At 62.9% G+C, this 115,343-nt stretch carries 95 protein-coding genes and 3 pseudogenes (1 of these 98 running past the window's edge); 47 read left to right on the top strand and 51 right to left on the bottom strand.

The features are described from left to right. The 5 genes from ACR9Y2_RS27240 to ACR9Y2_RS27220 all read right to left on the bottom strand — a co-directional run. Positions 1-1,053, bottom strand: the 5' portion of a protein-coding gene (locus tag ACR9Y2_RS27240; protein ID WP_435045026.1) for an FAD-binding protein. 294 nt of this gene lie to the left of the window's left edge; the window shows 1,053 of its 1,347 coding nt (coding positions 1-1,053); it begins with the start codon at positions 1,051-1,053; its stop codon lies off the left edge, out of view. Positions 1,054-1,154: 101 nt separating this feature from the next. Further along, positions 1,155-1,781 (bottom strand): hypothetical protein, encoded by a 627-nt coding sequence (locus tag ACR9Y2_RS27235; protein ID WP_435045025.1) that lies wholly within the window; start codon positions 1,779-1,781, stop codon positions 1,155-1,157. A 70-nt stretch (positions 1,782-1,851) separates the two neighbouring features. Then, the gene (locus tag ACR9Y2_RS27230; protein WP_435045024.1) at positions 1,852-3,165 is read right to left on the bottom strand and encodes a DUF5621 domain-containing protein; all 1,314 of its coding nucleotides are present in this window, start codon (positions 3,163-3,165) and stop codon (positions 1,852-1,854) included. A gap of 103 nt (positions 3,166-3,268) precedes the next feature. Continuing rightward, complete coding sequence (locus tag ACR9Y2_RS27225) at positions 3,269-4,447, bottom strand: ROK family transcriptional regulator (protein WP_435045023.1); 1,179 nt, start codon at positions 4,445-4,447, stop codon at positions 3,269-3,271. A gap of 295 nt (positions 4,448-4,742) precedes the next feature. Continuing rightward, positions 4,743-6,515 carry an alpha-L-fucosidase gene (locus tag ACR9Y2_RS27220; RefSeq protein WP_435045022.1) on the bottom strand — a complete coding sequence of 591 codons (1,773 nt, stop codon included), beginning with the start codon at positions 6,513-6,515 and terminating at the stop codon, positions 4,743-4,745. Positions 6,516-6,615: 100 nt separating this feature from the next. Between ACR9Y2_RS27220 and ACR9Y2_RS27215 the strand changes: the two genes are divergently transcribed. The 7 genes from ACR9Y2_RS27215 to rpoD all read left to right on the top strand — a co-directional run bounded on the left by ACR9Y2_RS27215 (position 6,616) and on the right by rpoD (position 15,587). Further along, positions 6,616-7,485, top strand: coding sequence for a hypothetical protein (locus ACR9Y2_RS27215; RefSeq protein ID WP_435045021.1), 870 nt, complete (start codon positions 6,616-6,618; stop codon positions 7,483-7,485). Positions 7,486-7,542: 57 nt separating this feature from the next. Beyond that, positions 7,543-9,084 (top strand): hypothetical protein, encoded by a 1,542-nt coding sequence (locus ACR9Y2_RS27210; RefSeq protein WP_435045020.1) that lies wholly within the window; start codon positions 7,543-7,545, stop codon positions 9,082-9,084. Between the two features lie 64 nt (positions 9,085-9,148). Further along, entirely contained in the window at positions 9,149-10,219 is a 1,071-nt protein-coding gene (locus tag ACR9Y2_RS27205) for an NAD-dependent epimerase/dehydratase family protein (protein ID WP_435045019.1), read from the top strand. Beyond that, entirely contained in the window at positions 10,216-11,283 is a 1,068-nt protein-coding gene (locus ACR9Y2_RS27200; protein WP_435045018.1) for an NAD-dependent epimerase/dehydratase family protein, read from the top strand. Before ACR9Y2_RS27205 ends, ACR9Y2_RS27200 begins: the two co-directional genes overlap by 4 nt. After that, positions 11,280-12,047, top strand: a complete 768-nt coding sequence (locus ACR9Y2_RS27195; RefSeq protein WP_435045017.1) for a glycosyltransferase family 2 protein — start codon at positions 11,280-11,282, stop codon at positions 12,045-12,047. The genes ACR9Y2_RS27200 and ACR9Y2_RS27195 overlap by 4 nt, the downstream gene beginning before the upstream one ends. A 25-nt stretch (positions 12,048-12,072) precedes the next feature. Then, positions 12,073-13,821, top strand: a complete 1,749-nt coding sequence (gene dnaG, locus ACR9Y2_RS27190; protein ID WP_435045016.1) for a DNA primase — start codon at positions 12,073-12,075, stop codon at positions 13,819-13,821. 80 nt (positions 13,822-13,901) lie between these two features. Beyond that, positions 13,902-15,587 (top strand): RNA polymerase sigma factor RpoD, encoded by a 1,686-nt coding sequence (gene rpoD / locus ACR9Y2_RS27185; protein WP_435045015.1) that lies wholly within the window; start codon positions 13,902-13,904, stop codon positions 15,585-15,587. 3 nt (positions 15,588-15,590) lie between these two features. Here the strand turns inward: rpoD and ACR9Y2_RS27180 are convergent, their stop codons facing one another. Next, positions 15,591-16,184, bottom strand: coding sequence for a hypothetical protein (locus ACR9Y2_RS27180; RefSeq protein ID WP_435045014.1), 594 nt, complete (start codon positions 16,182-16,184; stop codon positions 15,591-15,593). Positions 16,185-16,201: 17 nt separating this feature from the next. On the opposite strand from ACR9Y2_RS27180, the gene ACR9Y2_RS27175 reads away from it, so the two are divergent. Together ACR9Y2_RS27175 and ACR9Y2_RS27170 are read left to right on the top strand one after the other, a co-directional pair. After that, positions 16,202-17,308, top strand: coding sequence for a mandelate racemase/muconate lactonizing enzyme family protein (locus ACR9Y2_RS27175; protein ID WP_435045013.1), 1,107 nt, complete (start codon positions 16,202-16,204; stop codon positions 17,306-17,308). 409 nt (positions 17,309-17,717) lie between these two features. Next, entirely contained in the window at positions 17,718-18,176 is a 459-nt protein-coding gene (locus tag ACR9Y2_RS27170) for a hypothetical protein (protein WP_435045012.1), read from the top strand. On the opposite strand, the gene ACR9Y2_RS27165 is transcribed toward ACR9Y2_RS27170, so the two are convergent. Further along, the gene (locus ACR9Y2_RS27165; protein WP_435045011.1) at positions 18,160-19,680 is read right to left on the bottom strand and encodes a tetratricopeptide repeat protein; all 1,521 of its coding nucleotides are present in this window, start codon (positions 19,678-19,680) and stop codon (positions 18,160-18,162) included. The two genes, ACR9Y2_RS27170 and ACR9Y2_RS27165, sit on opposite strands and share 17 nt — an antisense overlap. Before the next feature lie 26 nt (positions 19,681-19,706). Between ACR9Y2_RS27165 and nth the strand changes: the two genes are divergently transcribed. From nth to ACR9Y2_RS27140, 5 genes are all read left to right on the top strand, one after another. After that, positions 19,707-20,378 carry an endonuclease III gene (gene nth / locus ACR9Y2_RS27160; protein ID WP_435045010.1) on the top strand — a complete coding sequence of 224 codons (672 nt, stop codon included), beginning with the start codon at positions 19,707-19,709 and terminating at the stop codon, positions 20,376-20,378. Next, a complete protein-coding gene (locus ACR9Y2_RS27155; RefSeq protein ID WP_435045009.1) occupies positions 20,379-20,909 on the top strand; it encodes a hypothetical protein in 531 nt (176 codons plus the stop codon). It begins immediately after the preceding gene. A 12-nt stretch (positions 20,910-20,921) separates the two neighbouring features. Beyond that, the gene (locus tag ACR9Y2_RS27150; protein ID WP_435045008.1) at positions 20,922-23,111 is read left to right on the top strand and encodes a hypothetical protein; all 2,190 of its coding nucleotides are present in this window, start codon (positions 20,922-20,924) and stop codon (positions 23,109-23,111) included. Positions 23,112-23,117: 6 nt separating this feature from the next. Next, positions 23,118-24,065, top strand: a complete 948-nt coding sequence (locus ACR9Y2_RS27145) for an N-acetylglucosamine kinase (RefSeq protein ID WP_435045007.1) — start codon at positions 23,118-23,120, stop codon at positions 24,063-24,065. Between the two features lie 85 nt (positions 24,066-24,150). Then, on the top strand, positions 24,151-25,437 hold the full coding sequence (locus ACR9Y2_RS27140) for an aminotransferase class V-fold PLP-dependent enzyme (protein ID WP_435045006.1): 1,287 nt from the start codon (positions 24,151-24,153) through the stop codon (positions 25,435-25,437). A 70-nt stretch (positions 25,438-25,507) separates the two neighbouring features. Here the strand turns inward: ACR9Y2_RS27140 and ACR9Y2_RS27135 are convergent, their stop codons facing one another. Beyond that, positions 25,508-25,894 carry a GxxExxY protein gene (locus ACR9Y2_RS27135; RefSeq protein ID WP_435045005.1) on the bottom strand — a complete coding sequence of 129 codons (387 nt, stop codon included), beginning with the start codon at positions 25,892-25,894 and terminating at the stop codon, positions 25,508-25,510. A 299-nt stretch (positions 25,895-26,193) separates the two neighbouring features. Between ACR9Y2_RS27135 and ACR9Y2_RS27130 the strand changes: the two genes are divergently transcribed. The 5 genes from ACR9Y2_RS27130 (at position 26,194) to ACR9Y2_RS27110 (ending at position 35,275) form a co-directional block, all read left to right on the top strand. Further along, a complete protein-coding gene (locus ACR9Y2_RS27130) occupies positions 26,194-27,363 on the top strand; it encodes a phosphoglycerate kinase (protein WP_435045004.1) in 1,170 nt (389 codons plus the stop codon). Positions 27,364-27,429: 66 nt separating this feature from the next. Next, positions 27,430-28,107, top strand: coding sequence for a diacylglycerol/lipid kinase family protein (locus ACR9Y2_RS27125; RefSeq protein WP_435045003.1), 678 nt, complete (start codon positions 27,430-27,432; stop codon positions 28,105-28,107). A 39-nt stretch (positions 28,108-28,146) separates the two neighbouring features. After that, positions 28,147-28,566, top strand: a complete 420-nt coding sequence (locus ACR9Y2_RS27120) for an acyl-CoA thioesterase (protein ID WP_435045002.1) — start codon at positions 28,147-28,149, stop codon at positions 28,564-28,566. Positions 28,567-29,391: 825 nt separating this feature from the next. Then, positions 29,392-30,069 carry a hypothetical protein gene (locus ACR9Y2_RS27115; protein WP_435045001.1) on the top strand — a complete coding sequence of 226 codons (678 nt, stop codon included), beginning with the start codon at positions 29,392-29,394 and terminating at the stop codon, positions 30,067-30,069. A 655-nt stretch (positions 30,070-30,724) separates the two neighbouring features. Further along, on the top strand, positions 30,725-35,275 hold the full coding sequence (locus ACR9Y2_RS27110; RefSeq protein ID WP_435045000.1) for a hypothetical protein: 4,551 nt from the start codon (positions 30,725-30,727) through the stop codon (positions 35,273-35,275). A 233-nt stretch (positions 35,276-35,508) separates the two neighbouring features. Here ACR9Y2_RS27110 and ACR9Y2_RS27105 read toward each other — a convergent pair whose 3' ends face one another. The 3 genes from ACR9Y2_RS27105 to ACR9Y2_RS27095 form a co-directional block, all read right to left on the bottom strand. After that, entirely contained in the window at positions 35,509-35,895 is a 387-nt protein-coding gene (locus ACR9Y2_RS27105; protein WP_435044999.1) for a type II toxin-antitoxin system VapC family toxin, read from the bottom strand. A gap of 3 nt (positions 35,896-35,898) precedes the next feature. Next, entirely contained in the window at positions 35,899-36,171 is a 273-nt protein-coding gene (locus tag ACR9Y2_RS27100) for a type II toxin-antitoxin system VapB family antitoxin (RefSeq protein WP_435044998.1), read from the bottom strand. Between the two features lie 228 nt (positions 36,172-36,399). After that, on the bottom strand, positions 36,400-37,224 hold the full coding sequence (locus ACR9Y2_RS27095; protein WP_435046335.1) for a patatin-like phospholipase family protein: 825 nt from the start codon (positions 37,222-37,224) through the stop codon (positions 36,400-36,402). Between the two features lie 239 nt (positions 37,225-37,463). On the opposite strand from ACR9Y2_RS27095, the gene ACR9Y2_RS27090 reads away from it, so the two are divergent. Continuing rightward, a complete protein-coding gene (locus tag ACR9Y2_RS27090) occupies positions 37,464-39,086 on the top strand; it encodes a hypothetical protein (protein WP_435044997.1) in 1,623 nt (540 codons plus the stop codon). 171 nt (positions 39,087-39,257) lie between these two features. Here the strand turns inward: ACR9Y2_RS27090 and tnpA are convergent. Next, positions 39,258-39,699 (bottom strand): annotated as a pseudogene (gene tnpA, locus ACR9Y2_RS27085) (IS200/IS605 family transposase). Positions 39,700-40,065: 366 nt separating this feature from the next. Here tnpA and ACR9Y2_RS27080 point away from each other — a divergent pair. Next, a complete protein-coding gene (locus ACR9Y2_RS27080; protein WP_435044996.1) occupies positions 40,066-40,560 on the top strand; it encodes a hypothetical protein in 495 nt (164 codons plus the stop codon). A 133-nt stretch (positions 40,561-40,693) separates the two neighbouring features. Here ACR9Y2_RS27080 and ACR9Y2_RS27075 read toward each other — a convergent pair whose 3' ends face one another. After that, on the bottom strand, positions 40,694-41,776 hold the full coding sequence (locus tag ACR9Y2_RS27075; RefSeq protein WP_435044995.1) for a hypothetical protein: 1,083 nt from the start codon (positions 41,774-41,776) through the stop codon (positions 40,694-40,696). 515 nt (positions 41,777-42,291) lie between these two features. Between ACR9Y2_RS27075 and ACR9Y2_RS27070 the strand changes: the two genes are divergently transcribed. The 4 genes from ACR9Y2_RS27070 (at position 42,292) to ACR9Y2_RS27055 (ending at position 45,217) form a co-directional block, all read left to right on the top strand. Further along, complete coding sequence (locus tag ACR9Y2_RS27070; protein ID WP_435044994.1) at positions 42,292-43,644, top strand: AAA family ATPase; 1,353 nt, start codon at positions 42,292-42,294, stop codon at positions 43,642-43,644. A gap of 120 nt (positions 43,645-43,764) precedes the next feature. Continuing rightward, on the top strand, positions 43,765-43,896 hold the full coding sequence (locus ACR9Y2_RS27065) for a hypothetical protein (RefSeq protein WP_267239385.1): 132 nt from the start codon (positions 43,765-43,767) through the stop codon (positions 43,894-43,896). Further along, on the top strand, positions 43,893-44,738 hold the full coding sequence (locus tag ACR9Y2_RS27060; RefSeq protein WP_435044993.1) for a hypothetical protein: 846 nt from the start codon (positions 43,893-43,895) through the stop codon (positions 44,736-44,738). Before ACR9Y2_RS27065 ends, ACR9Y2_RS27060 begins: the two co-directional genes overlap by 4 nt. 5 nt (positions 44,739-44,743) lie before the next feature. Continuing rightward, positions 44,744-45,217 carry a hypothetical protein gene (locus ACR9Y2_RS27055; RefSeq protein ID WP_435044992.1) on the top strand — a complete coding sequence of 158 codons (474 nt, stop codon included), beginning with the start codon at positions 44,744-44,746 and terminating at the stop codon, positions 45,215-45,217. Between the two features lie 3 nt (positions 45,218-45,220). Here the strand turns inward: ACR9Y2_RS27055 and ACR9Y2_RS27050 are convergent, their stop codons facing one another. The 4 genes from ACR9Y2_RS27050 to ACR9Y2_RS27035 form a co-directional block, all read right to left on the bottom strand. Further along, entirely contained in the window at positions 45,221-46,198 is a 978-nt protein-coding gene (locus tag ACR9Y2_RS27050; protein ID WP_435044991.1) for an ATP-grasp domain-containing protein, read from the bottom strand. A gap of 33 nt (positions 46,199-46,231) precedes the next feature. Beyond that, positions 46,232-46,504, bottom strand: coding sequence for a hypothetical protein (locus tag ACR9Y2_RS27045; RefSeq protein ID WP_435044990.1), 273 nt, complete (start codon positions 46,502-46,504; stop codon positions 46,232-46,234). A 118-nt stretch (positions 46,505-46,622) separates the two neighbouring features. Next, complete coding sequence (locus ACR9Y2_RS27040; protein WP_435044989.1) at positions 46,623-47,030, bottom strand: hypothetical protein; 408 nt, start codon at positions 47,028-47,030, stop codon at positions 46,623-46,625. 220 nt (positions 47,031-47,250) lie between these two features. Continuing rightward, complete coding sequence (locus ACR9Y2_RS27035) at positions 47,251-47,835, bottom strand: TetR/AcrR family transcriptional regulator (RefSeq protein ID WP_435044988.1); 585 nt, start codon at positions 47,833-47,835, stop codon at positions 47,251-47,253. Positions 47,836-47,944: 109 nt separating this feature from the next. Between ACR9Y2_RS27035 and ACR9Y2_RS27030 the strand changes: the two genes are divergently transcribed. The 5 genes from ACR9Y2_RS27030 to ACR9Y2_RS27010 all read left to right on the top strand — a co-directional run bounded on the left by ACR9Y2_RS27030 (position 47,945) and on the right by ACR9Y2_RS27010 (position 51,321). Beyond that, the gene (locus ACR9Y2_RS27030) at positions 47,945-48,850 is read left to right on the top strand and encodes an SDR family oxidoreductase (RefSeq protein ID WP_435044987.1); all 906 of its coding nucleotides are present in this window, start codon (positions 47,945-47,947) and stop codon (positions 48,848-48,850) included. Positions 48,851-48,867: 17 nt separating this feature from the next. Beyond that, a complete protein-coding gene (locus ACR9Y2_RS27025; RefSeq protein ID WP_435044986.1) occupies positions 48,868-49,641 on the top strand; it encodes an SDR family oxidoreductase in 774 nt (257 codons plus the stop codon). A gap of 8 nt (positions 49,642-49,649) precedes the next feature. Further along, positions 49,650-49,892, top strand: coding sequence for a hypothetical protein (locus tag ACR9Y2_RS27020; protein ID WP_435044985.1), 243 nt, complete (start codon positions 49,650-49,652; stop codon positions 49,890-49,892). Between the two features lie 286 nt (positions 49,893-50,178). Then, on the top strand, positions 50,179-50,649 hold the full coding sequence (locus ACR9Y2_RS27015) for a response regulator transcription factor (protein WP_435044984.1): 471 nt from the start codon (positions 50,179-50,181) through the stop codon (positions 50,647-50,649). Positions 50,650-50,769: 120 nt separating this feature from the next. After that, complete coding sequence (locus ACR9Y2_RS27010) at positions 50,770-51,321, top strand: DUF4199 domain-containing protein (protein ID WP_435044983.1); 552 nt, start codon at positions 50,770-50,772, stop codon at positions 51,319-51,321. 91 nt (positions 51,322-51,412) lie between these two features. On the opposite strand, the gene ACR9Y2_RS27005 is transcribed toward ACR9Y2_RS27010, so the two are convergent. The 3 genes from ACR9Y2_RS27005 to ACR9Y2_RS26995 form a co-directional block, all read right to left on the bottom strand. Beyond that, positions 51,413-53,536: an ATP-binding protein gene (locus tag ACR9Y2_RS27005; protein ID WP_435044982.1), complete on the bottom strand. Its 2,124-nt coding sequence runs from the start codon at positions 53,534-53,536 to the stop codon at positions 51,413-51,415. Beyond that, positions 53,533-55,074: an ATPase domain-containing protein gene (locus ACR9Y2_RS27000; RefSeq protein WP_435044981.1), complete on the bottom strand. Its 1,542-nt coding sequence runs from the start codon at positions 55,072-55,074 to the stop codon at positions 53,533-53,535. The genes ACR9Y2_RS27005 and ACR9Y2_RS27000 overlap by 4 nt, the downstream gene beginning before the upstream one ends. Before the next feature lie 176 nt (positions 55,075-55,250). Next, positions 55,251-55,643, bottom strand: a complete 393-nt coding sequence (locus ACR9Y2_RS26995) for a TraR/DksA family transcriptional regulator (RefSeq protein ID WP_435044980.1) — start codon at positions 55,641-55,643, stop codon at positions 55,251-55,253. Between the two features lie 535 nt (positions 55,644-56,178). On the opposite strand from ACR9Y2_RS26995, the gene ACR9Y2_RS26990 reads away from it, so the two are divergent. Together ACR9Y2_RS26990 and ACR9Y2_RS26985 are read left to right on the top strand one after the other, a co-directional pair. Further along, on the top strand, positions 56,179-56,589 hold the full coding sequence (locus ACR9Y2_RS26990) for a hypothetical protein (RefSeq protein ID WP_435044979.1): 411 nt from the start codon (positions 56,179-56,181) through the stop codon (positions 56,587-56,589). Between the two features lie 9 nt (positions 56,590-56,598). Continuing rightward, the gene (locus tag ACR9Y2_RS26985; RefSeq protein ID WP_435044978.1) at positions 56,599-57,636 is read left to right on the top strand and encodes a radical SAM protein; all 1,038 of its coding nucleotides are present in this window, start codon (positions 56,599-56,601) and stop codon (positions 57,634-57,636) included. Positions 57,637-57,663: 27 nt separating this feature from the next. Here ACR9Y2_RS26985 and ACR9Y2_RS26980 read toward each other — a convergent pair whose 3' ends face one another. Further along, positions 57,664-58,116 (bottom strand): hypothetical protein, encoded by a 453-nt coding sequence (locus tag ACR9Y2_RS26980; protein ID WP_435046358.1) that lies wholly within the window; start codon positions 58,114-58,116, stop codon positions 57,664-57,666. Next, positions 58,112-59,038, bottom strand: a pseudogene (locus tag ACR9Y2_RS26975) (pyridoxal phosphate-dependent decarboxylase family protein); the annotation flags it as partial. The gene ACR9Y2_RS26980 and the pseudogene ACR9Y2_RS26975, both read right to left, overlap by 5 nt. A 301-nt stretch (positions 59,039-59,339) precedes the next feature. Here ACR9Y2_RS26975 and ACR9Y2_RS26970 point away from each other — a divergent pair. The 3 genes from ACR9Y2_RS26970 to ACR9Y2_RS26960 all read left to right on the top strand — a co-directional run bounded on the left by ACR9Y2_RS26970 (position 59,340) and on the right by ACR9Y2_RS26960 (position 62,345). After that, positions 59,340-59,570 carry a hypothetical protein gene (locus ACR9Y2_RS26970; RefSeq protein ID WP_435044977.1) on the top strand — a complete coding sequence of 77 codons (231 nt, stop codon included), beginning with the start codon at positions 59,340-59,342 and terminating at the stop codon, positions 59,568-59,570. A 258-nt stretch (positions 59,571-59,828) separates the two neighbouring features. Beyond that, a complete protein-coding gene (locus ACR9Y2_RS26965; RefSeq protein ID WP_435044975.1) occupies positions 59,829-61,250 on the top strand; it encodes an alpha/beta hydrolase family protein in 1,422 nt (473 codons plus the stop codon). A 78-nt stretch (positions 61,251-61,328) separates the two neighbouring features. Further along, on the top strand, positions 61,329-62,345 hold the full coding sequence (locus tag ACR9Y2_RS26960) for a LacI family DNA-binding transcriptional regulator (protein ID WP_435044973.1): 1,017 nt from the start codon (positions 61,329-61,331) through the stop codon (positions 62,343-62,345). Here the strand turns inward: ACR9Y2_RS26960 and ACR9Y2_RS26955 are convergent. The 4 genes from ACR9Y2_RS26955 to ACR9Y2_RS26940 are packed head-to-tail and all read right to left on the bottom strand — an operon-like array spanning position 62,342 to position 68,496. After that, on the bottom strand, positions 62,342-63,154 hold the full coding sequence (locus tag ACR9Y2_RS26955; RefSeq protein ID WP_435044971.1) for a type I phosphomannose isomerase catalytic subunit: 813 nt from the start codon (positions 63,152-63,154) through the stop codon (positions 62,342-62,344). The two genes, ACR9Y2_RS26960 and ACR9Y2_RS26955, sit on opposite strands and share 4 nt — an antisense overlap. Then, positions 63,151-64,242 carry a mannose-1-phosphate guanylyltransferase gene (locus ACR9Y2_RS26950; protein ID WP_435044970.1) on the bottom strand — a complete coding sequence of 364 codons (1,092 nt, stop codon included), beginning with the start codon at positions 64,240-64,242 and terminating at the stop codon, positions 63,151-63,153. The genes ACR9Y2_RS26955 and ACR9Y2_RS26950 overlap by 4 nt, the downstream gene beginning before the upstream one ends. A gap of 30 nt (positions 64,243-64,272) precedes the next feature. Continuing rightward, on the bottom strand, positions 64,273-67,452 hold the full coding sequence (locus tag ACR9Y2_RS26945; protein WP_435044968.1) for a fucose pyrophosphorylase domain-containing protein: 3,180 nt from the start codon (positions 67,450-67,452) through the stop codon (positions 64,273-64,275). 30 nt (positions 67,453-67,482) lie between these two features. Beyond that, a complete protein-coding gene (locus ACR9Y2_RS26940) occupies positions 67,483-68,496 on the bottom strand; it encodes an NAD-dependent epimerase/dehydratase family protein (protein ID WP_435044966.1) in 1,014 nt (337 codons plus the stop codon). A gap of 305 nt (positions 68,497-68,801) precedes the next feature. Between ACR9Y2_RS26940 and ACR9Y2_RS26935 the strand changes: the two genes are divergently transcribed. The 3 genes from ACR9Y2_RS26935 to ACR9Y2_RS26925 are packed head-to-tail and all read left to right on the top strand — an operon-like array spanning position 68,802 to position 72,122. Beyond that, positions 68,802-69,818 carry a zinc-dependent alcohol dehydrogenase gene (locus ACR9Y2_RS26935; RefSeq protein WP_435044964.1) on the top strand — a complete coding sequence of 339 codons (1,017 nt, stop codon included), beginning with the start codon at positions 68,802-68,804 and terminating at the stop codon, positions 69,816-69,818. A 14-nt stretch (positions 69,819-69,832) separates the two neighbouring features. After that, a complete protein-coding gene (locus ACR9Y2_RS26930; RefSeq protein ID WP_435044962.1) occupies positions 69,833-70,603 on the top strand; it encodes an SDR family oxidoreductase in 771 nt (256 codons plus the stop codon). Beyond that, positions 70,542-72,122 (top strand): alpha-L-fucosidase, encoded by a 1,581-nt coding sequence (locus ACR9Y2_RS26925; RefSeq protein ID WP_435044961.1) that lies wholly within the window; start codon positions 70,542-70,544, stop codon positions 72,120-72,122. Before ACR9Y2_RS26930 ends, ACR9Y2_RS26925 begins: the two co-directional genes overlap by 62 nt. 58 nt (positions 72,123-72,180) lie before the next feature. Here ACR9Y2_RS26925 and ACR9Y2_RS26920 read toward each other — a convergent pair whose 3' ends face one another. Continuing rightward, positions 72,181-72,582 carry a nuclear transport factor 2 family protein gene (locus ACR9Y2_RS26920; protein ID WP_435044959.1) on the bottom strand — a complete coding sequence of 134 codons (402 nt, stop codon included), beginning with the start codon at positions 72,580-72,582 and terminating at the stop codon, positions 72,181-72,183. Positions 72,583-72,657: 75 nt separating this feature from the next. Continuing rightward, complete coding sequence (locus tag ACR9Y2_RS26915; protein ID WP_435044957.1) at positions 72,658-73,617, bottom strand: PIG-L deacetylase family protein; 960 nt, start codon at positions 73,615-73,617, stop codon at positions 72,658-72,660. Positions 73,618-73,720: 103 nt separating this feature from the next. Between ACR9Y2_RS26915 and ACR9Y2_RS26910 the strand changes: the two genes are divergently transcribed. After that, positions 73,721-74,467 carry a DNA alkylation repair protein gene (locus ACR9Y2_RS26910; protein WP_435044955.1) on the top strand — a complete coding sequence of 249 codons (747 nt, stop codon included), beginning with the start codon at positions 73,721-73,723 and terminating at the stop codon, positions 74,465-74,467. Here ACR9Y2_RS26910 and ACR9Y2_RS26905 read toward each other — a convergent pair. Beyond that, positions 74,464-75,855: an amidase gene (locus ACR9Y2_RS26905; protein WP_435044954.1), complete on the bottom strand. Its 1,392-nt coding sequence runs from the start codon at positions 75,853-75,855 to the stop codon at positions 74,464-74,466. The two genes, ACR9Y2_RS26910 and ACR9Y2_RS26905, sit on opposite strands and share 4 nt — an antisense overlap. Continuing rightward, positions 75,852-76,043, bottom strand: a complete 192-nt coding sequence (locus ACR9Y2_RS26900; RefSeq protein ID WP_435044952.1) for a hypothetical protein — start codon at positions 76,041-76,043, stop codon at positions 75,852-75,854. The genes ACR9Y2_RS26905 and ACR9Y2_RS26900 overlap by 4 nt, the downstream gene beginning before the upstream one ends. 29 nt (positions 76,044-76,072) lie before the next feature. Here ACR9Y2_RS26900 and ACR9Y2_RS26895 point away from each other — a divergent pair, with 29 nt between their 5' ends. The 4 genes from ACR9Y2_RS26895 to ACR9Y2_RS26880 all read left to right on the top strand — a co-directional run bounded on the left by ACR9Y2_RS26895 (position 76,073) and on the right by ACR9Y2_RS26880 (position 79,624). Continuing rightward, the gene (locus ACR9Y2_RS26895) at positions 76,073-77,233 is read left to right on the top strand and encodes an acyl-CoA dehydrogenase (RefSeq protein ID WP_435044951.1); all 1,161 of its coding nucleotides are present in this window, start codon (positions 76,073-76,075) and stop codon (positions 77,231-77,233) included. Positions 77,234-77,275: 42 nt separating this feature from the next. Next, on the top strand, positions 77,276-78,061 hold the full coding sequence (locus tag ACR9Y2_RS26890; protein ID WP_435044949.1) for a hypothetical protein: 786 nt from the start codon (positions 77,276-77,278) through the stop codon (positions 78,059-78,061). A 196-nt stretch (positions 78,062-78,257) separates the two neighbouring features. Beyond that, on the top strand, positions 78,258-79,232 hold the full coding sequence (locus ACR9Y2_RS26885) for a radical SAM protein (RefSeq protein ID WP_435046334.1): 975 nt from the start codon (positions 78,258-78,260) through the stop codon (positions 79,230-79,232). Further along, on the top strand, positions 79,229-79,624 hold the full coding sequence (locus ACR9Y2_RS26880; protein ID WP_435044947.1) for a thiol-disulfide oxidoreductase DCC family protein: 396 nt from the start codon (positions 79,229-79,231) through the stop codon (positions 79,622-79,624). Before ACR9Y2_RS26885 ends, ACR9Y2_RS26880 begins: the two co-directional genes overlap by 4 nt. On the opposite strand, the gene ACR9Y2_RS26875 is transcribed toward ACR9Y2_RS26880, so the two are convergent. The 5 genes and pseudogenes from ACR9Y2_RS26875 to queG all read right to left on the bottom strand — a co-directional run bounded on the left by ACR9Y2_RS26875 (position 79,621) and on the right by queG (position 85,322). Next, entirely contained in the window at positions 79,621-80,577 is a 957-nt protein-coding gene (locus tag ACR9Y2_RS26875) for a phosphoesterase (RefSeq protein ID WP_435044945.1), read from the bottom strand. The two genes, ACR9Y2_RS26880 and ACR9Y2_RS26875, sit on opposite strands and share 4 nt — an antisense overlap. A 131-nt stretch (positions 80,578-80,708) precedes the next feature. Beyond that, positions 80,709-82,646 (bottom strand): spermidine synthase, encoded by a 1,938-nt coding sequence (locus tag ACR9Y2_RS26870; protein ID WP_435044943.1) that lies wholly within the window; start codon positions 82,644-82,646, stop codon positions 80,709-80,711. Between the two features lie 64 nt (positions 82,647-82,710). Next, positions 82,711-83,046, bottom strand: a pseudogene (gene mscL, locus ACR9Y2_RS26865) (large conductance mechanosensitive channel protein MscL); the annotation flags it as partial. Between the two features lie 30 nt (positions 83,047-83,076). After that, on the bottom strand, positions 83,077-84,270 hold the full coding sequence (locus ACR9Y2_RS26860) for a tetratricopeptide repeat protein (protein WP_435044941.1): 1,194 nt from the start codon (positions 84,268-84,270) through the stop codon (positions 83,077-83,079). Next, positions 84,267-85,322, bottom strand: a complete 1,056-nt coding sequence (gene queG, locus ACR9Y2_RS26855; RefSeq protein WP_435044940.1) for a tRNA epoxyqueuosine(34) reductase QueG — start codon at positions 85,320-85,322, stop codon at positions 84,267-84,269. The genes ACR9Y2_RS26860 and queG overlap by 4 nt, the downstream gene beginning before the upstream one ends. Before the next feature lie 240 nt (positions 85,323-85,562). Here queG and ACR9Y2_RS26850 point away from each other — a divergent pair, with 240 nt between their 5' ends. After that, positions 85,563-87,656 carry a radical SAM protein gene (locus ACR9Y2_RS26850; protein WP_435044939.1) on the top strand — a complete coding sequence of 698 codons (2,094 nt, stop codon included), beginning with the start codon at positions 85,563-85,565 and terminating at the stop codon, positions 87,654-87,656. Positions 87,657-87,739: 83 nt separating this feature from the next. Here ACR9Y2_RS26850 and ACR9Y2_RS26845 read toward each other — a convergent pair whose 3' ends face one another. The 9 genes from ACR9Y2_RS26845 to ACR9Y2_RS26805 form a co-directional block, all read right to left on the bottom strand. Then, complete coding sequence (locus tag ACR9Y2_RS26845; protein WP_435044938.1) at positions 87,740-90,403, bottom strand: ADOP family duplicated permease; 2,664 nt, start codon at positions 90,401-90,403, stop codon at positions 87,740-87,742. A gap of 193 nt (positions 90,404-90,596) precedes the next feature. Beyond that, positions 90,597-91,580: a Gfo/Idh/MocA family protein gene (locus ACR9Y2_RS26840; protein WP_435044936.1), complete on the bottom strand. Its 984-nt coding sequence runs from the start codon at positions 91,578-91,580 to the stop codon at positions 90,597-90,599. Positions 91,581-91,588: 8 nt separating this feature from the next. Further along, positions 91,589-92,134, bottom strand: coding sequence for a DinB family protein (locus ACR9Y2_RS26835; protein ID WP_435044934.1), 546 nt, complete (start codon positions 92,132-92,134; stop codon positions 91,589-91,591). A 45-nt stretch (positions 92,135-92,179) separates the two neighbouring features. Then, on the bottom strand, positions 92,180-94,879 hold the full coding sequence (locus ACR9Y2_RS26830) for an ADOP family duplicated permease (protein ID WP_435044933.1): 2,700 nt from the start codon (positions 94,877-94,879) through the stop codon (positions 92,180-92,182). A gap of 26 nt (positions 94,880-94,905) precedes the next feature. Beyond that, on the bottom strand, positions 94,906-95,241 hold the full coding sequence (locus tag ACR9Y2_RS26825) for a PadR family transcriptional regulator (RefSeq protein ID WP_435044932.1): 336 nt from the start codon (positions 95,239-95,241) through the stop codon (positions 94,906-94,908). Positions 95,242-95,322: 81 nt separating this feature from the next. Then, positions 95,323-97,851 (bottom strand): ADOP family duplicated permease, encoded by a 2,529-nt coding sequence (locus ACR9Y2_RS26820; RefSeq protein ID WP_435044930.1) that lies wholly within the window; start codon positions 97,849-97,851, stop codon positions 95,323-95,325. After that, positions 97,851-98,192: a PadR family transcriptional regulator gene (locus ACR9Y2_RS26815; RefSeq protein ID WP_435044929.1), complete on the bottom strand. Its 342-nt coding sequence runs from the start codon at positions 98,190-98,192 to the stop codon at positions 97,851-97,853. The genes ACR9Y2_RS26820 and ACR9Y2_RS26815 overlap by 1 nt, the downstream gene beginning before the upstream one ends. Before the next feature lie 63 nt (positions 98,193-98,255). Continuing rightward, positions 98,256-98,405, bottom strand: coding sequence for a lmo0937 family membrane protein (locus ACR9Y2_RS26810; protein WP_435044928.1), 150 nt, complete (start codon positions 98,403-98,405; stop codon positions 98,256-98,258). 137 nt (positions 98,406-98,542) lie between these two features. Beyond that, on the bottom strand, positions 98,543-98,935 hold the full coding sequence (locus tag ACR9Y2_RS26805; protein WP_435044926.1) for a hypothetical protein: 393 nt from the start codon (positions 98,933-98,935) through the stop codon (positions 98,543-98,545). 337 nt (positions 98,936-99,272) lie between these two features. On the opposite strand from ACR9Y2_RS26805, the gene ACR9Y2_RS26800 reads away from it, so the two are divergent. Then, on the top strand, positions 99,273-99,797 hold the full coding sequence (locus ACR9Y2_RS26800; protein WP_435044925.1) for a BON domain-containing protein: 525 nt from the start codon (positions 99,273-99,275) through the stop codon (positions 99,795-99,797). Between the two features lie 89 nt (positions 99,798-99,886). Further along, positions 99,887-100,147, top strand: coding sequence for a GlsB/YeaQ/YmgE family stress response membrane protein (locus ACR9Y2_RS26795; protein ID WP_435044924.1), 261 nt, complete (start codon positions 99,887-99,889; stop codon positions 100,145-100,147). 5 nt (positions 100,148-100,152) lie between these two features. On the opposite strand, the gene ACR9Y2_RS26790 is transcribed toward ACR9Y2_RS26795, so the two are convergent. The 7 genes from ACR9Y2_RS26790 to ACR9Y2_RS26760 form a co-directional block, all read right to left on the bottom strand. Beyond that, positions 100,153-101,370 carry an alkaline phosphatase family protein gene (locus ACR9Y2_RS26790; protein WP_435044923.1) on the bottom strand — a complete coding sequence of 406 codons (1,218 nt, stop codon included), beginning with the start codon at positions 101,368-101,370 and terminating at the stop codon, positions 100,153-100,155. A 69-nt stretch (positions 101,371-101,439) separates the two neighbouring features. Further along, a complete protein-coding gene (locus ACR9Y2_RS26785; protein WP_435044922.1) occupies positions 101,440-104,460 on the bottom strand; it encodes a WD40 repeat domain-containing protein in 3,021 nt (1,006 codons plus the stop codon). Next, entirely contained in the window at positions 104,454-105,644 is a 1,191-nt protein-coding gene (locus ACR9Y2_RS26780) for an SIR2 family NAD-dependent protein deacylase (protein WP_435044921.1), read from the bottom strand. The genes ACR9Y2_RS26785 and ACR9Y2_RS26780 overlap by 7 nt, the downstream gene beginning before the upstream one ends. A 91-nt stretch (positions 105,645-105,735) precedes the next feature. Further along, a complete protein-coding gene (locus ACR9Y2_RS26775; protein ID WP_435044919.1) occupies positions 105,736-107,421 on the bottom strand; it encodes an OmpA family protein in 1,686 nt (561 codons plus the stop codon). Positions 107,422-108,787: 1,366 nt separating this feature from the next. Further along, positions 108,788-109,264 carry a VOC family protein gene (locus ACR9Y2_RS26770; RefSeq protein ID WP_435044917.1) on the bottom strand — a complete coding sequence of 159 codons (477 nt, stop codon included), beginning with the start codon at positions 109,262-109,264 and terminating at the stop codon, positions 108,788-108,790. A 383-nt stretch (positions 109,265-109,647) separates the two neighbouring features. Continuing rightward, positions 109,648-109,992: a hypothetical protein gene (locus tag ACR9Y2_RS26765; RefSeq protein ID WP_435044916.1), complete on the bottom strand. Its 345-nt coding sequence runs from the start codon at positions 109,990-109,992 to the stop codon at positions 109,648-109,650. 1,157 nt (positions 109,993-111,149) lie between these two features. Then, on the bottom strand, positions 111,150-112,622 hold the full coding sequence (locus ACR9Y2_RS26760; RefSeq protein ID WP_435044915.1) for a fused MFS/spermidine synthase: 1,473 nt from the start codon (positions 112,620-112,622) through the stop codon (positions 111,150-111,152). A gap of 118 nt (positions 112,623-112,740) precedes the next feature. On the opposite strand from ACR9Y2_RS26760, the gene ACR9Y2_RS26755 reads away from it, so the two are divergent. Then, positions 112,741-114,852 (top strand): hypothetical protein, encoded by a 2,112-nt coding sequence (locus ACR9Y2_RS26755; RefSeq protein ID WP_435044914.1) that lies wholly within the window; start codon positions 112,741-112,743, stop codon positions 114,850-114,852. The last annotated feature ends 491 nt before the right edge of the window (positions 114,853-115,343 follow it).

The following is a 115,343-nucleotide window of genomic DNA, read 5'->3' as shown; positions in this document are numbered from 1 at the left end:
ACGGATCTCCGAGATCAGAAGATGGGGTGTAATCTGGTCGCGCAGCCGCTCAACCGCCAAAATGGCGTCCACCGCATGCTTCCTGGGGACAAAGAACTCCGACTGCAGTTCCTTCCCCGCGCTCGGCGTGAACCCCATGCGGAAGTGCGGCAGCCTCTCGTACCAGGGACCCGGCACCCCCATCTGCTCCGTGCAGTTCACGGCGGAGAGCTCGGCAATCGGATGCAGGTTCTTCGTGGCGCGCTTCGCTCCGAACAACTCGGCCGGAGCCGCGAAGGCCGTCCCGTCCCCTACCCGGCTCTTGATCCAGACCTCGTTGATGCGCTGCTTCTGCCAGTCTGTAAACAGGCTCACGCTATAGCCGCTCGCCTGGATCACATCAAAATGATCCTTCATCTGCCCCAGGGGCAAGTTCTCATAGACCCACTGGCGCACCGTGAATTTGGGCTGGATGTCGAGCGTAATCCGCGTGATCACCCCCAGGGCCCCGAGTCCCACCACGGCGCCTCGAAACGTGTCGCCATCACTCTTTCGTGAGAGCTTCACAACATCGCCAGCCGCCGTAACGAACTCCAGCGCCGCGACCGCCGTAGCCAGATTCCCGTTCTTCTCACCTGACCCGTGGGTCCCTGTGCTGCAAGCCCCGGCAATCGAGATATGCGGCAGCGATGCCAGGTTGTGCAGCGCAAAGCCCTTGCTGTCGAGATACGGCCCCAGTTGCCCGTAGGTGATGCCTGCGTCCACCGTCACCGTGCGCGCATTGGCATCGATGGCGGCCACCTCGTGCATCGGCTTCAACGACAACAGGTTGTTCTTGCTGTCCGCAATGGAATTGAAGCAGTGCCGTGTGCCGAGGACCTTCAGCTTCTTCTGTGCCCGCACATACGACTTGACCTGATCAAGGGTCGAGACTTCCTGAAGCCGGTCCGTGCTGTACGTGAGATTCCCCGCCCAGTTGCCCAGCTTCTCGTTAGCCATCCAGGCCGACACCGGAGTGGTCACCGGAGCCGCCCCCGCGGCCGAAAGCAATTTGAGGAAAGTGCGCTTATCCACGGTCGCTCAGGATATCAGATAAAACTGGTATGGATTCAGGGAGCCAGCGAATACAGCAACTGGGCACCGGCGGGCAGCACTCTCGCTCCTTTATCCCCCGCTCACTCAACCGTCACTTCTTTCCGCTGGACCTTGCCTTCTTTATCCCGGATCTCCATCACCACCACGGCGCCGCTTGCCGCTACAGTGCATCGGCAAGTTACGGGGCTTATCTGCGTCAGCGAGTCATCGATGATCTCATCACTGAGCGAGTCGTCCGTCTCCCGCAGAAGCATCAGTCGCGTGGCAGGCAGAGAGTCGTCGATCGGATAGGCGCGGCAGATTAACCGCCTGTCCACCCGTTGCTCCCACTCAGGCACAACGGGGTCTCTGCTCAGAGTCAGCGAACTCCAAATGAACAGACAGGCCAGCCCCAGCCCTAACACCACAGGCGTGTGAATCAGCATCATCCATGCTGATCTCACGCGGAAGGAAAGGACCCAGGCGAAGGTGAGAAGACACACGGGCATTGCAAAGAGGGCCACCTGGTCGTGGCCGATAGCTATACCCGCACTGGCTACAGATAGATAGAACGCTACCAGTAGCACGATGGCAACCGTCCGGCCCGGACCGGGCTTCGATTTGGCAAAACCAAGGCGCCACGCGAGTACGATGGTCCCGGCAATTACAGCAAAAATCCCGGCTCTGACAAACCAGAAAAGCGCGTGCGCCACCCACGGTTTCAACATTTCTATCGAGTATAGATGGGTTGCTTCAATGCCCGGACGGCTCGCTGAACGATTCCGGCGAATCCGCCTCTCAGCACAGCATCCGCACCGCCGCCGTCACATTCGGAGGCGTCGGTACCGTCATCGCCCCCACCCCCGGCGCACACACCGTCCATACCGCGGGCGACCCCATGCCGCCCTTGCGCTCCACTGTGTACACCGCCGACAGCAGTTCGAACGAATCAGGATCCGTCTGGTACAATTGCTGCAGCTTCTGCGCCCAGCGGTCTGTAGCCAGAAAACTGGTCGTCGCCTTACCCAACGGATTAGGCACCGTATTCGTAAAGAAGTAGTTGTAGATTTCGGGATACGCCATCTGGAAGCACTCCCGGTGGTGCTCGTTCACAAAGAACTTCGCGTCAGCCGCAACGTATCCCTGCACATTCGTCTTGGCTGTCCTGTCCATCAGCCCACCCATCAGCGAGTTCTTGAAGCCCTTCCCGAGCTTCGCGTACTCCGACCGCTTCAACATCATCGCCGCATAATTCCGGCAGCAGTCGATCTGGGAAAGAATCGGTTCGTGGATCTTGAATTGCGACCCGCACACAGTGAGGAATCTGTATGCCAGATGACGTACCACCCGGGTCACCTCCGGCAGCCTCGAGCTCTTCAGCAGCACAGGCGTGTTGTGGACACCCGGAAAGGGCAGCATCGCCAGGTTCGTGATCATAGAGTTCTGGATCACCAACCGGCTCAGGTCCTGCGGCTTGAAGTCTCCGCGCATGTCATCCAGCGCCAGGATCCCGATATAGTTCTTCACATTGTCCGGGACAAAGTAAGTGTCCTGCAGCCTCGCTCCCGCATCCAGGCCGGCCACCGGATCGACCGCAAAGATGTTGATGTCGAAGCCGGGCCCCAGGAATTCCTTGATCCAGTTGGCCATCCGCAGGCAGGTCACCGCCCCACGGCTCCAGCCAATCATGTTGATGGTGCCTTGCAGGCCGGGGAAAACATCCCCGAGCACCGCGATGGCATGCCGGATATTGTCATCCCAACCGTGTCCGGTGATCGCCGCATTCGTCTTGCCCGTGCTGGAAGTCAGCCCCCGCAACACGCCATGCCCGGTGGGAGAGAACGTCCCCTGCCCCGTCGACACGTTCGAGAGAGTCTGCATCGGGGTGTTCGACCACGACGGCGATTGCCCCTTGGCTGATTTGTCTTTGGTAAAGGGATCAAACGTTCCGGGCATCGGGTTGGCAGTGGTGCCTTTTGAACCGACTCCGTCCGTGATCAGGAAGTCCCGATACTCCACACCATTCAGCATGACGCCAAAGTCGGCGACCAGTTCGCCCCTCTTCGAGCGGTCGAAATTGGTACCGCAATTCAGGATGGTGAAAACACTCATGCCCAGCCCCCTCCAGGTTTTTGGGATTTCGATTTCACCAAATATAGCAGGACTGGATGTGAGCCCGGCTACTTTCCAAACCGCGCCGTCAACCGGCTGCGGATCACCAGCCGATGCGTGGTTTTGCGAAGGCGTTATTCAATGCGAGCGAGATCGCGCCCTGCAGGTACAGGTCCTCTGGCGACAAATTCGCCGGTCGCACCCGGATCGCGATCTTCGAAGGCGCGAACTTGTTCTCAATCATCGGTCCAACCAGATCCCAGGCCGCGGTAATCTCGCCCGTAATCACGATCAGTTCCGGATTCAGCGCCAGCACGATGTTCGAAATTCCGATAGAAAGATAGCGTGCCGTCTCTTCCAGGGCGCGCATCGCGTCACCGGAACCATTCCGCGCCTCCGCCAGCAGCGTCGCCATGCTCGTCGAATCGAAAGGCTCTGCTCCGCGGTAACGCTGCCATGCCGCCTGGTCGCACACAAACAGTTCCCAGCAGCCCTGCCGGCCGCAACGGCAATTGGGTCCGTTCGGGTCGACAATCATATGCCCGAACTCCGCCGCGAACCGGCCGTCGTATCCGCGATACACTTCGCGCCCCAGGATCAGCCCGGCCCCGACTCCAATCGCGCCAATCTCCAGGAACACAAAATTCTGCAGTCCCGCAATCTCCTCCGCGCTCAGCCACAAATCGGCCAGCGCCCCGAGATTGCAGTCGTTGTCCGCGGTCACCGGAACACCCACGACCTCCTGGATCGCGGTCGCCAGCGGAAACCCGGCATACTCCGGCAGCGCCGGCAGCCACAACACTTCACCCGACTCCGCATTGATCAGCCCAGGCACACTCACACCCACATGCTGGAAAAACCCCGACGCCCCGTGAATCGACTTCGATGCCAGCATCCGGACAAATTTCTGCGGCGTCGAAGGTGTTGGAAACGTGATCACTTTCTGCGCCCGCCCGCTCAAGCCGGCATAGGCCAGCGAGGTAACACTGGCCCGGATGCTGATGCCCAGCACACGGAACCCGTCGTCATTCAACGAGAGATGGATGGGCACCCGTCCGCGCTTGCTGGGTTCGGCCTGCTTCTCCTTCACCATGCCCATCAACACCAGTTCGTCGACGATCTCACTGATATTGCTGCGGGAGATGCCGGTCTGCGCCGAAAGATCGGCACGCGAGATCGGCTGGTGCAGCCGGATCAGGTTCAGGATGATGCGCCGGTTCACGTCACGCACCGTGGACGGCGTGGCGGTCTGCACAAGCAATGCGGGGCTGGCGGGTTTCACGCGGGATTCCTCAACTCAACGATCAAACGGATTGTACTGTCTAGAAACTATAAGCAATCGCGCGTACGCTTTGCGCGCCGGTTCCGCCCGGCCGCACTCGGGATCCCCGTGCGGCGGCCCAGGTGTGACAATCCCCTGGCTCCCGCGCGATAGCGGTATTGGGGCGCTTTGCGCCCTGGCAAGTCTTCTCAATTCCAACAAATGGACCCCGTTCGAATAACTACTGATGTATCAGATTACTATCCCACGGCGCCACCCGTAGGGCCTTCTTTCGATCCGCCGCCAATCGCCGAACCTACTCCACCATGCGGTGCCCGGCCGGGCTCAGCTCCAGCGACTGGAAGAACATCAGGTTGTGACCAGTGTCCGCCGCTGGTTGCAGCTTCACGGTCAGCGGTCCCGTCTTCGGCAGCCGCACCCGCCCTAAATCAAACGTCTTGTACTCATAGCCTTCGCCCGTTACCGAAACCGTACCGCGCACCGTCTGCCCGCCGATGTTCACCACGAAACCGGCGCCCTTCGATTCCGCCCGCGCCGAGTAGCGGATGCGCACCTCATACTCGCCGCCCTGGCTTAACAGCAACTGCCACGCCGCCGAATCCGCCGGCCCCGTCCATTTGGCAATGTGGAACTTGCCGCTGCGGTTGAACCTCTTCACCGCTTTGCCGGTGGTCACCGCTTCCAGATAGTCGAGATCGAAACCGACATCGCTGCCCTGCACCACGATCGGCGCATTCGCGTGCGGAGGCCCGTCCAGCTCCAGCGCGATCACAGTATCGTTCTGATCCAGCGGCTTGGCGGGCAACGTCACCAGCGGAACCCCGCTCTCCCGGCTCAGCGCCAGCTTCTGCGACGGCGCCGCCAGCGGATAGGCCGCCTTCACCGCATTCGTCAATCCCTGCACCCGCAGGATGCCGTCGGCCGGCCAACTGAATACATGCAGGAACACCTTGTTCCCTTTCACCGTGCTCCGCCCCCAGGGTTGCGCCGGCAGCGGACTCGCCGCCGTCCCGTAGATGCTCTCCCCATTGGCCTGCATCCACGTCCCCACCGCCTTCAACGTAGCCACACTCGGCGCCGGAATCGTCCCGTCCGCCATCGGCCCGATGTTCAGCAGATAATTCCCGCCTTTGCCGACGATCTCCACCATCCGCCGGATCACTTCCCCCGGCGTCTTCCACTGCTGGTCAAACTTGCTATAGCCCCAGGTCGTGTTCAGAGTCTGCGGCGTCTCCCAGTCCTCCTGCAGTCCGCCATTCGGCATCCCGTTGTCATTCATGTTCTGGTAGTCGCCCATGAGATCGGCGCCGTAGTCGCCCACACGCCCGTTGATCAGGCACTTCGGCTGCAGCTCGTGCACGATGTCGATGAACTGCTGCGTATGTTGCGGAGTGTCCATCCCGCGGTCAAACCACACCAGGTGGATCGGTCCGTACCGCGACAACAGCTCCCGCAGCTGCGGCTTCGACTTCTCCTCCAGATAACGCTCAAAATTCTTCTTCGACCGGTCGAAATCCCAGTTGTTCCCAAACCCGTCGGGATGATCCCAATCTTCCCGGTGCGAGTAGTACACCCCAAACCGGATCCCCGCCTTCTGGCACGCGGCGGATAACTCCTGCACGGGATCCCGATCGAACTTCGCCCAGTCCAGCAGGTTGTACTTCGAGACGCTCGAGCGGTACATCGCAAAACCATCGTGGTGCTTCGCAGTCAACACCAGGTACTTCATGCCCGTCGCCTTCGCCAGCGCGACCCACGCCTCCGCGTCAAACTTCACCGGCTTCATCCCGCGCGCGGTCTCCCGGTAATCGGCCACCGGGATGTTGAAGCGCTGCATGATCCACTCCGCCTCCGTGCCCACCGGCACCTGCTGGCCCTTCCATTCGCCGGCCAGGGCGGAGTAAGGCCCCCAGTGGATGAACATGCCGAACTTGTCGTGCCGGAACCATTCCATTCGTTCGTCATGCGTAGGCTGCGCCTTCGACTGGGCGGCGGCGGAAGCGGCGAGGCAGAGCAGAAGCACTGCGGCGCGTCCGGAGAGTGCTGGACCGGAAAGTCGTTTGGTCATTCGCGCACAGTATATCCGGCTCGAGGGCACCGCATGACGGCCGTTGACAACCTCGACACCGGGCCGTGCATTTCATAGCATGAGTGGATCGGAGGTCATCATGACATTTTGTACAGGCTGCGGATCGCCCGTAGAGGGGAACTTCTGCCAGAAGTGCGGCCAGGCCGCGGCTCAAACCGGCCAGGCCCCCGCGGGCTTCGGCTCCCAGAAGGCGCCGCTGCCGCAGGCAGGCTTCGGACAACAGCCCGCCCCACAGCCCGTCGGCTTCGGCCAGCAGGCCCCACCGCCGGCCGCAGGCGCTAAGAAAGGCATCGGACCGCTGGGCTGGGTGCTCATCGGCCTCGGCGGCTTCTGCCTCCTCATCGGCATCCTGGTCGTCGGCGCCGGCTTCTTCGTCGCCCACAAGGTCAAGGACGCCGGCTTCGATTCGGATCTGGCCCAGAGGAATCCCCAGCTCGCCGCCGCCAAAGTCATGGCCGCGCTCAATCCCGACGTCGAAGTCATCCGCGTCGACGACGAAAAAGGCGTCCTCACCATCCGCGAAAAGAAGACCGGCAAGACGATCACCATCAACGCGGATGACGTCAAGAACGGCAAAATCACGTTTTCCGACGACAGCACAGGCGACAAGGTCTCCTTCGGCGCCGGCACGGATATCAAACTGCCTTCCTGGGTCCCCGAATATCCCGGATCGAAACCGGAAGGCACCATCTCCGCCAGCGGGCACAACGGGGAAGGCGGCATGGCCCACTTCACCACCAGCGACTCCGTCTCGAAAGTGCTCAGCTTCTATAACGAGGAACTGAAAGGCGCCGGCTTCAAAATCACCTCCAACATCAGTGGAGATTCCGGCGACTCCAAAGGCGGCCTGGTCACTGCCGAAAACTCCGATTCGAAACACACCGTCATGGTCACCGTAGGCAACAGCGACAAAGGCACCGAAGTCTCCATCACCTACGGCCACAAGTAGTCTCTCTCTCCTCCCTCAGTTGCCCTGGGGCACCGCGCCGCTTTACATTGGTGCGCGGTGCCCCAGGCGTCCCATAACTGGATTCGACGGCTCATTCTGGAAGGTCCGGCCGAACCCGGCCCGTGGACCGCACGCTCTACCCTCGGCCTCGTCCTCCTCATCACCGCCGCCCTCAGCCTCTGGGAGGCAACCGTCAAACCGTTCTGGTTCGACGAGATCCTCACCCTCCAGGTCAGCCGCCTGCCCACGCCGGAATCCCGCTGGCAGGCACTCTATGAAGGCTGCGACGGCATGCCGCCCGGCTACTACCGGATCAACGCCATCATCGCCGCCCTCCCCCTGGAGGATCACATCCGCTGGCGTGCCCCCGAGTTGCTCGGCTGGCTGCTGGCCCTCGTCGGCGTCTACCTCTTCGTATGCCCCGTGAACGGCCGCGCCGCCGGCGTCGCCGCCGCGCTGCTCCTGTCCCTCACCCCTGTCTCGGCCTACGCCTGGGAAGCCCGCCCCTACGCCCTCCTCGTCGGCGTCCTGGCCCTGGCCGCCGCCTGCTGGCAGCGCATAGCACGCCACTGGCTCTGGACCCTCGCCCTCGCGCTTCTACTAATCCTCGCCACCAACCTCCACTACCTCGCCCCCCTCTCCGTACTCTGCTTCGCCCTGGCCGAGGCCGCGCTCAGCCTCGCCAATCGCCGCTGGCGCTGGTCCGTCTGGGCCGCCTTCACCGCCGCCGCCATCCCCACCTTCTTCGCCCTGCCCCTGCTGCTGCGCATGAAACAGGACTTCGCCGCTCACTTCTGGGCCCGGCCCGAGATCGGCGGACTGCCCTACTACTACGGCAACCTGCTCGGCTTCCCTCTCGCGCTGTCCCTCGTTTTCCTCGCCTTCGGCTTTCTCTATCTCCTGCGTTCCATCCTCCACCAGCCTCCGGCCAGCGCCCGCTGGCAGGCACAGGTCCTGGCCCTCAGCCTCCTCTGCCTCCCCATCATCAGCCTGGTCTTTACCCTCGCCACCAACGGCGGCTTCAACGAACGCTACACCATGCCTGTAGTCATTGGCTACGCCGCTGCCATCCCCCTGCTCCTCGAATGGAAACCGGGCGGCATGCCGCGTGCGTTCACCCTCAGCCTCCTCGTCGCGTTTCTCGTCCTCTCGGGCCGCCAGGCCTTGAGCCTGAGGACCGAGTCGGCAGCCGTGCTCGATGGCGAATCCAGCCCGGCCCTCCAGGCCCTGCGCTCGTCTCCGGCAGAACTGCTAATCGTCACCAATCCGCTCGAATTCCTCCCCGCCTGGTACTACGCCAAACCAGCCGAACGCACGCGGCTCACCTTCGTCGGCGATCTCGAAGCGGCCAACCGCCTCGGCACCACCGACGGAGCCGTCCGGCTCCTCCTCGCCCTGGCCAAATTCCATCCCGTACCGGTCAGCACACTCGACCAGTTCCTGCCCGGCCGCCGCGACTTCCTCCTGTTCACCCGAGGCCCGGCCCACCTCAACTGGCAAGTCCTTCGATTAAAAGAACTTCGCTGGCGCCTTCAACCCCTGGATGCGGTCGCCGGAGGCCAGCTCTACCGCGCCTTCGCTCCGCCCCCCGGTTCGTAGCATCATGAAAGAGGCGGCTTACGCCGATGGAACAGGTGCGCGCCATTTGAGGAGGCAATCGGATATGAGTCAACCTTGCGTACTCGTGACAGGCTCCTGCGGTCTGATCGGATCGGAAGTAGCCGTGTATTTCGCCAGACAGGGCTTCCATGTGGCCGGCATCGACAGCAACCATCGCGCCGTCTTCTTCGGGCCCGATGGCGACACCAGTTGGGTCCTCGGCCGTCTCAGGCAGGAGATCCCCGGCTACCGCCACGAGGCGCTCGATATCCGCGATCGCGACCGGCTCCTCGCCTTCATGGGCGAACTCCGCCCCAACCTCATCATTCATACCGCCGCCCAGCCCTCCCACGACCGCGCCGCCGCCATCCCCTTCCTTGATTTCGAAGTCAACGCCCTCGGCACCCTTCATATGCTCGAGGCGGCCCGCCAGCACTGCCCCGAGTCCCCCTTCATCCACATGTCCACCAATAAGGTGTACGGCGACCGGCCCAATACCATCGCCTTGAAGGAACTCGACACCCGCTGGGATTACGACGATCCCGCCTACGAACACGGCATCGCCGAGGACTTCTCCATCGACCAGAGCAAACATTCCCTCTTCGGAGCCTCCAAAGTAGCCGGCGACGTCATGGTCCAGGAGTACGGCCGCTACTTCGGCATGCCCACCTGCTGCCTGCGCGGCGGCTGCCTCACCGGACCCAATCACAGCGGTGTCGAACTCCACGGCTTCCTCAGCTACCTCGTCAAGTGCAACGTCGAGGAACGCGAATACCGCGTCTTCGGCTACAAGGGCAAACAGGTGCGCGACAACATCCACTCCGAGGACGTCGCCCGCTTCATGTACGAATTCTGGAAAGCGCCCCGCATCGCCGAGGTCTACAACCTGGGCGGCGGCAAGGACAACGCCTGCTCCGTCATCGAGGCGTTCCAGCTCGCCGAACAGGTCACCGCCAAGCCCATGCACTGGCGCTATGTCGACGAGAACCGCATCGGCGATCACATCTGCTACTACAGCGACCTTCGCAAGATGCAGGCACACTATCCGGCCTGGAACATCAGCAAACCGCTCCTCACCATCTTTGAGGAGATCGCGGGAAGCTGGATGCAGAGGCTCAAAACCGCGGCAATATGAAGATCCTGATCACAGGCATCTGCGGCTTCGTCGGCAGTACCCTCGCGCGCTCGCTGCTGGCCCGCTCCGAAGGGCTCCAGATCCTCGGCATCGACAACCTGATGCGCCCTGGCGCCGAAACCAATCGCCAGGCCCTTAAGAGCCTTGGCGTCGAGTTCTTTCACGGCGACATCCGTTCCGCCAGCGACCTGGCTTCCCTGCCGGCCTCCGACTGGATCATCGATGCCGCCGCCAATCCCAGCGTCCTGGCCGGCGTAGCGGGCGGAGGCAGCAGCCGCCAGCTCTTCGAACACAACCTGGCCAGCCTCGGCAATGTCCTCGAGTACGCCAAAACCCACCACGCCGGGGTCCTCCTGCTCAGCACCAGCCGCGTCTATTCCATCCCCGCCCTCGCCAGCCTGCCCCTGCACCTGGCCGGTGACGCCTTCGTCCTCGACGACACCCAACCCCTGCCGGCCGGCGTCACCCCGGATGGCATCGGCACGGAGTTCTCCACCGCCGCGCCTATCTCCCTCTACGGCGCCACCAAACTCGCCTCGGAGGTCATGGCCCTGGAGTATGGCGCTGCCTTCGACTTTCCCGTCTGGATCACCCGCTGCGGCGTCCTCGCCGGGGCCGGCCAGTTCGGCACCCCCGACCAGGGCATCTTCGCCTATTGGATCAATGCCCATCTCCGCCGCCGCCCCCTCCGCTACATCGGCTTCGAAGGACTCGGCCGCCAGGTGCGCGACGCGTTCCACCCCTCCGACCTGGCAACCCTCCTGCTCGCCCAGATCCGTACCACCCGCGACGGCGGCCAGCGAATCTACACCGCCGGCGGCGGCCCGCGCAACGCCTGGTCGCTGGCCCACCTAAACGCCTGGTGCGATGCCCGCTCCGGAGTCCATACCCCTGCCTCCGACCCACGCCCCCGCCCCTATGACATACCGTGGGTGGTCATGAACAACACCGGCGTCCAGGGCGATTTCGGATGGACCCCCGCCATGGGCCTCGACACCATCGCCGAAGAGATCGCTGAGCACGCGGAACTGCACCCCCATTGGCTGGAATTGAGCGGCCTATGAAAACGCCCGCGCCGGAGAAGCATCCGCCCCTCCAGTTGCTGTCCGTCGTCATTCCTGCCCACAACGAGGAAGGCTGCGTCGCCCTCACCGTCGAACACCTCCACGTCGAACTGCGCGGCCGCGGAATCCCCCACGAAATCGTGGTCGTGGACGACGGCTCCACCGATACCACCTGGAGCGTGCTGCAGGGCCTCATGCCCCGCATCGCCGAATTGCATCCCGTTCAGAACAATGGCGAACACGGCTTCGGACGCGCCATCACTTTCGGCTTCGACCATATCCAGGGCGACTGTGTCGTCGTCATGATGGCCGATGAATCCGACGACGCCCGCGACGTCGTCCAATACTGGCAACTCCTCAATGAAGGCTGGGATGCCGTCTTCGGCTCGCGCTTCGTGCGCGGCGGCGTCGTCATCGATTACCCCTGGCTGAAGCTGTCCATCAACCGCATGGCCAACTTCTTCATCCGCATCCTGTTCAACATTCCCCTCAACGACACCACCAACGCCTTCAAGGCCTACCGCCGCGAGGTGATCGAAGGCTGCCGCCCCTTCCTGTCACCCCACTTCAACCTCACCGTCGAACTGCCCCTCAAGACCATCGTCCGCGGCTACTCCTGGACCGTCATGCCCATCTCCTGGCGCAACCGCCGCTTCGGCGAGTCCAAGCTCAAAATCAAGGAGATGGGCAGCCGCTACCTCTTCATCGCCCTCTACTGCTGGCTGGAAAAGTACTTCAGCCGCGGAGATTACCGCGCGCGATAATGGAAGCACCGTTCAGTCTCGTACCGTGAACAAAGAACTCGTCGATCAGGTGAAGTCGGCAGTAGACATCGTTCAGGTGGTGCGCGAATATGTGCCCAGCCTGAAACGCAGTGGCGCGGGCACCCGCTACATCGGCCTCTGCCCCTTCCATACGGAGAAGACCCCCTCCTTCTCGGTCCACGGCACTCACCAGTTCTACAAGTGCTTCGGCTGTGGCGCCGGCGGCGACGTCTTCAAGTTTGTCCAGGAGATGGAACGCCTTACCTTCTGGGAATCCCTCAAGTACCTGGCCGAGCGCAACGGCATCCCCCTGCCCAAACGCTCTGACCTGGCCGACGAAGAGGCCAAGAAGCGCGGCGCGGTCTATGAGATGAACGAGATCGCCGTCAAGGTCTATCAGGACCTGCTCTTCTCTCCAGCCGGGCAGGAGGCGCGCGCCTACCTCAAACACCGCGGCCTGTCCCAAGCTATCGCCGAAGAGTTCAACCTCGGCCTGTCTGAGCGCGGCGGCCAGATGTTGGTGAAGATCTTCGAAAAACAGGGCTTCACCCACGCCGAAATGGAATCCAGCGGCCTCATCCGCCTGCGCAACGAGGGCACCGGCCACTACGACGTCTTCCGCGGCCGGCTCATGTTCCCCATCCACTCTGAAACCGGCAAAGTCATCGGCTTCGGGGCCCGAGCCCTGGCCGACGGAGACGAACCCAAGTACCTCAATTCCGGCGACTCGGACGTCTATCAGAAGCGCAGCGTGCTCTACAACCTCAACCGCGCGCGCAAACCCATACAGGATGCCGGGTTCAGCATTCTGGTAGAAGGGTATATGGACGTGATCGGAGTGTATGCGGCCGGAGTGCGCAACGTCGTCGCCTCCTGCGGTACCGCGCTCACCAATTTCCAGGTGCGCAGCCTCCGCCGCCACGGCGGAGAAGTGGTCCTCAACTTCGACCCCGACAACGCCGGAGCCAACGCCGCCGAAAAGTCCATCCCCATCCTCCTCGAGGAGGGCGTCCGCCTCCGCGTCCTCTCGCTCACCGGCGGACTCGATCCTGACGAATACATCAAGGCCAACGGCGCCGGAGCATACACAGATGCCCTGCGCCACGCGCGCGGCTACTTCCACTGGCTGGCCGATCGCGCCCGCACCCGCCTCGACCTCCACACCCCCGAGGGCCGCGTCGCCGCCTTCCAGTTCCTGTTGCCCGCCATCCAGAAAATGCCCGACAAGCTCGACCGCCTCGCCGTCGCCAACGATGTCGCCGAGTACCTCAAAATGGAACCCGGCATCGTTCTGGACGAATTCCGTAAGGCGGCAGCCGAAAAGCGCGGCAGGGTGACCAGGCGCGAGGAGAATACCCCCGACGCCAACGAAGTCCTCCTCCTTCACGCCCTGCTCGACAACTCCGAAGCCCGCGCCGAGATCGTCCCCGTGCTGCGCGGCCTCTCCGTCGTAACAAAGTTCCGTTCGGCTCGTATATTCGAAGTGATTCTGCAGTTGGCCGAGGAAGGCGAGACGCCCTCCTACTCGTCCGTCGAAGCCCGCTTGAGCGAACCTGACAAAGCTCTATTGGTATCGCTCGTGTTTGCCGATGATACCCTGAGCCAGAACTTCACCACGGAGCAGGCCATCGCCTGCGTGCGGCAACTGGCGTTCGGAGAACGTGATGTACATCTGGCCGATCTTCGGCAGCGCATCAAGGACGCTGAGAGATCGGGCAACATGGAGGAAGCCCTTCAGTTGATGGAAGAGCTCAATGCCCTGAAACGATCCTGACGCGCCCGGCACTATTCATCCGACGCGCTGTTGTACTATGAGTGAGAAGTATAGGCAAGGGGATTACTGGCGAGGTTTCCGTGGCAACGGAAGAACGATATAGCCGCTTTCAAAAACTCATCAGCATGGGCAAGGAAAAAGGCTACGTTCTCTACGATGACGTTTCCGAAGTCCTTCCCGAGGATCTGAACACGGGCCCCGAGCTCGAAGACCTCCTGGCTGGGCTCGACGAGGCTGGCGTCGACCTGCTGGAAGAGCCGAAGCTCGACCTGGACAAGAAGGGCGAAGACGCGGATGAATTCGCTGAAGCGGATCTCATCCAGGAAAGCTCTGAGAAGACAAACGACCCTGTTCGCATGTATTTGCGCGAAATGGGCACCGTTTCCCTGCTCACCCGCGAAGGCGAGATCGACCTGGCCCGCCGCATCGAACACGGCCAGAAAATGATCGTCCGCGCCCTGTCCCGCTCCCCGCTCGTCGTCCGCGAGGTGCTCGAAATCGCGCGCGAAGTCGAAGAGGGCAAACTCAGCCTGCGCGACGTTCTCTCCTTACCCGATCTACTGACTACAGATGAAGAGTTGGAGAAGTTCCGCGTCGATTTCCTCGCCGCCGTCGAAGAGATAGCCAAACAGCTCCGCAAGGCCCAGCAGACCAAGCTCAAATTGATCGCTACGCCGCGCGGCACCAAACCGAAGCAATATCGCGCCACCCGCTGGGCACTGGCCCGCTCGCTGGTCAAAATCTCGCGCGACATCCGGAAACTTCAGTTCAGCTCGACAATTTACCGGCACCTCTCCAGCCGGCTGCGCAGCGCCGTCGAACAGTTCCGCCCGCTGGAAAAGGAGATCGCCCGGCTGCAGCGGGCCATCGAGGACGCCCAGCGCCTCGACCCCAATCTGGTCAAGGACCACCGCAAGGACCTCAAAACCGCCAGCCAGAAGATCCAGGATCTCGAGCAGGACTTCGGAGCCTCGGCTACCGACCTGCGCCGCACACTCAGCATGGACGAGCACGGCGAGCAGGAAGCCGACGCCGCCAAGAAACAGCTCATCGAGGCCAATCTCCGGCTGGTCGTCTCCATCGCCAAGCGCTACACCAACCGCGGCCTGCAGTTCCTCGACCTCATCCAGGAAGGCAACATCGGCCTCATGAAGGCCGTCGACAAGTTCGACTACCAGCGCGGCTACAAGTTTTCCACCTACGCCACCTGGTGGGTGCGCCAGGCCATCACTCGCGCCATCGCCGACCAGGCCCGCACCATCCGCATCCCGGTGCATATGATCGAGACCATCAATAAGATGGTCCGCACCCAACGCCAGCTCCAGCAGGAACTCGGCCGTGAACCCACCACCGAGGAACTCGCCAAGCGGCTCGACCTCTCCGTACCCAAAGTGCGCAAGGTCCTCCGCATCGCCCAGGAACCCATTTCCCTCGAAACGCCCGTCGGCGAGGAAGAAGAGTCCCATCTGGGCGACTTCATCATCGACAAGCGCGTCGTGTCTCCGTCGGAAGCCGTGATCAACCTCAACCTGCGCGAGCAGACGGCCGAGGTCCTCAAGACCCTCAGCCCGCGCGAAGAGAAGATCATCAAGATGCGCTTCGGCCTGCAGGACGGCAGCGAGCATACTCTCGAAGAGGTCGGGCAGCACTTCGCCGTCACCCGCGAACGCATCCGCCAGATCGAAGCCAAGGCGCTGCGCAAGCTGCGCCACCCCAGCCGGAGTCACCGCCTCCGCGCGTTCCTCGAGCACGGCCCGCAGGACTAACGGCTAATAAGCGTCGCGGACAGAATCCCGGATCCGGGCCGGCACCAGGCTGGCCCACTCCTGCCGCGCCGCCATCCGCGCCCGCACCTCCGACGAAGACACCTCGTGCCACCCGTCGCCCAAGTGCAGGGCGTGCACTCGTGTCGCCAGCCCGGCCGGCGGTACATACTCCCCCTGCCGAGGCGCCACCAGCAGTTCATACTCCGCCAACTGCCGCTCAATCGAGTCGCTGGCGCCGTAGTCCCAACCCACAATCCGCTCCGCCGCATCCCGGCCGCACACCAGCAGCACGCGGCTGGCGTCCAAGGACTGCCGCGCCTCCCGCGCCATATCGATGAACAACCCGCCCTCGCTCCAGGCTACCGCCAGCCCCGGATGCTCGCCCGCCAGCGCCACCAGCCACTCCGCTCTGCGCTCCAGCGCCGCCCCGTCCGCAGCCTTGTGGGGGAAAGTCCGGGGCAGCACCAGCACCGCCTCTTCCGCCCACTCGAGCGCGGCTTCAGCCATCGCCAGATGAGCCAGCGTGGGCGGATTCCAGGCGCCGGGCAGCAGGGCCACCGTCTCTCTCTTGCGCCCGCCGCCCCACAGGAATTCCATGCCATCATCGTAGCGAGATGAAGATCCTCCAGGTTGATGCCATCGCAATTTCGATCCCCCTGCCCAAGCCCGTGGCCGACGCCGTGCGCCTCATCACACACCGCGATCACCTGATTGTCACCATCCTCACGGAGGATGGACTCTCCGGTACCGGCTTCACGCTCGGCTACGACGGCTCGAAGGCGATGGTCGAACTGGTGAACCAGATCTACCGCCCGCTCCTCCTCGGCGCCAACGCCTTCGACACCGAGTACCTGTGGGGCGAGATGTACCGCCAGTCGATCCAGGCCGGACGCCGCGGAGCCGCCCTCCGCACCATCAGCGCCATCGACATTGCCCTGTGGGACCTGCGCGGCAAAGCCGCCAAATTGCCGGTCATGGAACTGCTCGGCGTCCACTCCCGCAAGCTGCGCTGCTATGCCACCGGCGGCTACTACCGCGAAGGCCAGACCCTCGACGACCTCGTCCGCGAAACCTCAGCCGTGGTCGAACAGGGCTTCACGGCCCTGAAACTCAAGGTCGGAGGCCAGTCCTCGCGAGAGGACGCCAAACGGATCGGCGCGGTCCGCCGGGCGCTGGGCGATGACGTCGACATCCTGCTCGACGCCAACGGCGGCTGGAAGAGTGCGCCCGAAGCCATCGCCGCCATGGACCGACTGGAAGAGTTCGAGCCCTTCTGGATCGAAGAGCCCGTCCGCGCCGACAACCTGACCGCCATGGCGAAGATCGCTGAGGCCATCCGTACACCCGTCGCCACTGGCGAACTCGAGGCCACCCGCTGGGCCTTCGCCCAACTGGTCGAGACTCGCGCCGCCGAGATCCTTCAGCCCGACGTCACCGTCGTCGGCGGGGTCAGCGAATGGCTCAAGGTCGCCCACATGGCCGCCGCCCTGGACATCCCCATCGCCCCGCACTACAACTGGGACTTCCACAGCCAGCTCTGCGCCGCCATCCCGAACGCCATCTTCGTCGAGTACTTCCTGGCCGCCTCTGGGGTGAAGATGTTCGATAGCGTCCTGGCCAATCCCATGAAGCCGGTGGACGGCTACATGACCCCTCGCCAGCTCCCTGGCTTCGGCATCGAACTGATACCACAGGAGATCGAACGATATCGCGTCGCCTAGGGGCAACCGGATAGCCGCGAGCCGCATCTATCAGATGACCTGACCAAGAGATACAAGTAAAAGGTCTAAAGTATAAAGAACCCACATGTTCACCTGGATCTGTCCACAATGCGGCCGGGAGGTTCCCCCCTCCTATTCAGAATGTCCCACCTGCGCGGAGCGCCGGCAGCAAGCGGCCGGAGGCCAGCCGCCCGCACCCGCCCCTGCGCCGCCGCAACCCCAGCAGCCTCAATATGCTCCGCCTCAGTATGCCCCCCAGGCTGCCCCACCTCCACAGCCGCCGCAGTACGCTCCTCCGACGCAGCAGTACGCGCCGCCCCCTCAGCCGCAGTACGCGCCACCGCCTCAGGCCCAATACGTGCCGCCGCCCGCCCAGCCGGTCTACACCATCGCTGAACCGAAAAGGGGCATGCCGGCCTGGCTGGTAGGCATCATTACCGTCGTCGTCCTGGGTGGTGCGCTCTTCGGGCTGTACAAGTTCGTCGGCGGCCGCGGCTCCACTTCCACCGCGTCCACCACCGCCACCAAACCGCTCGATCCGGCCGCCTCCAAGAACCCTTACTCCAAGTACCTGGAAGTGGTGGGTGTGCGCCTCTTTGAGAACGAGGCCAAGAAATCGGTCGTGCGCTTCACCGTGATCAACCATTCGCCCGCCGAGGTGTCCGGACTGGAACTCCAGGTTGTGCTCAATACCGTGGATGCCAAGCCTGATGCCGAGCCGGTCTCCGTCATCGCCGCCAAGGTGGGCAGCGTACCGGCCAATGGATCGAAGGAGTTCGAGGCGATTCTCAACACGAAGATGAAGATCTACGAGTTGCCGGACTGGCAGTTCCTCAAGACCCAGTTTGTGGTCACGGCGCCGAACTGAGCCCTGGCCGCACCAGCAGTTCCGCCTGGCGCCTGGTCCAGGCACAACCGGCCGGCAGGTTTCGGATCACCCCGAGCCGGCGCAGATTCCAGTGGGCATCGAACAGGCACGGGTCCTTCTCCAGGGCCCGTGCGAAATCCCCCTTGGCCGCATCCGCCTGCCCCAGCAGCAGCAGCGCCATCCCGCGATTGTGAATGGCCGGGGCTGAATTGGGATCCAGCGCCAGCGCCCGTCCAAACTCCCCCAACGCCACTTCCGGCTGGTTCGCCCGCAGATAACTGAGCCCCAGGTCCGTCGCCACCGCCGCATCCTCCGGAGCCAGCCGTTTCGCCTCCTCCATCAGCTCCACCGCCTGCAACGGCGGCACCACGCGAGCCAGTTGCCGCTTCGGCCGGATCTTCCCCGGCGCATGCCGCGCCGCCTCCATCCACAGCGCTTCCGGCGACATCCACACCCGGGTCTGGGCAAAACTCAGAACGACCAGCAGCGCCGCGTAGCCGTAGAGCAGCTTGCGGTCAGCCTTCTGCAGCAGCATGCCGAACAGCGCGGCGAAGCAGAACAAAGGCAGGTACATGCGGCGGTCGGCGGCGAGATCCTCGGCCGGGAAGATCGAGGAACTCGGCAGCAGCAGCAGCAGCCCGCCCAGCACCCAGAACCCGGGCTGCGCCGCGCGCACCGTGCGCCAGGCCAGAATCGCCACCACCACAATCACGCCCCAAGCCACTGCCGCCGCCATGGGCGGTACCCGCACCTCGGCATCCACCGTGAACCCCAGCGGCACCAGCAGCAGTTGCAGGTAGCGCAGGATCGCCACGCCCTGGTAGCTGAAGTAGTCAAACGAAGTGAGCCCGGCCTGCGCACCCGCGCCCGAACCCGCGATTGCCGCAGTGGCATAGATCGTCCGCAGCCCAGCCGCCAATGAGGCCGCGCACATGGCCGCAACGGGTGCAATGGCCGCCTTGCTCCGCCGAGTCGACCATTCGAGCAGCGCTAGAAACAAGGGGAACGCGGCCACCTCTTCCTTGGCCAGCAGCCCGCAGGCAAACAAACCAAACGCCCACCAGCGCCGCCCCTTCAACCAGCTGGACAGCGAGAGCAGGCAGAACAGGGCCGCCAGCAGCGTAGCGCGGGAGAAGACGTAAGCGACGGCCTCTGTCTGCAGGGGATGGAAGGCAAAGAGCGCCGAAGCCAGCCAGGCCGCCCGCAGCGGCAGCAGTTCCAGCAGCAGCCCCGAGGCCAGCCAGACACAGGCCAGGTGCAGGGCCAGGCTGACCAGGTGGAAGGTCCACGGAGCCTCGGAAACACGCAGGTTCAGCCAGAACGAGAAAAACGTTAGCGGACGTGTTTGCGTTGCCTTGAAGATGTTTTGCCAGCCGTTGGATGAATTCAGCGACGGATCATTCAGGAGGGAAAAATCGTCGAACTGAAAAGGAGCCCACAGCGCGCTGCAAAAGGCCAGCAACGCCACTGCTACGAGGAGAATACGGAAACGCAATGCTACCATGTTAGAGCAATTCAAACTGCATTCTCATGAGCAAAGTTTCACGGCCCCGGTCAGCGGCCGAGCGCAAGGAACGCCTCTTTCGCATTCTCGATATCCTGTCGCAGCGCTATCCTGACGTCACTTGTGCGTTGCAGCATGCGGATGCGTGGCAGCTGCTGGTGGCCACCATCCTGTCGGCGCAGTGCACCGATGCCCGCGTGAACATGGTCACTCCGGAACTGTTCCGGAAGTTCCCCACAATGCAGGACCTGGCGGTGGCCGATGTGCGCGAAGTTTCCGAGGTGATCCGGTCCACAGGCTTCTTCAACAACAAAGCGAAGAGCATCGTGGGCGCGGCACGCACGATCATCCAGGACTTTGGCGGCGAGATTCCTCGCACGATCGAGCAACTGCTGACTGTACCGGGCGCGGCTCGCAAGACCTCGAATGTGGTGCTGGGCACCGCGTTTGGGATCCCGAGCGGCGTTGTGGTCGATACGCATGTGGGCCGCATCGCCTTGCGGCTGGACCTGACGAAGGAGACCAATCCGGTGAAGGTGGAGCAGGATCTGATGAAGATTCTGCCGCGGGACCGATGGATTCTCTTCTCGCACCAACTGATCCACTTTGGCCGCGAGCTCTGCGTGGCGCGCAAGCCACGCTGCGGCGAGTGCCCGATGGAAGGGCTGTGTTACGCGAAAGACAAGGCAGTTCTGTAAATGCAGGGCCGTATCCTGATCCTCGCCCTGCCGCTGCTGCTGGCAGGCTGTGTGAAATACCCGGAACCCTATCGCCCGCCCGTGCAGCGCAAGCCGATGGAGGTGGGCGGTGACATCAAGCTCAGCCACTACATTGGAATGAGCATGCCGAACGCAGCGGACCACTTCATCGCGGGTGTTGTGCCGGATCTTCACGACGGCGCCTGGCGGTGGGTGACCAAGAGCCCGACATTCCAGTTCCAGGTGCCGACCACGAAGTCCCTGCGGTTGAAGGCTGACCTCACCGTTCCGGACATCACATTCGCGCAGACCGGGCCGGTGAAGATCACTATCGCCGTGGGTTCGCACCTGCTGGACACGCTCGACTTCCCGAAGCCAGGGCAACGGCTGTTCGAAAAGGCGGTGCCGGAAGAGTGGCTCACCACCGTGCGCACGAACCTCGTGCGGCTGGAGATCGACAAACTGTGGACCTCGCCCGCGGATGGAGTCCAGCGCGGCTTCATCATCACGAGCATTGGGTTCGCGCAGTAGGGAAACGGCCGGATGCCCAAAGCGTTTTCCATCCTCTTTGGAGCGCTGTTCACCATCGCCACTGCTTACGGGCTGGGCCGGTTGCTGCTGCAGCGCCTGAAGCCAAATTTCACACGCGAAGAGCAGCCGTTGTTCGCCTTCGTGGCCGGCGCGCCGCTGCTGAGCCTGATCATCTTCCTGCTGGCCTGCGTGCACCTGATCTACGACGCGACGTTCCTGGTGCTGGGTCTCGTGGTGTTCGTGCTGGTTTGGAGAACGCGCGCTTACCGCATCAGCGGGGAACGCCTGCCTGCCCTGCCCCGGTTGTGGCAGTGGACGTTCTGGCCGCTGTACACGATATTTGCCGGGATTGCCGTCATCTACGCGATGGCGCCGGAGTGGAGCCCGGACGGCAGTTCCTATCACCTCGGGATCGTCGGCCACATCTGCCGGGCGCACGGCTTCAAGCTCATCTCGTCGAACATGTACTCCTTCCTGTCGCAGGGACTGGAGATGTTGTTCCTCTCCGCCTGGGCGTTTGGACGACACTCGGCCGCCGCACTGGTGCACTGCGCGTTTCTGCTCGTGCTGCCGCTGCTGCTGCTGCGCTACGGACAGCGCCAGGGCATTCCCGGCGCGGGCGCCGCGGCCGGACTCTTCGTATTGATCAGTCCCGTCGTCATGATCGACGGCGCCAGCGCGTACAACGACGTGGCGGTGGCCTGCCTGCTGTTCGCGGTCTTCTATTTGTGCGAGATTGATGCTCCGCCGGCGCTCACCGGACTGCTGGCGGGGTTCTGCTACGCGCTGAAGTACACGGCGTTTCTGGCCGTCGTCTATGTGGTACTGCGGTATGCGTTCCAGCGCCGCTGGCGCCACATCCTCATCGCCTGCCTGCCCGCGGCGTGCATGGTGCTGCCGTGGGTGCTGCGCAACTGGATCTGGACCGGCAATCCGTTCGCGCCGCTGCTGAATGCCTACTTCCCGAACCCGTTCGTGCACGCCAGCTTCGAGGACGACTATGCGCGGTCGATGCGCTGGTATGTGGGGCTGGAGAGCCTCAAGGACATCCCGCTGGAGCTGACGGTAAGAGGCCGGATTCTGGGCGGTTTCCTGGGCCCGCTGTTCCTGCTCACGCCGCTGGCGCTGCTGGGCCTGCGTTCGAAAGCCGGCCGGCGGGCGCTGCTGTGCGCGGTACTGTTCTCTTTGACCTATGCCGCCAACATCGGAACGCGCTTCCTGATCCCCGCTTTGCCGTTCTGGTCGCTGGCCCTGGCGGCAGGCTTGCCTTCGATCACGTTGCCGGTGCTGGTGCTGGCGCATGCGGTATTGAGTTTCCCGGGCCAGCCGGACCGCTACTGCGATCCCTACGGCTGGCGGATCGACAAGATCCCGTTCAAGCAGGCGCTGCGCGGGAAGAAGGTGGAGGCGTGGCTGGCGGACAAGTGGCCGGCCTACCGGCTGGCGCGGATGGTGGAGGGCGCGACGCCGCAGGGATCGATCATCTACTCGATGTCGCCGATCGCGGACAGCTACACGACGCGCGAGATCCGGGCCAGCTTCCAGAGCGGGCCGAATGAGCAATTGCGCGACTATCTGTTGACGCCGCTGATCGCGGAGTTCCAGCCGGAACAGCAGCTCGAGTTCCGGTTCCCGGCGCAGTCGTTGACCGGCCTGCGGGTGGTGCAGACCGCGTCGCCCGAGGCGGGCACCCCGGCTTCGCGAGACGTTTGGAGCATCACGGAGTTCCGTGTTCTGGCACAGGCCCGGGAATTGCCCCGGGACGACGATTGGCGCCTGCAGGCGCGCCCCTCCGCGTGGGATGTGCAGAAGGCGTTCGACAACTCGCCGGTGACCCGCTGGCGGTCGTGGGCCGGGATCCGGCCTGGCATGTATGTGGAAGTGGCGTTCGGCCATGCGCGCACGGTGGACTCCGTGAAGCTGGACGTGACGAGGGACCAGTATGCGGTGCGGCTGAAGCTGGAGGGCCGAGATGCCTCGGGCCAGTGGCGGGAGCTGTCGCACGAGGCCAAGGCATCGGGCCTGGCTCCGCCGCTGGGCATGCGCCGGATGGCCATGGACAAGCTGAAGCGGGACGGCGTGGCCTACTTGCTGATCAGCGATGACGACTACAAGGCGGATGACTTCCGGGAGCATGCCGACCTGTGGGGCATCCGGCAGACGGCCATGGTGGACAACGTGCGACTGTATAAGCTGGAGTGACACCGAGTGGCTGAGTATTTTCTGGGGGTGGACGGCGGCCAGTCGTCGACCACCGCACTGATTGGCGATGAGACGGGGCGCGTGCTGGGCATGGGCCGGGGCGGACCCTGCAACCACGTCAGCGCGGCCGAAGCGCGGGCCAAGTTCATGGGCGCGATCGGCGGATGTGTCGGCCAGGCGCGCGAAGCAGCGGGCCTGCCGGCAGACACCCACTTCCGCGCGGCCTGCCTGGGCTTCTCCGGCGGTCCGGCGGACAAGGACGCGTTGATCGCGGAGATGTTCAGCATCGGCAGCCGGGTGGTGACGAACGATGCCGTGATTGCGTTGGCCGGGGCCCATGCGGGCCGGCCGGGGATCATCACGATCGGCGGCACCGGGTCGATCAGCTATGGCCGCAACGGGACGGGCAAGTTCGCCCGGGTGGGCGGCTGGGGCTATATCTACGGCGATGAGGGCGGCGGCTTCGACATCACGCGGCAGGGCCTGCGGGCCGCGCTGCGGATGGAAGAGGGCTGGGGTCCGGAGACCGTACTGCGGGCGCTGCTGCTGGAAGCGACCGGCGCGTCGAATGCCAACGAACTGATGCACAAGTTCTACACGCCGGAGTTCCCGCGGCCGAAGATCGCGGCCATGTCGCAGATTGTGGTGCGGGCGGCCTCGCAGGGCGATGAAGTGGCGACGGACATCCTGGGCGAGGCGGCGCAGCAACTCGCCGGGATCACGCGGGCCGCGCGGCTCCAATTGTTCACCCGGGAAGAGGTTGTGCCGGTGGCCCCGATTGGCGGCGTGTTCAAGAGCGACACGCTGATGACGGCGTTTCGGAGCCGGGTGGAGCTGACCAACGACATGCAGGTGGTGACGCCGGCGTTCGAGCCGGCCGCCGGAGCCCTGCTGGAGGCCTACCAGCAGGCCGGGCTGCGAGTGGAGCTGACGGGCGTACCCGCCGAGAAGTAGTTCATTTCCCAAATAGTCCGGCATCTTAAGGGTCAAAGCGGCTATTCCGGTTGACCTGCCGGCCCAGCCGCCGTTATTGTGTCTCATGGACCGACGACGTTTCGTCTCCTCCACCGTAGGGGCGCTCGCAGTTTTGCAGCATGATTCTGTGGCGCGCGCCCAGTCCGCGGTAGGGGCTGTTTCCGGCCGGCCGGCCGATTCCGTGGCCAGGGATGAAGATTTCTGGCTCAACATCCGTCACGCGTTCACCGTCGATCGCAACCTGATCAATCTCAACAACGGCGGCGTTTCACCGTCCCCGAGAATGGTCATGGATACTGAAAAACGCTACCTCGAAGTAGAAAACATGAGCCCGTCCTACTACATGTGGAACGTGCTCGACCCGGGGATCGAAACGGTGCGGCGCCGGCTGGCGCGCACGTTCGGGTGCGACCCGGAAGAGATCGCCATTACGCGTAATGCCAGCGAGTCGCTGGAGATCGTACAGCTCGGCATGGAGCTGAAGGCCGGGGATGAAGTCCTGACCACGAACCAGGACTATCCGCGCATGATCACGACCTGGAAGCAGCGCGAGCGCAGGGACGGCATTGTGCTGAAGCAGATCACCTTCCCGGTGCCTCCACCCAGCCTGGACTACCTGGCCAAGCGGATTGAAGAGAACATCACCTCGAAGACCAAAGTCATCCACATCTGCCACATCACGAACCGGACGGGCCAGATCTTCCCGGTGAAGAAGATCTGCCAGATGGCCCGGGCGCGTGGGATCGAAGTGGTGGTGGACGGCGCGCATGCCTTCGCCCAGTTCCCGTTCAAGCACGAGGACCTGGACTGCGACTACTACGGCACGTCGCTGCACAAATGGGTGCTGGCGCCGATTGGGACGGGCATGCTGTATGTCCGTAAATCCAAGATTCCAAAGATCTGGCCGATGATGGCCGCGCCCGAGAACATGGCGGACAATATCCGCAAGTTCGAGGAGATCGGCACGCATCCGGCTTCGCAGCGGAACGCGATTACGGAAGCGCTGACATTCCACGACAGTATCGGGGCGGAGCGTAAGGCGGAACGGCTGCGCTACCTGCGGCGCCGCTGGTCGAACAAGCTGCGTGAGCTGCCGGGGGTCAAAATCCTGAACAGCGACGATCCGGAGCAGTCGTGCGGGATCGGGTTCATCCAGGTGGACGGATTCGACGCGCCGGCGCTGGCCAAGTACCTGATGGACAAATACCGCATCTGGACCGTGGCCATCGTGACACCCGGTGAGTATCACGGGTTGCGGATCACGCCCAATGTTTACACGACGTTGGAGGAAGTGGACACCTTCGCCGAGGTGATGGAGAAGATCATCCGCAAGGGTTCGATTCCGGCCTGAGGCTCATCCTGGAAGCCGGGCGGCGGACGGTTCTCCGCCCGGCCCTGGGAGCACCCTATTCTGGAGCCAGTTACAGGTCGAAGACCACGCGCTTCCAGGCCACTTTCGATCGCTGGAAGTTCAGGAGCAGGGCGACGTGTAGGCCGGAGGCTTTCAGGTAGTTGATGCACTGGGCCAGATGTTCGTTCGCGAACCGCTCCACGCACTTCAATTCCACGATCACTCTGTCCTGAACGATGAGATCGGCCACATACTCGCTAATGTACTGCCCTTTGTAGCGGACAGGCAGGGAGACCTGTGATTTGGCGTGCAGACCACGGAACCCCAGTTCACGGATCAGCGCCCGTTCGTAGACCTTCTCCAGGAACCCGGCCCCCAGAACATTGGCAACCTCGAAGGCAGCCCCAATCACTTCTTCCGTAATCTCAGATTCCGATCCGTGTGTATCTGTGTCCATCTGCGGCCCAATCAGAGAGTTCCGCAAGCGAGCACAACCTCTCACCAATCGGAGCGCTAATTTTAGCCACAGATGAACACAGATGAACACAGATTGCGGCCAGAAGGAGGGAGTAACGGGAGGGGCCGGGCAACCTCGAAGGCTGCCCCAATCCCGGTCCTTCTGAACTCAGCCTTCCATCTGTGTGTATCTGTGTCCATCTGTGGCCAAATATCGAAACTCCACGAACGACACCCCCTCCCTCGCCCGGCGGCCCGCCATTTACGGATGATACGATCTCTAATGAGGTCTTCATTCCTATGGCTAAACTCTCCATCCGCGATCTCGATCTGAAGGGCAAGCGCATCTTCATGCGCGTCGATTTCAATGTCCCGCTGGCCCCTGGCGGCCAGGAGATCACGTCCGACAAGCGCATCAAAGCGGCTCTCCCCACTATCAAGTACGCTCTCGAACAGGGCGCCGGCCTTGTGCTGGCCTCGCACCTGGGCCGTCCCAAGGGCAAAGTGAATCCAGAGATGAGCCTGAAGCCGGTGGCTGTCAAGCTGGCCGAGCTGCTGGGCAAGCCGGTGGCGTTCGCGCCCGACTGCATTGGGGCAGAAGTGGAAGCGATGCTGCCCGCTCCGGGCGAGATCCTGCTGCTCGAGAATCTGCGCTATCACGCGGAAGAAGAGAAGAACGATCCGGCGTTCGCGCAGCAACTGGCGAAGCTGGGCGATGTGTATGTGAACGACGCCTTCGGCACGGCGCACCGCGCCCACGCGTCGACGGAAGGGATCATCGCATTCCTGAAACCGGCCGCGGCCGGCCTGCTGATGGAGAAGGAACTCGAGTACCTCTTCAAGTGCACGCAGAACCCGGAACACCCCTGCGTGGGCATCCTGGGCGGCGCGAAGGTTTCGGACAAGATCGAAGTGATCCAGAACCTGCTGAAGTTCGTCGACCGCCTGCTGATTGGCGGCGCGATGGCCTACACGTTCATGAAGGCGCAGGGCAAGGCGACCGGCAAGAGCCTGGTGGAAGAGGACAAGGTGGAGCTCGCGAAAGAGCTGCTGGCCACTTCCGGCGACAAGCTGCTGCTGCCGGTGGATCACGTGGTGTCGGCTGAGTTTGCCGAGAACGCTCCGAACGAAGTGGTGACGGAGATTCCGGAAGGCATGATGGGCCTGGACATCGGACCGGCGACGGTAGCCGAGTTCGCAGCGGTGTTGAAGTCGGCCAAGACGATCATCTGGAACGGCCCGATGGGCGTGTTCGAGAAGAAGCCGTTCGACAAGGGCACCTTTGCGGTGGCAACGGCCGTGGCGGAATCCGGAGCGCTCTCCGTAGTGGGCGGCGGTGATTCGGAGAAGGCCGTGAAGTCGGCCGGATTGTCCGACAAGATCAGCCACATTTCGACGGGCGGCGGCGCTTCGCTGGAGTTCCTGTCGGGCCTGGTATTGCCTGGTGTGGCGGCCCTGACCGACAAATAGTCCTCCGACTCTGGTATCAAAGATGGGACGGCCCAGCAGCCCATGGCTGAGCCGTCCCGTTTTTTTATGCCACTGATCGTGACTGGCGGCGACGGCGCACTGTTCCACCAACTGCAGAAGTTGAGGGCGCCTTTCCCGGAGATCGTTATCGAAGCAAAGGGTCGCGGCAATGCACTGGCGCGGGACCTGCGCCGCTTGCCGGCTCCGGCGGCCGTGGACCTGATGGAGGTGGAGGTGCTGCCGGAACGAGGTGCACCGTACCTGCGATTGTGCGGCTCCTCGGTGTCGTTCGGCTACCCGACGCTGGTGACGCGGCTGGCGGAGAATTTCCGTCCCCTGCGGCGATTGAGTTATGCGGCAGCGTCGGTGCTGGCCTGGCCCAGCGAGCAGGAGTTCCGGATCGGGTACCACGGCGGACCGCTGGAGAAGCGGAGACTGACGGGGATCCTGCTGAACAACACGAAGCATGTGGGCGGGTTTGTGGGCTTCCCGGAGGCGTCGTGCCAGGACGGGCTGGCGGATGTCATGGAGATGACCGCCCCGTATCCGTCGCAAATGCTGCACAACATGACGTCGATGTTGAAGCTGCCGGTGTGGCGGCCGTCGCGGTTCCTGCAGGTGATGGAGGCGGAGATCCATGCTTCGGCGGCCCAGGAGCTGATGCTGGACGGGGAGCTGATTCCGGGGGTGGCGGGCGTCCGGGTGCGGATGATGCCGGCGGCCCTCGTGTGCCGGACGGTTTAGACGGGCCGAGCCGGCCTGTTTTAGGCCCACAATAGGTTCATGTCGATTCGAGCCCCGTTCGCCTGGCGCAGCCGGATCCGTTTCGTCGATACGGATGCGAGCTGCCGGATTCACTACTCGGCTTTGTTCCGTCATCTGGAGACGGCGGAAGACGAGTTCATGCGGTCGCTGGGGTTTGCGTACTCCGAGCGGGCGCCGGCGCATCTCTCTTATCCGCGGGTCCATGTGGAGGCGGACTACCTGGCGGCGCTGCGGTACGACGACCCGATCTACATCACGGTGGGGGTGTCGAAGCTGGGGACGACGTCGTACACGTTGGAGTTCAACGTGTACCTGGAGGAGACGTCGGAGGTGGCGGCCAGCGGGATTATTACCGTCGTTTGTATGTCGACGAAGACGCAGAAGGCGCACGCGTTGCCGGAGGATTTGCGGGAGGCGCTGAGCCCGCACAGGACCTGAGGTCGACGGGTTGGTGGATAAGTGGGTTTGTTCAGCCACATTCTCTTTGGCAGTCTCTTGTACAGCGATGACCTCTCCCAGATTCTTCTCCCTGTGCGTTTCGGCGTTTGGTTCGGGTGACGTTGAGATTGCGGCGGGCCCCCAGCTGCGCTGGGGGTAATGCTGGGGGGGCGGGGTGGGTTGTTGGAGCGGTTGGCTGGCGAAGTGGGTTTGTTCGGCCACATTCTTTTGGACAGTCTCTTGTACAGCGATGACCTCTCCCAGATTCTTCTCCCTGTGCGTTTCGGCGCTTGGTTCGGGTGACGTTGGGATTGCGGCGGGCCCCCAGCTGCGCTGGGGGTAATGCTGGGGGAGCGGGGTGGGTTGTTGGAGCGGTTGGCTGGCGAAGTGGGTTTGTTCGGCCACATTCTTTTGGACAGTCTCTTGTACAGCGATGACCTCTCCCAGATTCTTCTCCCTGTGCGTTTCGGCGCTTGGTTCGGGTGACGTTGAGATTGCGGCGGGCCCCCAGCTGCGCTGGGGGTAATGCTGGGGGAGCGGGGTGGGTTGTTGGAGCAGTTGGCTGGCGAAGTGGGTTTGTTCGGCCAAATTTTCTTGAGCAGACTCTTGCGCGGCGATTGCCTCTGCCAGATTCTCCTCCGGGTGCGTTTCGGCGTTTGGTTCGGGTGACGTTGGGATTGCGGCGGGCCCCCAGCTGCGCTGGGGGTAATGCTGGGGGGGCTGGTCGGGTTGTTGCGGCTGGGGTGTCAATGTTTCCGGCGGCTGGGGTGTCACGAGTTGCGGCGGCTGAGGTGACACGCTCTGCGGCGGGTTGGTGAAGTGGGTTTGTTCGGCCAAAATCGGATTGGGTTGGGCGGTGGTGGGTTCCGCGACGGGCTTTTCGAGCGGCTCTTCGACGGCGATTGGAGTCATGAGGACCAATTCGGATTCGAGCAGGTCGGGGTTGGCGGCGAGGGCCGTTTCGATCTTGCGGAGCCGGGCCTGGATCCAGCCGGCGTAGCGATTGAGGGCCGCGATGTAGCCGGACTGGCGGAGGACCCAAGCAGTGGCTTCGGTTTCGTCGCCCTTGGCGTATTCGAGGCCAGCGTTGAAGAGACCCTGTTCGCGCTTCTCGTGGAGGATTCGATGGCCGTCGAGCATCCACCAGTCGTAGTGGAGGGCGCGACGGGTGGGGTTGGCGAGGCAGCGGGTTTTCTCTTCGGCGCGGGCTTTGAAGTGGGCCGCGATGCGCGGCGGCATGCGGTGGACGCGGGCGAAGAAGCGGGTGCGGCAGGCATTCTCGGCTACGGCCGATTTCCCGGCGGCGGTACGAGGGCCGGTGGATTTCCGCGCGTTGGCGCGGTTGGCCGCGAGGCGCTTTTCGGAGATGTTGGACAGGGGGCGAGTGGTGCGGCATTCGGACTTCGGGAGGAGGGGCCCGGTGACGGGAAGTCCTTCGGCAGCGCGGTGGACTTCAGGGGTAGCGGCGGCGTTCATCGAATATATCCTCTGTATCCAGGGTAGCCAGGGGCTACCAAGCACTTTCGAGAATGAGATCTGCAAGTCTTTGAATGGATTGAGTCGAAAAAATTCTGAAGTTCTGTGATGAAGAAAGCTCAATGTGACAAATCGGGCTATTCGAGGAGTTGGTGGGTGGCAGCGGAGGTTCGGACTGGTCGTTGGCTTGTAGGGTGATTCCTGCTCCGTGGGGCTTCCAGAGTGTGGTTTGGGATCTGGTCTCGCGGTTGCTCTGTGAGGGTTGGGGGGGTTGGGGGCTTTGTGGGGATTATCCGCTTCCTTACGGTCGCGGCTCCGTTTGGTGGCGATGTTTGGACGGTGGGATATCGCGGGGCCCTGCACTGAATTCATTTGGCGCCGCCCTGCACTGGTGATACTCTCACTGCTTACACGATATTCAGCTCATTTACTCTGATTACTAAATAACTTCCAGTCGAGGCTGCACTCATCCAGATGTATGCGTGCCAGGAAGGAACTGGTGGCCGAGTTGGCTGGGCTGAGCATGCGATAGAGGATGGTACGCGTTTCGCTTCGGAGGTACACCGTGCAAATGAGACTCCTTTCCCTTCCCTTCCCCTCACTGATTCTGGTTGCCGCTTTGGCACCTGTTGCCTGGGGGGCCGAGGCGGCCAATGGAGCGCATCGAGGAAGCGTGCGCCTGTTGGAAACGCGACTCGCAGACGGGCCTGCGCCTTACGGGGTATTGGAGGCCGGTCAGATCGCGGGGGCGGTTCGGATCGCGGTGCCTGAAGCAGGCGGTCACGTTCTGGTGCTGACGAACTCCGGCACGGTCTGGGGGTGGGGCGACAACTCGCAGGGACAACTGGGCACCGGGGACCGGGAGCCAGTCTCGGGATGGCGGGCGGTGGAGGGACTTTCCAAGGTCAAGGCGATTGCGGCCGGCGCGGGCCATTCCCTGGCCTTGACGGAAGACGGCGCTGTCTGGGCATGGGGCGCGAATTTCGAGGGCCAATTGGGCGACGGAACGCTACTGGCGAGGATGCGTCCCCAGAAGGTGCCGGAGTTGTCCAACATTGTTTCGATTGGCGCTGGCGCGCAGTTCAGTGCCGCGCTGCAGGCAAATGGGCGAGTGATGGTTTTTGGAGCGAACTGGAATGGGCTGGCGCCGAATGAGACCGACCGGATCCTGCTGCGGCCAGTCACCCTCTCTAGCGTCAGGGTGACCGGTGAACTGGCGGTTCGCAATGGGCGGGTAGTGTCGCGCGACCCGCGGGCGAAGGTCAACATGATGCCCTGGCCGGGAGAAGGCGGACTGTCCAGGGTGGTGAGGTGGACCGAGGGAGGAGTGGCTGTCGAGGAAGGGGGTACGGTCCAACAGAGGATTGATGCGGTCGAACGGATTGTGGACTTGGCCGCCGGCTGGACAGTGGGCTGGATTGAGGGCGGCGGGGACGACGGGGCGGAATCGCCAGAGTCTGACTCCGGCGAGCAGGGGATCCGGACGAGTGGGGCGCTGACGTCTGCTGATTTGACCGTTTCCCTGACTGCGAGCGGAGGCTTCACGGTGGGCGGTCCGGCTGGCTACGTGGTAACCCTCACAAACGCGGGCGCATCGGCGACCAGCGGAACGGTCTCGGTGACGGACGTTCTGCCGTCCGGCCTGAGTTTCCTGGCGGGGACGGGCACGGGGTGGAGTTGCTCAGCGGCGGGGCAGACCGCGACCTGTACGAATGCGGGCGCGATCAACGCGGGCAGCAGCAGTGTGATCTACCTGCATGTGAAAGTTGGCGTGGCCGCGGTCCCGTCGGTATCGAACACGGCGAGTGTGTCCGTGACGGGTGACGGGAATACCGCGAACAACACCTCGACTGCCGTAACGGCGGTTGCCGCGCAACCGAGCATTCCGAGCACAGGTGCGATCGCCGGGGGTTATTACCATAGCCTCCGGCTGGCACCGGACGGGAGGGTGTGGGCTGCGGGGCAGAATAGCTCAGGACAGTTGGGCGATGGGACGTATACGAATAGGATTGCTCCTGTGCTGGTGAGCGGACTGACCGGTATTACGGCGGTGGCGGCGGGAAACTATCATAGTACGGCCTTGAAGAGCGACGGCACTGTCTGGACTTGGGGCGTCAACACGTATGGACAGTTGGGCGATGGAACAACAATCGGACGCAACGTGCCCCAGGCGGTGAGTGGGTTGTCGGGCGTGGTGGCCATCTCGGCACACGGACAACAGACGCTGGCGCTGAAAGGAGATGGAACAGTCTGGGGCTGGGGCTACAACAGCTCAGGGCAACTGGGTGATGGGACGACCACGAATCGACTGGTGCCGGTTCAGGTGTCGGGTCTCAATGGCGTGATTGGCATCGCCTCAGGACGCATGCACAGCCTGGCTCTACGGCTGGATGGAACATTGTGGGGATGGGGCAGCAATGCCAACGGCCGGATCGGCGACGGGACATCGCAAGGCCGATTGACTCCCGTGGCAGTGAGCGGGATGACCGGTGTGGTCGCGATTGCGGCCGGATATAGCCACAGTATGGCGCTGAAGGGCGACGGGACGGTTTGGACTTGGGGGTACGGACAGATGGGGGAGCTTGGGAATGGAAAGAGCCCCGCGAACCAACTGTTGCCCGCCCAAATCAACACGCCGGCCGGGGTGACCTCAATTGCGGCTCACTATATGGGCAGCCTGGCCCTGGTGGGAGATGGCACGGTTTGGGAATGGGGCGCACCAAGCCTGAGCAACGTGCCGAAGAAAGTGGGGGGGGTGAATGGAGCTACCGCTATCGGAATGGGGGGCTGGTGGACTTACGGTTTTGCTTTTGCCATCCAAATCGACGGCACGACCCTGTGTTGGGGTGATAACAGAGCAGGGCAATTGGGATCAGGGGCGGCAGCCAGCCGCATGATACCCGTTGCGGTAACGGGTCTCTCTGGGGTTTCGGCGCTCTCGGCGAGGGAGTATTCGACACTCGCGCTGAAAGGCGACGGAACCGTCTGGTCGTGGGGCAGCAACGAAAATGGACAGTTGGGCGACGGCACAAAGGTCAGTCGCGCGGCTCCAGTCCAGGTCCCCGGAGTGAGTGGCATGACGGCTGTCAGTTCTGGCGCATTCCACAGTCTGGCCGTCAAATCGGATGGGACGGTATGGAGTTGGGGGTATAACGAGGGAGGAATCCTCGGCGATGGAACAGCTACGGAGCGCCCGACGCCAGCGGTGATACCCGGGCTGGCCGGAGTGTCACGCGTGCGTGCCGGAGCGATCCAGAGTCTGGCGGCAAAGAACGATGGCACGCTTTGGGCATGGGGTGGGAATCCGCATGGAGAAGTTGGAGACGGCACAACAACACCGCGGCTGAGCCCAGTCCAGGTGCCTGGCCTGACGGGCATTGTCGCCATGGCTGCGGGTGACTACTTCAGCATGGCGCTGAAGAGCGATGGCACTGTGTGGACTTGGGGCGACAATACATCGAGTCAACTTGGAGATGGAACGACCGTGCAGAGAGTGAGCCCCGGCCTGGTGCAGGGACTGTCTGGAATTGTGGCGATCTCCAGCGGCTACAGACATGGCATCGCGCTACGGAACGACGGTACGGTTTGGGTCTGGGGTAGCAATGACGGCAATGGAATGGGCGACGGAACCAATGTGGTTAAGAGTGTGCCGGTTCAGGTGAGCGGCCTGAGTGGAATTGTCGCGATTTCGGGTGGCGGACAGCACAGCCTTGCGCTGAAGAATGACGGCAGCGTGTGGGCGTGGGGTGCGAATAGCAATGGACAGCTTGGTGACGGGACCAGAACCAACAGGTGGTTGCCCGTGCGCGTAGCGACACTAAACAACGTGGCCGGCATTGCAGGCGGAGGCGCCCACAGCCTGGCCTTGATGCCCGACGGGACTGTCCGCGCCTGGGGTTCGGAGGAATTTGGGCAGGTTGGTGACAATTCCCCGCTCACTCCTCCGACGGCCAAGCCAACGCTGCCTTTCGGCTATGCGGACCTGACGGTATCGATGTCGGACGGCGGGTCTGTGCCGGTCGGCGGTCAACTGGTGTATACCGTTACGGTCACCAACATCGGACAGGCATCGAGTTCCGGGACGACTACGGTCTCCGACATCCTGCCCACTGGATTGTCGTTCTTCAGTGCGAGCGGAGCCGGATGGACCTGTGCTGTCGCCGGACAGGTTGTGACGTGCACCAGTTCCACGGTGATCGCAGCCGGCGGCTCGAGCACGATCACGATTCGGTCGACCGTGCTCGCCGCAGCGGTTCCGGCCGTGAGCAATGTCGCGACCGTTACGAACGCGAGCGATTTAAACTTCGACAACAATACCAGCGGCGACCCGCTGACGGTGGGCATCACCAGCGCCCTGAGCGTGACCCCGGCTGCGGGCAGTGGGGCCCAGCAGATTTTCCAGGCTGTGTATAGCGGCGCGCTCGGCTACCAACAACTGCGATGGGTGCAATTGCTGTTCGGGACAGCCCCGGATGGCGGTGGGCAGCCGTTCTGTTTCCTGCACTACGACGTGCAGGGCAACGGGTTGTGGCTCTACTCCGATCAGTATGGCTTCTTCCGGGGACCGGTGCCGCCGGGCGCTGCTTCGCTGGAATTGCAGGGATCCCATTGCGCTTTGAATGCGGCCGGATCCACGGCATCCGGGAATGGGTCGAACCTGACCCTGAATCTTTCCGTCGCCTTTAAGGCCGCAGCCACACGCAACATCTATATGAGGGCGATGGACACTAGCAATTTCGACACCGGCTGGCAGCAGCGCGGGACCTGGACACAGGTGGGCGCAGCACTACCGACGCTGGTGGTGGGGCCGAACAGTGGCGGTGGGCAGAATCCCTCCTTCACCCTGACATTCCCGGATCCTCCTGGATTCACGGGCTCGGCGCTGGGCTGGGAGGAGTTTCTGGTGGCAGCGGCCACAGACGGCGGCGGGCAGCCTTTCTGCTTCGTGCATTACGACAGGGCCGGGAATGGGCTCTGGATGTATTCGTCTGATGTCGGGTTCTTCCTGGGCCCGGTGCCTCCTGGAACGGCGTCTGGCTATCTGAGTAGCTCGGCCTGTGCGGTGATCACGGCGGGCACGCTTGTACAGAATGTAGACGGCAACCTGGTGCTGACTGTGCCGCTGGTCTTGAAGCCGACTATGGGCGGAGTGAAAAACCTGTATTTGCGCATGATGGACCCGCTGAACCGGGACACGGGCTGGCAGCAGAAAGGCACGTGGACGATCCCCTAGATGGAGGCGGCCGGGGAGCCTGGCTTTCGAGAATCAGGAAGACGAGTTGCGCGGTTCGTTGGCTGTGGGGCCATCGGTGTGCACTTGGCAGGGGTTCCGTGACTGCTCGAGAGGCGCAGTGCTTGCGGGAAACGAGCGGACGGCGGCGATGACGGAACCGGGGTGTACCTTAGCGGCGGTTCGTCACAACGAGGATCCACCTTGGTATTCAGCCGAAACGGAAGCGGTTCCGACTATGCGCGATCGATGTCAGTTCGGGGGAAGTCGTCGCCGGTGAAGAGGAGAGGCATTCCGGCCACTGACGCCACGGCGTAGGACATGCAGTCTCCGAAATTCAGGCCAGCCGGGTGGCGGCCACGCCCGAAGCGGAGGAATGCGGTGATCGCCGAATCGAGGTGTTCCGTGTTGAACGAGATGGATTCGACCTGCAGGCGGCGGAGGAAGGCGTAGAGAAGGGGCCGCGCATCCTGGCCAAGTCTCGCGGAGAGCACCATGGTGGTTTCGAGAAGCGTGGGGATTCCGACTACGACAACCTCCGCGTTTTCGAGCGCCTCGATCAGTCGCTCGTAGCCGGGCTCTTTCAGATGGATGGCGACAATCGCAGAGCTATCGAGAACCATCGCTTAGAAACCTTCCGGCCCGTAACCCAGGATTCGATCTTCCTCTTCCTGGCTGAGAACCCGTCCGAGTTCGGCGGGCGGAACAAACGGCCAGACGTTCCGTTCCATGTATTCCCTGATGCTCTTGGAGCCCCTGGAGCTGCCCGCGTGGGCCTGCAATCGAGCCCGGCGCTCCAGCAGAGCCTTCCGGATGGCTTCGGTCTTGGACTCATGGGCCAAACTGGCCACCTCGGCGGCCAACCTTTCCACGTCCGCGTTTTTGATGTTGAGCCCCATGGTAGAATTCTATCCAAATTCTACCATGGCTTATCTCAGGCTTTGGAGTTCACGGGCTGTTTGCTGGCCGGATGCAGATGATCCTCCAAGCCGGAGCGTGGGCGCTCCGCAGTAAGCGGCCGTTCCGCAGGCCTGGACGACCCGGCGGACTTGGGCCCGGCCGGCTCGCGTGGATTGGGGGCTTTGTGGAGGTTATCCGCTTCCTTACGGTCGCGGCTCCGTTTGGGTTTACCACCAGCCGGTTGTGCCGCGGGCCTGGACGACGCGGTGGCCCTGGGCCCGGCCGGCGCGGGTGGCCGGCTCACAGATCGCGGGATTCATGGGCGTGCCGCCCGACGCTATTGCTTCCGTTGCTTCTTCGTCCGGTTGGATCACCACGACCTCCGCGCCGGTCGCCCGGAGGTCGGCGACACCCTCTTCCAGCGTCACCAGCTTCATGGCTCCCGGTGGCGGTTTCAGCGCCAGCACCAGCACTCGGGCGTAGCCTGCTGCCAGATCGGCATTGTCGCTGGAATGGAAGCCGCCGTCGATGTAGGGCGCCCCTTCGAACCACACCGGGGCGAAGCCGAAGAAGGCCGTGGTGGCCATGACGGCGTCGACCAGATCGATGCCGCTTTCGCGGTCAAAGGCGCGGCGCAGGCCGGTTTCCGCGTTCAGCGCAGTGAGGAGTATGCGCCGCTGCGGCCAGTTCAGCATCGGCAACTGTGACGCGACCAGGGCCCGGCGATCCGGGCCGCCGTTGGCGAGGGCGAGTGCCCCCATGCGCTTGAGGATCTCGGTGCGCTCGCCGCCGAGTTCCTTCGCGTGGGCGACCTCGCGTTGGAGGCGGCTCCAATCGACGTTTGTCGCGGGCCGCGCCACTCTGGACGCGACGGTTACCTGCTGTTCAAAGATGTCTTCCAGGGGGGCGTTGGAGGCGAATTGGAGGGCTACGCGGCCTCCGGAGGAGGTGCCGATGATTACGTCTGCATCGCGGACGTCGACGCCGGATTCGGCCATGCCGACGATGAGTCCGGTGGTCCAGGAACTCGCGGCAAATCCGCCGCCGCCCAGGACTAGGGCTTTTTGTTGATTGATCAGTATAGGATCTCCATGGGTTCAGGATAGCGGGTGGGGGCGGGGATGATGGGGGGAAGGGTGGGGCGGGGGGGAGGGGGAAATCCTCGTCCTATCGATTGGCCCACGACGATTAATCTAGTCCGAACCATGGCTTACTAATTTTTGGGGGTCGCCTGAGGGGTCAATCTTCCAGGCTGTATTCTGGGAGCGGTGACGGAGCACTTGAAGAACTCGTGAAGAACTACAGCTTGAGACGAGTGTCCCCGTCCACCGAAGCGCTTCTTGCCAGGCTGAACAGTTGGTGGAGGAGCCCTGCCAAGTGGATTGGATGGGGAGACGTACCTGGTGTACTCGAGCAGATCAGCAATTCGAAGGAGCCGCTCGCCATCCCGTTCATCATGTCGTTTGGCATTGTCGGTAACGAGAGGATTCGCTCCCAGGCGCTATCGGCAATTCATCGGTTGTTTTCTTCGCTTCCGATTGAATTTCTGCCGCTGTTGGACGAAGCATTAAGACCGGCCTGGATTCCTGAAGACAGCTGGCGCGGCATGACGGCCGAACAGATCTCAGCCTTGCCCAAATCAAGTGACGCCGAATTGCTCTACCTCAACCTGATGAGTTGCCACCAGAGCGGATACGTGCGCGCGGCGGCTTTGCAGATCCTCTCCGCCGAATCCACGGCGACGAGTATTCCTTTCATCCTTTCGCGGCTGGTTGACTGGGTGCGCGAAGTCCGCTCAGCGGCGGAAATCGCGCTTCGCAATAAGCTCAATCCAATTCATGGCGACGAGTTTGTGCGGTGTCTCGGCCTTATCGGGCGCCTCGCCAGGAACAGCCGATATCGGCCAGAGTTCACAGTGTGGGTCGAAGATCTCCTGCGGAGTCGCGAATGTGCGGAGAGCCTTCGCCGTGGACTTAGTGCTGAATCCAAAGATGTGCGGCGACGCTGTTACCGGATTGCAGTAAGCAGCCCGTCGTTCCCTTTCCGGGACGCAATCCTCCACGCGATTGCCGACGACGACGTGGTTGTCCGAAGGTGGGCGTTCGAACTTGCGACCAGCCGACCGGGTGAGGACCACGATGTAATCAGAAGGAAGGCCGCAGATGATCCCTACGGGCCTATCCGGCGAATGGCCCTGGAAGCCTGTTTGGATCGAGAGTCGATTGAACCGGGGGAGTTGGAACGGTATCTCTATGACCGTTCGGCAACGAATCGCCAGTTGTGTCAGAGGGCCTTTTCGGCACGGCTGGGGCTGAAACCGGCAACATTCTATCGTGCGGCGATTCGGGTTCCCACCGCACAGCCGTCTGCAAGCTGCGTTCAAGGTCTGGCCGAGACCGGGGACCCAAGTGATGCGATCCTGGTGGCCGGCGCCCTTGCAGGCAAATCCGCGCGGGTGCGCCGTGTGGTGGTGCAAGCGTTGGGCACGTTGGGCGTGAGGGGCCACGAGCAGCGCCTGTGCCAGCTTGTCTCTTCCGATGTTCTTTCCGTGGCGAGGGTGTCTGCCTTCACACTCCTGAAAAAGCGAGCAGTCCCGGCAGACGCAGTTTGGGCCGCAGCGCTTGAAAATCCTGATTCCAAGGTCCACAGAGGGGTGTTGCGGCTGCTTCGTTCTACTGGGAAGTGGCAGCAACTCGGTTACTATCTCCGCGCCGCCGATTCAAACGACTCTGATCTTCTGGATTGCGCCATCGAGTTGATGAACTTGTGGGTGGAAAAATTCAATGAAACATTCACTCCGGTGAGCGAGGGCGAGGCTCTGGAACTGATTAAGATGCTTGAACTCGTGCGATTGGGACTGCCTATAGCTCTGGCACGCAAAGTGGAGTTCATCCTCCAGAATGTGTCCAAGTAGATGGCTGGTGTTCGCAGGAGGAGGTGCCTCCTGGCCTCGCGCGATTGCCAAAACCGCAAGGTAAATATCCCCCGGCAGAGCCGGGGGCATTAGGTTGTGAGCCGCTCAAAGCGGCTATGCGGGGTCGCTGACGCGGCCCCGATTAATGAGTGCCACCTCGACGGTGGCTAATCAGTATCCGAGTTTCAATTGCTCCAATCGCTCATCCTCCCGCTGCTGGTTCTGTATGTAGGCGCGAATCGTCGCCTCATCGCGCCTCATCGCGCCCAACCGTGGACACAAAGTACCCTCGTGCCCAAAAACTCTGTCCGACGAAGCTTCGCTTGCGCTCCCCGTACACTCGCGCCAGATGGATTGCGCTCTTGCCCTTGATGAACCCAGTCACTTGCGACACTGCGTACTTTGGCGGAATCGAGATCATCATGTGCACGTGGTCCTTCATCAGGTGCCCCTCCTCGATTCGGCTCTCCTTCTCCTCGGCCAGCCTGCGGAACACTTCTCCGAGGTGCTTCCTCAGTTCGGCGTACAACGTCCTGCGCCGACACTTCGGTATGAACACCACATGGTATTTGCACTCCCATGCTGAATGGCTTAAACTTTCGTACTCGTCCATCGCGGAACTTCTCCTTTCGTGTGCTTGGCGGCTCACGTATCGGAGTTTCCGCGATGGACTCCCTGAAATGTCAAACTGCTACTGCCTCCCCGGCAGAGCCGGGGGGCCTCTCACTCTTGGCTAGACGGACGCACGCGTTCAACGATCCTCGAACCTTGCCCTCGCCTGATATGGCCCCAGGAACAATTGAGGTCGCTCGGGTTTCCAATCCTGTGTGTTCTTGACCTCCCGATGGTTTCCGCTAGTTTTCGGTCTGCTGCAGACGGCCCGGTATTTTGGGTTGATCGGGTATGACTACTGGGCGGCGGCGCAGCATGAGCGCAGGTTCGACGTGGTGGCGTTTGTGCAAAGGGATCTGGCCGGCCGATGTTTGAACCTTACGGTTTCTGCGGCGCGTGGACGAGTTATTCTCTCGGCCAGTCGGTGGCACTAGGAATTGACTATCCCGCCTACATGGCCGCGATGATGCTTCAGGCTTCGATCAGCCGAAGTGCCACTTGTGTTGATGCCCTCACCACTCCACGCGGGCAAGTCCTTACAAGCCTGTTTGTGCTGCCTCTCTGGTTCCTCGTCGCGCTCAGTGCCCGCCGAATCGCACTGCGCCGTTGGCGGCGACCCGTCGTAAGTCCAATTGTTCGGGCCATTCTGCGTCTTGGATGGATGCTTCTGCCGTTTGGCTTACTCCTACTTCTGATGAGTGTCACAAGCGTGTTTTCCTCTGGAGCCGGGCTCTCTATTCGACTGGCGGGCCTGGCATTCTGGATGCTGTACTGGGGAAGTTTGGCCGTGGAGCGCATCCGAGTCTGGCCCTTCGAGTGGATCGAGAAGCAGGCTGAATGGCTCGCGCGGAGCGGACTGTGAAAGAACGGAATGTCCTGACCTGCCTCACCACGAAGCAATCCGATGCGCGATTGGCGGGTAGGCTCGAGCGACCCAGGCACGCGGGATCCACAGAGCCAAAGGGGACAGGCTGAGAGCGGCGACTCAAGGACGATCAGTGCCTGAGCAGCAACTTCAATGCCTCGGCAATCTGGTCCGTCTCATGTTCGGCAAGGGGCGGGCACGTGCTCCATATAGCGGCAAAATCCCGGACAGCCGGGGCAGTCGTTGAGTTGCCCAGATCATGAATCGCGTTCAGCAGGGCATGAGCCCGGGTGTAGTGACTCCTTGGCGTCTCCACCTCCGGATACGGCATGCCGTTCCACCATCCAGCTTTGAGTGTGGGGCAGGCACCAGACCAGTACACCGTTTCCTCACTTAGGAATTGGGCGAAGGGGCTGCCGGTAGCCCGCCGGGCGACCAGCGCGGCAATAAATTCCTGATGCCATCCCAAGAGGTTCGGGTCTGCAAGCAGGTCAAGCAAAACAGTCGCCTCGGCCACGTCTCCCCGCTTGAGCTTCTCAATCGCGGACGACCTCGCGATAGTGTTCCCCGAGCGCACCAGAGCGGCGAGTTGGCGACCGCGCTCGACCGCATCGGGGTTTGCCATCGCCTGATCCATTGAGCCGCGCCGGAGCAGAACCGATTGGAGGGAACCGCGCAACTGTGTCTCTGAAATGCCCAGCTTCGTGAGACAGGTTGGTCCGGGGATGTTTTGGAGGAAGGCATAGGTGCTTCCATCCTGAATCCAAACGGTAGAGGTGCGGAGATCACCCAGTAGATCGGCGGGCTCCCAACCACTGGTTTGGACGGGCAGATCAGATCTCGGGTTGTATTCCGGGCGTGCGCCGGGACGTCGAAGGAAGACGATTAGCCGATCGCGTTCCCCAACAGCAGGAATACCCACGCACGGGGCGCCGAGGCTTGATTTGGACAGTTCGCCGAGTCTCGCGGATCCAATTTGGGAGGGCGTCAAATCCTTCAACTCCAGCAGGGCCTGTGGTGTCAGTTCACCTTTGATGGTTTCGAGCACCCGGAACGTCCCCGCCTGAGTCGTCGGCGCGAGTACGACAATATCGGTCGCATTCCAACCGCAAGAATCCAGGTAGAACGACGGGCGGATTGCACCCAGAGCCAAACCAGCCGAGATCAAAGCGAGAACGGCCGGCTTGCGCAACTTCCAGCCAAAACCTGCCATAGGATTATAATGACACCCGAATTAGGCCAGCCATCCATTCCCCGTTTCGGCGGTCAGGATCTCAATGGTCATTCGATGAAAAGTGAGGTTTCTCACTTCTTTCGGGCCGGCCTCAGGGAAGTCAATGGCCACGCAGGCAGGGCGCGGTGCTGCCGGCGCATCACCTCCCGAGGCAGCGCCAGCGCAGGCCGGGCAAGAGAACTTGCCGAGCCTGGCTGCCTCATTGTCTTTCGCCCACAACTATGGGGTGATGACTGCGGCTGTTGGCGCGGCGGGCTGCAGTAAAGTTCCCTGGGGAACCTACCGAATACGGTAGAGAAGCGATGTCATTCAAGGGTCAGTGTTTGAGTTGCGGAGCGCGTTACTCCGAAGAATGCCGGTTCTGTGAGAATTGCGGCGCGGCGGTGTTCCGGCCGGAGCAATCGGCTGAGATACGGAGGTTGCAGGAAGCCTATGACTACCTTGTGCGGATTGCGTCAACGATTGATGCGAGGCTTCCGGAACTGCCAGGAGGCGTGACCTGCAAAGAAGATCTCCGACGCTATGCCATCCGCCTGGCTGGTGTGATTTTCGGGGCGGATCATTCAGTGAGTTGTGCGGAATGCGCAGCCTGGAACGAGCTCTTCGGAGGCACTTTCACCGCGCCAGCGCTGGCTGAATTCCTGTGGGCCAAGAAATCGAAGTTCGAGGAAGTGGTGGACCTGACGCCCGCCCTGCTTCGCTTCGCGATGTTTGCCGAGCGCAAGGATGCGGGCGCATTGTCCACCCGAATTATCGACGCGATTGTTGAATACTGCGAAGCGGCCGCGGCGGTGGACGGCGCCATCACGCTGGCCGAGCGGACGCTGATCGCTGAGATCAAGGCGCGCCTGACGGTGAGTGTGGCGCAGCAGCCCGCTGATGAACCGGCGGAGGAAGACGACTCGCCTGAGGAAGAGGAAGAAGAAGAGGACGAGCCGCCTCCTCCGGCGAAGCGCTCCGGCTCACGCCAGGCATCGAGAGCACGGAACAGAGAGGTGGAGGCCCAAGAGGAGCCCGACACGCTGGAAGCCGCGACGGCGGAGCTCGAGGCGATGATCGGGTTGGGGAGTGTCAAGCGCGAGGTGATGTCGCTGACGAACTTCATCCGAGTCGGCCAACTGCGCAAGCGGCATGGCATGCAGGCAATGAAGATGTCGCTGCATCTGGTGTTCACCGGACACCCGGGTACGGGGAAGACGCAAGTGGCGCGACTCCTGGGGCGGATCTACCGATGCCTGGGCGTTCTGAAGAAGGGTCATGTCGTGGAGGTGGACCGGTCGAAGCTGGTGGCGGGTTATCTGGGCCAGACGGCGATTGCCACCAATAAAGCAGTGGAGTCGGCGCTGGACGGAGTGCTGTTCATTGACGAGGCATACACGCTGAAAGCGGAAGATCGCGACTGGTTTGGACAAGAGGCCATCGATACCGTACTGAAGGGCATGGAGGATAACCGGGATCGCCTGGTGGTGGTGGCGGCAGGGTATCCAGAGCCGATGCAGAGATTCCTTGGCAGCAACCCGGGGCTGAAGTCGCGGTTCACTAAACTGATTCATTTCCCGGACTACGAACCCGACGAACTCGTGCAGATTTTCCTGAAGTGTACGCGTGATTCCGGATACGAGATGGAAGATGAGGGATTAGAGCTGGTTCGCGATGCCCTCACAGAGAAGTGGACGAACCGGCAGGCGGATTTTGGAAACGGACGAATGGTTCGAAATCTATTCGAACTAGTACAGCAACGGCATACAGATCGTGTGGCTCGAATGCGACGTCCGACACAGCGTCATCTCTCGACAATTGAGGCGGACGATGTCCCAAGTCGCGAAGAGATGGAGGCGATGCTGTGACGATTGATCTCCTGTGAACAAGCTGTAATCAATTGCGGCCTGACTCCCGATATTGAAACAGTGCGACATCCTTCTCCGTTCTCATACTTACCGTCCTCCAGGCGCACGACGGTATGGGACATGGTCGTGATCATCCTGAAGCGCATGCTTGCCATTGTGGTGGTGAGAGTGATGCTGGGAGGCGCCGCGATTCTCATTATGCTGCTTGCGGTAGCGGCAGCCAAAATCTTCTTTTTCCAGGGCAATTCATGAAACCAGGCATTGGATTCTTAGGAATCTGCGGTGTTGCATTCGCCTCGACCGGCGGGGTGCTCGCATTGACGGGCGGAGGGCTCGCCCTATCAGGCAGCCGTGACCAGGCGGCGATCTTCCTGATGTGTTCCGCTTTCGTTGGATCACCGGGCATCTTCTTCTGGAGCGTGGGGCGGGCGCGGAAGCGCAGGATGGCTGCTGTCTGCATGACACAGCAGGCGGTGGGCCAGGGGGTAGATTCCGTCATCGCGCTGGCGAACGTGGTGGGGTTCTCGGTGCCGGAGACGGCGTGGTGTGTCGACAGGGCTATTTCGGAGGGGATGCTGCCTGGCAAGACCGTGGACCTGGCCGCCGGAGCGGTGGTGGAGGTGCGTCCGCCGGCCCTGCCTGTTCCGGCACCGGCGGTCTTCGCGCAAGTGCGCGCGCAGCAGGCGCCAGCGGCGAGGGCCGCAGCGTCTGGAACGGGCCTCGAGTTTCTCGACGATGACCACTGCGACTCCGCCGACGATTTCGAGAATGGGGCGGCGGTGGAGGATTCGGAGGAAGCGGCGGAGGATTGCGAAGAGGCCGCCCCAACGGTCTCTGTCGAGGAGCGGCTGTCCGAGTACAGTGAGTTCGTTCACCGGCGCACGTGCGTGCATTGCGGATATTACGGCCGTATGGGGATCAATAAGACCATCAGCCGGGCGGGGACGCGGTTTTCGGGTAAAGCGGTGAACCAGATCATGGGGCAATCCGGCCTGAGCCGGTGGATGACCAAGGACCTGCGGCAACAAAAAGACCAGTGGGAAGCGATCTGTCCGAGCTGCGAAGGCAAGAACTATTTCGAGGCATACCGATGATAGCGATGAAAAAGCCGGCCTCCGGAATCCTGAGGGGCATGCTGTTATCCACCGGATGGTTTTTTGCCATGACCGGTCTGGCCGGGGCCCTTCACACGGACCGGCGGGCTACCGCGGAGAATGCACCCGCGCAACTCGAAACGCCTGCACCGGCTGGGGTGCCGAAGCTCGAGCAGGCAACGCCAACGGTGGAAACCCAGCCGGTTCCTCCGCCTGTCGAGTCATGGGCCATCCCTGAATGCAAGCTTGAGGGGTGCGATAGCGCGGCACTCGCCACTGAGCGGGACCAATTGACGGCTGCCTACGGCAAGCTGGACGCGGGACTCACCAGCGAGGGCCGGGAGCAACTGGTGAAGAGCCACTTGGAATGGAAAGACGAACTGGCGGCGTGCACCGACAAGGATTGTGTTTCGAAGCTGTATCGCAAGCAGCTGGACCTGATCAGCGCTCGGGAGGCTCCGGAAGCTCCGAAGCCGTAGCTGTCAGCAGGGCGGGCCTTGCGGCTGAATGAGCGCGGCTGCGATAGCCTCGCTGATGGGCAAGGCCGCGTCCAGTTCGGTCCAGAGCCAGTTGCCGGATACGTTGGATTCCAGGAAGCGGATCTCCTCGTTCTCATCGACGGTGAGATCGCAACTGGCGTAACGCAGGCCGAGCGACGCGACCAGCCTTACCAACGAAGCCTGGATGGCGGGAGGCAGGGGGAAGGGCTCGGCGCGAATACTCGTGTCGCGGCGGAAGTCCACCGGCGCGCCGCTGCGGACGCGCATGGCCGCCGAGAAGACGCTGTTGTCGACCACCGTGGCGCGAATATCGAACTTCTTGTGGACGCGTTGCTGGAGGAGAGACGGGGTGGTGTCGACACGGACCGGCTGACCGGCAGGCAAGGGACGAAACTCGACCGCGTAGGGGGCGGAGAAGTTTTCGGTGGTGAGTTCATGGGCGTGGACGAACTCTCCGCTGACCTTGGCGAGAGCGGCATTCGAGATCGGCTTGATGATGCAGTCGTGGTTGTGGGCTGCGTGGAATTCCAGGAGCTTCGAGTAATCCGAGCTGACAATAAACGGGGGGACACTCAAGCCCGCGGCGATGGCCTTGTGCGCCTGAAGGATGCGGCAATCGGCGCGCACCTCGACCCATGGATCGTTGATCCACAGTGATGAGTCCAACATGCGCAAGGGCGCCAGGAAAGCGGCCAGTTCTTCTGATCTGGAGAAATAGGTGAGGGGGTTGGCATCGGACGGCGTCAGGCCATCGATGGCGAAGCGGCAGAGCACTCCAGCGACGTCGGCTGACGACAGGGTTTCGCCGGACGGGAACTCGTACACTGCGCGAGTTCCCGTCCCGGTTTCAATATGTACGTTTGCTGGAAGACAATGATCGACGGTGGGATCGACCCTGACGACCCGGACACCTTTTTCGCCTAACCGGTAGACGACGCTATCCGCGTGAAGATCGCTCACGAGCGCCACGATCAAGACCGCGGAGGAGTTCATTTAGCGACCAGCGCGCTTGTCGGTTTTGCCCGGCACAATGGTCGACGACTTGTATTTCCCGCTCGGGGTGTAGCCGGCGGGAATGGTGTGACCGGGGGTGTAGCAGGAGGTTGGCGGGCTGCTGCTGCGGGCGAGGTGCAGCGGCAAGCCGTCGACACCGACATTCAATTGCCTCTCGCTGCTGTACTCTTCGTGGTCACTATTCAGAGGACCAGGCTGAGATTGGGGATAGGGCTGAAGAAAGAACGCGATGAGTGGTTGTTGGTTTTCCATACTGGATGAGTTCGTTTCTGTGTTGCCTTTCGAAGTAGCTTGCGGCTCAGCTTCCAGACAACACCGGCAACAGTACCATCGTCCGCATTCCAGACTAATATTAGGGCCTTTTTATCCTTTATTTCCTACGATGAGAGGCCGATTCGGGCACCCACCAACGAAGTGGTATGGGGCGAGGAGAAATGTCCCTCACAAGGTCGCCGCCACCCCAGACGTAGCGACCGGTGCGTCCCGAGAGTTTCCAGCCTTTCGGCGGATTGCCCAGGGGCGCAGCGTAGATTATTTCGCGTCCAAACAAGCGCGTGCGCACCACCCGCAGCAGCAGGTCACCCTGGGGATTGCCGTGCAGGAGCCCAGCGGGGTCGTCGACGAGGACGAACGCCCGGCTGTGGCTGACGGCCGTGAAGGTAGTGCCAGCAAGCGGGAGTTCGATTTCCCCAGCCGGACTGATCAGAAGACCGATGCCCTCCAGTGGATTGTCGACGGACTGGTCCCAGGCGAGATAGACCCTGTAGCGCTTCGGCATCCTCATCGAATTCCTGGATTCCCTTGGCGGCCGTTCGGCCTGCCGCCATGCAATGATCGGCCGGAAGCCGGCGGCCCATTATGCGTCGAAGGGCCTATTGAGCGGACGCGCTGTTCCATCCGGCTTCGCGGGATCACAGCAGTACAGATTCAGGAGACCTGCGGCGGCGGGGCTGAAGTCGCGCAGGATGAATCCTGCCCTACAAGAGACTGGATGCGATCTACTTGGTTGGCCGCGAGCCGGTGATCAGGATGTCCACCAGTCGTTGGGCGCTCTGCTGCCAGTCGGGGCTGGCGGCGACGTTGGCTACTCCGATCAGGGCTCGCAGCAGGTCGATGGGATCGAGATCTTCGCGGATTTCGCCGGTTGCTATGGCGCGCTGGACCAGGGCCCGGATTGCGTCCCAGATCTGAACATGAGAAGACTCGAAGACCTTGGAGGCCCCCCCTAGCAGGGTGTTCAAGACCGGTGCGATGAGCTTCTTCGCCGCGATGTACTCCACAAACAACTTCATCCAGGCCCGCAGGGCCTCGATCGGCGGCATCGACTCGGCGAATTTGCGCTCCGCCGCCGCGAGCTTCTCCACTTCCGTCCGGTAGACGGCTTCGATCAGGGCTTCCCGCGTGGGGAAGTGGCGGTACAAGGTGCCGGCCCCGACCCCGGACTGCTTGGCGATCTCGTCCAGGCTCGCCTCCGCGCCAAACTGCGTGAACGCCTCCTTGGCGACCTGCAGTATGCGGTCGCGATTGCGTTCCGCATCGGCGCGCGGTTTTCTGGGGGCGGGTTGAGGACGCTTAGTGGCCATCGGAAATTTACTTGCAACCGGAGACAGTCTCCGGTAATCTACAAATGCGGAGACAATCTCCGTTTTATCAGATTACCGGAGCTTGGTCAATCCAGAAAGGGCCACAAGCATGCATGTATTTGTTACGGGGGCCACGGGTTTCGTGGGCTTTGCGGTCGCACAGGAGTTGATAAGCGTGGGCCATCGGGTGGTGGGGCTTGCCCGTTCGGATGAGGGCGCGAAGGCTCTTGCCACGATCGGCGTGCAAGTCCATCACGGCGGTCTCGAGGACCTGGAAAGCCTGCGCAGCGGGGCTGCGATGACGGACGGGGTGATTCACTGCGCCTTCAACCACGACTTCTCGAAGTTTTCGGCCAATTGCGAGTTGGACCGGCAGGCCATCGAGGCACTGGGTTCCGCGCTTGCCGGTTCGGAGCGTCCCCTGATTGTGACAGGCGGGATCGGCCTGATTGCTCCGGGCCGTTCGGCTACGGAAGAAGACCGGCCACCCGCTGAGGGAAGCCGAGGGTATCCGCGGGTTTCGGAACAGACAGCGGACGTGTTGGCTGGGCGAGGCGTGCGGACGGCGGTGGTGAGGCTGCCGCAGGTGCACGATCCGGTCAAACAGGGGTTCGTTTCGTATCTGGTGGAGGCGGCGCGGGCGAAACGCGTTGCGGCGTATGTGGGCGACGGAGGCAACCGCTGGGCGGCCGTGCACCGACTGGATGCGGCGCGGCTTTACCGGTTGGCGCTGGAGAAAGCGGCTTCGGGCAAGGACATTGGGGTCGCACGGTATCACGCGGTGGGCGAGGAGGGGATCTCGGCGAAAGAGATTGCGGAAGCGATTGGCCGAGGCCTGAAGATCCCGGTTGTCTCTCTTGCCCCGGAGCAGGCGGTGGAGCATTTCGGGTTTGTCGGGCAGTTCGCGAGTCTCGACATGCCGGCCGCCAGTGCCCTGACCCAGGAGCGCCTGGGGTGGCAGCCTACCGGGCCGGGCTTGGATGCGGATCTGGATGAAATGTTCGCGGCAGGTTGAGTAGAAGGGAGAGAAGAGTGCCAGACAGGACAGGAAACGACAAACAAGTCGCTCTCATTACGGGGGCGAATCAAGGCATCGGACTTCAGATCGCGAAGGATCTGGCGTCGCACGGCTTCACGGTGCTGGTGGGGTCGCGCAATCTGGAACGCGGCCAGGCGGCGGCGGAGACGATCGACGGGGACGCCCATGCGGTCCAACTCGATGTGACGGATGCGGTTTCGATCGAGGCGGCCGCGAGCCGCATCCGCAACGAATTTGGCCGCCTCGACGTGCTGATCAACAACGCCGCGATCTCCAGTACGAATATGCGGCCCGATATGACGATGGAGGAGTATACCCGGACGACGCGGCCGAGCATTGTATCCCTGGATGAAGTACGTGCGGTCTGGGAGACCAATGTTTTCGGCGTGCTCGCGGTGTACCAGGCGATGCTGCCACTGCTGCGTGAGGCCCCGCATGCGCGGATTGTCAATGTGTCGAGCGGCTTGGGCTCGCTGACGGCGAACTCGGACCCGAACTGCCCGTACCGTCAGATTTTCGGCCCGGTTTACCCGGCGTCGAAGACCGCTCTCAATGCGATGACGGTGGCTATGGCGATTGAGCTGGAGTCGACGGGGATCAAGGTGAACGCCGTGACTCCTGGGTACACCAAAACGAATCTCAACAATTACTCGGGTACGGAGACGGTGGAGGAAGGGGCGGCGGAGGCGGTGCGGGTGGCGCTGCTGGGTCCGGATGGGCCGACAGGTACCTTTACCCACGCAAAGTTGGGAACGATTCCCTGGTGAGGAGGAGCATGAAGAACGAAAGAGCAAGTGGTGGGGGGATGACCATGGCCGAGCGGGAGCTGGCGGCGTTCTTCCGGGCGGTGATGGAGCTGTATGGACCGGAACAGGCAGAGGCCTCGGCGGAGGATTGGCTGCAAGCGCTGATGGCGCGGTGTGGGCTGCCCGGCTCCGGCCGGGAGTGGAGAGAGGTGAGCATCGCGGCTGCGGCGCGGCTGGCGAGCCGGGTGGGGACGGGGTTCCTGCCTGTGTGAAGGGGGGGCGGCGGAGTGGGGATCCCATGAGGACGCTCGCAGCCGGGGCGCGTTGCGTTGGGAGACACGGCGGTAGCCCGTCGCTCACGCTCCGGGATTGGGGCTGGGTGGGCGGGTTCCTCTCGTTTGGCGGCCCGTAGGGCCGGGGCCCGCTCCTTGCCAGTCGCGGTTCGCGGCGCGGTGGGGACCACTCCCCGACGGTCGTGGTTCGTTGCGGCTTCAACCACTTTGGCGGCCATGGGGGCCTGTGGGCGGGCGGGGTTATACTCGTTCCACCACCCCTTGCATGAAGCGCCATGTCCTTATTTATGGTCTCGCCGGCGGCGTCCTGATCGCCACGCTCCAATACACCCAGTACCGCTTCGTCGTCATTGAGCATTCCGTTGAGCTGTATACCGCGCTGGTCGCCATCCTGTTCGCCGCTTTCGGGATCTGGCTGGGGCTGCGCATTACTCGGAGGCGCGAGATCATCCGCGAGACAGTGGTGGTGCGGGAGGTACTGGTGCCCGTGGAAGCCCCCTCGCTCGAACCCTTCGCTCCGAACGTGGCCCAGCAGCAGACACTCGGCATCACGGCGCGGGAGTTGGAAATCCTCAACCTGATCGCGCGCGGCCTGAGCAATCGGGAGATCGCGGAGCAGCTTTTCGTCTCGGAAAGCACCGTCAAGACGCACTGTGCCAGGGCGTTCGACAAGCTGGGCGCCGCCCGCCGCACGCAGGCCGTCCAGCGCGGCAAAGAGTTGGGGTTGCTGCCGTAATCCCGTCATCCGAAAGAACTATTTGCGCTCCAGTGCTGTAGAATCATCCGAAAGGATGACGACACCCGACCCCGTTACACGGCATCGTGGCTCCATCGCCATTCGCACCAGGAGCCTCATATGAAGAAAACCGTCCTCACCTTCGGCCTGATCGCAGGCCTGATCGTCTCCGTCCTCATGGGCGGGTCGCTTCTCCTTGCCGACAAGATCGGTACCGGCCACAGCATGGCCCTCGGCTACACCATTATGGTGGCGTCGTTCCTGCTGATCTACTTTGGTGTGCGCAGTTACCGCGACAATGAGCTCGCGGGGCAGATCTCCTTTGGCCGGGCCTTCGCCTGCGGCATCCTGATCACCCTGATCACCACGGTCTGCTATGTCGCCATGTGGGAGATCCTGTACTTCAACTTCATGCCGCATTTCATGGACAGCTACTGGGCCGCGCAGATCAAGAAGGTCCAGGCGTCCGGGCTGGACCCCGCCACGACGGCCGCGCAGGTGGCGGAGATACAGCACTCCCAGCAGCTGTACCAGAACCCACTCGTGAATATCGCCTATACCTTCATGGAGCCGCTGCCCGTGGGCCTGCTGATTACGCTGATCTCGGCTGGCGTCCTGCGGCGGAAAGGGCCGGCCGAACCGCGCTCGGCTGCCGGAGTGGTGACCGCATAGAGCTGGAATCCGGCGAACGCCAGGGCTGTGCTTCAGGTGGATGCGCCGAGGGGCGGGATCAAGGCTGGCTTCGTTGCTCGCGGCCAGTGGACTAGCCCGCTTGCTGAATCGCGTCCTGAATGCTCTTGAGGAGCTGAGCTGCGCCATACGGTTTCTGAATGAAGCCGACAACCGCGTCGCCCAGCTCCTCTCGTGCGAACGTCTCGCTGTACCCGGTGGAGAGAATGATAGGCACTCCGGGCCGGATTTCGCGGATGAGTGCAAATGCCGCCTGGCCGCCCATAACGGGCATGGTCATATCGAGCAGGACGGCGGTGATGCCCGCGGCGTTTTGCCTGAAGATGTCAACGGCTTCTTGGCCATTCGCGGCCAGCAGGACGCTGTACCCGGATTGCTTCAGAATGACTTCGGCCAACGCCGTGAGGGAGGACTCATCGTCGGCAATCAGGATGGTTCCGGTACCCCGCGGGGCCTTCGACGAAGGCGCGGCGGCCGGCTTCTGTACACCAGCAGGCACTGTCGGGAAGGAGACGGTGAAGGTCGTACCTTGCCCCGGGATGCTATCCACCTGCAAGGCGCCCCTGTGGCTGCGGACGATGCCTGATACGGCAGCCAAGCCCAAGCCTCGCCCTGTGAACTTCGTGGAGAAGAACGGGTCGAAGATCTGAGCCTTGGTGGTTTCGCTCATGCCGGAACCCGAGTCTTTCACTTGCATGAAGAGATCCGAGCCCTCACCTACGAGGCCGGTGGCCACCTGAACGGTGCCCCCTTCCGCGCCGATCGCTTCCGCCCCATTGATGATCAGGTTCATGACGATCTGGCGTATCTGACTGGCATCTGCTTCGATCCAGGGTAGATCCGGCTTGAGAGCGAGTTCCAGGCGGACAGTTTTGGGAATACTGGCGGCAATCAGCGGCAGCATTTCCGCGATTAGCATCGACAGGTCGAAGCGACTGATTGCGAATTTGCCTTTGCCGGCATAGGCCAACAACTGCGCCACCAATTCGGCCGCCCGGACGCTGGAGCGCTCAGCGATCTCGATGATCGAATAGGAGGAGTCGTCCGGAGACAAGTTGCCCTTGATCAGCGTCAAGCTGCCCATGACGCCTGTCAGAAGGTTATTGAAGTCGTGGGCGATGCCGCCGGCCAACACCCCGATGCCTTCCATCTTCTGGGCCTGCTGCAACTCCTGGGCGGAGCGGCGCAGCTCGGTCACATCGCGAATCAACACACCGTACTCGCGCGTCTCGCCGTGCCCCAACGAAGCGAGCACGCTGGTGCCGAGAAAGCGGGTACCGTCGTTGCGGACCCGCCAACCTTCCCATTCCACCCAACCGGACTTGTCCGCCTCGGACATGGGCTGCTGCAGGCCCTCGGCGGGCACACCGTCGGCGGCCGAGAGGCGGCAGGCATCCTGGCCCATGATTTCACCTTCCCGGTAGCCAAAGAGCCGCTGGGCGCCGCTGTTCCAGCTGGTGATCCGGCCGGCAGGGTCCACTGTGAGAAGGGCGTAGTCTTTGACACCGTCGAAGAACAGGCGATACCGCTGGCTGGTTTGGGCCAACTTTCTTTGCAGGATGGCCGAATAGCGCTGCCCGAGGAATCCCTGGCCAAGCGCCATGAGCAGTTTGGCGTACAACTGAAGCGTGGTACGGGCGATGGGCACCTGGCGGATGGCCGCTGCCCACAACCTCTGCGGAGAGACGTGCCGAGCCCTGGCCAGGCGTTGCAACGGCAAGGGCTCGGGGTAGTGGCTGAAGACCTGGCCGGCAAGAAGAGTGCCCAAGTGCTGACCGCCCAAGGACAGTGGCACCGCGACATGAGTGAGTCCAGCCTGGTCCTGCACCATCGCCACCCCATCCGTCCGCAGGGCATCTTGGACGGCGCTGCATCGCTGCCCCGCTGGCAACAGGCAGAAGGGACAGCCGGTATCGCCGAACTTCTCCGCCCCACTGTGAGCCAGGCTCCAGACGGGCTGTGGATTGTGGCAGATTCCCAGCAGGCGCCCTTCCGGGTCGGAGAGAGCCACTGACAGTTTCATGGTGTGGGCGAACGTCTCGAGCACTGAGGTCCAGCCGGCGGGGTCCAGCAACTCGGCATGCCATTCCGGAGAGAGATGGACATAGCTGTACTCCTCCTCGGAAAGGCTGGCCTCCGCCCTGAGGATTTCGGCCGCCCCTGGGGTGAGGCCGAAGGGTGCTTTGTGCTCTTTCATATGGGATTCAGAGGCAGATGCGGAACGGTCAGCCGGCTGGGAGCCCGGCTGAGGATGCCAGAGTAGTTGGAGAGAGGTTGCACACTCGCGACTTGCTCGTCGAACGGGAGGAGCGAGATTCCGCCTTGCCCGATGACATACTCCCGGCTATCGAATTCGTGCTTGCTGCCGCGTGACTTCACGACCGTGAGGCAGCGGCGCAGCGAACTGTTGATTTCCACGAGGCTCAGAAGAATGATGTTGTCCACAATGGAGCTTACGGGAAAATCCGGCATGAAGGACGAGAGACCCAGAAATTCGGGATTCTCGTAGCTGAAGAAGGTCGTCATCAACCGGTGTTTGCTGTAGGCCACCAGCGCATGAAAGAAGTCGCGGTAGACACCCTGGTCGACGAGGGCCGTACTATAGCTTGTCATTCCATCGATGACCATGCGCTGGATATTATGTTCTTCGATTGTCCGCACGATCTTGGAGAAATGTACGTCGATATTCAACTCCTGCGGACTATCAAACAGGACGTGGATGGTCCCATCGTCGATTTGGGCCTGCAGATCCAGGCCGATTGTTTCGGCATTGCGGACGATCTGGGCCGGGTGTTCATCGAGCGAAATGAGCAAGCCTTTCAGATTCAGGTTGATCGCCCCCTGCCTCAGGATCTGTGTGCCGAGAACGGTCTTGCCTACACCAGAAAGGCCGACCACCATCGTGGTAGACCCATCGAGTATGCCGCCACCCAGCAACGTGTCCAGAGCCTCGACTCCGATGGCGGAGCGCCGGGCCTTGGAGGTGGGCTGATCGAGAGTCAGGCGGAGCGGCGCCTGAACACGGCGGAACATTTGAAGGCCCTTTCCAGACACAATTTCCAGGGCATGCTCGCCATTGTCATAGTCTTGACCGCGGCTCTTGACGATCTCAATGGAGCGAAGGACTCGCCGATTGAAGAGAGTTCGCCGCAGGCGAATCACTGTGTCGGCCAGGGCCCCCGTCGCCTCCAGCGTGAGCAGCGTATCGGGATAGCTTCCGATTTCGTGGGAGAGCATCGTCGTCAGATGCGCCCGGCTGAGACCTTCCACCAACTGTTGCAGAACCTCGCGGTAAGAGCCCGGTCCGGCAGCCATGAACGCGCCACCCGTCGTGGAAGCCCGACGCAGAAGACCGACGCCATCGATGAAGATCCGTCGGGCTCCCATCTCAGAGGCTGTCTCCAGCAGAAGACTATCCACCGCCTGTAGCTCCTGGTCGAGGACACTGGGACTGGTGAAGATGATCTGTAGCTTGCGCTGTTCCTGCAGTTCCGCGAGATCCCAACCCATGGCGGCAGCGTCGCGGATCAATTTGTCCGGGCTCACCTCGAAGACGACGATGATTCCGGGCTCATTGAACTGAGTAATGCCCCGGTAAATGAACTCGGTGCCCAGGAGCGTTTTGCCGCTGCCGGTTGTTCCTTCGACGAGGATCACATTGGAGTTCGGGATCCCCCCCAGGAGGAGGGCATCGAGCCCTGAAATGCCGGTCTGAACTACTTTGTCGCTAGCCACTACGTCTTCCCTTCCCGTCAGATTCCACTTCGTTGGCGCCTACCGCTGGCGGCCCCGCCGCCGCCGGGGGCCGAAGGATCAGCGGACCCACATTCCCTTTTCGGCGAAGTCCGGCGGTGGCGGAGAGTGAAAGAGCCGTGCGGCTGAGGGCGGCCACTGGAGTTCGGACCGCAGCCCTACCACTGGGCATCGGCAAAAACCTGTCGAAATGATGATTCGGACCCCTGCCGATCCCGCTCGGAAGCGTCCTGGCAGTGGACACACCGTGCGGCCCATGGCATGGTCTGAAGGCGCTTTGGGTTGATGGCTTCATCGCACTCGATGCAGGCTCCAAAAGTGCCACCGCGAACCCGACGCAGCGCTGCCCTGACCTCGCCAAGCAGGCTCGAATCGCGGTCCGCATTGCGAATCGCGAGCTCCCGCTCCAGCGCGCGTTGCGTCTCATCCGCCTGGTCCGCGCTCTTCTCAATGGCGAGATCCTCGCGATTGTGCAGTTTTTCTACCAGTTCCAGCTCTTTGCGTTCGAGAATGGAACGAAATCCATCCGACCCATTGCCTGCTGTGTTCATGGTGGTCTCCGGAGCCCAGCCGGGCTTCCCCCCAGACATTACACGCCGGCACCCAATTGAGCTTCGTTATCACGGACCGATGGGGCCCGGCGCGGGAACCGACCCGAACCAAGATGAGAATCTCCGACGGAATTCGGGCAATTGTCCGAATCACCAGCCGCATTACCTTTGCCTCTCAGCAACTTGACACTGGGATACGGAGATTTCGATGCTGGTTGTAGGCGATCGTCACAAGGTAATGAAGAGCACCTGGACCGGCAAGCCAGGGTCCGATCCTGGACGCTGTGGCCGCTGGAGGCCGCTTCGTGAACCTAACGGGCGCTGACCAAAAATGGTCAGCCGACGCCCTGGCGTCACCTCCATGGGGGCACGGGCTCAATGGACCGCTTCGACGGCACGCCGGGCCAGGTCGATCGTGACTTCAATAGCATTCAGGATTTTCCGTACTGAATATCGTTGACACCAATGCGTGGAAATGCTAGACCACTCGAAGGCGTCACCTCATGACGCGGATGATGCGAGGAGTGTTTATATCATGGCAACCAAACGGGCTGTAAAAAAGCAGCCGGTAGTCGATGTAAAGGCGCTCGCGGCCGAAATCGGAGCGACTGTAAAAGAGGGCAAACTTACCACGGTACGGAACAAATACATTCTGACCGTAGGTAATACGAAAAACGAGCTCGTGCCTGGGGAGATGATCGACGAGGCGGAGCTCAAGAAGCTGGCCGGGCAGATCGTGCCTGTTGTCGTTTCCGGCCGGACCATTGTGGCGTTGGGCTATCCCGATAGACCGTGGTGCTACATTCTCTGCTACGTGCCTGGACCGGACATCTGGAAGCGGATCCGGCCGGAGCTGCGTGTTCAGTTGATCAAGCAGTACGCGGCCGCGGGCGTTATCAACAGCAAGCTGGAGCAGGTTCTGCTGACTCCCATCCAACTTCCATAGCGGCAGTCCATGACGCCCTACAAGCAGATCGTGCTGGAGGTCACCGAGGCCTGCCACCATGCGTGTCTTCACTGCTATAACTTCTGGCGCGAGCACCGCGCTCCTGTTATGGCACCGGACACCCTGACCAGGGTCGAGATCCGGGACCTCATCCGGCGAATCAAGCACGATGCGCCGCTAAAGCAGGCAGGGCTCTCCGGGGGGGAGCCCCTCCTGCGCGACGATTTACCAGGCATTGTCGAGGACCTTCGCAAGGAAGGCCTGGGCGTGGTGGTGATCACCAATGGCACCTTATTGACTCGGGCGCGCGCCGGGCGTTTCCCGGAGGATACGGTGTTCGAACTGACGCTTTTCGGCGCCGACGCCGCGTTGCACGACAGGATTGCGGGGGTACCGGGCGCGTTTGAGAAGGTTCTGGAGGGTGCGATCGCCGCCACGGAAAGCCGCTGCCGCGTTGCGGTGAGTGTGGTGGTGAGCGGACTGAACGCCCACGAGGTGCGCCGCGCGTTGGAACTGGGGATCGCCCTTGGGTCAGAGGGGTTCCTGCTGAATCGGGTGAATTTCAGCCGCTGCACGGCCGGGCAGGCTGGCCTGCTGGCGCTGACGGTGGAGCAGTTTCGGCAGATGTTGGAGGCGGCGGAGTTGGTGGCGGTCGAGTATGGCGCCTCGATTGCAGTCTCCGTGCCAATTCCGCCCTGTGTGGTGGACCCGTTGCCATATGAGCACCTGCATTTCGGATGGTGCCCGCGAGGGAGTTCGGAAGCGTACTATACGGTGAGCCACAACGGGCTGTTGCGTCCGTGCAATCACTCGTCGAGAATCCTGGGGGACCTGCGGACGCACTCGTTTGCCGAGTTAACCTCAGGACGGGCAGCGCGGCAGTTCTGGGCGCCCATACCGGCTGAGTGCCTGGCGTGTGAGCATCCACTGGCAAGTGTGTGCCGGGGCGGGTGCCCGGCGGCCAGCGATGAATGCTATGGGACGAGGCTGCGCTGGGATCCGCTGATCAATATCGTGAACAGTGGAGTCCAGGCAGCGTCTGTTTAGGCGGTACCGCGCCGGCTTGGCCGGGCGTCACTGGCGACCGGTTTGCAGCCTTACTAAACAGCGACTGACGGCAGCGATCGCGCGGGCCACATCGGTTTCGGCGGTTTGCCAGTTGAGGACGCTGACGCGCATGGCCCGGCAGCCCCGCCAGGTGGTGCCCATGAAGAAGGCCTCGCCATCGGCGAGCAGTTCCTGCAGCACAGCATTGGTGAAGCGGTCGTGATGCTCGTCCGACGCGGTGGGGTTCGGGTCCAGGAATCGAACCAGACCCTGATTGAGCTGGGCGGGCCATAGCACCTGGGCTCCCGGCAGTTGGCCGATGCCGCCGACGAGGGCCACGGCATGGCGGCAGCAGCGATCGATGAGGGCGGCGACCCCCTGCCGCCCCAGTTGCCGGATGGCGGCGTAGGTCGCGAAGCCCCCTGGCGCGCCGCGACCACTCCGGGTTCCAGTCGAGCTGGTCGCGGGCGACATCATCATGGACAAGATAAGGAGCGCGATGGGACATGGCCGCGCGGTGGGCGGACGGGTGCGCCACGAACGCATAGCCGGAATCGTAGGGGACATTGAGCCACTTGTGGCCGTCGGTGGACCACGAGTCGGCGGCAGCCGCCCCTTCGAGGAGGTGCCGGTGGCGGGGACTGGCCGCGGCCCAAAGCCCGAAAGCGCCATCGACGTGAACCCAGGCTCGGTGGGCCTTGGCGAGGGGGATCAGTTCGCGATACGGATCGAAGGAGCCGGTGTTGAGATCTCCTGCCTGGAGCAGGAGGATGGTGGGGCGTTCAGGGCCGTCGGCCAGGGCTGCGGCGAGCACCGGCGGCGTGAGGTGCGCAGCTTCATCCAGGGCGAGATCGACGACATTGTCTTCACCCAGCCCCAGGAGCCTGACGGCGCGTTCGACCGAGCCGTGGCGATTGGAGGCGAGGATCCGGAGGCGGGGCGCTCCGCTGAGCCCCAGCCGTTCCACGTCCCAGCCACGCTCCCTCAGCAAGGCGTGCCGGGCCGCCGCCAGGCAGCAGACATGGGCCATCTGGCAGCCGCTCACAAAGGCGAAAGAGGCGGAGGCGGGCAGGCCGAGAAGGTCCTTTAGCCAGGAGCCGGCCACCTCCTCGGCTACAGCGGCGGCGGGACTGCAAGCGAAGAGGGCGGCATTCTGGTCCCAGGCGGAGGTGAGCCAATCGGCGGCGAGCGCAGCGGGGAGCGAGCCGCCGATGGCCCAGGCGAAGAAGCGACCGCCGGCATTGCCGAGGAGCCCGCCTTGTACGTCCGTGGCGAGGTCGCGGACCACGGTTTCGGGATCGAGGCCGAATTCGTTGAGCGGTTTGGTGAGACTGGCGCGCAACCCGGAGAGCGTGGCGGTCGCGGCAACGGACTGATGGTCCAGGCCTGCCAAGTGCGACATGGCGGATTGAAGCGCGATCTCCAGTGGTCCTGCGAACGGCGAGGGCTTGGGCTGCATTGCGCTGAGTATAGGGCCGCCGCTGGCAGAGGAACCATCCGAATCTTGCGGCACAGGGCCAGGGGATGACCGTCCGGGCTGCTTTCCGATTTCTCGTCGGTCCTGTCTGGCTCTATGTGTGTTGGATGGTGCGGTGGGCGCGCAGACCTCAACACCACAGGCAGCGGCGGCGCGGCGTCGCCAAGCCATCAGGTGGGAATTGAATCTGGGCCAGTTTCCGACGACCGACAGGGGTGCGCGATTGATGCTGCCGTCCCAGAATGGCCGGGTGGCATTCCAGCTTGGCGACTACGACCGGACGAAGCCGCTGGTGATCGATCCGGTGGTGTTCAGCCTGGTCTCTGGCAGCTTCGCCTCAGTCAGCCGGGGTGTCGCGATGGATGCCGCGGGCACCAGCATCTTCGCTGGGGAGGCCGGCGAGGGTCTTCCTGCCCCTGTGAGCGCCGGCGCCCGCGCGGTGAGTTTGGCTGGCTGAATACCCACCTCTTGCCCAAATGAGTGCATCACCTGGATTCAAGGGTCTTGATTGAAGAATGTACCAGGACTAACATTGCGTAGGGCGGTGGAATGCCCGCGGACGGGCTGGGGGGCTCGAGCCGGGGGCCGCAAGTCTTGCACCTGGTCAGGTTACAGACAACAATCAGTATCTTGCCATGCCGGCTAAGCCCACGGCCCGAATCAGACGATAGAAGAAAGTGAAGTAAGAGGAAAGGCAGCCGCGGCGGCGATGGTGTTGAGTAAGAATCCTGTTTGGGAGGCGTTTGCCTGGCGTGTGTTGCCACACGCGCTGCATGGCGGCTCTGACTTCGGGGAATGCCTGACCACGCTGGACCGCATCGGCGAGGGTTCCGCCGACGACTGGCACCGCGAGTGGACAACCACGGCCGACCGGGTGGCCGCCAGCGCCCAGGTGAGCGACAGCCGCGGGCACTTCATCAGCGCCCGGGAAGCATACTTCCGCGCCTCAAACTACTATCACGCCTCCTACTTCCCGCTCTTCGGCGCTCCAGTGGATCCACGGCTGGCGCGAGCTTTCGCGTCCGAGGTAGCGACGTTCCAAAGGGCGGCGGCCCTCAGCCAACCCGCCATCGAGCCCATCGAAATTCCATATGAAGGGCGCACGCTGCCCGGCTATTTCGTGCGCGCATCCAGCGATCCGGGCAGCCGGCCGACCATCGTCCAGGTGAATGGTTACGACTCCAACATCCAGGAGATGTACTTCGCCCATGGCCCGGCGGCCGTCCGGCGCGGCTACAACTGCCTGCTGTTCGACGGACCAGGCCAGGGCCGAAATCTGATCAGGGACGGGCTGGTGCTGCGGCCGGACTGGGAGCATGTGGTCAGCGCCGTGATCGACTACGCGCTGACGCGGCCCGAGGTGGATCCGTGGCGCATTGTACTGGCCGGTTGGGGCCTGGGCGGCTTCCTGGCTCCGCGGGCGGCGGCGTTTGAGAAGCGCATTGCGGCGCTCATCGCCGATCCGGGGCAGTGGGACCAAGGCGACACAGTGAAGTCGATTCCAGTGCCGCGGGAACTGCTGATGCAGAAGGACAGCACGCCGCCGCCGCAGTTCGAACAGTTCGAGCAGTGGTTGCGTTCACCGGCGGCCGACCCAATGTTCCGCTGGCGCACCCTGCAGCGCGGCATGTGGACACACGGTGTCAACACACTGTTCGAACTGGTCAAGCAGATCGTGCGTTTCGAGATCAGTCCAGTGGCCGGGCAGATTGCCTGTCCGACCTTGTTGACGGCTGTGGAAGGCGACACGCTGGGCCGGGGCGCCCAGAATCTGTACGACGCCCTACGCTGCCCCAAGCTGCTGCTGCGTTTCACGGCGGCCGAGGGCACCGGCGGCCATTGCGAACCTCTGGCGCGCAGCCTCTTCGAGCAGCGCGTGTTCGACTGGCTGGACGAAACGCTGAAGAGCAGCGGCTGCCTGCCCCTGCAGGCGCAACTGGGCCGCGACCCGGCTCCGGCAGGGAGAATACCGCATTCGAGCCACAACGGAACTGGAGAGACCGCACAGGCTCTTGAGGCTCCGCCCTCCCCCCCGACGGCCACCCATCGGCCCATCCGGTTTGAGGACGAGGGCGTGTTCAGAAGAAGCGACCTGGGGTTGCCGCCACGCTGGAACGGCGGGGATGCGTCGAGCTGAGCGCTGCATTTGCCGGAGCGCCAATAATCTTCTGTTCGCGGCCGCGCCCGGCCGTCCCCGCGATGGGATAATCCCTGTATGGCAGTTCGACTCAAGGACATCGCGCGCGACCTCGGGGTGAGTGTCGTGACCGTGTCCAAGGTGCTCCGCAACCACTCCGATATCAGCGACGAGACGCGCGACCGCGTCCTGAAACGGATGAAGGAGCTGAACTACCGTCCGAACCTGGCCGCCCGCGCGTTGGTGACCGGGCGCAGTTTCTCCGTCGGGCTCGTGGTGCCTGATCTCGTTCATCCCTTCTTTGCGGAGGTCGCCAAAGGCCTGTCGAAGATCCTGCGCAAAAAGGGTTACAGCCTGCTGATCGCCAGTTCCGAGGAAGACCCCGAATTGGAGCAGCAGGAGTTGGACATGATGCTGGCCCGGCGGGTGGATGCCCTGGTCGTCGCTTCTGCCCAGTGGACAGTGGAGAGCTTCCGGCGCATCGAGGAGCAGAAGACGCCGTACGTGCTGATCGACAGGCAGTTCGCCGGACTGGCGGCGAATTTTGTGGGCGTGGACGACGAAGCCGTTGGCGCGCTGGCGACATCGCACCTGATCGAGCAGGGGTGCCGGAGGATTGCCCATATCCGTGGTCCGGAGTTGAGCACGGGCCTGGGCCGGTTGGAAGGCTACCGGCGGGCCCTGGCCAAACACGGGTTGGCGCCGATGGCTGGTTATGTGGTGATGGGACGGTCGGTCGATAACCTGAGCGACACCAGCGGACACGAGGCGATGCTGCGGCTGCTGGCGCTGAAGCCGCGGCCGGACGGGGTATTTTGCTACAACGACCCGACGGCGATGGGCGCGATGAAGGCGATCCTGGATGGCGGATTGCGGGTGCCGCAGGATGTGGCCGTGATCGGCGCGGGTAATGTGAATTACGCCGGGCTGCTGCGCGTACCGCTGTCGAGTATTGATCAACACAGCGACAGCATTGGTGAACGGGCCGGCAAGTTGGCACTGAGCCTGGTGGAGTCGAAGACGGCAGTGCGGCCCCGGACCGTATTGCTGGATCCGGGGCTGGTAGTGAGGGCTTCGAGCGCCAGGGCGTCCTAAGGGACGAAAGCCCGAAGAAGGCGCATGCCCTCCGTGCTCTCCAATTCGAACGGATCGGTGCCGGGCGGCAGGTAGAAGCCGTCGCCGGCCTTCACGGCGTTTTGATCGAGTTGCCCGCTGCCCTGTAGGACAATCAGCGCCTGCCAGCGCGCAGGATCGGGCGTGTACGGTCGGACGCCGTTCACGGTGAGGGCATCCACATCAAAGTACTCGCAGCCCGCCAGGCGAACTTCGTCCGGCCCCAGCTCCACCGGAGGCTGGACGCCCGGATGCGAGTCAAGCGAGGAAACGTCCATCGCCTTGTCGAGATGGAGTTCACGCGGTCGGCCGTAGTCGTACAGGCGGTAAGTGATGTCGGACTGCTGCTGCACCTCGCACACCACGATGCCCGCGCCGATGGCGTGGATGGTGCCCGCGGGGATATACACCGTGTCGCCCGGCTTCACCGGAACCCAGTTCAACAGCGATTCAATCTCCCCACTGAGAGAAACCTCGCGCAACTGTTCGGGCGAGATTCTCCGCGTCAAGCCGCAAGCCAGGGCCGCGCCGGGGTCTGCCCGCAGGACATGCCACATCTCCGTCTTGCCGCGGCTGTTCTCATGCTTCGCGGCGTAATCGTCGTTGGGGTGCACCTGTACCGAGAGGTTCTCGGACGTGAAGATCAGCTTGATCAGCAGGGGCAGCGGTTCGCCCTCGGTGCCGAACCAGACCTCGCCGATCTTCCGGCCGCCCGATTCGTACCAGGGGGCGAGGTCCGGGGTCCCCCAGACTTTTTCGAGGAACGTCCGCGACATGGCCACAGGCTTCATAAGTATTCAGCTCCAAAGCGCTCACCCAGCAGCGCATGCAGTTTCTTGATGTCCTCGGCGCGATCTTTGCGGCACACCATGGTGGCGTCCGGCGTGTGGATCACAATGAGGTCCTCACAACCGACCATGGCCAACAGGTGGCCCGGATCGCTGGAGGCGAGCAGGTTGCCGGAGGCGTCGAGCGTGATACTCCTCGCTCCCAGGGCATTGCCATTGTTGTCCTTCTCGCAGGTTTCGGCAAAGCTGGGCCAACTGCCGACATCCAGCCATTGCAGGGGCATGGGGACGGCGGCCACCTGCACCGCGCTATCGCGGGAAGCGGGTTCCATCACGGCATAGTCGATGCTGATTTTCTTGAGGGTGGGATAGACGCGTTCCACCGTGGCCGCTCGTTCAGGGCCATTCCACGCTTCCGCGATTTCCATCAGCGACGCGTGGATTTGCGGTTCGTAACGCCGGATGCAATCGAGCAGCGTGTCGGCGCGCCACACGAACATGCCGCTGTTCCAGAGGTAGCGCTCGGGTCCGGCGGCCAGAAAGTTCGTGGCCGTTTCCAGGTCTGGCTTCTCCTGGAACTGCACCACGCGCCGGGCCGTGACGCCCAGCGGTTCTCCCAACTGCAGATAGCCGTAGCCGGTGGCTGCCGAGACCGGAGCAATGCCGAAGGTGGCAAGCGTGGTGGGATTCGATTCGACCAGGTCGAAGGCTTCGCCGACAATGCGCCGGAACTCGTCCTGGGGTTCAATCAGGTGATCGGCGGTGAAGACGGCGATCACAGCGTCGGGGTCGCGTTGGGCGATGACGGCGGCGCTGTAGCCAACCGCATTCAGCGTGTCGCGGCCCGTGGGCTCTCCCAGAAACTGTTCATCACTCCAGCCGGGCAATCCTTCGAGGATGATTTCTCGCTGCTTTTCGGCCGCGCAGATATAGCGGTTGTCCTGAACCACCAGGCCTTCCAGGCGGTCCGCCGCCACCTGCAGCAGACTACGCCCCCCGATGAATGGGATCAATTGTTTAGGTTGCCGCGCCCGGCTCATGGGCCATAGGCGCACGCCGGAACCGCCGGCGAGGATCATCGCGTATCGCATGAAAGAAAATAAAGGTCCCTAACTAAAATGCTAGCAGGTGGTGACCTCAAGCCCGGCGTGATTGATCTCGAAGTCGAAGAACCGGGAACGGTCGTTCAGCGGTTCACGCTCCAGGATCTCGCGGACCTGAACAGCGTCGGCGGGTGATTTGCAGATCATCAGCAGGAATCCGCCACTGCCCGCCCCGGAGATGCGCATCCCATGGACAAAGGGCCTCACCTTATTGAGCAGGGCCTCGATGGGACCATTCGTCACGGTGCCGCAGAGCCGTTTCTGTAGTTCCCAGGCGGTATTCACATAGCCGCCGAAGGCCCGCGCGTCCTTGCGCGAGAGCGCGTCGGCGATTTCGCGAGCCACGAGGTGCTCCTCAGCCAAAGCCTGCAGGATGGCGCGATCGCGATCGAGATAGCCGCCAACGATCTGTTCCAGGATGTTCTTGGCGATGCGGGTCATGCCCGTGTAATAGAGCAACGTGGAACCGCCATTCAGGCGGGGATCGATCAGGTCACTGGGGACGAAGTGGATCCGCGCTGCCGGAATGAGGCCCGGTGACGTGCTGGTGATCTTGGCGCCACCCACCCCGCCGCCGGCCTGGTCCTGCCAGCCGCCGCCCGTGGTGAGAGCCTGTTCCAGGCGCAGGACATCGTGGAAGAGCCGGCGCTGATCCAGGGCGCGGCCCATCAACCGGTTGACCACGGCAAGGATTACAGCGCCGAGAATACTGGAGGTGCCCAACCCGCTGCCTTTCGGGATACCGACGAGAGTGGTCATCTCGATGCCGCCGCCGAACTCCGTCAGCATCTGGCGCAGAGTGAAGTCCGCCGGCCAGTCGGCCGCTGAGTGTGAGAATCCGGAGATCGCCAAGGCGGCCTTGGACAAAGCGAAGCGGTCACCCGGCTTGCGGTAATCCGTGAGTTCATTGAGTTCCGTGATCTCCAGGCGGCGTCCGCCGTCAATGGAGTTCAGGCGGATGACCGGCTCTTCCACCAGCCGGCAATAGCAGTGGATGGGCGGCTGCCCGTTCAGGTTCACGGCCACATTCGCTACGTCGCCGCCGTACTCCAGCGTGTAGGGCGGCGTATCGGTCCAGCCTCCGCCGAGCTCTATGCGGGCCGGACCGCGCCCCCAGATGGTCTCATCGGGCCTGAGCGCATTCTTCGGACGCCCGCCGGACCGCAGCGAACTTTGCAGAATCAGCTCGTGCATCTGCCGGAAGGCGTAAGTCCGCAACCGGCCGCACCAATCACCAACCGTGCAACCGTCGGCGAGAGATAAACCCGACGCCTGCATCCAATCTGCGACCTCCGCCGTCAATAGGCGGCTGAGACCCGGGAGAACTGTGTCGATGCAGAGGCCGGCGCCACCGGCGATGGTCTCCACCGCGGTACCGAGGGTGTGAAGAATGCGCCCCGGTGCGAGATGTTCCAAACGGGGCTTCCCTGCCCCGCAGCGGCGCTGATACGCCAGAGTGAGTACTTCCAAGGCCAGCCCGGCCGGATCCCTTTCACGTCGCAGGGTGGCCGCCAGGTCAGCCGCGGAGAAGCGGCTCTTTGTGCGGAACAAATGGCCCAGGGAGGCCCTGACCTGCGCTCCGCGTAAATCCGCCCGGCGCCCATGGAAAGCATCCTGATCGGCCAGCAGGGCCACTTCCTCGGCGCTGTACCGGTCGGCCGCCGCAAAGGCGCTCAACTGCTCGTCGGTGGCCCGGTCGACATGGAAAATCCACAGCCAGCGATGGAAGTCCTGCTCCGCTTCGGCCGGAAACACGCGCGCATTCCAGAGGCTGCGGTCGCTGGCCGGAATGGCCGCGTCCCACACGTCTTCCGCGGTCAGGCCTGCCGATTCCAGCCACTTCAGCATGGGCCGGCCACAGAACAGGCCGCCCTTGACCGCCGGCTTCTTGAATTCGTCGTCGACGCCGTAGCAGCGGATGAACCATGTGCTTGCGCCGCCGCGGGTGACGCCACGCAGGACGTCGATGCAGGCGCCGCGCGGAAGGGTCAGGGGCCCAGTCACATCCAGGCCCGCCGCCACATTCCGGCCTTCCAGAACGAAAGGCGCCCGGATGTCGCAGCTCTCCACCCATGCTTCGGCACCGCTGAGCGAGGCGCCCGGGTGGATGTGCGAATTCAACGCCAGACAGGTGACCCCCGGCGGGATGACGCGGTCTTCCGTCCCCAGCGCGATACCGCTGCTGATGATCTCCCGCGTCGAGCCGAAGTGGAGAAATGCGCAACCCGGCAGCAGTTGTATGTGGAATGGGACGCGCCGCAAGGAGGGATACAACGAAGCGAGTTGTTCATCCGTCCAGGTGGAACCGCTGGAGCGCGCCGTATGCAGGTAATGCTCCAACGTCGTCTCAGAGCCCATGGCGCAGCAGATCTCGCGGTACAGGTCCACGCCACGCTCCAGCAGGGCCGCCCGCACTTCGGAAGTCCAGGTCAACTGGCCGCTGGCATCCATCTCAATGGGAAACGTCCGCAACAGCGCGGCCGAGGCCTCCGCATCGAAGTTCATCACGCCGACGTCGAGGATCGCCTGCTCCGACTCGTTCAAGAGTCCCATCGCCCGTTGCTCCGCGATGGACGGCTTCTGGAGGTAGAGCTTAATGTCGCTGTCTTCTCCCGTATAGAAGACGCCGTGCAATGCCGCTTCTTCCGCCGCCGCATAGCAGCCCAGCGCAGTGAGCCCGGGCTTTGCGAACTCGACACCGGAGCCGTCGAAGAGAATCAGGGCGTCGCCTGAGGTGACCAGCAACTGCCCTTCCCCGGGCCGGCCGCCGGGCATGTCCAGAAACGCGGGCGTCAGCCGGTCAAACAGCGTTTCCCCGTGCGCGCTTTCACTTTCGCCCGGCACGGGAACGAAGATCTTGCCGCAAGGTCCATAGGCGGGCAGGCGTCGCGAATCGCCGCCAGCATGCACAATGAGGATCCGCAGCCGCCGCAGAATGCTCTCGACGCCCCCATTCAGCAGGGCGCCCGGTTCCATTCGCTGCGCTTCGCGGTTGAGGACTTCCAGCAGGCATTGCAGCGTACTGCCGCCGCTACCGATCCGGCGGCCTTCCAGATCGGCCACCACCAGCGTCGTTTTCACGCGGGAAAGATGGCCGCTCTGGCGGCGCAGTTCCAGTTGCGATTCGTAGGCACTAGCCTGCCGCTCATTTGACGCGGTGAGGATCAGGTAATCCCAGGCTTCCGGCATCCTGGTCATCAGGAGAACTCCCAACGGAGGAAACGTCAGTTACGCAAGATTCACGACGGAGGCCCGGACGTCGCCGGCAGCCCGCGCCACGTACTGGTCGTAGATCCAAGCGTAGGTCTTTTCAAGACCGGTCCGCAGCGGGATGCTCGGCTCCCAGCCCAGATACTTCTGGATCAGGGTGTTCTCGCTGTTCCGGCCGTTCACGCCCTTGGGCGCGCCCAAGTCGTAAGACCGGTTCAGCTTGATCCCGGCGATATCCTCCACCAGGTCGACCAACTGGTTGATGCTCACCATTTCGCTGGAGCCCAAGTTGATCGGCTCCAGGATGTTGGAGTTCATGATCTTCTGCACGCCCAGCACGCAGTCGTCGATGTACATGAAGCTGCGCGTCTGATGGCCGGTGCCCCAGATGGTGATGTCGTGCTGGCCCGTCAATTTGGCTTCGATGACTTTGCGGCAGATCGCCGCCGGCGCCTTCTCACGGCCGCCATCCCAGGTGCCGTTCGGCCCGTAGACATTGTGGAAACGCGCCACGCGGGTATAGAGCCCGAAGTCTTCCGAGAAATGCCGGCACATGCGCTCGCTGAAGAGCTTCTCCCAACCATAGCCGTCTTCCGCCAGCGCGGGATAAGCGTCTTCTTCCTTCAGGCCGGGGTTATCCGTGTCGCGCTGCTTGTCGCCGTTGTAGACGCACGCCGACGAGGAGTAGAAGAACTTCGACACGTTGAACTTCCGGGCCGCCTGCAGCATGTGCGTATTGATGAGCACCGAAAGCATGCACAGCGCCTTGTTGTTCTCGATGAAGCCCATGCCGCCCATGTTGGCCGCCAGGTTGAAGATCTGGTAGGCGCCCTGGGCCGCTGTCTCGCAATTGTCCTTGAGATTCAGGTCCAGCGAGAGGTTTTCGACGTCGTCGAAGATCTGGTACCACTGCTCAAATGGCTTGATGTCAACAGCTCGGATTTTCGTATAGCCCTGGTTGCGCAGATCCGCCACCAGGCTGCCGCCAATGAAGCCGCCACCACCCGCCACCACCACAAGTTGGTCTTTCATTTCTTTCTCCAATGAGAGCTTACCCATCACGGAATGCCCCGCCGCCAGCGCTGTTTCGCATGCTGCCCGGCCACCCTGTTCGAGGAGCTCCGAGTCCGCTACTCAGCCTAGCATAGTAAACGTTATAGTAACATCGCCTGCCAGCGCTGTCAAAGCGGATTTGCTTGACTTTTCGATGACAATCGGCAACTATCCTAAGTTATCGGTAACTTTGACTATTGTTCGACAGATCGCGCGATACCCGGACGTCCGTCAACTGATAGAATGCCGTTTACTGTAACGCTAATCCAACAGGACCCAGCACTATGAAAGCCGCTTTCTATCACGGCCACGAACACATCTCCATCGGGGACTCCACGCCGCGGGCGCCCGGTCCCGGCGAAGCCCAGATCCGCGTTTCCCACTGCGGCATCTGCGGCACCGACCTTCACATCTTCCACGGCAAGATGGACCACCGCGTTCAGATGCCGCAGATCATCGGCCACGAGATGTCCGGCACGCTGCTGGCCCTGGGCGAAGGCGTCACCGGTTGGGCCGTGGGCGACCGCGTCACCGTCCGGCCCCTCGACAGTTGCGGCGCCTGCCCGGCGTGCCTGGCCGGTCACAATCACATCTGCATGAAGTTGAAGTTCATCGGCATCGACACGCCCGGCGCGATGCAAGGGCTGTGGACCGTGCCTGCGCACACGCTCCACCGTTTGCCGGAGAACCTCGGCTTCGAACAGGGCGCGTTGATCGAACCCATCGCCGTCGCTTGCCATGACGTCCGCCTGGGCGAGGTAAAGCCGGGCGAGTACGCGGTGGTGCAGGGCGGTGGACCCATCGGCATGCTGATCGCCCTGGTCGCGCGCGCCGCCGGAGCCCGCGTCCTCATCTCGGAGATCAATCCCTTCCGCCTTACGTTGGCTCGCGAACTCGGCCTGGAAGCCGTCGATCCCACCGAACTCGATCTTGTCGAGTTTGTGAACAGCCAGACCGGCGGTGCGGGCGCCGACGTGGTCTTCGAAGTGACCGGAGTCCCGGCAGCCGCTGAAATGATGACGAAACTGCCCCGCACCCGCGGCCGCATCGTCATGGTCGCGATATACTCCCAACCGGTGCCCGTTACGCTGTTCCAGTTCTTCTGGCGGGAACTGCGCCTCATCGGAGCCCGCGTCTACGAGCCGCAGGATTTCGAGCAGGCCATCGCCCTCGCCGCCTCCGGCACCCTGCCTCTCGATCGCATCATCACGCGCGTGCTTCCGCTCGAAGGCCTCGAATCCGGCTTTCGTGAGATGGAGCGCGGCGGCGCCGTCATGAAAGTCCTGATCCAGTGCTCTTAACTCTATAAACAGCCATGTCCATCTTTGACCTCTTCAAACTCGACGGGAAGACAGCCCTCGTCACAGGCTGCAAACGCGGCATCGGGCGCGCCATGGCGCAGGCCCTGGCCGAAGCCGGCGCCGACATCATCGGCGTCAGCAAGACGTTGGAGCCCTCGGGCTCCGCTGTGGAACAGTCGGTGACGGCCCTGGGCCGCCAGTTCTCGGCCTACACCTGCGACTTCTCGAATCGCGCCGCGGTGCAGGCCTTCGCCGACCAGGTGAATGCGGAACACCCCGTGATCGACATCCTCATCAACAACGCGGGCACGATCCTGCGCAAGCCCGCGGCCGAGCACCCGGACGAGTACTGGGACGAGGTGATCAACACCAACCTGCACGCCCAGTGGACGCTGGCCCGTGAGATCGGCAAACACATGGTGGCGCGCGGTTCCGGCAAGATTATCTTCACTGCCTCGCTGCTCACGTTCCAGGGTGGCATCACCGTGCCCGGCTACGCCGCCAGCAAGGGCGCCGTAGGCCAGTTGACCAAGGCCCTGGCGAATGAATGGGCCGGCAAGGGCGTCAACGTGAACGCCATTGCACCGGGCTATATCGCCACCGACAACACCACCGCGCTGCGGGCCGATCCCGTGCGCAATCCGGCCATTCTCGCTCGCATCCCCGCAGGCCGTTGGGGCCAGCCCGAAGATTTCATGGGCGCCACCGTTTTCCTCGCGTCCAATGCGTCCAACTACGTCAGTGGCGAGATTCTCGTCGTCGACGGCGGCTGGATGGGAAGGTAGATCCGCTATGAACCGACTCGCCATACTCCTGCTCTCCTCCGCCCTGTTTAGCACGGCAGGGCAAGCGCAAACCTACGAACAGAAGATCGACACCGCCATGAAGCGGGTGGATTCGGTCATCGCCAAGGGCCCCTATCAGGCCAACTGGGCGTCGTTGGAGAAGTTCCAGGTCCCCACCTGGTATGCCGACGCCAAGTTCGGCATCTTCATCCACTGGGGCGTCTACTCCGTGCCGGGCTTCGGCAATGAGTGGTATCCGCGCGAGATGTACCTGCAGGACGGCAAGACCAAGATGTTCCAGCAGCACGTCCAGAAGTACGGCCCACAATCGAAGTTCGGCTACAAGGACTTCATCCCCATGTTCAAGGCCGAAAAGTACGATCCGCAGGCCTGGGCGACGCTCTTCAAGAAATCCGGAGCCCGTTTCGTCATGCCCGTGGCCGAACACCACGACGGCTTCCAGATGTATGCCAGCGACCTCTCCGATTGGAATGCCGCCAAGATGGGGCCCAAGCGCGACGTGGTCGGCGACCTCGCCAAGGAAGTCCGCAAGCAGGGCATGCACTTCACCGCATCGTCGCACCGCGCCGAGCATTGGTGGTTCTTCGACGGCGGCATGAAGTTCGATTCCGACGTGAAAGACCCCAAGAACCTCGGCCTCTACGGCCCGGCCCAGCCCAAGCGCCTGCCCGGTGCGAAGCAGGACAACCAGCCCAGCGAAGCCCATATGAAAGACTGGCTGGCCCGCACCACGGAACTGGTCGACAAATACCAGCCCGAAGTGATCTGGTTCGACTGGTGGATTGAAGAGCCCGCCTGGCAGCCCTACCTGCAGAAGTTCGCGGCGTTCTACTACAACCGCGGCGTGGAGTGGAAGAAGGGCGTCGCCATCAACTACAAGAACAAGTCGTTCCCAGATAAGGCCGCTGTGCTCGACATCGAGCGCGGCAAGCTCGACGCCACCCGCCCCTATCTCTGGCAGACGGATACGTCCATCGGCCTGAAGTCTTGGGGCTACATCGACGGTGAAGAGTTCCGCACGCCGGATTCGCTGGTCGACGACATTGTCGATATCGTCAGCAAGAATGGCGTGTTGCTGCTGAACATCGGACCGCGACCCGACGGCACCATTCCAGACCAGGCGCAGGGCATCCTGCTCTCCATCGGCAAGTGGCTGGACACGAACGGCGAAGCGATCTACGGCACGCGTCCCTACAAAGTGTTCGGCGAGGGTCCGACCCAGGTGCTCACCGGCGGCTTCACCGATCGGAAGCAGAAGCCGTTCACCGGCGAGGACATCCGGTTCACCACCAAGGGCAGCACGCTGTATGCCATCGCCCTCGCATGGCCTGGCAAAACTATGACCGTGAAGACTATTGGAGCCGACCAGAAGATCAAATCGGTCTCCCTGCTCGGATCCAAGGCCAACCTGAAGTGGTCCCAGACCCCGCAGGGCCTGAAGGTGGAACTGCCGGACGAGAAGCCCGGCGACTTCGCCTTCGCGCTCAAAATCCAGTAGCCCGCAAACCGTGCCGGGACACCGTCCGAGGCGTCCCGGCCCCTCTCCCTCTCACCCTCTACGGCCGGTGCGCTTCCGCGTACGCTTCGGTGTCGAAGTGCGTGGACCAGGACGACACCTTCCCATCCACCACGCGAAAGACCATGGCCCACCGGCTGGCAGCCTGTTTGCCCGTGGCCCGGATGCGTGCTTCTTCAAACCCCAGCACCACTACGTCATCCTCATTGGTGAAGTACTGGCCGGGTTCGAATCGCAGCATTTCCTCCGTCTCGTGCAGCTTGCGGAAGAACTCCGCGGCGCCCTCGGGCCCCGTATACTCGCCACCCAGCGCATAGCCCGCGCCCGGCACGGACCAACTGCAATCCGGCGTAAGCCGCTCCAGGATAAATCCGATGTCGCCCCTTCCAAATGCTTCAAAAAGCGACTGAACCAGTTCGACCGATGTCGTCGTAGATGTCATGGCCAACTCCTTTCAGCACTCGATACGAGTCTCAATTGGAATTGGATCTGGACGCCAGCAAATTAATGCGGCTTGTCAGCGCAAAGGCACGGCGTTTTTGCGGATGAAGTCTTCCCCGGACAAGGCCGGAGGCCCGATGTAATGGTAGGGCTCCGCGAACGCCAACCCATGCCGCGCGCCCACCTCTTTGTCGCGCTGCAGCACATAGTGCTTCACATAGTTGTTCGCGGCCGTTTCGTCATCATCGCCCAGCATCGGAATCCGCAACCCGCGCGCCGCCAAACTCTTGCGGAGCGCCGCACCAGACTGTCCGGCCGGCCCCTGTGTGACATTCAGCCGGTTCACCGCCACCTTCCGATCGATCACGGAGCTGATGTCCATCACCCGGTTCACCAGTTGCGGACCGCGTGCGAAGTAGTACTTCTCCCGCACGCCATGCGCCTGCAATCCGGCGGCGAAATGCTCAGGATAATCCTTAGCGCCGCCCGCCATCCAGCACGCCGCTTCCACCACCTGGGCGGTCACCGCATGGTCGGGATTCTCCTCGTAGTGGCCCCACGGATCGTAACAGACGACCGTATCCACCTGGAGCAGGCGGAACAGAAAGATGAACCGCGCCCGCATCTCCAGCCGCGACTCCTGGTCCATCTGGTGATTGCTGTAATTGAGATCGAATACCCGCTGGCACCCCAGTGCGCGTGCCACCGCCTGGTTGTCGCGTTCGTTCTCCAGCACCGTGTTGCCCGTCGTTCCGGGCCCGGCCATATCGTCGTTGGTCACCCGGATCAAGTGGGCCGTATAGCCTTCATCGATCAGCCGGATCACCGCCCCCGCGGCAAACAGCGGGATGTCGTCGCAGTGCGGCTGGATGGCCGCCAGCACCTTGCCGGCATGAGGCTTGCCGCCCGGCGGCCGGTCCACCACCACCTCGGAACTCAGTGCCGTGCCATCCTGAATGGCTTGGCTCGCGGCGGCGATACCGCTCCGCGACCCGGCCACGGCAGCCAATCCTGTCAACATGGACCTGCGTAGCATGGCTCATCTTTAGCAGAGGGAATCCTGCAAGTCGAGACTCGATTGAGGACCGCGGCTTCGTGGTGTTCTCATCCCGGCTCGTTTTTAGTATCTTAAGATCGCCATGTCCGCGAAGAACCATCATTCTGCCGAGGTGGCCGCACTGGCCGCGGAGATCCGGGCCTACTGTGCCGCCAACGCCAACCCCGCTCTCGCTACTAAATACGCTCGCTATTTCAAGGAGGGCTACGACGCCTGGGGCCTTCTCGACAAGAACCACCCCTTGTTCAACGAGAAACAGGCCGCCTGGCTGGAAGCACACGCAGACCTGGGTCTCAAAGGCTTTCTGCATCTGGGCGAGGATCTCTTCACCAGCGGCAAATTCGAAGAAGGAAGCCTGGCCATTCGATTTCTGAAGTCGTTCTCCGGGCAGGTCGATGCCCGGGTCATGCCTGGGATCGCGCGCTGGTTCGCGGCCGGCATACGCAACTGGGCGCATGTCGACGTGCTTTGCGCGGAAGTGCTCTCCCCCGCCCTGGCCGCCGGCCGCCTGGCCTTGCAGGACTTCGACACCTGGCGCGAGTCATCGGCCCGCTTTCAGCGCCGTGCCGTCCCCGTGGCCATGCTCTCTCTGCTGAAGACTTCAGCACCGACCGCGGAATTGCTCGCCTTCATCCGGCCGCTCATGCTCGACCCTGAGCGTGTCGTCCAACAGGGACTTGGCTGGTTTCTGCGCGAAACCTGGAAGCGGGAACCGAAGCCCGTGGAGGCCCTGCTGCTCGAATTCAAGGATCAGGCGCCGCGCGTCATCTACCAGTACGCTACGGAGAAGATGACTCCGGCTCGCAAAGCCGCCTTCCGCCGGGCTTAACCCTGCCAGGTCCGCTTGTAGTGGGGCGCCCGGTCTTCCAGCGCCGCGGCAATCCTCAGCAGGCTGCGCTCGCCCCAGGCACGGCCAACCAACTGGCAGCCCACCGGCAAGCCGGCGTTGGAGAACCCCGCCGGCAGTGCCACCACCGGCAGCCCCAGCGCGTTAAAACCACGCACCAGCTTGGTGCTGGCCAGACGCGTATCTTCCATCGCACCGGCAATCTCGATCTCGGTCTGCCCGATCTTGGGAGCAAAGATCGCGGTGCTCGGCACCAGCAGGCAATCCACGGTTTTGAGAATGTTCTGATACACGCCCAGCATCCGCTTGCGCAGCCGCTGCGCCTGCAGATAGTCGGTGGCCGGCAGCACGCGGCCCATGTCGATCAGGGTTCGCACATCGTCGCCATACGAGGCCCGCTGCTTGCGGATATAAGGTTCGTGCACCGACGCAGCCTCGGCCAACAGGGTCACCTGCGCCACCGTATTCAACTGGCGTCCATCCGGCACCCGCACGTCCACCAGTTCGGCGCCCAGGTCCTGCGCCGTGTACGCCATGAAGTGCACGGCGTTGTCCACCTGCGGGTCCAGCTTCTCGTAGAAGAAGTTCAACGGCATGCCGATCTTGACGCCCTTGAGCGAAATCTCACCCACCGGCGGCAGATAATCGGGCACCGGCCGGCTGACCGTGGTGCTATCGCGGTGGTCATACCCGGCCATGGCCTGCAGCGCGACCGCCACGTCCCGTACCGTCCGGCCCAGCGGCCCGATGTGGTCCAAAGTAAAACCCAGCGGCAGGGCGCCAAATTTCGACACTCGCCCAAACGTCGCCTTGATGCCCGCCAGGCCGCAGTATGACGCTGGCACCCGGATCGATCCGCCCGTATCACTGCCCGTCGCCAGCAACGCCATGCCTGTCGCCACAGCCACGGCCGAACCGCCTGACGACCCACCGGGAATGCACTCCGGATTCCAGGGATTCCGGATCGCCCCAAAGTGAGGATTCGTCGACGTGATGCCGTAGGCATGCTCGTGCAATCCGGTCTTGCCCAGCATCACCGCACCGGCTTCGCGCCAGCGCTCCACCACCGCCGCGTCGAAGTTCGGAATGTAGCTGGAGAACACCTTTGAGCCGGAGGTCGTCCGCACGCCATTCGTGCACAGCAAATCCTTATGAGCGACCGGAATGCCGTGCAACGGACCGCGATCCTGGCCCTGGGAGAGTTCCTCGTCCGCCTTGCGCGCCTCAGCCAGCGCCGTATTCGCCGTCACCGTGATGAAGGCGTTCAACGTGGGATTCAACTTCTCGATCTGCGCCAGGCACTGCACCGTCAGTTCCACGGAACTGACCTTGCGCGCCCGCAGCGCCTCAGCGGCTTCCAGTGCCGTCATTCCGCATCCCCCTCGGACACTTCCAGAACCTGGAAAATCTGGGCCGGTTCCTCGGTCCAATCGATCATTCCACGCAGGCCGAGCATCGTCTTGCCCAGCTCTTCCAGTCGCGCCACGGACTGCTCCGATAGCTCCAGTTTCTGCGCCGCCGCCAGCGCCTTCCAGTCGGGACCCAGGCTGATAGACATGGTTTAATGATTGCATGTCGAACCAGGGGATGACGACCGAGCCTGCGGTTCGTCCGCTCACCGTGCTGAGCGACGACGACCAGCTGTTCCGCGACACCATACGCCAATTCGCCCGCAAGGAACTCGCACCCAAGGTCCGTGAAATGGACGACGCCGGCCTCTTCGACAAGCGCCTGCTCACCCAGTTCTTCGAACTCGGACTGATGGGCATTGAGATTCCGGAAGAGTACGGCGGCCAGGGTGGAACATTCCTCCAGGCCCTCATCGCCATCGAGGAGATCGCCGCCGTCGATCCCAGCGCCGGGGTCATCGTTGACGTCCAGAACACCCTCGTCAACAACGCGGTCGTGCGCTGGGCCACCCCCGAGCAGAAACGCCGCTTGCTGCCCCGCCTCGCCACGGACACCACCGCCTCCTACGCGCTGTCGGAAGCCGGAGCCGGCTCGGACGCCTTCGCCCTCACCACCCGCGCCGTTGCCGACGGCGACGATTACCTCGTCACCGGCCGCAAGCTTTGGATCACAAACGCCTACGAAGCCGGCCTTTACCTAGTATTCGCCACCGTCAACCCCGAAGCGGGCTATAAGGGCATCACCTGCTTCATCGTCGAACGGAACATGCCCGGTTTCACAGTCGGCCGCAAGGAGGACAAGCTCGGCATCCGCGCCTCGTCCACCTGCGAGCTCATTCTCGACTCCGTCCGCGTCCCCCGGGCCAACATCCTGGGCGAAATCGGCAAGGGTTACAGGATCGCCATCGAGACGCTCAACGAGGGCCGCATCGGCATTGGCGCCCAGATGACCGGGCTCGCCCAGGGCGCCCTCACGCATGCCATCGCCTACGCCAAACAGCGCAAGCAGTTTGGCAAAGCCATTGCCGAGTTCCAGGCCATCCAACTCGATCTCGCCCGCATGGCTACCGACGTCGAAACCTCGCGCCTGCTCGTCTATAACGCCGCCCGCCTGCGCGACTCCGGCCGGCCCTTCCTGCAGGAGGCGGCCATGGCCAAGTACTGGTCGTCCCAGGTCGCCGAAACCGTGGCTTCCCGCGCCGTCGAGATCTTCGGCGGAGTCGGCTTCACCAAGGACTATCCGGTCGAAAAGCTCTACCGCGACGCGAAGATCGGACGAATCTATGAGGGCACCAGCAACATGCAGATGCTCACCATTGCCAAGCAACTTCTCTCGTAACCGGCTGCCCGCTGACGCCATCATTAAGAAGAGGGATTTCAGATGCGCTACCTGATGCTCGGATTGCTGCTCACTATGCCCGGTTGGGCCGTTGACCAGAACAAGGAACCCTCCGAACAGGAAGTCCAGGAGATCATCAACCGCTTCGCCGCCAAGGAAGCGGAATTCCAGCAGGCCCGCGAGCGCTACACCTATCACCAGAAGTACCGGTTTGATGAACTCGGACCAGGCGGACGCTCGGCCGGCAAGCTGGAGATGGAGGCCGACATCGTCTTCACCTCCGACGGCAAGCGCACGGAACGCGTCACCTACGCGCCCATGAATACCCTCCAGATGGTCCAGTTCACCCCCGAAGATGAGCAGGATATCCGCAACGTCCAGCCGTTCGTACTCACTACGAAGGATCTCCCGAACTACAGCATCCGCTACCTGGGCCGCGAAAACGTGGATGAGATCACTTGTTTCAGCTTCGCCGTGAAGCCGCGCAAGATGATCGAGGGCCAGCGCTACTTCGCCGGCCTCATCTGGGTGGACGACCGCGACATGCAGATCGTCAAAACCTACGGCCGCGGCACCGGTGTTGGCAAGCGCCTCACGAATCAGCGCTTCCCCAAGTTCGAAACCTATCGCGAGCAGATCGACGGCAAATACTGGTTCCCCACCTACACGGTGTCGAACGATACCCTGAATTTCGAGTCCGGTCCGGTGCCCATCAAGATGATTCTGACCTATAAGGACTACAAGCAGTTCAAGGCCGAGTCCACCATCACGTTCGGCGACGTTGTGGACGAGAAAAAGGAAGAGAAGAAAGAGCCGCCCAAGCAGTAACGTGCCCTCTCAACCGGTGGGTGGTGCATCTCAGCCCTCGATTTGCACCATTCGCCCACCCTTCTGAACGGCTCGCTGTGGAATCCTACGACATTTTCGGTGCATCGTGGATAATAGGCATTAGAAAATGTCGGACCACGGCTTCCGGGCCCGCCGAGACTGGGCAGCTCTAAAACGTAGATTGCGCGAATTGAAGATGATCGCATGGGGCGCCGTCCATAAGGACCACCCCATCATGGCGCACATCATCCCGATTCGGCGCTGTAACCTCTCGTGCACCTACTGCAACGAGTACGACGACTTCTCCAAGCCCGTCGACACCGAAGTGATGTTGCAGCGCGTCGACGACCTCGGCCGCCTGGGTACCAGCATCATCACCATCAGCGGTGGTGAACCGCTGCTCCATCCTGAACTCGACCAGATCATCCGCCGCATCCGCAACACCGGGGCGGTCACCGGGCTGATCACCAACGGCTATCTGCTGACGGCCGAACGCATCCAGCGACTCAACAACGCCGGGCTCGACCACATGCAGATCTCCATCGACAACGTCATGCCGGACGACGTGTCGAAGAAGAGCCTCAAAGTCCTCGACAAAAAGCTCCAGCTTCTGGCCCAGCACGCCATTTTCCACGTGAACATCAATTCCGTGGTGGGCGGGGGCATCAAGAACCCTGACGAAGCCCTCGTCATTGCCAAGCGCGCTATCCAGCTCGGCTTCTCTTCCACCATTGGCATCATTCACGACGGTGGCGGCCAGTTGAAGCCGCTGTCGGCCAAGGAACGAGAAATCTACCTCGCCGTGAAGGCCCTGGAAAAACGCAACTTCTCCCAACTGAGCTTCTTCCAGGAGAAGATCGCCAACGGTGAACCCAACGACTGGCGTTGCCGTGCAGGCGCCCGCTACATCTATGTCTGCGAAGACGGGCTCGTCCACTACTGCAGCCAGCAGCGGGGCTACCCCGCCAAGCCGCTCAGCGAATACACCGTCTCCGACATCCGCCGCGAGTACAATACCGAAAAGGCCTGCTCGCCGCACTGCACCGTCAGCTGCGTCCACTACGTCTCTTACTTCGACTCGTGGCGCTCGCCCCAGACCCTGCCGGACACTCGACCCTTCGAGCAACAGCCTGAACAACCGCTCGTGCGCATCCAATCAGCCAGCCGATGAGCGTACCCGAGACGTTCCCGGGCTGCCGCGTCAGCGCGGTCCGGAATGTTCTCCTCTGGGATGGGGACTGCGGGTTCTGCGCGGCTTCGGTGGAGTGGCTCCACCGCCACAGCGTGCACCCTATCTCGGCTCAGCCGGTACAATCTCTACTCTCTGAACTTCCTGATTCCGTCCGCGCCACCGCCCTCCAGCAGGTCCTTTGGATCGACGCCGGGGGAGAGGTCCTGGGCGGCAGCCGCGCCGTCACAGCGGTGCTGCGCGCCTCCGGCCATCGCGGCGAAGCGGCCATCCTCCAGGCCCTGCAGCCCGTCACCCGCTGGGTCTACCGCCTCATCGTACGCCACCGCGCCCATCTGGGCCCGGCCGCCTGTAAACTGCCCCCGCCTGCCTAACTCCGCAATTCCAGGACAATCTCCTTGGCGACGCGCCGCGCTTCTTCCACCTGCGAAGGCTCGAAACTGATGGCGCCCACCCGCGGATGCCCCCCGCCGCCGTAACGCTCGCAGATCGTCGCCAGATTGTGCGTCGGCTCAGCCGGAGCCCACGGATTCGAACCCACGCTCACCTTCGTCCGGAAACTCGCCAGGCTCACCGAAACTGTGTACGTCGCCTGTGGGAACAGCGAATAAGGGACGAACTTGTTGTACCCTTCCATGTCGTAATCGGCCACGTCGAAGTAGATCACCCCGTCCGTGCAGTGGCCCAGCCGGCCGATCACGTCGATCGAACGCACATGGCGCTCGTGCAACGGCTGGAAGGTGGCGCAGATCTCCGGGTCGGCCATGATCTCCGACAGCTTCTTCGTCTGCATCATGCGGATGATACGCTGTACCAGTTCCGAGCCCTTCGAGGCCTCAATCACCAGTGTCAGCTTCATCGCCGGCTCCGCCATCGCCACAGCCTCGCCCGCGCTCTTGTACAAGGCCCCGTCGATGATCCCGGCCCAGTGCACCAGTTCGGCCAGGTCCACCGCCTCGTAGCCGTACGTAGTCCTCGCCACGTGCGCGATGAACTCGGTGCACGACCGGTAGGTCGGGTCGAAGTAATACCGCCGCTGGTCCTTCTTCGACTCATAGTCCAACTGGTCGCTGTGCGAAAGAAATGCGCTCTGGTGATGATCGAACCACCAGCTCAGCCGGTCGTTGTTCGAATATTTGAAGTCCACGATGGCGTTTTCGTCGCCATCGAACAAGGAGTCCTCAAAGAGTTGAGAAGCCTTGTGCGCCATGCCTGTGTACGCAAACTCCGCCCCCGGATAAAAGCGCTCCCCCGCAAAACGACTGAAGAAAGCCGCCGAAGCCGCGCCGTCAAAACAATGGTCGTGGTATAGAACTCGAAGCTTCATGAATCCGCCTGTCGGACCCTCCCCAATCACGAATGTCCGATGAGAGGAAAGAGAAACCTTTCAGATTGCCTGAAAAGGTGGGGCCAATGCAAGTCGAGTCCCCGGATAAGGGGCAACTCCCCTCACGCAACCTACTTCAACACGGCCAGAACGGAGCTCCAATCGTCGGTCCAGACCGGAAAACCCCGGCCCGCGTCGCCCGTCCGCGCCGGACCGTGCACCAGCATCCAAACCGCGCCGAAGACACCGGCTTCCGGCTGCGCCGAGTTCGCCACCCGGCTGCAGTTCAACCCCGCATCGGCCGCCAGTGCCCTCACCTCGGGCTCCAGGTCAAGGAACTGGTTCGAGACGTGCAGCGCCAGCACCCCATCCGGCTTCAGATGCCGGCGATATACCGTAAATGCCTCACGCGTCAGTAGATGCGCCGGAATCGAGTCGCCCGAAAAGGCATCCACCAGCAGCAGGTCGAACTTCTGCGGCTGCTCCTGCGCCAGCGTCAGCCGCGCGTCGCCCTCCACCACCTGCACCTCCGCCTCGGTCCGGCGCAGATAAGTGAAATCCCGTCGCGCGATCTCGATCACCAGCGGGTTGATCTCGTAAAACCGGAACCGGTCGCCCGTCCGGCCATAGGCGGCCAGCGTGCCCGCGCCCAGCCCGATCACGCCCACATGACGCGGCCCGCCGCTGCGCGACAGTTCCAGCCCGGCGCCGCTCATCCGGCCGTAGTACGTCGTCGGCTCCATCTCACGGTCCGGAGCCTGGAACTGCGTGCCGTGCGTCACCAGCCCGTTCAGCATCTTCCGCAGCGGAGGCCGGCCCGCCCGCGCCGGCTCGTCCAGAATCCGTAAACTTCCGTAGAAATTGCGGCCCGCTTCCACCAGGCCGGAGTAGTAGCCCGTGACCAACGCCAGCGCCGGAGTCGCCGCCAGCACCGCCGCGATCGCCGCGCCTTGCCGCACAAACCGCGAAAGCCGCCGCATCCGCCAGAAACACAGCGCGCCGGCCGCCGCCATCAGCAGAGGCAGTTCAAAGTAGCCCCGCAGCAGCATCGGCGACGCAAAAGCGATCGCCAGTGAACCCAACGCGCCACCCGCCGCCACATGCGTCCAATAGCTCGTAATCCGCTCCCGCTCCGGTTTCACCGATGCGAGTTCACCGTGGCAAAAGAGGCACAGAGCGAACAGGCCGCCGGCATACAGCATGACTTTGAGCGCCAGCGCCGCCTGCAGGTCCAGGTACAACATCGCGCCCGCCATCATCAGCAACCCGGTCAACCCCATCACACTGCCAAAGGAAGGCCGGTACCACTCGCGCTCAAAGACCGCCACGAAACTCATCAGGTAGACCAGCAGCGGCACCACCCACAACAACGGCGCCGGAGCCACTATCTGGCACAGGTGCGTCGACGTCGCCATCAGGAACGCCGAGGCCAGCGCCGGCCACGCCAGCCAGCGCGCGCGCATCCGCCAGGAGGTGCCGCTGATCAGGCCCACCGGAGGATTCGTTGCGCCCGATCGATAGACCACCGCCGCCGCCAGCAGCAGCAACAGCGCTTCCGCCGCGAACGCCCAGCCCCACCACCGCACCAGCTCCCTGACGCCGAATCGAGCCTCCCAAAACAGGGGAAAACTCAGCAGCGCGCCGGCACAGGCCGCGTTCGACCACGCCGACAAGCGGTAAGACCGGCCGCCCGGGTTCAACGTCGCATGCCAGTGTTGCAGCAGCGGACTCGTCGCCGAAAGCAGCAGGTAGCGCAGCCCCACCGTCGTGGTTAAAGCGTAGATAAGGTGCAGCGAGCCGCTGCCGGTCGACAACTCAGCCCGCGGCGCCGCCAGGCACCCCAGCACCACCGCTCCGTGAAAGATCGCCTGGTGTTTCGGCCGCAGCCAGCGCGTGATCGCATGGGCGTAGAGATACCCCGCCAGCAGGGCGAACTGGAAGAAAAGCAGGCAGGCGCTCCAGACCGCGGCCGAGCCTCCAAACAACGGAAGCATCTGCTTGCCGGCCAATGGCTGGATTAGGAACAGAAGGAATGCGCTGAGAATGACCGCCGGAGCGAACAGAAACATCTGTTCCTATGGTAGCGATCCGGCGGCCACCCTGGTAAAGCGCTTACTTGGGCAGATTGTCGCCCTGCATCCGCGTGAAGCGATTGATCTGCTTGATGACAATGAAGATGACGAAGGCCACGATGATGAACTGGATGACGATGTTCAGGAAGTTGCCGTACGAGAACGCCGCCCCGGCCTTCTTCGCCTCCGCCAGATTGGCGTAGGTCTTCCCATCCAGCGCGATGTAACGCGAGGCCAGATCCCCCTGCACCCCGCCCAACACCAGCCCAATGAGCGGGTTGATGATGTCCTCCACTAAGGATGCCGTGATCTTGGCGAAAGCTCCGCCGATCACGACACCAATTGCCAGGTCTAGTACGTTGCCCTTCAGGGCAAACTCTTTAAACTCTGCGAGCATTCCCATGGCTTGAGAGTGTAACACGGGTTGTCAACCGGTCATTGCCCTCTTTTCGTTTATTGTGAACACCTTATCCAGATACTTCCGTGCAGATTTAGCCTCCTCCGAGCCCGGCCAATACTCCATCGCCGACCGGTATGCCGCCTTCGCTTCCGCCCTCCGCCCCCTCAGGTCCAGGCACTGCCCCAACCGCAGCCAAGCCGTTACCCCCGAGTTCGGATCCAGTAACTGGGCCCGCTCCGTCGCCTTCCGCAAATGTACGATCGCCGCTTCCGGATCGTCATACCAGAACAGCAGGTTCCCCCGTGCAAACTCGATCCGCTCCAACGGCAGCGAGTGGAAACCCGGCGCATCCGATTTCTTCAGTTCCTCCACCCGGTCCAGCGCCTTCCAGGCGTTGTCTTTGTCCCCCAGGTCCGCATACATCTGCGACAACTCGAATAGAATCAGGAAGTTTCTCGGGAACTGCGACCGCAGCTTCTCGCAGATCTTCAACGCGTCGCCCGGCCGGCGCTCCCTACGCGCAACGATCCCCAATAGGATCTCGGCATCCACCCGGTTGTACTTGCCCTTCTCCGCCACGATCCTGACCGTCCGGATCCCCTTCTCCCGGTCGCCGTGGAACCCGGCGAGGAAACCCAGCACCTTGTAGGTAAACGGCAGAGAACCAACCACATAGTCGTGCATGCCCTGCATCATCAGGGAATCGACATTGGAGGGATCGAGCTCATACACCCGGTTGTGCAGTTTCCGGCCGGCGGTCATGTCCTTCAACGAGTCCAGCCAGGCTTTCTTGACAAGATAGTTGTAGGTGCCACGCAACCCCAAGGCAACTCCTTGCGCGTAAAGGGCTTTCGTATCATTCGGATTCTTCTCGAGCAGCGCCTTCGACAACCGTATGCACTCCGCCAGTGAATCATCGAAGAGCTTCTCCTCCGCCGGAGCCGGCTCCATCTTGGGCCGCCGCAGGAACGGATTCCCGCCAGTCACCATCTCCGTCTCCAGCGCTCCGGCGCGGAACATCAGGCTGAACAGGACCGCCTGCGCCAGGTGGTTTCGACGGTCCGGATCCGCCGGAGCCGCCTCCACCGCCTTCTGGAAGCTCGCAATCGCCTCCAGGTATTCCAGGTTGTAGAAGTGGTCATACCCTTTCTGGACCATCGGGTCCATATCGGGCCACAGAGCCGCCTGCGCCAGCAGCAGAAAAGCCAGGGCGCCGGTCACCGCTCCGCCTCCAGACGCAACAACGCCCATTCCGCATGCGCCCTGACTGCGTCGTCTTCGCTCGCGCTAAGCCGCTGCAAATGCTCACGATACTTCGGATCCCTCGAATTCCCCATCGCCGTGGCCACATTCCTCAGCAAGCCGGCATACTTGGTTCTCCACAGCGGAGTCTTCCGGAACCGCGCCCGGAACTCCTCCGGCGAAAGCGCGGCCAGTTCCGCCAGTGCCGTACCCCCATTCACCGCCTGGAACGCCGTCTCGTCCGTCACCGGAGCCCGCCGGTTCCACGGACAGACCTCCTGGCAGATGTCACACCCGAACACATGCCCGCCCGACTCCGCGCGCTGCTCTTCCGGCAGCACCCCGCGCTGCTCAATCGTCCAGGTGGAGATGCACAACCGGCCATCCAGCCGCCACCCGCCCGCACCGTCCGGCACCAAAGCTTGCGTGGGACACGCGTCGATGCAGCGCCGGCAGGTCCCGCACCGGTCCGGAGGCGGAGAATCCGCCGTAAGTTTAAGGGAAATCAGCACTTCGCCCAGGAAGAACCACGACCCCGCCGGCTGGTTAATCAGGCAAGTATTCCGTCCAATCCAACCCAGTCCGGCCTCCCGCGCCAGCGACCGTTCCAGCAGCGGAGCCGTATCCACGCAGATTCTGTACTCGAACGGGCCCCATGCCTCCAACAGTTCATCCACCATCGCCTGCAGCGACCGCCGCAGCACGTCGTGGTAATCCTCAGCCCCCCAGGCATAGCGGGAAACAGCGCTGCTGGCTGGTCCGTCGGTGTTGTAGAGCCGCCCCAGGCACAGCACAGACCGTGCCGAAGCCATCAGGGTCCGCGGATCAGCCCGCAGGGCGCCCCGGTGATCGGCCAGGTAGCCCATCGGGCCCGCCATACCATCGCTAACCCATTGCTGATAAATGGGATAGTCCGCCATGACCGCAGCGTCGGCCACGCCGTGCAGGGCAAATCCCGCCCGCTGGGCGGCGGCGGCAAAACTGGCCCGGTCCGGAGTCTTGGGAATCAGCGGTATCTCCTCTCGAATCATGCTACTATGCCGGGGCGTCAGACACTTGGCTAGCACCAGAATCTGAACCTTCCCGTTTAACCTCCATAATCCCCATCCAGGCGTCAAACGGCACAGTTCAATGGAGAGCCGTAGTCTCTATGAAGGATCCTGCATACAATCTTATTGAGCAAAGCCGCGTGAACTTTCCGCGGAAGTACAAGTTTTAGAAGTGCGTAGCGCTTAGCGTCCTCCAAACGATATTAGGAGTCCATCCAAAAAATGCACAAGCCGATCAAGTACGTGGAGAAGGCAGCAACCTTGGCGGCGAAGGCTGCCTGGCAGATCTTCGATTCCCTGAACCAGATCAGCCCGAACCCCGGCTTCACGCCGAAGTGGTCCGAAAAGCCGCTGTTGAAGTCCTACGAGAAGATGAAGCCCAAGATGGGCTGGCCCCGTACCACCGATTCGCTTTGCCCCAAGTGCATTCCTGAAGTTCGTCAGGAGATCATCGACGGCAAGAAGGATGTCAGCATCCTGGTGAATCAGCGGCCTGGCGAGATCAAGGCCCAGATCATTGAACGCGACGGCAAGATCCTGATGGTCAAGGATTGCCCCATCCACGGTCACTTTGAAGACGTGATGGCGATCGACCCGGCGTTCTTCAAGCACCTCGAAGACGTCTTCCCCGGCCGCGACATCCGCGCCCACAATGACGCCGACCTGCACAAGCACGGCTCATCCACCATCACCCACGGCCGCGGTTCGGTCCTCACCATCGACCTCACTAACCGCTGCAACATGATGTGCGACCCCTGCTTCATGGACGCCAACCAGGTTGGCTTCGTCCACGAGCTCAGCTGGGAAGACATCAAGACGATGCTCGACAACGCCCTGAAGATCAAGCCCCGGCGCCAGATGTCGGTGCAGTTCTCCGGTGGTGAGCCGACGCTCTCGCCTTACTTCCTGGACGCGGTCCGCTATTGCAAGAAGGTCGGCTACAACTCGGTTCAGGCCGCCACCAACGGCATCGAGTTCGCCAAGTCGAAGGAATTCGCGGCGCAGGCGGCCGAAGCCGGCCTCCGTTACGCTTATCTCCAGTTCGACGGCGTCGGCAATGCCGCCAACTCGCACCGCGCCGTCGGCAACCTGTTTGACGTGAAGCTGCGCGCCATCGAGAACCTCCACTCGGCCGGCGTCGACATCGTCCCCGTCATCACCATCATCAACGGCATCAATAACGAGCAGGTGGGCCGCGTCGTCCAGTTCGCCCTGGACAACCCGAGGAAGATCTCCTTCCTCAGCTTCCAGCCCGTCTCCTTTACCGGCCGCGACGAAGCCGTCACCGAAGATCGCCGCGCCGCCCAGCGCTACACGCTGTCGCACCTGGCGCACGACGTGAAGAACCAGACCGGTATCGGCGAACCCACCCGCGACTGGTATCCGATCTCGTTCATGTCCACGTTCTCCGACTGGGCCGACCTGATTCATGGACCCCAGGCCGAATGGGGCCAGCTGAGCTGCGGCTGCCACCCGAACTGCGGCATCGGCATGGCCGTCATGGTCGACAAGGAAACCAAGGAATCGGTCCCGGTGACCAAGTTCCTGAACGGTGACCGCCTCTCCAAGGACATCGCCCGCGTCAACGACGCCGCCCGCGGCCGGAAGCTCTCCGTCGCCGGCATGGCGCTCGCCCTGATGCGCAACTACGACCCCTTCCAGTCGCCCACCCACTTCAAGCTGTCCGACCTGCTGAAGAAATTCGACAAGACCTTCGGCGCCACCGGCCGCAACTACGGCAGCGTCAAGGGCGACCGCACCCTCACCGACATCGAGAAGCGCCGCCGCGATCGCTGGAACTTCCTCTTCATCGCCGGCATGTGGTTCCAGGATCTGTTCAACTACGACTTCCGCCGTACCGAACAGTGCATCATCCCCTACGCCACGCAGGAAGGCGAGATCAGCTTCTGCGCTTATAACACCGGCGTGGGCTGGCGCAATATCGTCGAGAAGATGCACATGACCGCCACGCTCACCAAGTGGTACGACGAGCACGGCCGTCACGAAATCTTCGCCGGCGGCAAGAACGTCAAGCTCAACACTAGCGACCACCGCCTTGTTCTGCGCGAAGAGCTCGTCACCAACGAAGTTCAGCACGACCTCGACAACCTCGGCATCGCCAAGACGGCGCGCGAAGAGAAGATCCGCTCCCGCGACCAGAAACTCCGCCTGGCGCAGGAAGCCGAAAACGCCAAGATGATGGACCTCTACAAGAAGCACGTCCTCAAGGAACCCGAGTCGAACCTGGTTCAGATCGGCGGCATCCAGCCGGCCGCTCCGAAGGCGGAAGAGACCACGGGCGCCCTCGGCGACTAACTCCGCTGAAAACTGTCACGTTACTGTGACTCGATAGTGAAAAGGCCAGTCCCCCACAGGGCTGGCCTTTTTCTATTCAGCGGCTATTCGTGCCTCAGCGCCACCATGGGATCGATGGCCGCTGCCCGGCGGGCCGGCAAGCCCCCGGCAATCACTGCCGCCGCCGTGAAGACCCCCATGGCCGTGCCGATCACCAGTGGGTCAAACGTACGCACCTCAAACAGCAACGACTGCGTGAAGCGCAGCAGCACCAGCGAGCCGGCAAGCCCAACCACCATCCCGCCACCCACCATCCCGGCCAGGTCCTGCAGCACCAGGCCGTAGATCGCCGAGCGGCGCGCGCCCAGGGCGGTCCGCACTCCGATCTCGTTGGTCCGCCGCGTCACGGAGTAGTTCAACAGCCCGAACAGGCCGATCGCCGCCAGCATGAGCCCCAGCAGCGCGAACGCGCCGCCCAGACACGCCAATAGCCGCTCTTTCAGGATGGTGCCCTCCACCAGGGCATCCAGGGTCGTCGCGTCCCTCACTCTGAGCCCGGAGCCCAAGCTGCGCGCTGCCCGGTCGACCATCGTCGCCACCGAGCCCGGATCCAGCGACGAGCGCACATACAAGGTGAACGCCCTCGGTGGCTTCATCGGCATGTAGGCGATCGGTTCGGGGCCGCCTCGGAGGCTGCCAAAATGCGAGTCGGCGGCCAGCCCCACAATCTGATGCCGCACGCCGTCGTCCCGCTGGAACTCACGGCCCAGCACCGCTTCGCCGCCGAAGTACCTTCGCGCGAAGGCGCGATTGACCACCGTCGCCACCGGCTCGTTGTCATTGTCCTGCAGCGAGAGGTCGCGTCCACTCACCAGCGGCGTGCGCAGCGCCGCAAAATAGCCGGGCGAGACCCGGTAGAACGTCTCCTCCCGCTCCGATGGACTTTGACCGGCGACCACCACCCTCTGGGCCCGGCGTTCTCCGGAGAAGATCGCCATCCAGGCTGTGGCCGCGCCCTGCACCTCCGGCAGCGAAGAGGTCCGCCGCCGCAACTCCTGCATGAATGCGAACTGGCGGTCCCGCTGCAATGTATTGGTCATCGCCAGGACCGTGACCCCCTTCGAATCAAAGCCTGCATCGACGGTCACGAGATTACGCAAGCTGTACAGGAAGCCCGCGCCACCCGTCACCAGGCAAAACGCGAACGCGACCTGCATACCCACAAACAGGCGCCCCAACCGGAGCCGTCCACCATGCCCGCCCGAGTGGCGTAGCGTGAACATGGACACCGTCCGCGTTGCCTGCAGTGCCGGCAGCAGGCCGACGCACAACGTCGCCAGCGCACAGATCGCGGCACAGAACAGCAGGACGCCCGGATCCAGGGCCAGTTCCAGCCGCACGGGGTTCGCCTTGGTCGAGACCAACTCCACCAGCGCCGGGGCGGCCACGCACGCCAGCGCCCATCCACACAGACCGGCCGCCATCGAAATCAGCAGGCTTTCCGTGAGCAGTTGGCGGACCAGGCGCCCACGCCGCGCTCCCAACGAGACGCGCAGGGACATCTCTGCCGATCTCGCGGTGGAGCGCGCCAGCAGCAGGCTGGCAACATTGGCACAGGCGATCAACAGGGTACAGGCGGAAATCCCCAGTAAGATCCACAGTGGCCGCGCGAACGCCTGCCGGAATGAGGAGATCCCCGTCGCTCCAGAGCCCGCCTTCAGAACCATCTCCCGCAGGTGCTCCCGTACGGCGGCAGCAATACTCGCTTCAGGACCGATCCGGGCCTCCTGGTGACGGCGAAATGTGGGCTGCAGGCGGGCGGCCAACTGCTCAGCGGTAGCGTGTGGACCAAGCCTTCCCATGAGATGGAACATTCTGATCGCGGGATTTGTGAGGACACCCGGATCGGTCACGGTGACCGGCAGCCACACGTCGACAAACTTGCCCGGTTCCGCCCCCGAGAACCCCCGGCTGGTCACGCCGAGGATCGTGTAGGTCCGGCCGTCCGCAACGAATCTCCGCCCGATCACGCCGGGATCGGCACCGAAGCGGCGCACCCAGTAGCCATGGCTCAATACGGCCACGGCACGGGGCGACGGATAGTGATCCTCCTCGACGGAGAAGAGCCGTCCCACCGCCGGGGACACACCCAATACCTCAAAGGCATTCGGCGACACCACCTGCAGCGTCACTTCCTCGTAAGGCTGGCTCGAGTCGAAAGCCCGGGCTTCCACACGGTTGGGCGAGTTGAGCAGCGCCAGCCTGGCCGAGTCTCCAGCCGCCTGTTGAAGCTCGCCGTAGAGCAGGTAGCTGAACAGGTCACCGTCTCCGGCCTGCCAGATCCCAGCCAGGCTACCGCTAGAGGCCGTCAGCGTAATCAACCGGTCTGGCTCTGGTACCGGCAACGGGCGCAACAAGGCTGCGTTGATCAACGAGTAAATCGCCGTGTTGGCGCCAATCGCCAAGCCAAGCGACAGGACAGTGGTGACCGCGAACACCGGGTTTCGCAACAGGCCGCGCCATGCGAAGCGCAGGTCCTGAAAGGTGGTTTCGAAGGCAGCCCACAGCTTCAGTTCCCGGCTCTCCTCCCGCAAACGGGCCATATTCCCGAAAGCGATCGCCGCCCGCCGCCGAGCCTCTGGACTGCTGAGACCTCGCGCCTCAAGATCCGCGGCGCGCCGCTCCATGTGGTCGCGCATCTCATTCGCCAAGTCATCGTCCAGACGACTCGAATCGAGGGCATTCCTGAATCTCGTTAGCCAGGACACGATGGCCTCCTGCGTGTTCGTACAGCTGGCTACCGGCGCAATCCAGGTTCTGCCGCCATTCGCTGGCCCGCGGCCATATAATCAGATTACTAGGGTAGCAATCTGATGGAATCATGGACAGCCCGGCTTTGTCAAGCAATCTCCGCGGAGGCCCGGCGGCGTCAACATCGAGGTGGCTAACCGAGCACGGAGACTACGCGAGGTCCACCCAGCGCCCGCTGTTCGACGACTCCACAATCGCGTCGATCACCGCCATGTTACCCAGCGAGTTCTCCAGCGGCACAGGCACAGGCCCCTCGCCCAGCACCGCCCGGCTGAACGCATCACCTTGCAAGGTGTACTGGTCGCAGACCTCGAACAACTCCTCGCGCCCGTCCACCCAAATGCGGCACGGCGCATCCGGTGGAGCATTGAACGGGATCTCGATCTCGATCCGTCCCTTCGTCCCGAACGCCAGCACGCGCTGCCCCGGCACCATCTGCGTCGAACACAGGAACGTTGCCTGCCCGGACGGGAAATCCAGCACAGCCGAGGCCAACCGGTCGGTCTGGAAATCCGGATCGAGCTCCAGTGTCCCCGACACCCGCTTCGGCTCCTCGCCAAACAGGAACCGAGCCGAGAAGATGCCGTAGCATCCGATGTCCATCAATCCGCCGCCGCCCCACCCCGCCACGTTCCGCACGTTCTTCGGATCGCGGTTCGTATAGCTGAACCACGACACCACCCCGCGCAGGTCGCCGATCTCGCCGGACTCCACCACCGCCCGAGCGCGCAGCCACTGCGGATGCGTGCGGATCATGAACGCCTCACCCGCCATCCTGCCAGTGCGGTCCCTCACCGCAATCATCTCGCGCACCTCCGCCGTGGACAGGCCGACAGGCTTCTCGCACAGCACGTGCTTGCCTGCCTCCATGACCTTGATCGACCACGGCACATGCAGGTGATTCGGCAGCGGGTTGTAGATGACGTCGATCTCTGGATCGGCCAGCAGCTCTTCATACGAGCCGTAGGCCTTGGCAATCCCCAGCCCGGGCGCCGCCGCCCGTGCCTTCTCCAAATCGCGCGAAGCGATTGCGGCAATCTCACACAGGCTGCACTTCTGCATAGCCGGGATCACTTTTTTGACAGCAATCCCTGCCACGCCGAGCACGCCCCAGCGCAGTTTATTCGAAGGCATGACTGATTCTAGTTCCCGCGGCTGGCCGGAGGCACCACCCCGTTCAGGCGCGCATAGACAGCCATCTGCCCATAGTGGTCAAAGCTGTGCCAGGTGAGGATCGACGCCGCCGAACCGCGCGGCATCTTGCCGTCCCCAAACGGCGACGCGATCATCTCCAACTGATTCTTGTCGTTCACCGTAGCCAGCCCTTTGTGCCCATAGGCAAAGGCGTCTTTCACAAACTTCACGATCTCGGCCTTCGTCTTGAGCGTCGCGGGCCCGTTCTCGGCCTTGCCCATATCGATGGGATTCGCCTCGCCCAGCATCTTCGCCGCCACCGCGTAGATGACCGCGGCCACGTGCGTAGCCTGCTGGCCAAACGTGCGCGCTCCTTTGAACTCGCCCTTGGCCGGAACGAAGTTCAGCTGCGCTTCAGACATGGCTTCCACCAGCGGCACCAGTTCACGTTCAATCGACGAGAACTGGCCGTCGTACAGCTTATTCACGGAAGGCGCGTTCTGCGCGGAAAGGGTTCCGCACAGCGCGAGCAGAAGACAGGCGAGTGGTTTCATAGTCAGGGGCTCCAGTAAAAAAGACTCGCTCCATTCTAGCGCCGCTCAGTCGTGCCGCAACGCCTGCACGGGATTCAACCGCGTCGCCCGCCGGGCCGGCAGATAGCTCGCCGTAAACGCAATCGCCAGCAGTGTCGCCAGGCTGGCTGCGTAGACGCGCCAGTCCGAGGTCTTGACGCCATACAACAGCGTCTTGGCGACCGGCGCCAGCCAGAGGGCCAGAAGCAGTCCGGCCGCGAACCCGGTCAAAACGGTGATGCCGGATTGCCGCAGCACCCAATTGCGAATATGCGCAGCCGTCGCCCCCAGGGCCATGCGGATCCCAATCTCGCCACTGCGGCGCGTCACCGAATAGGCCAGCACTCCATACAACCCCATCCCGGCCAGGCCCAGCGCCAACGCCCCAAACAGCGTGGAAAGCGCCGCCAGCAGCCGCTCCGTCACCATGGCGTCCCGCATCCGCATCGGGTAGGTCTGCAGGGTATAGGAGAACCGGCTCCCGGTGGCCGCAAACGCGGCCCGCACAATCGGAATCAATTGTTCAACCTCACCCGGACCCCGTATGGCAAACGTCACATACGGCAGCGCACGGGCCTGCGCCAGGGGCCGGTACATCGTCGGCGGAGGCGCCTGCCGCAAATCGCGATACGTGGCGTCGCGCACGATGCCCACCACCTGTACCTTCTGTGTGGCGAACCCCGTCTTACTCGCCGCAACGCCCTCTTCAAAGTACCGGCCAACCGGATTGCCGACGCCGAAAACCTGGCGGGCGAAACTCTCATTCACCACCGCAACCTGCGTCGAGGCCTTGCGGTCGCCAGCCTCAATCGCCCTGCCTGCCAGCAGCGGCGTGCCCAGCGCGCGGAAGAACCCCGGCGAGACCGCGTTGTAGTAGATCTCGTGTTCGCGCCGTCCGCCCTTCCCATCGTCGCCCACGATGAGGGAACTCCACATGCCCGACCCCATGGGTGTCAGGATCGAAGCGCTGGCCTCCTCAACACCCGGGGCACTCCGCAATTGCCTCCGCACGTCCTCCACGGCTTCCGCCCGCTGGTCCTGGTCCAGCGTCAGCGTGCCCAAATCCACCTTGGCCAGCACCACATGGTTCGGATCGAACCCCAGACTCGCTTTGCTCAGGTTCTGCCAGGACGAGAGGAACAACCCGCAGCCCACCAGCACCACCACGGACAGGGCCACCTGCAGCGAGACAAGGCTTGCCCGCAGACGCCCCTTACCGTCTCCAGCGGTCCCCGCAATCCGCGGCAGCAGCGTGTTGCGCGCCGCTCGCCACGCCGGAGCCATGCCGAACAGCAATCCGCAGAAAATGCCAATCGCCGTGGTGAACAGCAGCACCCTCCCATCGGGCGCCAGGTCCAGCGACATCTGGGCCGTCGACCGCCCCGAAATCGAAACCAGCGCCTGGGCCGCCGGCTGTGCGATACCCAAACCAAGCGCCGCCCCGGCCAAGGCCAGCAGCAGGCTCTCTGTCAGCGACTGCCGCAACAACCGGCCCCGAGACGCGCCCAGCGCCATGCGGACCGTGAACTCGCGAGCCCGCACCGTGGCGCGCGCCAACAGCAGGTTGGCGACATTCGCGCAGGCAATCAAAAGGACCAGCGCCACGAAGCCGTTCAACAGCAGCACCGCGCTGCGCATCGAGTCAGAGACGGCCGAAAGCCCGCGAGCCGCGTCCGTCACGCGCAGCCGGTTCGCGAGGAAATCCTGCACAATCTTGGGCGGCCGGTTGGGCGGCACCGTGGCCTCGAAGATGCCAGGCGCCAGTGCCTTCAGCCGCTCGTTCGCACGCGCCTGGGTCCACTCCGGCTTCAGCCTGGCCACGATGCTCACTATCCAGGTTGACCGCGCGTCCAACAGTTTGGGATCGGACGTCCGGTAAGTCTCCGTACCCAGCGGCACGATCACGTCGAAGCGCTGGCCCACATAGATCCCATAGAAGGATTCCGGAGCGACGCCAACCACCTTGTACGGCTTGCCATCCAGCAGGATGCTGCGCCCGACGATGGAAGGATCCAGGCCGTAGGCGCGCTGCCAATAGTCGTAGCCCAACACAGCCACCGGCCCATCCGAACCGCCGCCACGCCGATCGTCGCTGCCAGCAAACAGCCGCCCCACCACGGGTTCGACACCGAGAGTCTCAAACACGCGGCCACTCGCGATGGCCCCCGTGATCATGCGGGTCTCGCCGCTCGCCCCGGCATTGAAACTCTGCGCGGCATAGGCGAACGCACCGCTGGCAATGTCCTGGCGCCTGTCGAACTCCTCCCAGGTGGGATTCGTAAAGCTGTCGCCCCAGCGCGCCTCGCCCGGCCGCCCAATCTCAACACTCACCAGCCGCGCCGGATCCTTCACCGGGAGTTGCTTCAGCAGCAGCGCATTCGTGAGCGTGAAGAAGGCCGTGTTGGCGCCAATCCCCAGCCCCAGCGAGAGCACGATGACGCCCGTCAGCACAGGCGAATGCCGCATCATCCGCACGGCGTAGCGCAGATCCTGCAGCAGCGCGTCCAGCCACTGCGCCACATCCGCATCGCGAGTCCGCTCCCGCACCAGCAGCGTATTGCCGAACAGCCGCTCCGCCCGCCGCCGTGCCTCCGCCGCAGGAACGCCCTCCTCCATGAATTGATCCGCCCGCATCGCGATGTGCGCCTGCAGTTCCTCGTCGAGTTCCGAATTCAGTCCGCTCGCATCGCGGCGGAAGACGTTGGCAATTCTGCTCCACCAGGGCATCGGGTTCTCCTCTCTTTGCCTCGCAATCAGGCGTACTGCAGGAACCGCGCCACGGCCGAGGTCAGCCGTGCCCAGTTCTCTTCTTCCTGCTTCAGCCGCTCCAGGCCGGCCGGGGTGATCTCGTAATACCGGGCGCGGCGCTTGTTCTCCGTGGTCCCCCACTCAGCCGAAATCAGCGAGTCCTGCGCCATCCGGTGCAGCGCCGGGTACAGCGAACCCTCTTCCACGCGCAGCTCTTCCCTGGAGATTTGCTGGATCTGGAGCGTGATGCCGTAACCGTGCGTCCGGCCCCGGCTGGCAAGCACCTTCAACACCAGCAGGTCCAGCGTGCCCTGCAGGCGGTCGTTGTCGTGTCGTCCCAATGGATCTCTCCTAGCTGTCTAGTATAGACGTCTAGGAGAGATACCCGTCTCGAAGAGTTTTAGGGAAATTCGCAGGCCCGGTCAGTTCTCTCGCAAAACCGCCAAAGGCTTGTGGCGCTGCGCTTCCCAGGCGGGACAAAGGCAGGCACACAGCGAACTGAGCAGCAGGATCAGCAACACCGCCACGGCGTTCCTCAGATCGTTCGGGGCGACCTCATAGAGTTGGCTCGCCAACACGCGCCCGGTCAAACCGAACACGGCCCACCCAACTCCGGCTCCGGCTGCCGTGAGCAGGAGCCCCCGAGTCAGTACCAGGCCGGTGATGCCCGATGCACTCGCGCCCAACGCAATCCGGATCGCCAGTTCCCGCCGGCGCTGCCGCATCTCCAGCGCAAGCGTGCCATACAGGCCTAGCACGGTCAGCAGCAGCCCTACCAGCGCGAACAACCCGGTCAGTACGGCCGGAGAACGCCGGTCGCCCAGGCTCCTGCTCACCCAGTCGTCCAACCGCCGCACCACGATCCGCTCCAGGTTCGGGTCCACACTGGCCACTGCGGCCGCCACCGCTCGCGACAGGCCCTCATCCGTACGAGCCGTGCGCAGCACATACGTGCCCCCGTCGAGCCCGGTCTGGCTGATGGGGATGTAGATCTGCGGCCGGATCGCGCTGTCCAGCCCGGTCTGGTAGGTGTCCCCCACAACGCCCACAATCTCCCATAGCGTGGTCCGCCGCGGCACCAGGTCCGTCTGGAAACGGAGCTGCACCCGCTTGCCTCGCAGGCTGCCGCCCTTCGCGAAAAGCCGCTCGAAGGTCCGGTTCACCATCACCGCCGCCGGCCGGCCGGTGCGGTCCTGCTCCCAGGAGAACCCGCGGCCGTTCAGCAACGGGATCCGCAAAGTGGAGAAGTAGGCGGGATCGATCACGTCGTAAGCCACCCACGACCATTCAGTCTGCGGCAGCCCCGCGCCCTCGAACTGGAACGCGGTCGTGTTGTTCCGGCCGTTGAGCGGCAGGTGCCAGGCCGCCCCGGCCGATTCGACGCCAGGGATCGACGTCAGCCGGTCGCGCAGCTGCTTGTGGAACTCGATCATCTGGCGATCCGTGTAGCGCGCTTCCGGCAGTCCGAAGCCGAAGTACTGGACCTGGGCGCTCTCGAAGCCCGGGTGGCGTGTAGCCAGGTTCAGGAACACGCGCAGAAAGGCCCCGGCGCTCAGCAGCAGCACCAGGCTCAGCGCCACCTGGCTGACGACCAGCATCTGCCGCAGCCGGAACGGCAGGGTACCGCGGCGGGCACCTGTTTCGCTGCCATCCCGGATGGTGGCGTTCAGCCGTAGGGAACGCAGGAAGAGCGCCGGCGCGAAGCCGCACAGTACGGTGATGAGCAGGCACAGCCCTGAGGCGAAAACCAGTGTCGAGGAATTGAAGCCGAGCGCGCTGACTGGCTGCGCGGCGCCGCCGAAGCGCAGTACGACAGGCAGGCCGCGCAGCAGCGCGACGCCAAACAACAAACCGAGTCCGCCGCCCATGACACTCAACACCAGCGCCTCGGCCAGCATCTGCCGCAGGACGGCGGCGAGTCCCGCGCCCAGGGCGGCCCGGATCGCCATCTCGCGGCTCCGCGCCAGCGCACGGGCCAGGATCAGGTTCATGACATTCGTGCAAACGATCGCCAGCAGCAGCAGAGCGGCCGCCGTCAGCAGGAACAATGGACGCCGCAGGCTGCCCTTCCAGGTATCGTCCAACAGCTCAATGTCCGCGCCGCCGCGTAGGTTCTCAGCCGGCCATGCCTCGGCCAGCCGGGCGCCAATGGTGCGTATCTCGGCCTGCGCCTGTGCAAAGACCGTTCCATCTCTCAGACGCGCCACGGCCCGCATGGGGCGGGTGTCCCGGCCGTTGTAGTCCTTGTGATTGAAGGGGACGTACGCATCGACAACGGTACCCGACGTGGGGAAGACAAACCCGGGCGGCAGGATGCCGATCACCTCGAAGGGCTGTTCATTCAACTGCACCGTGCGGCCCAGCAGGCCCGGCTCCCGATGGAATTGCTCCGCCCACAGCGCATCCGTGAGGATGATCACAGCCTTCCCCTGCAGCTCTTCTTCTTCCAGGAAGGCGCGCCCCCGCACCGGCCCGGTGCCCAGCACGCGGAAGAGCTCCGACGTGACCATCGCCGTGTTGATGACGGAGACCGCTGAGCCGGCGTCCCCCTGCCCGCCGCGCAGGCCGAAGGTGCGCGTCATGAAGCCGGCCATCGCCTGGAACGATCGGCTTTGCGCGCGCCAGTCGAGCAGGTTTGGCAGTGATACGGGACGGAAGCCCTTCCCTGTCTGCGTTTCGTGCACTGCGACGACACGGCCTGGTTCGGGGTACGGCAGCGCATGCAGCAGCAGGCGGTCCATCGCACAGTAGACCGCCGTGATGCCGCCCATGCCCAGGGCGAGGGTCAATACGACCGTCAGGCTGAATCCCGAGGATCGCCGCAGCGTGCGCCCTGCATGGCGGAGCTCGCGCGCCCACGCTTCGAAAGACCCGAAGATGTGGCCGCCCTCCGCTCCCCACCGTTGGAGAAGCGAACGCAACCGGTAAGGCCAGGACCTGACGCTCAGCATCAGGCTTCCAACTCCTTCAGGCGCACCACCTCGGTGATGGACGAAGAGAGCCGTTCCCAGTTGGCCGCTTCCTTCTCCAGGTGCCCGCGGCCCGTGGCCGTCAGCGAATAGAACTTGGCCCGGCGCCCCAGCTCACTGGTCTTCCACTCAGCCGTGATCCACCCCGCCTGCTCGAGCTTATGAAGAGCAGGATAGAGTGATCCGTCGCTGACACTCAGCACGTCGCCGGAGACCTGCTTCAAACGCTGCCCCACCGCCCAGCCATGCATCGGGCCCAAAGCCAGGATCTTCAGCAGCAACAGGTCGAGCGTGCCCTGGACCAGGTCGGTTGGTTTGCTCATGCAATTGTCCTCGGTAACCGAGAACAATTATACGACGAGCAGCAGGCCCCGGCTCAACAACAGTTATATGGCGCTTCTGCGTCCCGTGATCAGGTTGAAGACGATCGCGACCAGGGCCACGACCAGCAGCAAGTGGATCAGGCTCCCGCCTACGCTCATGCTGAATCCGAGCAGCCAGAGCACTAACATTACAGCGACTATCGTCCAAAGCATTTGATTCTCCTGTGCCCATCCCTGAGCACCATTTAGTTCGAACGTCGACCGCCACGTTGCGCCAGAGCCCATTCATACGCTTTGCAGACAGTCAGGAGGAACGATGATTGGTCACCGCCCCAATGCCTCGCCTCGCATCAAACTCGGGCGGTAGCGCCTCGCTTGAAGGAACACCCAATCAGGAACCCAATCACGCCCACGATGATGAGCGACTGGCCAGGGTTCTTCCGGACCACGGCCCTGACACTGGTCAGCACCGAGTCGACGTCGTGCTCGCGAACATAGCCGGCGGTCGCGCTCAACCGGTCCGCGGCCGAGTGCGCCAAACCGCTGGCCGTCTCAACACCAGGGAGATTCTCGGCCGTGCCATGCAACGAGGCCGCGGCCTTGTCCAGCTTCGCGGCTGCCATCCGGCTGAGCTCCGCTGCTTTCGCCTTCAACTGGGTCGCCCCGTCGGAAAGCCTGTCGCTGAGCTGGGAGGATTCGTCCGCGATCCTGTCGGTAAAAGAGGTGGATGAACTGTCTGGCATATGTTGCTCCTGGCCGGTATAGGGGCATGCGAAGCACCAATTTGCGCCATTCAGGTCTTTTGGGCAGGCAGATATTTCCGAAGTGCGGTAAGTAAGGCGCAACACTAGGTAAGCCGCTCCGGCCGAGGGCTCTTGTGAATCGGCTCGTCACCCGAATTCCTGGCTCGTGACCGACTGCGGGGCGTCGAATGACCCCCTACAGTCAGGCCGTTCCAGCGATTCGGCTCTCCGCCTCGCGCGTGTCCCGTCGATTTGACCTCAAAGTTGGCCCTCCGTTTGCATATACAACCTCGTGAGTCGTACCTGACTTAACAGACTCGTGTACTGGAGAAAACCTATGAACCGCTTTACTCAAGGACTGGTCCTGCTCACCGTGCTGGCGGTGCCAACCCTCTGCCCGGCTCAAACCGCTGACGCGCAGAAGCGCTTGCTCAAGGAGGTGCGTCATGAGTTGGTGATGCTGCCTTACTACGGCGTGTTCGACAACCTCTCCTACCGCATCGACGGCTACAAGGTGACACTCATGGGCCAGGTCACCCGTCCGACTCTCAAGGAGGATGCAGGCCGGGTAGTCAAGCAGATTGAAGGCGTCGAGAGCGTGGACAATCAGATCGAAGTCCTGCCGTTGTCCCCCAACGACGACCGCCTGCGCCGCGCCCTCTACCGCGCCATCTACTCGAATCCCGGACTCGACCGGTATACCTTGTCCGCGGTCCCTTCCATCCATATCATCGTGGCCAACGGCAATGTGTCTCTCGAGGGCGTGGTCAACAGTGAAGGAGACCGGACTATCGCCAACGTCGCGGCGGGCGGAGTCTCCGGCGTCTTCTCGGTGAAGAACAACCTGACAGTCGCCAAGTAGCAGCGCGGCCGGAAAGGACTGCACCCACGCCGCCTGCGCGTGCTACCTTTCAGAGTGCCGTTGAAATGCGGGCAACTTAGGAGGACTACATGTTGAGCTTCATCTGGATGTGTCTCATCGGCCTGGTTGCCGGTGCACTGGCCAAACTGATTATGCCTGGCAAGGATCCGGGCGGCATGCTGATCACCATGCTCCTCGGCATCGCCGGCTCCGTCGTGGCGGGCTTTCTGGGTCGTAGCCTGGGCTGGTATCACGAAGGTGAAGGCGCCGGACTAATCATGTCCGTGGTCGGCGCGATCCTGCTGCTGTGGGTCTACCGGATGATGCGCAAAGGCCCGGCCGCCGGCTGACCGCGTTACTTGGGGCCGGGCGTGAACGGGATGCCCAGTAAAGTGGCCAGGCGCCCGGCAACTTCTTTCTGGGAGAACTCAGGCAGCCGCGCCGGTTGGATGCCTGGCCCCCAGGCCGCATAGACCGCGCGATAACGCGTCGGCCAATGGCCGTGGTTGCCCGCTTCGTGCGGCTTGGCATGAACAGCGGACCCATCGCCCGAAGTGAAGAAGATGCCCTCGGTGGATTCAAACGCGGCTTCCACCGGGGCGAGGTCGGGCGCATAGCGATGGAGTTCCTCCTGCGGAATCTCGCGCCCAATGCCGTAGCTGCCTCCGGCTTTCAACTCGCGCAGAAACGCCGCCGCCGCGGGCGTTGACGCCAGCACATAGCCACCCAGGACCCTCACTCCTTCTACTCCGCGCGCTTTGGCGGCCGCATTCAGGTTGATGTCTTCTTCCACCTTCTCGAAGCCATGGTCGGAGACGAGCACGAAGGTGTAATCCGCCGGCAACGCGCTCAGCATCTGGCCGACATACTCGTCAATGTTTTCCAGCGTGGCATTGGCGGCCCGTGTGAAGGGTCCATTCCGGTGCGCTTCGGAGTCGAGATCGACCAGGTGCGCCAGGATGAGATCGGGTTTCACGGTCTTCAATAAATACAGCACGGCCATGCTGCGATTGCGGTCTTCCATCCACTCACGCGGGAAGGCGGGGTAGAGGGCGGAGATGCTCTTCACCAGGTCGGCCGGCACGCACTTGGATTCGATGGAGCGGACGTCCATGTCGCCGCCGCGCCTGCCTTGAAAGTATTCGGGCAGGTTCCAGGTCACTGGCGCATCCACGGTCACCGGCCAGGTGATGGTGGCGCTGCTGCGGCCGGCCACCTTCACGGCATCGAGGAGAGTGCGGGCCTTTAGGAGCGATGCGCTCCAGTAGTATTCCCCGCCCTCGGACTTCGGCCGGCGATTGCCGAGGATCCCGTGGACGTCCGGACCGACGCCGCTGATCATCGTCGTATGCGACGGCCAGGTAACGGTGGGCGCCTGGCCGACCACCCCGTGCGACCACTGCCCCTCTTTCAGTACGCGGCGGATGTTCGGGATGCGGAGCCCGAGGCGATCGGCCTCTTCGAGGTAGCGTTGGTCGAGACCATCGATCGAGACCACCAGCACGCGCTTCGCCTGCGCGGCCAGGGGTACTGCCGCCAGGAGGAGGGAGATCAACAGAAGGGAGGGTTGCATGGATTGTTGGCGCCGGCGCGCTCTTCTGACTGTGCCACGAATAGACGCTGCCCTGCGGAGCCGCGGCAGCTACTTCGCGGTTTCGCGCAGGTCCGCCGGGCACGGGGAGGACTGCAGATACTGCTTGCACTCGTCGGCGGTGAGGGAGCGCCTGACGTAGTGGCGCGCGAGATCGAGCAGGTCATCGTAGGTGGCGGCGTAGGTCCGGATGAAGCCATCGGCTCCGCTGGAGGCGACCATCTTGCCGTTCGGACTATAGGCCACGCGGTTGGCGCCGCCGGCATGGGCGGAGTAGCGGAGGAGTTCGGTGCTGTTGGTCATGTCCCAGACACGGATTGTGCCGTCCTGCCCGCTGGTGGCCAGCTCCTGGATTTTCGGGCGGCAGGCTACTCCGAAGACCGGACCCGTATGGCCGCGCATCGTGAGCGTATCGGCCTTTCTCACGACATCGGCTACGCCCGAGGCATCGGCGACGGCGATCCAGGTGCCTGTGCTGCCGCCAAAAGAGATGTCCAGCAGGCCACCCGGTTTCGGGCCGATATCCCTCTGCGCGGCGCCTTCCCTGACCGGCGTCAGCAGGAGGTGCCGGTCCATGCCGGCACTGGCGATGATGCTGCCGTCGGGCGAAAAGCGAACGGCTACCGCGCGGTCTTTGTGCGTGGCGACGAGCCTCGGAGTGTTCTTCTGGATGGGCAGATCGATCTGGTAGACGCTGCCGTCCGACAGGGCCACAGCCACGGATTTCCCGTCGGGCGCGAAGTCCACAGACCAGACGCTTTTGAAGAAGCTATGCCCGTCGTAGTTCTTGCCGGAGGCGGTCCACAGATTGAGGAGGCCATCCAGGCTGACGCTCGCGATGTTCTTGCCATTTGGGCTGATGGCGACGTCCCAAACCTGCTTGGAGGGCGGGACATTCTTCCAGTCACCGATCAGGGCGCCGGCAGCCAGGTCGACGATCTTCACGGAGCCATCACCCGAGCCGGCGATCACGCGCCCGCCATCGGGGGAAAAGGCAATGCCGTAGAGCGCCTGGGACGAGGCGCGGATGCGTTTGAGCGGCGTATTGAGGTCCCAGACCCTGATCTCGCCGGTTCGGCTGAGGGTGACCGGCGCCCCGTTGCGGTCCCAGCCCACTGCCAGCGCGGCTCCGGCGGAACCTGGCAACCGGGTGATCAGGTCGAGGTTGGCCCGGTCGAGGATGGCCGCGGTCCCGTCGTCCAGGCCTACCAGCAGACGGGTGGCGGCGGCATTCCATTGCAGGCGGGTAACGGGGGAACTGCCGACATGAACGGAGCGCTGCGGGGAAATCGCATAGGCTGTTGCGGCGGCCGCCGTGACAGAGACGGAACCGGACTGATTGCCTTTGGCCAGCAGGCCGTTGACGATGTCCTGATCGAAGGGCGCGGCAAGTGGGCCGGCATAGGGTGCGATGCGGCCATCGCGGGCCACGAGGGACCGTGCGGCACCGCGGGTGACCACGACGAAGCCCTGCGGCTGAATGGCGATATCCGTGGCATCGGCGATGCGCGCCAGCTTGACGGCCTTGTTGTCCGGACCCCAGACGATCACATCTCCCTTGTCGGACAGGGCAACCACCGTATCGCCGCCCACCGCGGCGCTGACGATGGGCCCGAGGTTGCCGGTAACGGTGGGGCGCGGAGTGGCCAGGACATCGCCGAGGATGCGCGAGACATCGGCATGATCGGCCGCCCCGCCGGAGACGTTCACCGCGGCGAGGGTGAGGAGCGCGGCGCGTTCCGAATCCACCAGGGAGAGGAGCGTCGCGGTATCGAGAATCGGCTTGGCCTCGACGGTGCGGACCAGGGCGGTGTTGGACTCTGAAAGCGAGGTGTTCGAGCGGAACAGGAGGATAGCGCCAATGAAAGCGAGAACGGCCAGCATAGCCGCCACTTCGAGGAGGCGGCGAATGCGAACACTGGAGCGGCGGGCCTCTTTTTGGCACTCATCACGGTAGCGTTCGGCCCAGGCGGTGAGGAAGGGCGCGTACATGTCGTGGTAGAGCTCGAACCAGATGGCGCCTCCGGGCGCCGGGGTACGCCGCAGGATCCGGACACTGCTGAGCGCGGAGAGCGCGTTGTCGAGTTTCTCCCTGTCCAGTTTGAGGTGCTCGGCCAGGCTGTTCAGCTCGTAGGCCATCTTGGCGCCCTGGCGGGTGATGAGAAAGCCGAAGGCTCCGGAGATGACTTCCTTGGCGGCCTTGTCGAGCGGATCCAGATTCACATCGCAGTAGGCGCGGAGGGCGTTGGAGGCACCGCCCGGTTCGTACTGCCTCGGGAAGCCGCTTTCCTCAGTGGGCGGACTCTCTTCCCACAGGCGGCGGCAAGCGATTTGAAGGTAAGGCGGGGAGACGAATTCGCGGGAGCGATAGGTGGCGCCGGGCATCCCGGGGGCGGCGGCGCGGAGCAGGTCTTCGATGAGTTCAGGCAGCAGCGGGGATTTGCCGACACCGGCGGAGCGGGTTGTCGCCTCGATGATCTCCTTCGCCTGGCGGCGCGTGGGCGACTTGAGGCGGTAGTAGTTGCCAAAGAGGTCGGGGGCTTTGTTGTCGAAGGCGCTGAGCTCGCCGAGGAACTCCTCGCGCAGGGCGAAGATGACGCGCGCCTCGACCGTTTCCGTATTGATGAGTTCACAAAGGCTGGCGACGAACTGATCGAACTCGGGGGTGTCGCGATGGTTCTGGAAGACCTCCTCGAACTGATCGAGGATGAAGAGGGTGCCGCTCAATTGCTGGTGGGCCGAGGGCAGCATACCGACGAGGGAAGTCCCGTCCGGGCACTGGAAGCCTTGGGCGGACCAGGCGGAACGCAAGGCGTCGCGCAGGCAGGAGAGGGGGTCGCCGGCGCTCCAGGCGGAGTGCGCGCAGATGCAGTAGCGGCGCTCCAGTTCGGGTGCGACCTTGGCGTTGAGGAAGGAGGTCTTCCCTACCCCGGACCCGGCGAACAGGAGGGTGGTGCGGCGCGAGAAGATGCGGGCCAGGATTACGGTAAGGTCGTCGTCGCGGCCGAAGAGGACCTCGCGATCGTTACGCGTGTAAGAGGACAGACCGCGAAAAGGATTGGGGCCTACCATAGCGAGGGTGTATCGGACCAGGCCGAGGGCTCCGCGCGGCGTTTGATCTCACCCGCAAACTTCACGAGATCGGCGACGCAGACGTTGATGGTGGGTTGCGAGAGGTATTGGGACTCGAAGTCGTTCACCCAACTGACGACGGCGTAGTCCCGGACGTCCTTGGTGAGCGCGCGCTGGTCGATGATGGTGCGGTACATGGCGCGCACATTCCAGTCGGAGAAGCTGTAGCCGAGAAAGAGGAAGCCGGTATTGGCCTGGCCTTCGTTCTGCATGAGGCGGGTGACGGCGGCGGGGATGACGCCATCGCCGGATTCGCCCTGGCGTTTGAGGAAGGCGATGTAGTCTTCGTCGGAGAGGATGATGCTGTCGTCGGTGGTCCCGGCTGGGGGAAAGAGGCAGCCATGCATCTTATAGAGGACGGCCACGGGCTTGCGGGCAGCGACGGCCGGCAGGGTGAAGAGGGCGGGTTGTTTGCACTTCAGGCCCTCCAGGAAATCAGCGAAGTCCTCATTGGAGAGGCCAAACCAGGACTGGAGACTGGTGCTGGGGCGGACGGAGACGTGGCGCTGTTTGCGGCCCACGGTGAGCACGATATAGGGGACTTTGGCGGCATCGAAGGCCAGCTCGATGAGCTGATCGTAGTTGGTGGTGATGACTAGGTAGTCGCGTTTGGTATTGCGCAGGTGGTGGCGGGCGGCGCGGGCGATGAGGTCCTGGGAAGGCAGCGGCTGGGTTTTGCCGGCGAAGAGGGATTCGAGGTCCTTGCGATGGGGATCGCGGCCGCGGACGAACTCGTGGTAGCTGGACACGGGCAGCAGGGAGTAGGGCCAGGAGCCGTGGTAGCTGACATTGGCGGCGAGGGCGTTGGCCAGTTCGCGGGCGGAGGGCGGATAAGGTTTCTGGCCGGCGATGTCCATCCAGTCGGGCTCGTGGTCCTCGTAGTTCTGGAGATCGAAGGCTTGCCGGATGCCCTGTTTCAGGTGTTCGAGACCGGCGCCGGAGAGGCCCCAGCGGGTAGCCAGTTCATCGATTTCCGAGTCTGGCGGGTAAGTGGGCACGGGCATGGTGGACGGAGGCGCTCCGGCGATGGAGGCACCTGCGCCGAGGAACGGGATGAGGGCCTGGTTCTCGGCCAGCACATCCGCCACGAGAGATGCGTACGGAATGGAAGGGAGGACAGGCATCCAGTTAGTGCCTCACATTCTAACAGCGAATGCGAATAGCAATACGGATGATTTACAGGCCCTGGTTGTTTCGGACCAGCCGTTGTGACGGCTACTGCCGGACGAATTCGACGCGGCGATTCTGCGAGCGGCCCTGGGGCGTGTCGTTGGAGTCGATTGGTTTGGTGGCGCCCAACCCGGCGGTGGTGAGGCGCGCGGCGTCGATGCCGAACTGGGCGGCGAGGACGCCTTTGACGGCCTCGGCGCGGCGGCGGGAGAGATCCAGGTTCTGGGCGGCATTGCCGACGGAGTCGGTGTGGCCTTCGATGAGAAGCTTCAGGTTCGGGTTCGTTTCGAGTCCCTTGGCGATGGTCTGAATGACGGCGGCGGATTCCGGTTTCATGCGGTCGCTGCCGGTGTCAAAGAGGATGCCGTGAGTGACGTAGCGTCCCGAGGCACTGAGTGTCTGGCTGAAGTCGGGGGCGGATTCCGCGAAGCGGATCATGCGATAGCCGATGGACTGACCGGCGAAGCTGTTGCTGTTCACAAAGTCGACCTTGGTGATGGGCGGGAGATCGACCTGGTTGAAGTCGAGCTGTTTCTCACCGTTCACGAAGATGCGCATGCGTCCGTTCTGGACCCAGAGGGCGAACCGCACGACGTTGTTCCAGCTCATGGGAAGGCGCTTGCGGCCGAGTTCCTGGTAGGGCGCGCGCATGGAGGCGACGAGGTCGAGCTGATCCTGTCCCGCGTAAGTGACGAAGTGGAAGACCTCCTTCGTGTTGGAAAAGAGGATCAGGGTCATGATGGCACGCTTCACACCGTCGTACTTGAAGTCGGCTTCGTAGGTGAAGTTCCCGGGGAGCGAAGTGAGGTTTGGAGTGAGCGTACCGTTGGCGGTGACCAGGAGTTGCCGAACGGCTCCGGCGGCCTGCAGGTCGGGGGAAGCTCCGCGGACTTTGAAGTGGGGCGGCGCGTCGCCGGGGGCCATATCCGAGAAGTCGTCGAAGAAGATGGTTTTCTCGCCGGGCACGAATGCCGGGGTGAGGGATTTGAACTCAGGCTGAGGTGTCGCGCCTGGGGCATTGACTGCGGCGGGTTGGGGAGCGGATTGCGAAGCCGGCATTGCCGTGGTGGCGGTGGCCACTGGCTGTGCCGCCACTGGCGCGGCGGCAGGCTGAGCTGGAGCAGAAGCCGCAACCGGTTGGGCGGCGCCGAGGGTGGAGAGGGGAGCGCCCCCGCGGGCGTTGGCTTCGATGAGGAGGCGGCTGCCCGGGGCGAAGCGAATGTTGGGGGCGTCGGCTGCGATCTGGACCATGGCGATGGAGGCGCCCGCTCCGACGACGGAGCCGATTGCCGCGCCTTTGCCGCCTCCGGCGATGCCACCGATCATGGCGCCGAGGCCTGTTCCGCCGGCGACTTTGGCGACGTTGCCCGTGCCGCGCTTTACGATGCGGCCTTCTTCATCCACATCCTGCCTGCCTTTGGAATTGATGGCCGATTTGAATTGCGAGCTGATCTGGATGGCGGAGCCGCCGTGGCGGAGAGTATCAAACGTGAAAGAGAAGACTGACTTGCCTCCGAGCTTGGCGCCGGAGCGTGATTCCGTGATCCTCCCTTCCACCACATCGCCCTGGAGCTGCGGCGGTGCTATGACGCGGCCAGAGATCAGATCGCCTTTGCGGCTGGTGTCGGTGCCGATCTGATTCATGAGCTCGACTTGAATGTCTATGGATTGGGCCTGGATGCAGCCTGTGAACAACAACATCGAGGCGAGCCAAGTGAATGGCTGTTTCATCGCGATCCTCCTCCGAAGATGCGGCCCTGCTGGGCACTACAGAGAGCTATATCACAAATCATCTATAAAGACCTGCTTATCTCGTATTAAACCCAAGGTATACCCCGTTCGGCCAGGAGTACGGAGCGAGTGCGGATGGGCGAAGCGGGTGGAATCCCCGGAGGTGGCGCGTTGAGTTGGCGGTTCGATTGTCAAAGAGCACGCCCGGTCGCGCGCAGGGCGGGCTCCGGGGCTGATTTCGAGGGCGGTTGATTGTTCGGCTCAGGGTTGAGGCTCGCCGGCGTTGCGCCCGTCAGGTAGAAGGACGGGGCAGGCCGGACTGGGGCGCGTTGGCTTTGATCCCTCACGGAGAGTGGATTGGCGAATTGCGGTCGCCTTGGTTGTGGTTCGGCGTTGATCCGATTCTGGTAGTCCGTCGCTCATGCTGCGGGACTGGGTTGGACGACGCGGGGTGTGTTGGCTTTGATCGCTCAGGGAGAGTGGATTGGTGGGTTGCGGTCCCCGGGTTGTGGTTCGGCGTTGATCCGTTTCGGGTTGCCCGTCGCTCATGATCCGAGACTGGGCTGGACGACGCGGGATGCGTTGGCTTTGATCCCTCACAGGGAGTGGATTGGTGGGTTGCGGTCTCCGGGTTGTGGTTCGGTGTTGATCCGTTTCTGGTAGCCCGTCGCTCAGGCTCCGAGACTGGGCTGGACGACGCGGGGCGCGTTGGCTTTGATCCCTCACAGGGAGTGGATTGGTGGGTTGCGGTCTCCGGGTTGTGGTTCGGTGCTGATCCGATTCTGGTAGCTCGCCGCTCATGATCCGAGACTGGGCTGGACGACGCGGGGTGCGTTGGCTTTGATCGCTCGCAGGGAGTGGATTGGCGAATTGCGTTCCCCGGGTTGTGGTTCGGCGTTGATCCGATTCTGGTGGTCCGTCGCTCAGGCTCCGGGACTGAGTTGGACGACGCGGGGTGCGTTGGCTTTGATCGCTCGCGGGGAGTGGATTGGCGGGTTGGGGTTTGGATGGATTTTGGGCTTTGCGGGCGTGGGGGCTGGCGCCGGCGTCGCGGCGGTTGTCCCCGGGCGTGGCTGGCCTGCCAGCGCGCGCTCCAATCTGTTTCGAGCCAGTTCGTCGTTCCATATATCTCCCTGGCCGGCATTGTAGTGGACGACGTCCAAGGAAACGGCCTCAGGGCTTAGTGAGGCGACGGCGGCAAGCGCCTTATCGTCAAATACTTATGGGGGATTGCGATTTATTTGAAAGCGCGTGACCGGGTTTGGGCGGTGACTGGATTCTGAGGGGAAATGCGCAGGAGCCGCCCGATTCAGCCCGCGTTGCAGGTGAACCGGGGACGAATCGGGCGGCGGCTGGTCTATTTCTGTCAGCCTCGGCGGGCGGCCTCGATGGCGGCGATGTCGAGTTTCTTCATCTTCATCATGGCCTCGAAGGCGCGTTTGGCCTCCTCACCGCCAGCCGCGAGCGCATCGATCATGACACGCGGGGTGATCTGCCAGGAGAGGCCCCAGCGGTCCTTGCACCAACCGCAGGCGCTTTCCATGCCGCCGTTGCCGACGATGGCGTTCCAGTAACGATCAGTCTCCTCCTGCGTGTCGGTGGCGATCTGGAACGAAAATGCCTCGGAGTGCTTGAAGGCCGGACCGCCGTTGAGACCGATGCAGGGAATACCGAGCACGGTGAACTCCACCGTCAGTTCATCGCCTTTTTTGCCGCTGGGATAGTCAGCAGGCGCCCGATGAACAGCAAGGACTTTGCTATCCGGGAAGGTGGCGGCGTAAAAGGTGGCCGCCTGGAGGGCGTCCTTGTCGTACCACAGGCAGAGCGTATTCTTGGCTTGCATGTTCGTGATCTCCTTGAGCTCCAGCAGAGCGAGTGTGAGGCCGTTGCGATGGCGGGCGCCGGCGAACCGCGAGTTCCAGCGCGGTTCGAACTCGGCTTACATTCGCTTTCCCGCGAATACCGATGTGCAGTTTTGAATCATAGCGCAGGTAAAGTTTGAGTTCGAGAGGGCGGCGTTTGAGAGCCTAGAGGGGAACGGAATGGCGGGGTGCATGGGAGGGGTCCGGATACTGGCGAGCGGGCAATCGTTGCGGCAAGCCGCAGGCGCACCGCGGCGCCTGAGTGAGGCGTCCCGGCACAGTTTGCTTACCAGCCTGTGGCAGAAGTCGCGCAACGGGACTTCCGCCACAGACTGGTACCTGCATTGCCGCATCGCGGAGTGCGTTATTTCTGTCCGTTTTTACAGGAAGCGGCAATCGTCTTGATGGTTCGGGGCTGGAAGGATTTCTCGCCGCCACGATCCACGATTTCGCCCTTTAGTTCGACGGTCTGGTTCAGATAGTTGTCCAGTTTTGACGAACCGGAGAAGACAACTTTCTGGCCTGAAGTATCGTCTGCCAGGGCGTAGGTTTGCGCATCGCTGCCCTTGGTCAGGCAGCCTTTCAGGGTGGCAGGCATTTCTTCGCTCTTTTGATCCTGGGGTGGAGCCGGTCGAGCCGGTGGCTCCTGCGCAAACGCGCCGACGCCCAGGAGCAAAAAGGTAGCAGTATAAAGCAGAATGTTCTTCAATCGAACCTCCGGCGGAATTGATGCAATTTTGGCGCCACGACATTGAAGGAGCGGCGGCAGTCCTGAACTTGAAAAATCATATTTTAACCTATTTTCAGCAACTTAGCCCAGCCTGGACGGAGATGCAAAGCCATTTAAGTCCTTTATTTTAAAGCACATGCTTGATGTTGCAGACCACGCTGGAATTCGTATTTCACGAGTCATCCGCGAGCCGATTGCGGCAAATATTACGCGTACATTTTGCTAATTTCCGAATGCGGGACGGCAATCGTTATTGACGCGCGCGGGATGGAGGAGGCGAAGCAATTGCGAGGAGAGGGCAAAAGCCGGCAAACAGCGGGCGTCAAGAAAGGTTTGCGGCCAGAGGACACTGGCCTGACGAGCCGGGCAGCGTACGAAGGGCCGATGTGGGTCCAGCAGCCTGAACGCGCGTTATTGGCCGCCGCCGAAGGAGTGCCGGAGCTGAAGGCGCAGCCGGAAGCGGAGGCGACCAAAATAGGAACCGGCTGATGATCACGGCCGAGTGTGTAAATGTCCCCTCCTTGCGCCGCAGGCTGGCTCCCGCCCTGAGGAACACGTCCAGGCGGCCGCCGGCGTGCCCTCGCCGTCAATTCGGGCGGCTGCACGACGGCGGCTGCAGGGTCCTGTTGCAGGACGGCTCCCCCGCTTCGGCCGCAGGCCGAGGAGGGGGTCAGGGGGAGGAGATCAAGAAACGCTCCATTTGCACGGACGAGACGCCCGCAGGGCGGCGAAGGACGTGCGGGTCCTTGTTGCCCCCAGTCAGCCGTGGAGTGGGTCGAGGCGGGGGCGCGTAGCTCCTGCCCGTCAGTCTGTTTCTGCCTCGGAGAGGGTCAGAGCAACGGGCTTGCGGTGGCCGGCGTTGCCTTCGACTTGATGCGTCCCAGCGGCGATTGTGATCGCTGGAATCAGGATAGCCTCGGTCGAATTTCTTGCCTGTTGAGGCGCAGGGGGAGCCGCATGCTGTTGATGCTGTGTGACTTATGCGTCTGGCGAGGATGCTAGACGAATCGCGGCAATACATGCCAAAAGCTTGGCGAAGTGCGCGGAGTCATCTATAAATTCTGTTCGTTCAATTACTTACAAAGTGGGACGGGTCAGGCTGTCGACTTTCGGTCGTCGACTTTCGGTCGCCGCCCTTAGCGGCCGACAGCCAGCTGCCGTGCTGCCATGTGCTCCACCGGAGCGAAGTCGTCGGTCAACTCGAATGCTGCTGGTATTGGACTGGTCCAAAGATGCGCCAGAAACGGCCGTAGTTCCGGCGCTGTCAGCGTCAGTGCTTCCGGTCTGGCAGCGGCCACCAACACCAGATTCTGTACCCGCGTGGCGTCGCCCGGGTAAAACACAGGGAAGACCAGGACATGAGGGAAGATCCGCTTAAGTGTGGCGTATTCATGCTGGAAGAAGGCCCCGCCAGGTCCGTCGATCCCCGAAACGAAGTTCACCAGCAGTACACCATCCGGCGCTAAGCGGGCCGCGATGCGCCGCGCCGACTCAACCGTCGCCAACTGTTGCGGAATCGTGCGCCCCCAGAATACGTCGAGAAAAACCGCATCATAACGCGGCCCTACGCGATTCAGAAACACGCGCCCGTCTTCGTGGTGGAGTGAGAGTCGCGGGTCGGGCGTGAAGTGAAAGTACTCCTGGGCAACCTGACTGACCCCCGGATCAAGCTCAACGACATCCACGAAAGCCTCGGGGAACGTGGCCAGAAGGTAGCGGGGAAACGACAGCGCTCCGCCACCAACGCAGAGTATTCGCCGAAGTGATGGGCGCAGATACCGCACCATTGAGAAGAACCGTGTGTAGTCCAGTGCCAGTTCTTGGGGTCTGTCGAGGAACATCGCCGAATGATACTCAGAGAACCCCATTGCGAGCACGCGCACGGGTTGCCGGTTCGGCACAGGCAGATCGAAGACGAGCAGCCGCTGATACGCCGTGTCCCGATCAAGTAACAGCTGCCCCGCGGCCCACGCTGGAGGCGAGGCCACAAAGTAACACACCGACGCGCCCCAGATTGCCAGTACGCCCAACCGGGCACGGTTCAACTGCAACGGCGCGTTTAGCGCAGAGCAACCCAGCAGGCACAGGCCTATCAGGTAGACCAGGCGGGTGCTGCCGACATTCGGAATCAGCCAGAAACCCGCGGCGAATGCGCCGGCGATGCTCCCCAGCGTGGAGATCGCATACAGCTTGCCCACGGTGGAGCCGGAACTTGAAACGCTCGTCATCCGTAGCCGTGCGGCGAAGGGGGAGACCACGCCCAGCAGCACCGCCGGCAGCGCAAACAGCATCGCTGCCCCCAGCGAGTTCCATCGTGGGTCTCCCTCGCTGGTTGCGAGTGCGGAGAGCAAGGGCCCCTGCGCAATCGGTATTAGAGAAACGGCCGCTGCCGCCCCTATCAGCGTGAGCGCGAGGACACGCGGCTGAGGGCTTCGGTCCGCCAGTCGCCCTCCCAGCCAATAGCCCAGGCTCAGGCTGCCGAGGATGACCCCGATGAGACTGGTCCAGACATACAGTGAAGTTCCGACATAGGGTGCCAGAATTCGGGAAGCGACGAGTTCCAGAATCAGAACCAATGCGCCACTGAGAAAGACCGTGAGTTCGAGCATGATCGCTGACAGGCCACCGAGGCTTTGCTGTACGGTATCACAGGCTGGCTCAATTTCATGCAAACAGATCTGAAACGAGTTAATCTGCTGGATGAAAGCGATTTGGAGGAGACCGGCAATGCGCACACTGCTATTCAGCCTGCTACTTGTGTTTTCCAGTTCGCTCTTCGGAGGCACGACAGTAATCCATGTGGACACCGAGGGTTCCGGAGCGATAGTTGATACAGACGGGAAGACACTCACCGCCAAGGGCGCCGCGTTTTGGAACGGTACCAAATGGGTCACGAACGACACTGCGGCGCACATGTACTTCACGGATGTGCGCACGGGAACCCGGCTGAAGGCCTACACCACGACCTTGGTGCAGGGCAATCAGCCAGGAGCGGTCAGTGTGCCAGGCGGCACCGCTACTCTTGAGCGAAGCACCTATACCTACCAGAAGGCCACTGCGAGCGGCGTCTATCAGTTTAGAGCTAGCCAATATCGACTGGCAGTGCCGCAAGGGGAGACCGTTGTCCTCAGGTCCAGGGGAACAGGCAAGGGCTCTGGCGGCGCCTACTTCGACATCTACATCGAGCACGCCAAAGGAACAGTCCTGGCCATTCGAGGCGACCCAATTGCCTTTCAATACGCGATGGGCGTCGATCAGGCATTGCAGCAAACCTCGACCACCAGTTCCAGACTCTGGAGCCTTCCCTCCTCCAACGGTGACTACTTCTTCGACGCCAATGGCGGCTCTGACATGGGCGGCGTCAGCTATCACTTCCACACTGCGGACCTAGCGCTGGAGGACTCGGGGCTCGGCATGGCAACCCCATTCGCCGCGGACTTCAGCTACCAGTGGATGGATAAGTCCAACACGCTGCAGGAACTCCGATTCATCCCCTATATCGAGCAGGTGTTGCCTGGTGGCGATGTGCTCAGCGGAGCCGGCGCCCTTCCGCAGGTTGCCTCGGGCGGCGGCTGGAAGACCACCTTCACCACGGTCAACCTCGGCTCCGCACAGGCGCAGACCCGCATCTCCTTCTTTAACGATGCAGGCACGGCCTTGTCGCTGCCGTTACGCCCGATCTCGGCCGCGTCACGCACCGAGGAGGCCTCCTCATCCATCGACAACACACTGCCCTCGGGCGCCTCGGCAGTTGTGGTCACTGAAGCTGCAGGAGATGTGAAAGTGGGTTGGGGAGACCTCCTCGCCAGCGGGGCCGTCGGGGGCTTCGCCATCTTCCGCGCCAATGGCCAGGAGGCCGTCGTCCCGTTGGAAGACCGAAAGGCTGACAAGTACGTCCTCTGGTACGACAACACCGCGGGGTCCGTCACCAGCATGGCCATGTCCAACGCGTCCGGCGCCCCGGTGGTGGTAGAGGCAGTGGTTCGGGCTGAAGATGGTTCGACCAAGGACACCAGGACGATCAAGCTCCCAGCCCAGGGCCATGCGGCGTTCGAATTGGTGAAGCAACTCGCCGTCACCGCAGATAGCCGTGGCAGCGTGGAGTTCCGGTCGCCGGGCGGTATGGTGAGCATGCTCGGCCTGCGATTCCGCGGCAGCGCCATCACCACCATCCCGGTTCTGACGGCGATCACGGGCGGCGGCTCCATGACCCACATCGCCAGCGGCGGCGGATGGAAGACCACCATCACCCTTGTCAATCAGGGCACGGCGCCGGCGCCGATTCGTCTGAACTTCTACGCCGGCGACGGCCAACCACTGTTGCTGCCTCTCGGCCAGGGAGAGTCTGTGGACACCACTGCCCGGACCCTGGCACCTGGCGCGTCACTCATCCTCGAGAGCGAAGGTCCTTCCGGTTCACCGACACTCTCCGGGTGGGCCGAGCTTGTGACTGACGGCGCCGTCGGCGGCTTTGCCATCTTCCAATCCGGAGGACAGGAGGCCGTCGTACCGATCGAGAGCCGCCGTACCGGCACCGATGTGCTCTGGTATGACAACACCGCGGGGTTCGTCACCAGCGTCGCCATCGCGAACCCCAGTGCCGCCGCGGCCGTCTTCGATGTCATCGTCCGGAACGAGGGCGGTGAGGAGATCGGCAGGACCACGCTGAACCTTCCAGGCCACGGCCACACGGCCTTCGCATCATACAGTCGCTTCCCCGCGACAGCCGATGGCCGGGGCATCCTGGAGTTTCGCGCCCAGGGCAGCACGCCTGTCAGCGTACTCGGGTTGCGCTTCAACGCGAATTCGTTCACCACCATTCCCGTTCTGGCAAAGTAGCCGCGCTCCGGTAATCGGCGCGCGTCGACAGCGCTCGGCAAACAGGAACGCTTGAGCGGACATATCATTTGGATTCATTTATTGCTCCCCAAAGAGAGGCGGGAGCTAATCCTGGGTGCGGAGCGCATTGCGCTCCCGCTAGCGTCCGGCTATAAGTCCCACAGATTCAACTGGTTAGAAGATCCTGTCGATTCTTCTTGGGACTCGATGTCCTGGAAGGCCTGCAAAATGGGCACTTGCTCGAAAAGCGTGACACTCAGCACCTGTAGGCACTAGTGTCCGGCTATCGCTGCGGAGTCCGGTGATAACCCAGAAAAGGGGACATCCATGATAAGTAGTTGTCAAGGGAAGACACACTTTTCCCTGTGCTCCCGTTGGTGGAACTTCTTTCGTGCTGCCCGTTCCCCTGTTGACGTCCCCAGCTTCAGATTGGACCATCGCCGAATGCCGGCGTGGCCAGACATCCATTTGCAGCATCCGGGCCCTTCTCA

The organism is Paludibaculum fermentans, from assembly GCF_051172195.1.
Taxonomy (GTDB): domain Bacteria; phylum Acidobacteriota; class Terriglobia; order Bryobacterales; family Bryobacteraceae; genus Paludibaculum; species Paludibaculum fermentans_A.
Note: the sequence above shows the minus strand (reverse complement) of the source record. Positions and strands in the feature narration are given on the sequence as shown.

Bases quoted from the DNA above. Each gene is read 5' to 3' on its own strand.
- ACR9Y2_RS26920 (WP_435044959.1), bottom strand. From the start codon at position 72,582: ATGACATCTACGACGACATCGGTCGAACTGGTTCAGTCGCTTTTTGAA.
- ACR9Y2_RS27020 (WP_435044985.1), top strand. From the start codon at position 49,650: ATGAAGAACGAAAGAGCAAGTGGTGGGGGGATGACCATGGCCGAGCGG.
- ACR9Y2_RS27075 (WP_435044995.1), bottom strand. From the start codon at position 41,776: ATGGCAGGTTTTGGCTGGAAGTTGCGCAAGCCGGCCGTTCTCGCTTTG.
- ACR9Y2_RS26885 (WP_435046334.1), top strand. From the start codon at position 78,258: ATGATCGCATGGGGCGCCGTCCATAAGGACCACCCCATCATGGCGCAC.
- ACR9Y2_RS27200 (WP_435045018.1), top strand. From the start codon at position 10,216: ATGAAGATCCTGATCACAGGCATCTGCGGCTTCGTCGGCAGTACCCTC.
- ACR9Y2_RS26850 (WP_435044939.1), top strand. From the start codon at position 85,563: ATGCACAAGCCGATCAAGTACGTGGAGAAGGCAGCAACCTTGGCGGCG.
- ACR9Y2_RS27170 (WP_435045012.1), top strand. From the start codon at position 17,718: ATGCCGGCCTGGCTGGTAGGCATCATTACCGTCGTCGTCCTGGGTGGT.
- nth (WP_435045010.1), top strand. From the start codon at position 19,707: ATGAGCAAAGTTTCACGGCCCCGGTCAGCGGCCGAGCGCAAGGAACGC.
- ACR9Y2_RS26805 (WP_435044926.1), bottom strand. From the start codon at position 98,935: ATGCCAGACAGTTCATCCACCTCTTTTACCGACAGGATCGCGGACGAA.
- ACR9Y2_RS26905 (WP_435044954.1), bottom strand. From the start codon at position 75,855: ATGACGGCACTGGAAGCCGCTGAGGCGCTGCGGGCGCGCAAGGTCAGT.
- ACR9Y2_RS27195 (WP_435045017.1), top strand. From the start codon at position 11,280: ATGAAAACGCCCGCGCCGGAGAAGCATCCGCCCCTCCAGTTGCTGTCC.
- ACR9Y2_RS27010 (WP_435044983.1), top strand. From the start codon at position 50,770: ATGAAGAAAACCGTCCTCACCTTCGGCCTGATCGCAGGCCTGATCGTC.
- ACR9Y2_RS26820 (WP_435044930.1), bottom strand. From the start codon at position 97,851: ATGCTGAGCGTCAGGTCCTGGCCTTACCGGTTGCGTTCGCTTCTCCAA.
- ACR9Y2_RS26775 (WP_435044919.1), bottom strand. From the start codon at position 107,421: ATGAAACAGCCATTCACTTGGCTCGCCTCGATGTTGTTGTTCACAGGC.
- ACR9Y2_RS27205 (WP_435045019.1), top strand. From the start codon at position 9,149: ATGAGTCAACCTTGCGTACTCGTGACAGGCTCCTGCGGTCTGATCGGA.
- ACR9Y2_RS26810 (WP_435044928.1), bottom strand. From the start codon at position 98,405: ATGCTTTGGACGATAGTCGCTGTAATGTTAGTGCTCTGGCTGCTCGGA.
- ACR9Y2_RS27035 (WP_435044988.1), bottom strand. From the start codon at position 47,835: ATGGCCACTAAGCGTCCTCAACCCGCCCCCAGAAAACCGCGCGCCGAT.
- ACR9Y2_RS27015 (WP_435044984.1), top strand. From the start codon at position 50,179: ATGAAGCGCCATGTCCTTATTTATGGTCTCGCCGGCGGCGTCCTGATC.
- ACR9Y2_RS26890 (WP_435044949.1), top strand. From the start codon at position 77,276: ATGCGCTACCTGATGCTCGGATTGCTGCTCACTATGCCCGGTTGGGCC.
- ACR9Y2_RS27055 (WP_435044992.1), top strand. From the start codon at position 44,744: ATGAAAAAGCCGGCCTCCGGAATCCTGAGGGGCATGCTGTTATCCACC.
- ACR9Y2_RS26830 (WP_435044933.1), bottom strand. From the start codon at position 94,879: ATGCCCTGGTGGAGCAGAATTGCCAACGTCTTCCGCCGCGATGCGAGC.
- ACR9Y2_RS27065 (WP_267239385.1), top strand. From the start codon at position 43,765: ATGGTCGTGATCATCCTGAAGCGCATGCTTGCCATTGTGGTGGTGAGA.
- ACR9Y2_RS27005 (WP_435044982.1), bottom strand. From the start codon at position 53,536: ATGAAAGAGCACAAAGCACCCTTCGGCCTCACCCCAGGGGCGGCCGAA.
- ACR9Y2_RS26940 (WP_435044966.1), bottom strand. From the start codon at position 68,496: ATGAAAGACCAACTTGTGGTGGTGGCGGGTGGTGGCGGCTTCATTGGC.
- ACR9Y2_RS26870 (WP_435044943.1), bottom strand. From the start codon at position 82,646: ATGTTTCTGTTCGCTCCGGCGGTCATTCTCAGCGCATTCCTTCTGTTC.
- ACR9Y2_RS26835 (WP_435044934.1), bottom strand. From the start codon at position 92,134: ATGAAACCACTCGCCTGTCTTCTGCTCGCGCTGTGCGGAACCCTTTCC.
- ACR9Y2_RS27235 (WP_435045025.1), bottom strand. From the start codon at position 1,781: ATGTTGAAACCGTGGGTGGCGCACGCGCTTTTCTGGTTTGTCAGAGCC.
- ACR9Y2_RS27175 (WP_435045013.1), top strand. From the start codon at position 16,202: ATGAAGATCCTCCAGGTTGATGCCATCGCAATTTCGATCCCCCTGCCC.
- ACR9Y2_RS27215 (WP_435045021.1), top strand. From the start codon at position 6,616: ATGACATTTTGTACAGGCTGCGGATCGCCCGTAGAGGGGAACTTCTGC.
- ACR9Y2_RS26800 (WP_435044925.1), top strand. From the start codon at position 99,273: ATGAACCGCTTTACTCAAGGACTGGTCCTGCTCACCGTGCTGGCGGTG.
- ACR9Y2_RS26790 (WP_435044923.1), bottom strand. From the start codon at position 101,370: ATGCAACCCTCCCTTCTGTTGATCTCCCTCCTCCTGGCGGCAGTACCC.
- ACR9Y2_RS26925 (WP_435044961.1), top strand. From the start codon at position 70,542: ATGCGTCCAACTACGTCAGTGGCGAGATTCTCGTCGTCGACGGCGGCT.
- ACR9Y2_RS27120 (WP_435045002.1), top strand. From the start codon at position 28,147: ATGTCGATTCGAGCCCCGTTCGCCTGGCGCAGCCGGATCCGTTTCGTC.
- ACR9Y2_RS26930 (WP_435044962.1), top strand. From the start codon at position 69,833: ATGTCCATCTTTGACCTCTTCAAACTCGACGGGAAGACAGCCCTCGTC.
- ACR9Y2_RS26900 (WP_435044952.1), bottom strand. From the start codon at position 76,043: ATGTCTATCAGCCTGGGTCCCGACTGGAAGGCGCTGGCGGCGGCGCAG.
- ACR9Y2_RS27060 (WP_435044993.1), top strand. From the start codon at position 43,893: ATGAAACCAGGCATTGGATTCTTAGGAATCTGCGGTGTTGCATTCGCC.
- ACR9Y2_RS26955 (WP_435044971.1), bottom strand. From the start codon at position 63,154: ATGAAGCCTGTGGCCATGTCGCGGACGTTCCTCGAAAAAGTCTGGGGG.
- ACR9Y2_RS26915 (WP_435044957.1), bottom strand. From the start codon at position 73,617: ATGCTACGCAGGTCCATGTTGACAGGATTGGCTGCCGTGGCCGGGTCG.
- ACR9Y2_RS26795 (WP_435044924.1), top strand. From the start codon at position 99,887: ATGTTGAGCTTCATCTGGATGTGTCTCATCGGCCTGGTTGCCGGTGCA.
- ACR9Y2_RS26935 (WP_435044964.1), top strand. From the start codon at position 68,802: ATGAAAGCCGCTTTCTATCACGGCCACGAACACATCTCCATCGGGGAC.
- ACR9Y2_RS26875 (WP_435044945.1), bottom strand. From the start codon at position 80,577: ATGAAGCTTCGAGTTCTATACCACGACCATTGTTTTGACGGCGCGGCT.
- ACR9Y2_RS26985 (WP_435044978.1), top strand. From the start codon at position 56,599: ATGACGCCCTACAAGCAGATCGTGCTGGAGGTCACCGAGGCCTGCCAC.
- ACR9Y2_RS27030 (WP_435044987.1), top strand. From the start codon at position 47,945: ATGCATGTATTTGTTACGGGGGCCACGGGTTTCGTGGGCTTTGCGGTC.
- ACR9Y2_RS26945 (WP_435044968.1), bottom strand. From the start codon at position 67,452: ATGACCAGGATGCCGGAAGCCTGGGATTACCTGATCCTCACCGCGTCA.
- ACR9Y2_RS27100 (WP_435044998.1), bottom strand. From the start codon at position 36,171: ATGGGGCTCAACATCAAAAACGCGGACGTGGAAAGGTTGGCCGCCGAG.
- ACR9Y2_RS26780 (WP_435044921.1), bottom strand. From the start codon at position 105,644: ATGCCTGTCCTCCCTTCCATTCCGTACGCATCTCTCGTGGCGGATGTG.
- ACR9Y2_RS26995 (WP_435044980.1), bottom strand. From the start codon at position 55,643: ATGAACACAGCAGGCAATGGGTCGGATGGATTTCGTTCCATTCTCGAA.
- ACR9Y2_RS26815 (WP_435044929.1), bottom strand. From the start codon at position 98,192: ATGAGCAAACCAACCGACCTGGTCCAGGGCACGCTCGACCTGTTGCTG.
- ACR9Y2_RS26770 (WP_435044917.1), bottom strand. From the start codon at position 109,264: ATGCAAGCCAAGAATACGCTCTGCCTGTGGTACGACAAGGACGCCCTC.
- ACR9Y2_RS27150 (WP_435045008.1), top strand. From the start codon at position 20,922: ATGCCCAAAGCGTTTTCCATCCTCTTTGGAGCGCTGTTCACCATCGCC.
- ACR9Y2_RS27135 (WP_435045005.1), bottom strand. From the start codon at position 25,894: ATGGACACAGATACACACGGATCGGAATCTGAGATTACGGAAGAAGTG.
- ACR9Y2_RS27045 (WP_435044990.1), bottom strand. From the start codon at position 46,504: ATGGAAAACCAACAACCACTCATCGCGTTCTTTCTTCAGCCCTATCCC.
- ACR9Y2_RS27155 (WP_435045009.1), top strand. From the start codon at position 20,379: ATGCAGGGCCGTATCCTGATCCTCGCCCTGCCGCTGCTGCTGGCAGGC.
- ACR9Y2_RS27180 (WP_435045014.1), bottom strand. From the start codon at position 16,184: ATGGAATTCCTGTGGGGCGGCGGGCGCAAGAGAGAGACGGTGGCCCTG.
- ACR9Y2_RS27165 (WP_435045011.1), bottom strand. From the start codon at position 19,680: ATGGTAGCATTGCGTTTCCGTATTCTCCTCGTAGCAGTGGCGTTGCTG.
- ACR9Y2_RS27130 (WP_435045004.1), top strand. From the start codon at position 26,194: ATGGCTAAACTCTCCATCCGCGATCTCGATCTGAAGGGCAAGCGCATC.
- ACR9Y2_RS27230 (WP_435045024.1), bottom strand. From the start codon at position 3,165: ATGAGTGTTTTCACCATCCTGAATTGCGGTACCAATTTCGACCGCTCG.
- ACR9Y2_RS26960 (WP_435044973.1), top strand. From the start codon at position 61,329: ATGGCAGTTCGACTCAAGGACATCGCGCGCGACCTCGGGGTGAGTGTC.
- ACR9Y2_RS26910 (WP_435044955.1), top strand. From the start codon at position 73,721: ATGTCCGCGAAGAACCATCATTCTGCCGAGGTGGCCGCACTGGCCGCG.
- ACR9Y2_RS27080 (WP_435044996.1), top strand. From the start codon at position 40,066: ATGTTTGAACCTTACGGTTTCTGCGGCGCGTGGACGAGTTATTCTCTC.
- queG (WP_435044940.1), bottom strand. From the start codon at position 85,322: ATGATTCGAGAGGAGATACCGCTGATTCCCAAGACTCCGGACCGGGCC.
- ACR9Y2_RS26880 (WP_435044947.1), top strand. From the start codon at position 79,229: ATGAGCGTACCCGAGACGTTCCCGGGCTGCCGCGTCAGCGCGGTCCGG.
- ACR9Y2_RS27220 (WP_435045022.1), bottom strand. From the start codon at position 6,515: ATGACCAAACGACTTTCCGGTCCAGCACTCTCCGGACGCGCCGCAGTG.
- ACR9Y2_RS26785 (WP_435044922.1), bottom strand. From the start codon at position 104,460: ATGGTAGGCCCCAATCCTTTTCGCGGTCTGTCCTCTTACACGCGTAAC.
- ACR9Y2_RS26760 (WP_435044915.1), bottom strand. From the start codon at position 112,622: ATGCTCGAACTCACGGTCTTTCTCAGTGGCGCATTGGTTCTGATTCTG.
- ACR9Y2_RS27140 (WP_435045006.1), top strand. From the start codon at position 24,151: ATGGACCGACGACGTTTCGTCTCCTCCACCGTAGGGGCGCTCGCAGTT.
- ACR9Y2_RS26755 (WP_435044914.1), top strand. From the start codon at position 112,741: ATGCGCACACTGCTATTCAGCCTGCTACTTGTGTTTTCCAGTTCGCTC.
- ACR9Y2_RS26840 (WP_435044936.1), bottom strand. From the start codon at position 91,580: ATGCCTTCGAATAAACTGCGCTGGGGCGTGCTCGGCGTGGCAGGGATT.
- ACR9Y2_RS26990 (WP_435044979.1), top strand. From the start codon at position 56,179: ATGGCAACCAAACGGGCTGTAAAAAAGCAGCCGGTAGTCGATGTAAAG.
- ACR9Y2_RS26895 (WP_435044951.1), top strand. From the start codon at position 76,073: ATGACGACCGAGCCTGCGGTTCGTCCGCTCACCGTGCTGAGCGACGAC.
- ACR9Y2_RS27125 (WP_435045003.1), top strand. From the start codon at position 27,430: ATGCCACTGATCGTGACTGGCGGCGACGGCGCACTGTTCCACCAACTG.
- ACR9Y2_RS27040 (WP_435044989.1), bottom strand. From the start codon at position 47,030: ATGCCGAAGCGCTACAGGGTCTATCTCGCCTGGGACCAGTCCGTCGAC.
- ACR9Y2_RS27105 (WP_435044999.1), bottom strand. From the start codon at position 35,895: ATGGTTCTCGATAGCTCTGCGATTGTCGCCATCCATCTGAAAGAGCCC.
- ACR9Y2_RS26950 (WP_435044970.1), bottom strand. From the start codon at position 64,242: ATGCGATACGCGATGATCCTCGCCGGCGGTTCCGGCGTGCGCCTATGG.
- ACR9Y2_RS26980 (WP_435046358.1), bottom strand. From the start codon at position 58,116: ATGATGATGTCGCCCGCGACCAGCTCGACTGGAACCCGGAGTGGTCGC.
- ACR9Y2_RS26970 (WP_435044977.1), top strand. From the start codon at position 59,340: ATGCTGCCGTCCCAGAATGGCCGGGTGGCATTCCAGCTTGGCGACTAC.